Annotated in this window: 117 protein-coding genes, 2 tRNA genes, 1 other RNA gene and 2 pseudogenes (2 of these 122 running past the window's edge); 102 read left to right on the forward strand and 20 right to left on the reverse strand. The window is 42.7% G+C overall.

Features of this window, described 5'->3' with window-relative positions; genetic code table 11:
• From O3621_RS03040 to O3621_RS03130, 19 genes are all read left to right on the forward strand, one after another.
• On the forward strand, positions 1 to 257 hold the 3' portion of the coding sequence (locus O3621_RS03040) for a GNAT family N-acetyltransferase (RefSeq protein WP_371513621.1). Its footprint begins 241 nt before the window's first position; the window shows 257 of its 498 coding nt (coding positions 242–498); its start codon lies beyond the left edge, outside the window; the stop codon is at positions 255 to 257.
• Between the two features lie 9 nt (positions 258 to 266).
• Positions 267 to 785, forward strand: a complete 519-nt coding sequence (locus tag O3621_RS03045) for a GNAT family N-acetyltransferase (protein WP_371513623.1) — start codon at positions 267 to 269, stop codon at positions 783 to 785.
• Positions 782 to 1381 (forward strand): anaerobic ribonucleoside-triphosphate reductase activating protein, encoded by a 600-nt coding sequence (nrdG, locus tag O3621_RS03050; protein WP_185760148.1) that lies wholly within the window; start codon positions 782 to 784, stop codon positions 1379 to 1381. The genes O3621_RS03045 and nrdG overlap by 4 nt, the downstream gene beginning before the upstream one ends.
• Before the next feature lie 203 nt (positions 1382 to 1584).
• The gene (locus tag O3621_RS03055) at positions 1585 to 3093 is read left to right on the forward strand and encodes an LCP family protein (protein ID WP_125340250.1); all 1509 of its coding nucleotides are present in this window, start codon (positions 1585 to 1587) and stop codon (positions 3091 to 3093) included.
• Positions 3090 to 3821 carry a capsular polysaccharide biosynthesis protein Cps4B gene (gene cps4B, locus O3621_RS03060; protein WP_125340251.1) on the forward strand — a complete coding sequence of 244 codons (732 nt, stop codon included), beginning with the start codon at positions 3090 to 3092 and terminating at the stop codon, positions 3819 to 3821. Before O3621_RS03055 ends, cps4B begins: the two co-directional genes overlap by 4 nt.
• Positions 3822 to 3828: 7 nt before the next feature.
• Complete coding sequence (locus O3621_RS03065) at positions 3829 to 4524, forward strand: Wzz/FepE/Etk N-terminal domain-containing protein (protein WP_002894051.1); 696 nt, start codon at positions 3829 to 3831, stop codon at positions 4522 to 4524.
• Positions 4525 to 4534: 10 nt separating this feature from the next.
• Positions 4535 to 5233 carry a polysaccharide biosynthesis tyrosine autokinase gene (locus O3621_RS03070; RefSeq protein WP_002905547.1) on the forward strand — a complete coding sequence of 233 codons (699 nt, stop codon included), beginning with the start codon at positions 4535 to 4537 and terminating at the stop codon, positions 5231 to 5233.
• Positions 5234 to 5271: 38 nt separating this feature from the next.
• Positions 5272 to 7074 (forward strand): polysaccharide biosynthesis protein, encoded by a 1803-nt coding sequence (locus O3621_RS03075; RefSeq protein WP_371513626.1) that lies wholly within the window; start codon positions 5272 to 5274, stop codon positions 7072 to 7074.
• Positions 7075 to 7089: 15 nt separating this feature from the next.
• Positions 7090 to 7695 (forward strand): sugar transferase, encoded by a 606-nt coding sequence (locus O3621_RS03080; protein WP_371513628.1) that lies wholly within the window; start codon positions 7090 to 7092, stop codon positions 7693 to 7695.
• A gap of 6 nt (positions 7696 to 7701) precedes the next feature.
• Positions 7702 to 8562, forward strand: a complete 861-nt coding sequence (locus O3621_RS03085) for an NAD-dependent epimerase/dehydratase family protein (RefSeq protein WP_371513629.1) — start codon at positions 7702 to 7704, stop codon at positions 8560 to 8562.
• A gap of 10 nt (positions 8563 to 8572) precedes the next feature.
• Positions 8573 to 9406, forward strand: a complete 834-nt coding sequence (locus tag O3621_RS03090) for a glycosyltransferase (protein WP_371513631.1) — start codon at positions 8573 to 8575, stop codon at positions 9404 to 9406.
• Positions 9407 to 9496: 90 nt separating this feature from the next.
• Positions 9497 to 10456: a glycosyltransferase family 2 protein gene (locus tag O3621_RS03095; protein WP_371513633.1), complete on the forward strand. Its 960-nt coding sequence runs from the start codon at positions 9497 to 9499 to the stop codon at positions 10454 to 10456.
• 5 nt (positions 10457 to 10461) lie between these two features.
• On the forward strand, positions 10462 to 11385 hold the full coding sequence (locus O3621_RS03100) for a phosphorylcholine transferase LicD (RefSeq protein WP_371513634.1): 924 nt from the start codon (positions 10462 to 10464) through the stop codon (positions 11383 to 11385).
• Positions 11385 to 12710: an O-antigen polymerase gene (locus tag O3621_RS03105; protein ID WP_371513636.1), complete on the forward strand. Its 1326-nt coding sequence runs from the start codon at positions 11385 to 11387 to the stop codon at positions 12708 to 12710. Before O3621_RS03100 ends, O3621_RS03105 begins: the two co-directional genes overlap by 1 nt.
• Complete coding sequence (gene ispD / locus O3621_RS03110) at positions 12707 to 13429, forward strand: 2-C-methyl-D-erythritol 4-phosphate cytidylyltransferase (RefSeq protein ID WP_072074728.1); 723 nt, start codon at positions 12707 to 12709, stop codon at positions 13427 to 13429. The genes O3621_RS03105 and ispD overlap by 4 nt, the downstream gene beginning before the upstream one ends.
• Complete coding sequence (locus tag O3621_RS03115; protein WP_371513638.1) at positions 13410 to 14495, forward strand: NAD-dependent epimerase/dehydratase family protein; 1086 nt, start codon at positions 13410 to 13412, stop codon at positions 14493 to 14495. The genes ispD and O3621_RS03115 overlap by 20 nt, the downstream gene beginning before the upstream one ends.
• Positions 14496 to 14505: 10 nt before the next feature.
• Entirely contained in the window at positions 14506 to 15915 is a 1410-nt protein-coding gene (locus tag O3621_RS03120) for a hypothetical protein (RefSeq protein WP_371513640.1), read from the forward strand.
• 369 nt (positions 15916 to 16284) lie between these two features.
• Positions 16285 to 17301, forward strand: a complete 1017-nt coding sequence (gene galE, locus O3621_RS03125; protein ID WP_371513641.1) for a UDP-glucose 4-epimerase GalE — start codon at positions 16285 to 16287, stop codon at positions 17299 to 17301.
• Between the two features lie 184 nt (positions 17302 to 17485).
• On the forward strand, positions 17486 to 18460 hold the full coding sequence (locus O3621_RS03130) for an acyltransferase family protein (protein ID WP_371513643.1): 975 nt from the start codon (positions 17486 to 17488) through the stop codon (positions 18458 to 18460).
• A gap of 74 nt (positions 18461 to 18534) precedes the next feature.
• Here the strand turns inward: O3621_RS03130 and O3621_RS03135 are convergent, their stop codons facing one another.
• Positions 18535 to 19410, reverse strand: coding sequence for an RluA family pseudouridine synthase (locus O3621_RS03135; RefSeq protein WP_371513645.1), 876 nt, complete (start codon positions 19408 to 19410; stop codon positions 18535 to 18537).
• A 176-nt stretch (positions 19411 to 19586) separates the two neighbouring features.
• Here O3621_RS03135 and pbp2a point away from each other — a divergent pair, with 176 nt between their 5' ends.
• From pbp2a to nusG, 4 genes are all read left to right on the forward strand, one after another.
• Positions 19587 to 21815 (forward strand): penicillin-binding protein PBP2A, encoded by a 2229-nt coding sequence (gene pbp2a, locus O3621_RS03140; protein ID WP_371513647.1) that lies wholly within the window; start codon positions 19587 to 19589, stop codon positions 21813 to 21815.
• A 68-nt stretch (positions 21816 to 21883) separates the two neighbouring features.
• Positions 21884 to 22036, forward strand: coding sequence for a 50S ribosomal protein L33 (gene rpmG, locus O3621_RS03145; protein ID WP_002894024.1), 153 nt, complete (start codon positions 21884 to 21886; stop codon positions 22034 to 22036).
• 9 nt (positions 22037 to 22045) lie between these two features.
• Positions 22046 to 22225 (forward strand): preprotein translocase subunit SecE, encoded by a 180-nt coding sequence (gene secE / locus O3621_RS03150; RefSeq protein ID WP_002894022.1) that lies wholly within the window; start codon positions 22046 to 22048, stop codon positions 22223 to 22225.
• A 337-nt stretch (positions 22226 to 22562) separates the two neighbouring features.
• A complete protein-coding gene (nusG, locus tag O3621_RS03155; protein ID WP_002894018.1) occupies positions 22563 to 23099 on the forward strand; it encodes a transcription termination/antitermination protein NusG in 537 nt (178 codons plus the stop codon).
• 178 nt (positions 23100 to 23277) lie between these two features.
• On the opposite strand, the gene tnpA is transcribed toward nusG, so the two are convergent.
• The 3 genes from tnpA to O3621_RS03170 all read right to left on the reverse strand — a co-directional run bounded on the left by tnpA (position 23278) and on the right by O3621_RS03170 (position 24913).
• Positions 23278 to 23751, reverse strand: coding sequence for an IS200/IS605 family transposase (tnpA, locus tag O3621_RS03160; RefSeq protein ID WP_175859346.1), 474 nt, complete (start codon positions 23749 to 23751; stop codon positions 23278 to 23280).
• A 197-nt stretch (positions 23752 to 23948) separates the two neighbouring features.
• Positions 23949 to 24713: a hypothetical protein gene (locus O3621_RS03165; protein ID WP_314449875.1), complete on the reverse strand. Its 765-nt coding sequence runs from the start codon at positions 24711 to 24713 to the stop codon at positions 23949 to 23951.
• 129 nt (positions 24714 to 24842) lie between these two features.
• A tRNA-Cys gene (locus O3621_RS03170) sits at positions 24843 to 24913 on the reverse strand.
• A gap of 306 nt (positions 24914 to 25219) precedes the next feature.
• Here O3621_RS03170 and rpsB point away from each other — a divergent pair.
• Positions 25220 to 26002: a 30S ribosomal protein S2 gene (rpsB, locus tag O3621_RS03175; RefSeq protein ID WP_002894015.1), complete on the forward strand. Its 783-nt coding sequence runs from the start codon at positions 25220 to 25222 to the stop codon at positions 26000 to 26002.
• Between the two features lie 72 nt (positions 26003 to 26074).
• Positions 26075 to 27118 carry a translation elongation factor Ts gene (gene tsf, locus O3621_RS03180; RefSeq protein WP_371513649.1) on the forward strand — a complete coding sequence of 348 codons (1044 nt, stop codon included), beginning with the start codon at positions 26075 to 26077 and terminating at the stop codon, positions 27116 to 27118.
• Positions 27119 to 27222: 104 nt separating this feature from the next.
• Here tsf and O3621_RS03185 read toward each other — a convergent pair whose 3' ends face one another.
• Positions 27223 to 27672 carry a hypothetical protein gene (locus O3621_RS03185; protein ID WP_371513651.1) on the reverse strand — a complete coding sequence of 150 codons (450 nt, stop codon included), beginning with the start codon at positions 27670 to 27672 and terminating at the stop codon, positions 27223 to 27225.
• A gap of 185 nt (positions 27673 to 27857) precedes the next feature.
• On the opposite strand from O3621_RS03185, the gene O3621_RS03190 reads away from it, so the two are divergent.
• The 9 genes from O3621_RS03190 (at position 27858) to O3621_RS03230 (ending at position 36336) form a co-directional block, all read left to right on the forward strand.
• Entirely contained in the window at positions 27858 to 28322 is a 465-nt protein-coding gene (locus O3621_RS03190; RefSeq protein ID WP_223324112.1) for a CtsR family transcriptional regulator, read from the forward strand.
• Positions 28323 to 30752, forward strand: coding sequence for an ATP-dependent Clp protease ATP-binding subunit (locus O3621_RS03195; protein WP_314450501.1), 2430 nt, complete (start codon positions 28323 to 28325; stop codon positions 30750 to 30752).
• 127 nt (positions 30753 to 30879) lie between these two features.
• Entirely contained in the window at positions 30880 to 31590 is a 711-nt protein-coding gene (locus O3621_RS03200) for a DUF4272 domain-containing protein (protein WP_314450499.1), read from the forward strand.
• Between the two features lie 42 nt (positions 31591 to 31632).
• Positions 31633 to 32118 (forward strand): ECF transporter S component, encoded by a 486-nt coding sequence (locus O3621_RS03205; protein ID WP_314450497.1) that lies wholly within the window; start codon positions 31633 to 31635, stop codon positions 32116 to 32118.
• The gene (locus tag O3621_RS03210) at positions 32102 to 32503 is read left to right on the forward strand and encodes a DUF4430 domain-containing protein (protein ID WP_002905510.1); all 402 of its coding nucleotides are present in this window, start codon (positions 32102 to 32104) and stop codon (positions 32501 to 32503) included. Before O3621_RS03205 ends, O3621_RS03210 begins: the two co-directional genes overlap by 17 nt.
• A gap of 182 nt (positions 32504 to 32685) precedes the next feature.
• Entirely contained in the window at positions 32686 to 33744 is a 1059-nt protein-coding gene (locus tag O3621_RS03215) for an AAA family ATPase (RefSeq protein WP_371513656.1), read from the forward strand.
• A gap of 21 nt (positions 33745 to 33765) precedes the next feature.
• Positions 33766 to 34581 carry a nicotinamide riboside transporter PnuC gene (pnuC, locus tag O3621_RS03220; RefSeq protein WP_371513658.1) on the forward strand — a complete coding sequence of 272 codons (816 nt, stop codon included), beginning with the start codon at positions 33766 to 33768 and terminating at the stop codon, positions 34579 to 34581.
• 56 nt (positions 34582 to 34637) lie between these two features.
• The gene (locus O3621_RS03225) at positions 34638 to 35426 is read left to right on the forward strand and encodes an NUDIX domain-containing protein (RefSeq protein WP_371513660.1); all 789 of its coding nucleotides are present in this window, start codon (positions 34638 to 34640) and stop codon (positions 35424 to 35426) included.
• Positions 35427 to 35586: 160 nt separating this feature from the next.
• Positions 35587 to 36336 carry a DUF6287 domain-containing protein gene (locus O3621_RS03230; RefSeq protein WP_371513662.1) on the forward strand — a complete coding sequence of 250 codons (750 nt, stop codon included), beginning with the start codon at positions 35587 to 35589 and terminating at the stop codon, positions 36334 to 36336.
• Between the two features lie 40 nt (positions 36337 to 36376).
• On the opposite strand, the gene dusB is transcribed toward O3621_RS03230, so the two are convergent.
• Both dusB and hslO read right to left on the reverse strand, forming a co-directional pair.
• On the reverse strand, positions 36377 to 37354 hold the full coding sequence (gene dusB, locus O3621_RS03235; RefSeq protein WP_185761221.1) for a tRNA dihydrouridine synthase DusB: 978 nt from the start codon (positions 37352 to 37354) through the stop codon (positions 36377 to 36379).
• Complete coding sequence (gene hslO / locus O3621_RS03240) at positions 37341 to 38213, reverse strand: Hsp33 family molecular chaperone HslO (RefSeq protein WP_125434018.1); 873 nt, start codon at positions 38211 to 38213, stop codon at positions 37341 to 37343. Before hslO ends, dusB begins: the two co-directional genes overlap by 14 nt.
• A 118-nt stretch (positions 38214 to 38331) precedes the next feature.
• Between hslO and O3621_RS03245 the strand changes: the two genes are divergently transcribed.
• Complete coding sequence (locus tag O3621_RS03245; protein ID WP_125434017.1) at positions 38332 to 39150, forward strand: ADP-ribosylglycohydrolase family protein; 819 nt, start codon at positions 38332 to 38334, stop codon at positions 39148 to 39150.
• Between the two features lie 76 nt (positions 39151 to 39226).
• On the opposite strand, the gene O3621_RS03250 is transcribed toward O3621_RS03245, so the two are convergent.
• The 3 genes from O3621_RS03250 to gshAB all read right to left on the reverse strand — a co-directional run bounded on the left by O3621_RS03250 (position 39227) and on the right by gshAB (position 43841).
• Entirely contained in the window at positions 39227 to 40483 is a 1257-nt protein-coding gene (locus O3621_RS03250; RefSeq protein ID WP_002907849.1) for a toxic anion resistance protein, read from the reverse strand.
• Between the two features lie 24 nt (positions 40484 to 40507).
• Positions 40508 to 41353 carry a hypothetical protein gene (locus O3621_RS03255; RefSeq protein ID WP_371513665.1) on the reverse strand — a complete coding sequence of 282 codons (846 nt, stop codon included), beginning with the start codon at positions 41351 to 41353 and terminating at the stop codon, positions 40508 to 40510.
• Between the two features lie 235 nt (positions 41354 to 41588).
• The gene (gshAB, locus tag O3621_RS03260; protein WP_049547730.1) at positions 41589 to 43841 is read right to left on the reverse strand and encodes a bifunctional glutamate--cysteine ligase GshA/glutathione synthetase GshB; all 2253 of its coding nucleotides are present in this window, start codon (positions 43839 to 43841) and stop codon (positions 41589 to 41591) included.
• A 297-nt stretch (positions 43842 to 44138) separates the two neighbouring features.
• On the opposite strand from gshAB, the gene O3621_RS03265 reads away from it, so the two are divergent.
• The 17 genes from O3621_RS03265 to O3621_RS03345 all read left to right on the forward strand — a co-directional run bounded on the left by O3621_RS03265 (position 44139) and on the right by O3621_RS03345 (position 60223).
• The gene (locus O3621_RS03265; protein WP_002893992.1) at positions 44139 to 45431 is read left to right on the forward strand and encodes an adenylosuccinate synthase; all 1293 of its coding nucleotides are present in this window, start codon (positions 44139 to 44141) and stop codon (positions 45429 to 45431) included.
• Between the two features lie 245 nt (positions 45432 to 45676).
• Positions 45677 to 46147 (forward strand): tRNA adenosine(34) deaminase TadA, encoded by a 471-nt coding sequence (gene tadA / locus O3621_RS03270; protein ID WP_049547731.1) that lies wholly within the window; start codon positions 45677 to 45679, stop codon positions 46145 to 46147.
• A 28-nt stretch (positions 46148 to 46175) separates the two neighbouring features.
• Positions 46176 to 46274: signal recognition particle sRNA small type (ffs, locus tag O3621_RS03275), an RNA gene on the forward strand.
• Between the two features lie 487 nt (positions 46275 to 46761).
• Positions 46762 to 48111: a glucose-6-phosphate isomerase gene (locus O3621_RS03280; RefSeq protein ID WP_002917809.1), complete on the forward strand. Its 1350-nt coding sequence runs from the start codon at positions 46762 to 46764 to the stop codon at positions 48109 to 48111.
• A 184-nt stretch (positions 48112 to 48295) separates the two neighbouring features.
• Positions 48296 to 49096 (forward strand): SDR family oxidoreductase, encoded by an 801-nt coding sequence (locus O3621_RS03285; RefSeq protein WP_002902100.1) that lies wholly within the window; start codon positions 48296 to 48298, stop codon positions 49094 to 49096.
• Positions 49097 to 49158: 62 nt separating this feature from the next.
• Entirely contained in the window at positions 49159 to 50985 is a 1827-nt protein-coding gene (locus O3621_RS03290; RefSeq protein ID WP_080979487.1) for a PTS sugar transporter subunit IIA, read from the forward strand.
• The gene (locus tag O3621_RS03295) at positions 50985 to 51482 is read left to right on the forward strand and encodes a transcriptional regulator GutM (protein ID WP_049547734.1); all 498 of its coding nucleotides are present in this window, start codon (positions 50985 to 50987) and stop codon (positions 51480 to 51482) included. The genes O3621_RS03290 and O3621_RS03295 overlap by 1 nt, the downstream gene beginning before the upstream one ends.
• On the forward strand, positions 51479 to 52021 hold the full coding sequence (locus tag O3621_RS03300) for a PTS glucitol/sorbitol transporter subunit IIC (protein ID WP_002893982.1): 543 nt from the start codon (positions 51479 to 51481) through the stop codon (positions 52019 to 52021). The genes O3621_RS03295 and O3621_RS03300 overlap by 4 nt, the downstream gene beginning before the upstream one ends.
• 16 nt (positions 52022 to 52037) lie before the next feature.
• Positions 52038 to 53018 carry a PTS glucitol/sorbitol transporter subunit IIB gene (locus tag O3621_RS03305; protein ID WP_009660130.1) on the forward strand — a complete coding sequence of 327 codons (981 nt, stop codon included), beginning with the start codon at positions 52038 to 52040 and terminating at the stop codon, positions 53016 to 53018.
• Positions 53019 to 53116: 98 nt separating this feature from the next.
• Positions 53117 to 53497, forward strand: coding sequence for a PTS glucitol/sorbitol transporter subunit IIA (locus O3621_RS03310; RefSeq protein ID WP_002902105.1), 381 nt, complete (start codon positions 53117 to 53119; stop codon positions 53495 to 53497).
• A 322-nt stretch (positions 53498 to 53819) separates the two neighbouring features.
• On the forward strand, positions 53820 to 54677 hold the full coding sequence (locus O3621_RS03315; RefSeq protein ID WP_125337601.1) for a hypothetical protein: 858 nt from the start codon (positions 53820 to 53822) through the stop codon (positions 54675 to 54677).
• Between the two features lie 79 nt (positions 54678 to 54756).
• Positions 54757 to 55692, forward strand: a complete 936-nt coding sequence (locus tag O3621_RS03320) for a hypothetical protein (RefSeq protein WP_049547736.1) — start codon at positions 54757 to 54759, stop codon at positions 55690 to 55692.
• A 30-nt stretch (positions 55693 to 55722) separates the two neighbouring features.
• The gene (locus O3621_RS03325; protein WP_049547737.1) at positions 55723 to 56736 is read left to right on the forward strand and encodes a hypothetical protein; all 1014 of its coding nucleotides are present in this window, start codon (positions 55723 to 55725) and stop codon (positions 56734 to 56736) included.
• A 354-nt stretch (positions 56737 to 57090) separates the two neighbouring features.
• The gene (dapD, locus tag O3621_RS03330) at positions 57091 to 57789 is read left to right on the forward strand and encodes a 2,3,4,5-tetrahydropyridine-2,6-dicarboxylate N-acetyltransferase (protein ID WP_049547738.1); all 699 of its coding nucleotides are present in this window, start codon (positions 57091 to 57093) and stop codon (positions 57787 to 57789) included.
• 76 nt (positions 57790 to 57865) lie between these two features.
• Entirely contained in the window at positions 57866 to 58999 is a 1134-nt protein-coding gene (locus tag O3621_RS03335) for an N-acetyldiaminopimelate deacetylase (RefSeq protein WP_049547739.1), read from the forward strand.
• A gap of 20 nt (positions 59000 to 59019) precedes the next feature.
• Positions 59020 to 59556: a 5-formyltetrahydrofolate cyclo-ligase gene (locus O3621_RS03340; RefSeq protein ID WP_311153916.1), complete on the forward strand. Its 537-nt coding sequence runs from the start codon at positions 59020 to 59022 to the stop codon at positions 59554 to 59556.
• Complete coding sequence (locus O3621_RS03345; RefSeq protein WP_125338027.1) at positions 59540 to 60223, forward strand: rhomboid family intramembrane serine protease; 684 nt, start codon at positions 59540 to 59542, stop codon at positions 60221 to 60223. Before O3621_RS03340 ends, O3621_RS03345 begins: the two co-directional genes overlap by 17 nt.
• 97 nt (positions 60224 to 60320) lie before the next feature.
• Here the strand turns inward: O3621_RS03345 and galU are convergent, their stop codons facing one another.
• Together galU and O3621_RS03355 are read right to left on the reverse strand one after the other, a co-directional pair.
• Positions 60321 to 61226: a UTP--glucose-1-phosphate uridylyltransferase GalU gene (gene galU, locus O3621_RS03350; RefSeq protein ID WP_002893959.1), complete on the reverse strand. Its 906-nt coding sequence runs from the start codon at positions 61224 to 61226 to the stop codon at positions 60321 to 60323.
• 16 nt (positions 61227 to 61242) lie between these two features.
• Entirely contained in the window at positions 61243 to 62265 is a 1023-nt protein-coding gene (locus O3621_RS03355; protein ID WP_061589322.1) for an NAD(P)H-dependent glycerol-3-phosphate dehydrogenase, read from the reverse strand.
• Positions 62266 to 62425: 160 nt separating this feature from the next.
• Between O3621_RS03355 and O3621_RS03360 the strand changes: the two genes are divergently transcribed.
• From O3621_RS03360 to O3621_RS03375, 4 genes and pseudogenes are all read left to right on the forward strand, one after another.
• Positions 62426 to 64132: an ABC transporter ATP-binding protein gene (locus O3621_RS03360; RefSeq protein ID WP_314449603.1), complete on the forward strand. Its 1707-nt coding sequence runs from the start codon at positions 62426 to 62428 to the stop codon at positions 64130 to 64132.
• 1 nt (position 64133) lies between these two features.
• Positions 64134 to 64272: pseudogene (locus O3621_RS03365) on the forward strand (ABC transporter ATP-binding protein); the annotation flags it as partial.
• Positions 64251 to 64979, forward strand: a pseudogene (locus O3621_RS03370) (ABC transporter ATP-binding protein); the annotation flags it as partial. The pseudogenes O3621_RS03365 and O3621_RS03370, both read left to right, overlap by 22 nt.
• A 135-nt stretch (positions 64980 to 65114) precedes the next feature.
• Entirely contained in the window at positions 65115 to 65903 is a 789-nt protein-coding gene (locus tag O3621_RS03375) for an ABC transporter ATP-binding protein (RefSeq protein ID WP_371513761.1), read from the forward strand.
• Between the two features lie 116 nt (positions 65904 to 66019).
• Here the strand turns inward: O3621_RS03375 and O3621_RS03380 are convergent, their stop codons facing one another.
• Positions 66020 to 67993, reverse strand: a complete 1974-nt coding sequence (locus O3621_RS03380; protein ID WP_314449601.1) for a peptide ABC transporter substrate-binding protein — start codon at positions 67991 to 67993, stop codon at positions 66020 to 66022.
• Between the two features lie 228 nt (positions 67994 to 68221).
• Between O3621_RS03380 and O3621_RS03385 the strand changes: the two genes are divergently transcribed.
• The 11 genes from O3621_RS03385 to O3621_RS03435 all read left to right on the forward strand — a co-directional run bounded on the left by O3621_RS03385 (position 68222) and on the right by O3621_RS03435 (position 76616).
• Complete coding sequence (locus O3621_RS03385; protein WP_002893948.1) at positions 68222 to 68911, forward strand: gamma-glutamyl-gamma-aminobutyrate hydrolase family protein; 690 nt, start codon at positions 68222 to 68224, stop codon at positions 68909 to 68911.
• A gap of 217 nt (positions 68912 to 69128) precedes the next feature.
• Positions 69129 to 69572 carry a dUTP diphosphatase gene (locus O3621_RS03390; RefSeq protein WP_314449600.1) on the forward strand — a complete coding sequence of 148 codons (444 nt, stop codon included), beginning with the start codon at positions 69129 to 69131 and terminating at the stop codon, positions 69570 to 69572.
• Between the two features lie 9 nt (positions 69573 to 69581).
• Complete coding sequence (locus O3621_RS03395; RefSeq protein WP_314449599.1) at positions 69582 to 70016, forward strand: isochorismatase family protein; 435 nt, start codon at positions 69582 to 69584, stop codon at positions 70014 to 70016.
• Positions 70017 to 70034: 18 nt separating this feature from the next.
• Positions 70035 to 70550, forward strand: coding sequence for a histidine phosphatase family protein (locus O3621_RS03400; protein ID WP_314449598.1), 516 nt, complete (start codon positions 70035 to 70037; stop codon positions 70548 to 70550).
• A gap of 52 nt (positions 70551 to 70602) precedes the next feature.
• On the forward strand, positions 70603 to 71235 hold the full coding sequence (locus O3621_RS03405; protein WP_314449597.1) for a methyltransferase domain-containing protein: 633 nt from the start codon (positions 70603 to 70605) through the stop codon (positions 71233 to 71235).
• Between the two features lie 5 nt (positions 71236 to 71240).
• The gene (radA, locus tag O3621_RS03410; protein WP_314449606.1) at positions 71241 to 72608 is read left to right on the forward strand and encodes a DNA repair protein RadA; all 1368 of its coding nucleotides are present in this window, start codon (positions 71241 to 71243) and stop codon (positions 72606 to 72608) included.
• Between the two features lie 117 nt (positions 72609 to 72725).
• The gene (locus tag O3621_RS03415; RefSeq protein ID WP_125352464.1) at positions 72726 to 73442 is read left to right on the forward strand and encodes a TIGR00266 family protein; all 717 of its coding nucleotides are present in this window, start codon (positions 72726 to 72728) and stop codon (positions 73440 to 73442) included.
• Between the two features lie 113 nt (positions 73443 to 73555).
• On the forward strand, positions 73556 to 74251 hold the full coding sequence (locus O3621_RS03420) for a TIGR00266 family protein (RefSeq protein WP_002920350.1): 696 nt from the start codon (positions 73556 to 73558) through the stop codon (positions 74249 to 74251).
• A gap of 148 nt (positions 74252 to 74399) precedes the next feature.
• Entirely contained in the window at positions 74400 to 74897 is a 498-nt protein-coding gene (locus O3621_RS03425; protein ID WP_314449596.1) for a carbonic anhydrase, read from the forward strand.
• A gap of 97 nt (positions 74898 to 74994) precedes the next feature.
• Positions 74995 to 75861 carry an ABC transporter permease gene (locus O3621_RS03430; protein WP_314449595.1) on the forward strand — a complete coding sequence of 289 codons (867 nt, stop codon included), beginning with the start codon at positions 74995 to 74997 and terminating at the stop codon, positions 75859 to 75861.
• Entirely contained in the window at positions 75858 to 76616 is a 759-nt protein-coding gene (locus tag O3621_RS03435) for an ABC transporter ATP-binding protein (protein WP_125445554.1), read from the forward strand. Before O3621_RS03430 ends, O3621_RS03435 begins: the two co-directional genes overlap by 4 nt.
• Positions 76617 to 76811: 195 nt before the next feature.
• On the opposite strand, the gene O3621_RS03440 is transcribed toward O3621_RS03435, so the two are convergent.
• Entirely contained in the window at positions 76812 to 78293 is a 1482-nt protein-coding gene (locus O3621_RS03440) for a M protein trans-acting positive regulator PRD domain-containing protein (RefSeq protein ID WP_314449594.1), read from the reverse strand.
• Between the two features lie 293 nt (positions 78294 to 78586).
• Between O3621_RS03440 and O3621_RS03445 the strand changes: the two genes are divergently transcribed.
• The 5 genes from O3621_RS03445 (at position 78587) to O3621_RS03465 (ending at position 80533) form a co-directional block, all read left to right on the forward strand.
• The gene (locus tag O3621_RS03445; RefSeq protein WP_314449593.1) at positions 78587 to 78826 is read left to right on the forward strand and encodes a GlsB/YeaQ/YmgE family stress response membrane protein; all 240 of its coding nucleotides are present in this window, start codon (positions 78587 to 78589) and stop codon (positions 78824 to 78826) included.
• Between the two features lie 55 nt (positions 78827 to 78881).
• A complete protein-coding gene (gene amaP / locus O3621_RS03450; RefSeq protein WP_002893930.1) occupies positions 78882 to 79463 on the forward strand; it encodes an alkaline shock response membrane anchor protein AmaP in 582 nt (193 codons plus the stop codon).
• An 11-nt stretch (positions 79464 to 79474) separates the two neighbouring features.
• The gene (locus O3621_RS03455; RefSeq protein ID WP_002899156.1) at positions 79475 to 79645 is read left to right on the forward strand and encodes a DUF2273 domain-containing protein; all 171 of its coding nucleotides are present in this window, start codon (positions 79475 to 79477) and stop codon (positions 79643 to 79645) included.
• Positions 79646 to 79662: 17 nt separating this feature from the next.
• Entirely contained in the window at positions 79663 to 80253 is a 591-nt protein-coding gene (locus tag O3621_RS03460) for an Asp23/Gls24 family envelope stress response protein (RefSeq protein WP_002902153.1), read from the forward strand.
• 76 nt (positions 80254 to 80329) lie between these two features.
• Complete coding sequence (locus tag O3621_RS03465; protein WP_002899152.1) at positions 80330 to 80533, forward strand: CsbD family protein; 204 nt, start codon at positions 80330 to 80332, stop codon at positions 80531 to 80533.
• A gap of 112 nt (positions 80534 to 80645) precedes the next feature.
• Here O3621_RS03465 and O3621_RS03470 read toward each other — a convergent pair whose 3' ends face one another.
• Positions 80646 to 81704: a TIGR00341 family protein gene (locus O3621_RS03470; RefSeq protein WP_314449592.1), complete on the reverse strand. Its 1059-nt coding sequence runs from the start codon at positions 81702 to 81704 to the stop codon at positions 80646 to 80648.
• Positions 81705 to 82915: 1211 nt separating this feature from the next.
• On the opposite strand from O3621_RS03470, the gene O3621_RS03475 reads away from it, so the two are divergent.
• From O3621_RS03475 to O3621_RS03550, 16 genes are all read left to right on the forward strand, one after another.
• Positions 82916 to 83617: a hypothetical protein gene (locus tag O3621_RS03475; protein WP_268697476.1), complete on the forward strand. Its 702-nt coding sequence runs from the start codon at positions 82916 to 82918 to the stop codon at positions 83615 to 83617.
• A 21-nt stretch (positions 83618 to 83638) separates the two neighbouring features.
• The gene (locus tag O3621_RS03480; protein WP_172633372.1) at positions 83639 to 83779 is read left to right on the forward strand and encodes a hypothetical protein; all 141 of its coding nucleotides are present in this window, start codon (positions 83639 to 83641) and stop codon (positions 83777 to 83779) included.
• 214 nt (positions 83780 to 83993) lie between these two features.
• The gene (locus O3621_RS03485) at positions 83994 to 84155 is read left to right on the forward strand and encodes a hypothetical protein (RefSeq protein ID WP_002908616.1); all 162 of its coding nucleotides are present in this window, start codon (positions 83994 to 83996) and stop codon (positions 84153 to 84155) included.
• Between the two features lie 264 nt (positions 84156 to 84419).
• Entirely contained in the window at positions 84420 to 86087 is a 1668-nt protein-coding gene (locus tag O3621_RS03490) for a ribonuclease J (protein WP_002916602.1), read from the forward strand.
• 74 nt (positions 86088 to 86161) lie between these two features.
• A complete protein-coding gene (locus tag O3621_RS03495) occupies positions 86162 to 86941 on the forward strand; it encodes an alpha/beta hydrolase family protein (protein ID WP_314449591.1) in 780 nt (259 codons plus the stop codon).
• 106 nt (positions 86942 to 87047) lie between these two features.
• The gene (gltX, locus tag O3621_RS03500; protein ID WP_111675226.1) at positions 87048 to 88505 is read left to right on the forward strand and encodes a glutamate--tRNA ligase; all 1458 of its coding nucleotides are present in this window, start codon (positions 87048 to 87050) and stop codon (positions 88503 to 88505) included.
• A 100-nt stretch (positions 88506 to 88605) separates the two neighbouring features.
• Positions 88606 to 89229 (forward strand): DUF6287 domain-containing protein, encoded by a 624-nt coding sequence (locus O3621_RS03505; protein ID WP_314449605.1) that lies wholly within the window; start codon positions 88606 to 88608, stop codon positions 89227 to 89229.
• Between the two features lie 175 nt (positions 89230 to 89404).
• Positions 89405 to 90604, forward strand: a complete 1200-nt coding sequence (locus O3621_RS03510) for an argininosuccinate synthase (RefSeq protein ID WP_314449590.1) — start codon at positions 89405 to 89407, stop codon at positions 90602 to 90604.
• A 14-nt stretch (positions 90605 to 90618) separates the two neighbouring features.
• The gene (argH, locus tag O3621_RS03515; RefSeq protein ID WP_314449589.1) at positions 90619 to 92004 is read left to right on the forward strand and encodes an argininosuccinate lyase; all 1386 of its coding nucleotides are present in this window, start codon (positions 90619 to 90621) and stop codon (positions 92002 to 92004) included.
• A gap of 148 nt (positions 92005 to 92152) precedes the next feature.
• Positions 92153 to 92512: a ribonuclease P protein component gene (gene rnpA / locus O3621_RS03520; RefSeq protein ID WP_002928077.1), complete on the forward strand. Its 360-nt coding sequence runs from the start codon at positions 92153 to 92155 to the stop codon at positions 92510 to 92512.
• A complete protein-coding gene (locus O3621_RS03525; RefSeq protein ID WP_311153934.1) occupies positions 92496 to 93311 on the forward strand; it encodes a YidC/Oxa1 family membrane protein insertase in 816 nt (271 codons plus the stop codon). Before rnpA ends, O3621_RS03525 begins: the two co-directional genes overlap by 17 nt.
• A gap of 21 nt (positions 93312 to 93332) precedes the next feature.
• Complete coding sequence (jag, locus tag O3621_RS03530) at positions 93333 to 94358, forward strand: RNA-binding cell elongation regulator Jag/EloR (protein ID WP_002916591.1); 1026 nt, start codon at positions 93333 to 93335, stop codon at positions 94356 to 94358.
• 128 nt (positions 94359 to 94486) lie between these two features.
• Positions 94487 to 94936: a helix-turn-helix domain-containing protein gene (locus tag O3621_RS03535; RefSeq protein WP_002926197.1), complete on the forward strand. Its 450-nt coding sequence runs from the start codon at positions 94487 to 94489 to the stop codon at positions 94934 to 94936.
• Between the two features lie 102 nt (positions 94937 to 95038).
• The gene (locus tag O3621_RS03540) at positions 95039 to 95560 is read left to right on the forward strand and encodes a DUF2975 domain-containing protein (RefSeq protein WP_002906198.1); all 522 of its coding nucleotides are present in this window, start codon (positions 95039 to 95041) and stop codon (positions 95558 to 95560) included.
• A gap of 4 nt (positions 95561 to 95564) precedes the next feature.
• Positions 95565 to 95774, forward strand: coding sequence for a helix-turn-helix transcriptional regulator (locus O3621_RS03545; protein WP_032908247.1), 210 nt, complete (start codon positions 95565 to 95567; stop codon positions 95772 to 95774).
• 4 nt (positions 95775 to 95778) lie between these two features.
• Positions 95779 to 96231, forward strand: coding sequence for a hypothetical protein (locus tag O3621_RS03550; protein WP_125445696.1), 453 nt, complete (start codon positions 95779 to 95781; stop codon positions 96229 to 96231).
• Positions 96232 to 96502: 271 nt separating this feature from the next.
• On the opposite strand, the gene O3621_RS03555 is transcribed toward O3621_RS03550, so the two are convergent.
• Positions 96503 to 96640: a class III lanthipeptide gene (locus O3621_RS03555; protein ID WP_197709054.1), complete on the reverse strand. Its 138-nt coding sequence runs from the start codon at positions 96638 to 96640 to the stop codon at positions 96503 to 96505.
• Between the two features lie 152 nt (positions 96641 to 96792).
• Here O3621_RS03555 and O3621_RS03560 point away from each other — a divergent pair, with 152 nt between their 5' ends.
• Together O3621_RS03560 and rpmH are read left to right on the forward strand one after the other, a co-directional pair.
• Entirely contained in the window at positions 96793 to 97425 is a 633-nt protein-coding gene (locus O3621_RS03560; RefSeq protein ID WP_002926193.1) for a hypothetical protein, read from the forward strand.
• A gap of 138 nt (positions 97426 to 97563) precedes the next feature.
• The gene (gene rpmH / locus O3621_RS03565; protein WP_002893904.1) at positions 97564 to 97698 is read left to right on the forward strand and encodes a 50S ribosomal protein L34; all 135 of its coding nucleotides are present in this window, start codon (positions 97564 to 97566) and stop codon (positions 97696 to 97698) included.
• 264 nt (positions 97699 to 97962) lie between these two features.
• On the opposite strand, the gene O3621_RS03570 is transcribed toward rpmH, so the two are convergent.
• The 3 genes from O3621_RS03570 to O3621_RS03580 are packed head-to-tail and all read right to left on the reverse strand — an operon-like array spanning position 97963 to position 100084.
• On the reverse strand, positions 97963 to 99378 hold the full coding sequence (locus tag O3621_RS03570) for a DUF4153 domain-containing protein (RefSeq protein WP_314449585.1): 1416 nt from the start codon (positions 99376 to 99378) through the stop codon (positions 97963 to 97965).
• Between the two features lie 2 nt (positions 99379 to 99380).
• Complete coding sequence (locus O3621_RS03575; RefSeq protein WP_002899126.1) at positions 99381 to 99599, reverse strand: helix-turn-helix transcriptional regulator; 219 nt, start codon at positions 99597 to 99599, stop codon at positions 99381 to 99383.
• A gap of 8 nt (positions 99600 to 99607) precedes the next feature.
• Complete coding sequence (locus O3621_RS03580; RefSeq protein ID WP_048773904.1) at positions 99608 to 100084, reverse strand: DUF2975 domain-containing protein; 477 nt, start codon at positions 100082 to 100084, stop codon at positions 99608 to 99610.
• A gap of 205 nt (positions 100085 to 100289) precedes the next feature.
• Between O3621_RS03580 and O3621_RS03585 the strand changes: the two genes are divergently transcribed.
• From O3621_RS03585 to rsmA, 6 genes are all read left to right on the forward strand, one after another.
• Entirely contained in the window at positions 100290 to 101372 is a 1083-nt protein-coding gene (locus O3621_RS03585; RefSeq protein ID WP_048773907.1) for a helix-turn-helix transcriptional regulator, read from the forward strand.
• A 130-nt stretch (positions 101373 to 101502) separates the two neighbouring features.
• Entirely contained in the window at positions 101503 to 102744 is a 1242-nt protein-coding gene (locus O3621_RS03590; RefSeq protein WP_314450539.1) for an MFS transporter, read from the forward strand.
• A 95-nt stretch (positions 102745 to 102839) separates the two neighbouring features.
• Complete coding sequence (locus tag O3621_RS03595; RefSeq protein WP_371513681.1) at positions 102840 to 103610, forward strand: TatD family hydrolase; 771 nt, start codon at positions 102840 to 102842, stop codon at positions 103608 to 103610.
• Positions 103603 to 104172, forward strand: a complete 570-nt coding sequence (gene rnmV, locus O3621_RS03600; protein ID WP_371513763.1) for a ribonuclease M5 — start codon at positions 103603 to 103605, stop codon at positions 104170 to 104172. The genes O3621_RS03595 and rnmV overlap by 8 nt, the downstream gene beginning before the upstream one ends.
• Positions 104173 to 104183: 11 nt before the next feature.
• Positions 104184 to 105038 carry an SDR family NAD(P)-dependent oxidoreductase gene (locus O3621_RS03605; RefSeq protein WP_371513683.1) on the forward strand — a complete coding sequence of 285 codons (855 nt, stop codon included), beginning with the start codon at positions 104184 to 104186 and terminating at the stop codon, positions 105036 to 105038.
• 20 nt (positions 105039 to 105058) lie between these two features.
• The gene (gene rsmA / locus O3621_RS03610; protein WP_371513685.1) at positions 105059 to 105931 is read left to right on the forward strand and encodes a 16S rRNA (adenine(1518)-N(6)/adenine(1519)-N(6))-dimethyltransferase RsmA; all 873 of its coding nucleotides are present in this window, start codon (positions 105059 to 105061) and stop codon (positions 105929 to 105931) included.
• A 146-nt stretch (positions 105932 to 106077) separates the two neighbouring features.
• Here rsmA and O3621_RS03615 read toward each other — a convergent pair.
• Positions 106078 to 106160 (reverse strand) — tRNA-Leu (locus tag O3621_RS03615).
• A 194-nt stretch (positions 106161 to 106354) separates the two neighbouring features.
• Between O3621_RS03615 and O3621_RS03620 the strand changes: the two genes are divergently transcribed.
• The 6 genes from O3621_RS03620 to O3621_RS03645 all read left to right on the forward strand — a co-directional run.
• Positions 106355 to 111040 (forward strand): Cna B-type domain-containing protein, encoded by a 4686-nt coding sequence (locus O3621_RS03620; RefSeq protein ID WP_314450372.1) that lies wholly within the window; start codon positions 106355 to 106357, stop codon positions 111038 to 111040.
• Positions 111041 to 111275: 235 nt separating this feature from the next.
• A complete protein-coding gene (gene rsgA, locus O3621_RS03625) occupies positions 111276 to 112154 on the forward strand; it encodes a ribosome small subunit-dependent GTPase A (RefSeq protein ID WP_125340314.1) in 879 nt (292 codons plus the stop codon).
• Between the two features lie 11 nt (positions 112155 to 112165).
• A complete protein-coding gene (rpe, locus tag O3621_RS03630) occupies positions 112166 to 112825 on the forward strand; it encodes a ribulose-phosphate 3-epimerase (protein ID WP_002893879.1) in 660 nt (219 codons plus the stop codon).
• On the forward strand, positions 112818 to 113450 hold the full coding sequence (locus O3621_RS03635; protein WP_371513689.1) for a thiamine diphosphokinase: 633 nt from the start codon (positions 112818 to 112820) through the stop codon (positions 113448 to 113450). Before rpe ends, O3621_RS03635 begins: the two co-directional genes overlap by 8 nt.
• A gap of 1 nt (position 113451) precedes the next feature.
• On the forward strand, positions 113452 to 114708 hold the full coding sequence (gene rmuC / locus O3621_RS03640) for a DNA recombination protein RmuC (protein ID WP_371513691.1): 1257 nt from the start codon (positions 113452 to 113454) through the stop codon (positions 114706 to 114708).
• Positions 114698 to 115343: the 5' portion of a 3'-5' exoribonuclease YhaM family protein gene (locus tag O3621_RS03645; protein WP_314450378.1), read on the forward strand. Its footprint extends 299 nt past the window's final position; the window shows 646 of its 945 coding nt (coding positions 1–646); its start codon is at positions 114698 to 114700; its stop codon lies off the right edge, out of view. The genes rmuC and O3621_RS03645 overlap by 11 nt, the downstream gene beginning before the upstream one ends.

Raw genomic sequence — 115343 nt, forward strand, 5'->3', positions numbered from 1 at the left:
GCTTGCGGCTCAATGACTACTTGTTCCAAGAAGGCGGGCATATCGGCTATAGTATCCGTCCCTCTGCACGTGGGCAAGGATTGGCAAAAGAGCAGCTGCGACAAGGCTTGCAAGTAGCCAAAAATAAAAATATTAAACGAGTCCTAGTGACTTGCGATTGTGATAATGCTGCCAGCCGGTCAGTGATTCTGGCGAATGGCGGGGCTTTAGAGGATATTCGAGGCGGGAAAGAGCGTTATTGGATTGATATAGATTGAGGAAAGCCTATGAAGTTACGACGACCAACTTTGGAAGATAAAGACGCGATTTTAGAGATGATTGCGGAGTTCGATGCAGCAAAATCCTATATGCACGGTGGCATGGGCTCCACTTGGAAGCGAGCAAAGGAATATGAGGATTGGTTGAAAATTGTAGAACGGCAGGAAGATGTGGCAAACTTGCCAGCAGGTTGGGTTCCTGCCATTCAATTTTTATCCTTTGATGAGACTGGCTTGCCTCTGGGCTTTTTAGCCCTACGCCTATCCTTAAATGAGAAATTATTTGTGGAGGGTGGGCATATTGGCTATTCTATCCGGCCAAGTCAACGCAGAAAGGGCTTGGCTAAGTTGCAGCTAGAGCTAGGAATAGCGGAGGCTCGAAAGCAAGGATTGGAACGAGTGCTGATTACCTGCGATGAAGACAACGAAGCCAGTCGTCGCACCATTCTCTCTGCTGGCGGTGTTTACGAAAATACAATCGATAGAAGTCAGCGCTACTGGATAGAGCTAGATGGGGAGGTGTCATGAACAATCCCAAACCTCAAGAATGGAAAAGTGAGGAGCTGAGCAAGGGGCGAATCATTGACTATAAGGCTTTTAACTTTGTAGATGGCGAAGGTGTCCGCAACTCCCTCTATGTCAGTGGCTGTATGTTTCACTGTGAGGGCTGCTATAATGCAGCAACTTGGTCCTTCAACGCTGGCATTCCTTATACCCAAGAGTTGGAGGAGCAGATTATGAAAGACTTGGCGGAGCCCTATGTGCAGGGGCTGACCCTCCTAGGCGGCGAGCCTTTTCTCAATACAGGTATTCTCCTGCCCTTGGTCAAGCGGATTCGGAGAGAGCTACCGGACAAGGACATTTGGTCCTGGACGGGTTACACCTGGGAGGAGATGATGCTGGAAACGGAGGATAAGCTGGAGCTGCTGAGTTTGATTGATATTCTGGTGGACGGCCGTTTTGACCTTACCAAGAAGAATCTCATGCTGCAGTTTCGCGGTTCTTCTAATCAGCGCATTATTGATGTCCAGAAGTCCCTTCAGTCAGGCCAGGTAGTCATCTGGGAGAAGCTCAATGATGGCTTGCAGGCCTATGAGCAAGTTGACAGAGATAAGATGCTTTAAAAAACAAGCAAAATACTGATATAAAAGAGGGTTCACCTCTTTTTCTGTTGCCAAAAACAGTATAAAATATCGGTTTTTCGAGAATGAAGAAGGAATTTACTGAAAATTAATACAGACTGTCCTTTTTTGTCAACAAAATTTGAAAAAAACTAAAATATTTTTAAATATTTTAGTGTATCATAATGCATTTATGATATAATAAAATGTATTTATATCTCAGGGGAGAAAAAGGGAGAATTATGAATCATCATAGGAGAAATGTGCCTGCTTCTAAAAAGGGGAAGAAGCTTAGGCTCTTTAATGCAGCTTTACTGACATTGGTAAGCTTGGTTTCAGGTTTGCTGGTTTTTTCTATATTTAAAAATAATGTTCTGGCGTTTCATCACCTGAACCTTGTTTTGTCTGCTTTTTTGGCGGCTGTTATTTTACTGGCAGCCTTCTTTATATGGAAAAATAAGTTCAAAGTTCTGACCACGGTGCTTTTGTTTGTGACCTTGCTGGTATCTTCAGGAGCCATGTACGGGGTCAAGGAATTGATGGACTTATCTAGAGGTGTGAACTCCACTTCAAATTACTCTGAAATTGAAATGGCCGTTTATGTCCGGGCGGACAGCGATAAATCAGATGTGACTCAGCTGCAGAAGCTGACAGCTCCGACTGAAAATGGAGACAAGGACAATGTAACGGCTCTTCTGGACCACATCAAGAAGACTAAAAAGACAGAGCTCACAGTGGAAAACAGCTCTTCATATATTGCAGCCTACAAGGCCCTCATCAATCAAGAGGCGGAAGCTATTGCCCTCAATAGTTCATTTGGAGATATGCTGGCTTCTCACGATGCTGATTATGCTTCAAAGATAAAGAAAATCTATACTTATAAAATCACCCGTCAAGTAGAGACAGGCAAGCGCAGGGATGATGCCAATGCGGATGTCTTCAATATCTATGTCAGCGGTATTGACACTTATGGGTCTATCTCATCTGTCTCACGCTCAGATGTCAATATCATCATGACGGTCAATCGCAAGACCAAGAAAGTCCTCTTGACTACAACTCCTCGTGATTCTTATGTGGCGATTGCAGATGGAGGGGCTGGGCAGATGGACAAGCTGACCCATGCAGGGATTTATGGAGTAGATGCTTCTGTCCACACGCTGGAAAATCTTTACGGGATTCGCATTGACTACTATGTTCGTCTGAACTTCACTTCCTTCCTCAAGCTAGTAGACCTGCTGGGTGGGATTGATGTTGAAAATGACCAAGAATTTACCAGCCGACATGGTAATCATCATTTCCCAGTAGGGAAAGTCCATATGAACTCAGATCAGGCATTAGGCTTTGTTCGCGAGCGTTACTCCCTTCAGGGTGGTGACAATGACCGCGGAAAAAATCAAGAAAAGGTTATCGAAGCAGTCATTAAAAAGCTGACTTCAACCAGTGCTTTGAAGAACTACAACGAGATTATTTCCGGCTTGCAGGACTCTATCCAGACTAACATGGAGTTGCCTGTTCTTATGAATCTGGTCAATACCCAGCTGGAGTCAGGGGGAAGCTATCAAGTTCAGTCACAAGCCATCAGCGGAAACGGACGCATGGATTTACCATCCTATGCTATGCCAGATTCTAATCTCTACATGATGGAAATCCAACCGGAAAGCCTTGATAATGCTAAGGCAGCGATTCAGCAGGTAATGGAAGGGAAAACACCATGATTGATATCCATTCTCATATTATATTTGATGTGGACGATGGCCCTAAGAATTTTGAGGATTCCAAAAAACTGCTGGAAGAAAGTTATCGACAGGGAGTTCGGACCATCATCTCTACTTCTCATCGCAGAAAGGGTATGTTTGAAACGCCTGAAGAGACCATTAGCGCTAATTTTAAAATGGTAAAAGAACTGGCAGAGCTTGTAGCGCCTGACTTGACGGTTCTCTATGGGGCAGAGGTTTACTACACTAGCGATGTGGCGGATAAGTTGGAAAAGGGGATTTTCCCCAGTCTAGCTGGTACACGCTATGTGTTGATTGAGTTTAGCATGGCGACGCCCTATAAGGACATTCATAAAGGCTTGGCTCAGATTCTGCGCTTAGGTCTAACACCGGTCGTGGCTCATATCGAGCGCTATCACTGCCTGGAAAATGATGAAAAGAAGGTGCAGGAACTCATTAATATGGGCTGCTATACTCAGATTAACAGCTCCAGTGTTCTGAAGCCTAAGCTGCTTGGAGACTCGCATAAATTTATGAAAAAACGGGCTCAGTTCTTTTTGGAGAAGGACTTGGTCCACTTTGTTGCCAGCGACATGCACAATCTAAGTCAGAGACCGCCTTTTATGAAGGAGGCCTTTGACATCGTCGCTAAGAAATACGGTTCCCGCCGGGCAGAAGCCCTCTTTGGCGGCAACCAAGCCTTATTATTGAAAAATGAATTGATTTAGGGGAAAAATGGAAAAACAAGAAAAGCAAATCGTAGAAATCGATATTCTGTCCTTGCTCAGAGCCTTATGGTTGAAGAAATTTACTATCGTATTGGGAGCTGTGCTCTTTTCTTTGCTGGCTTTTGGCTACAGCGTCTTTATTGCTAAGAAAATGTATCAGAGCACCACACGCATCTATGTGGTTAGCCGTCAGAATGAAACGCAGGCAGCTTTGACTAATCAGGACCTGCAGGCGGGTTCATACCTCGTTAAGGACTTTAAGGAAATCATTCTGTCACAGGCGGTTCTGTCACAGGCAATTAGTGAGTTGAAACTGCAAACGTCACCAAGAGAGCTGACGCGTCACATCACCGTTTCCGTTCCGGCGGATACTCGTATCGTTTCGATTACAGTTAAAGATGACAATCCGGAGGAAGCGGCTCGCATTGCCAATGCCTTTCGTAATATCGCCGCTGAGAAAATCATCGAGGTGACAAAAGTTTCTGATGTGACAACTTTGGAAGAAGCAACAGTCCCAGCAGAGCCTTCTTCACCAAATATTCGGCGTAATGTTATCTTAGGATTTTTAGGGGGCAGCGTCCTGATGTCGATCTTTATCATCGCTGTAGAAATCCTGGATGATCGGGTGAAGAAGCCAGAGGACATTGAAGAAGTCATGGGCTTGACGCTATTGGGCGTTATCCCAGATATGAACAGAATGTAAGGGAGAGAAAATGGCAACCTTAGAATTAGTTAGGAAAAAAAGGAACCTTGTCAAACTAACCGAGGAATACTACAATGCTCTAAGTACTAATGTACAGCTGAGCGGCGCCAATATCAAGATGGTCGAAATAAGCTCGGTGACGGCAAATGAAGGAAAGTCTACAACCTCAGTCAATCTCGCGGCCGCCTTTGCCAGAGCTGGTCACAAGACCTTGATGATCGATGCGGATATCCGCAACTCAGTCATGTCCGGTGTGTTTAGCAGTCAGAGAAAAGTATCAGGACTGACGGACTATCTGTCAGGACAGGCTGCCCTGCATGAAGTCATCAACGATACAGATCTGGACAACCTAGATGTGATCTTATCTGGTCCAGTATCACCTAATCCGACGGGGCTTTTGCAAAGCAAGCAGTTTGAAGCGCTTTTGACTGACTTGCGTGTCCGCTATGACTACATCATCGTAGATACTTCACCGATTGGTCTGGTCATTGATGCGGCTATCATCGCTCAGAAATGTGATGCTAGCTTCTTGGTGACACAAGCAGGCCATATCAAACGAAAAGCAGTCATGAAAGCTAAAGAGCAGTTGGAACAAACGGGAACTCCTTTTTTGGGTGTTGTCCTCAATAAATATAACATTGATTTGGAGCGCTATGGTGCCTACGGAACTTATGGGGGATATGGCAGCTATGGCAATTATGGGAAATAGGGAATAAAGAGTTTTAGGATAATTGGGAGATTAGGAACATGACAAGAGCGAGAAAAAGAGTCATCTTAATTATTGTTGATATTATTTTGCTCAGTATAAGTCAGGGGATTTCAAAATTCTTCTTAGCGAAATATGTCGGGATAACGGATTTATCTTTTGTCTCTATTTTAATAGGGATTATTGTACTGTATTTGACATTTGCAACACTGTCGAATGTATTTTCTACCATTACAAGGTATACAGATTACAAAACAATGTTTCGAGTAGGGGGCTCAATTTTGGGAGCTTACTCGATTGTATATATTGTAGAGAAAATTTTTTATGAATCCACAAATAGTAGATATATTGTTCTTTCTATGCTGCTATCGTTTTTGTTGGTTATTGCTTCAAGGCTGACTTGGCGGGAGATTCATGAATTTGTGCAGCACCCTTCAGCCTTACTGGGTAAGAAAGTAGATGGGACGAAGACCCTTGTTGTTGGTTCAGGGGATGGTGCTAGTCTCTTTATCAAGACAGCCCAGCAAAAATCAAAAGATTTAAAGATAGTTGCGATTGTGGATGATGATAAGAATAAGCAAAATACGTATCTTCATGGAGTAAAAGTTGTAGGAACAACTGAGCAGATACCTGAAATTGTAGGGAATTATGAAGTTGAACAAATTGTCATTGCCATTCCTTCGTTGGCTCCGGATGATTACGAGCGAATCGTAGAGTACTGCCAACAGACGGAGGTCAAGGTCAATGCCATGCCTAAGTATGAACAGGTGATTACGGGGAAACTATCTGTCAGCAAACTTCAGGAAATTGATATTGCAGATCTGTTAGGGCGTAAAGAAGTTAAGCTGGATCAGCAAAGTTTGAAGTCCAATATTAAATGCAAGACAGTTCTTGTTACGGGGGCCGGCGGCTCTATCGGCTCGGAACTTTGCCGTCAGATTGCTCAATTCTGCCCAGCTAGGCTCCTGCTTCTAGGTCATGGAGAAAATTCAATTTATTTGATTCACAAGGAGCTGTCAAGCCGTTATAAAGATGATATTGAGTTGATTCCAATCATTGCAGATATTCAAGATAGAGAGAGGATTTTCCATATTATGGAAACCTATCGTCCTGATCGAGTGTATCATGCAGCAGCTCACAAGCATGTTCCTTTGATGGAGTACAATCCGACAGAAGCGGTCAAAAATAATATCTATGGTACACGAAATGTAGCAGAAGCAGCAAAGGCAGCTGGTGTCGCGAAATTTGTTATGATTTCTACAGATAAGGCGGTCAACCCGCCTAATGTTATGGGGGCAACTAAACGTGTAGCAGAAATGGTCGTGACCAGTTTAAATGAAGAAGGAAAGACTCTTTTCTCAGCTGTCCGCTTTGGGAATGTTTTGGGCAGCCGAGGTAGTGTCGTTCCTTTGTTCAAGGAGCAGATTGCCAAGGGAGGTCCTATCACCGTGACGGACTTTCGAATGACACGCTATTTCATGACCATACCAGAAGCCAGCCGCTTGGTGATTCAGGCTGGAGCCTTGATGCAAGGGGGAGAGGTTTTTGTCTTGGATATGGGCGAGCCTGTGAAAATTTTGGACTTGGCTAAAAAGATGATCACGCTCAGTGGCCATACTGAAGAGGAGATTCAGATTCAAGAAGCAGGCATTCGACCGGGTGAAAAGCTTTATGAAGAGCTCTTGTCTGCCAAGGAAAAGGTTAATGATCAAGTCTATGAAAAGATTTTTGTAGGGAATGTTCAGTCGCTGCCCAAGACCGAGGTGGATTCCTATGTGGACTCTCTTCTGTCTCTTGGTGCAAATGATCTCAAGGACAGCTTGGTAAAGTTTGCACAGCAATAAGTTTTTAGGATAATCATGTATAAATTTTTTAAACGAACATTAGATATAGTCTTATCATTCTTAGGAATGATTGCCTTATCACCGTTTTTTCTGCTTCTAGTACTTGCTATTAAATTGGATTCAAAAGGACCAGTTTTGTTCAAACAGAAGCGGGTCGGTCTGCATAAGAAACACTTCTATATTTTGAAATTCAGAACGATGCGAATTGACACCCCTAAAGATACCCCAACTCATTTACTGGAAAATCCTGAGCAATGGATTACAAAGGTTGGGAAGTTTCTTAGGAAGACGTCTATGGATGAGTTGCCTCAGATTTGGAATATTTTTGTGGGTGACATGAGTATCATAGGTCCAAGACCGGCTCTTTGGAATCAGTATGATTTGATTGAAGAGCGAGACCGCTATGGAGCAAATGATGTTTTGCCAGGTCTGACGGGATGGGCTCAGATTCACGGGCGAGATGAGTTGCCGATTGCTAAGAAAGCTGAATTGGACGGCTACTACGTCCAGCATCTATCTTTTGGATTGGATGTCCGCTGTTTCTTTGGCACCATTAAGAGTGTAGTCAAGAGCGAAGGAGTTGTCGAAGGGGGCACGGGAAATATGGAAAAGAAAGATTAAAGGCTGATGAAAAGAATATTAATTACGGGAGAGGGTAGCTATATCGGCCGGAGCTTTAAGAGGTATGTTTCCTCACGGGAGGATGTTCAGGTTGATGAGCTGGACGTCCGCGGGGAAACCTGGAAGGAGAAAGATTTTTCGTCTTTTGATGTAATTTTGCATTTGGCGGCGATTGTCCATATCTCCAACCCATCAAAAGAGATGGAATCGGTATATAATCAAGTCAATACTCAGCTACCGTATGAATTGGCTCAAAAGGCTAAACGCGAAGGCGTCAAACAGTTTATCTTTATGAGCAGCATGAGCGTCTATGGCGAAGTTTTGGGAGATCGGGTTATCACAAAGGATACAAAAGAGCGTCCTGATTCTTTTTATGGCAAAAGCAAACTAGCTGCTGAGCAACTTCTGGCGGAATTGGAGAGCGAAGATTTCAAATTGGCAGTTTTACGGCCGCCAATGGTTTATGGTCATCAAGCTAAAGGAAACTATAAGCGATTGTCAAAGTTGGCTCAGAAGCTACCAGTCTTCCCTTTGGTTCAGAATGAACGTAGTATGATTTATATTGACAATCTTTGTGAGTTTATCAGGCTGATTGTTCAGAATCAAGACAGCGGTATCTTCTATCCTCAAAATCAGGACTATGTCAACACCTCTCAGCTAGTCAAAGAAATAAAACGGACTCATGGTCAGAGAGTAGTCTTGCTGCCAGCATTTAACTTGATTTTAAAAAAATTGTCCCGCTATGTTTCGACTCTAAATAAGCTGTTTTCAGATTTAACTTATGAAAAAGAGATGTCTAGCTATCCTCAGTCTTATCAGGTGGCAGATTTTAGGAGGTCTATTGAGAGGACGGAGAAGGGAAACTAGTTTAGGATGATTGGGGGGATTGTTAGTGAAGTTTTCGGTATTGATGTCTGTCTATCAGAAAGAGAATCCGGATTTCTTAAGAAAGAGCCTAAATAGCGTTCTTATAGAGCAGAGCCGCAAGCCAGATGAGCTTGTCCTTGTAGAGGATGGGCCGCTGACAGAAGAGCTTTATCAGACGATTCGAGATTTCAAGGAAACATTTCCAGAGATGAAAGTTCTACCCTTAAAGGAAAATGTCGGATTGGGAGAAGCTTTGCATCGGGGAGTTGAGGCTTGCTCTTATGATTGGATTGCTAGAATGGATACAGATGACATTGCGACACCGGACCGTTTCCAGCAACAAGTGGACTATATTGAGCAGCATCCGCAGTTAGATGTTCTGGGTGGCAATATCATAGAATTTGACACGGAACCAGATCAAATAGTGGCAGAGAAACAAATGCCGCTTTCCCATGAAGAAATTATCAAAAGGTTGCAGAGGAGAAATCCTTTCTGTCACATGACGGTTTTTTTCAAGAAATCATCTGTTTTAAAAGCAGGCAATTACAAGTCCTTGCCTTTAGTGGAAGACTATTATCTTTGGGCGAGAATGGCTGCTCAGGGCTGTCGTTTCGCCAATCTTAATCGGGTCTTGGTTTATGCTCGCGTCGGAAACGGCATGCATATGAGAAGAAGCCAGACAGAGCAGATTGCCAGCTGGAAAGTGGTCAATACTTTTTTGCTGTCACATGGTATGTTGAACCGAGGGCAATATTATCAAAATATGTTGATGATTCGTGCTTTTGTGGGAACGCCTATTTGGATAAAAGCGTTCATTTATAAGTATCTGCTTAGAAGAAAGTAATGACTTTACAGACAGAGCAGTCTAGCTTAGATAGGGAGAAAGCTAGGAGTTAGGGGGATATAGGATGAAAAGTTTAGGAAGGAGGGAGAAATGATTTCTGTCGTGATGGCGACCTATAATGGGGCGGGTTTTATTTTGGAGCAACTAGACTCTATCCGCACTCAAAAGCTGAAGCCTGATCAGGTCATTATCTGTGATGACTGTTCGACAGATCAGACAGTGGCACTAATCAAGGATTACATCACCAAGCACCAACTGACTGATTGGCAGCTGATTGAAAATCAGGAAAATTTGGGTCATTATCGAACTTTTATAAAATTAGCGAGTTTGGCTGAGAACGATATTGTTTTTTTCGCTGATCAGGATGATAAATGGTTGCCTGATAAAACAGCTGCCTTGCAGAAAGTACTGTTAGAAACAGGTGCTGCTATGGTTTATGGCCAGTCTTACTTGATTGATCAAAATGGTCAGGTCATCAAGGAGCCCAAGGTTTCAGGAGAAAGGCAAGAAAGAAATCTAGCTTGGCTTCTAAAAAAATGGCCGTCAGGTTATCAGACAGCTTTTAGAAAGTCGATACTGACTGATATTTTAGAGCAACAGTATACGGATTATCCTGGATTTGACTATCATGATGTTTTATTTGGTATGCTGGCTCCATTGTATGGAAAAATTGTTTGCTTGGACCAGCTTCTGGATCAGCACCGCATTCATCAGGCAAATGTAACCCAGTCTGCGTCGTCGCTCAGTTTTAACAAAACAAGGTTATCTAGGATTAACTATTTACAGAAGGTCATCAGTCGCTATGAGTCCGTGAAAAAAATCGCAGAGGAGCGACAGATTTCTGAGGCGGACCATCGACAGATTGCTAGGGCTTTGGCCTTGACCAATCTTAGACTGAAATTGTTACAGTCTAGAAATCCATTTTGGGCTTTGGGACTGATGTTTCAAATAAGGGAGTATAGAACAATAAAAGATTTCATCAGTGATTTGGTATACACCTACTCACTGAATGGACTTGCTAGGAGATTATTGAAAAAGTTTGGGAGGTAAGAAAAATGAGAGGAACCAGTAAGATTGAATGGGAGTTGGCTTTGGGAGAACGCTTCAGCCCCATGTATCAGAAAATTACGGATGATAAATTAAAGGTTTTACAAAAAGCCTATTTAAAAATGTATAAAAAATTTGATGCAGAGTGTCGTCGGCATCATATTCATTCCTACATGGTTGCAGGGACCTTGATTGGTTCTTTGCGACATGGGGGCTATATCCCTTGGGACGATGATATCGACTTAGTGATGTTCCGAGAGGACTACAATCGTCTGCAGGAAATCTTTGCGGACAGCGAGGACTTCGAACTGGTCTCTCCTGCGAATGCGACAGACAGTGTCTTTAAGGTTCTAAAGCTGCAGAGCAAGTCACTGACCTACTATGATGTTTTGGGAGAAGGTTTCAGTAAAAAGAAACATCTTTATCTTGATATGTTGCCAATTGACTTTGTCCCAGAGAATAACATGCTTCGCAAGCTCAAGGGTCTTCTATTCAGAGCCTTGGATTTGTCACACAATAGCTCACGTTGCTATACAAAGTTTACACCGCATCTGACCTATATGGCTAAAGAATCCAAAGAACTCAGACAAAATCTTTGGATCAGAAGACTGATAGGATTCCCTTCTTTTATCATGGGGCCGGCTAATATGTATAAGTTGATGGAAAAACTCATCCAGTCTAATAAGAAGACTTCAAAAATAACAATTGCTTATGGTGTAAAAGGCTATTTGGGAGAGACTATCGACTATGAAAGTTTCTATCCAGCTAAAAAGTATTCCTTTGAAGGCTATGAGTTCGATGGACCTAATGATGCGGACAAGTATCTGACTAATCGCTATGGTGATTACATGACACCGCCTGAAAAAAAAGAACAGACAGAACGTCATGTCAGACTGAGAGATAATTGGGTTGAATTAATAGAAGGAAGATAATGGTTTTTTTACTAATTTTGGGTGGCCTTTTCCTCTTGTTTTTGACAATCAAAACAGTAGGAAGAGACTATGCTAACCCGGCTTTTATATACTTGGCAATATGGATGATAGCAAGTATTTTTACCGCATTTTATTCATCCAAATGGGGAGAGGGACTTTCTCTGATAACGGTCACTGTTATCTTTGTTGGGAATGCCATTTTTTTAATGGGAGTCCTCTTGTCATCGAATTTGTTTGCTGAGAGGAAGTTGGACGCCAAACCTAGTCAAATAAAGGTGAGTAATTTTTTCATTATTTTAGTTCTCTTGTTTTTGGCTTATGCGGTCAGGTTTATTTATTCCGATTTGCTTTACTTGGCGGCGCAGAGCAAGCAGGTACCGGGGGGATTGTTTAAAACCATTGAATTGGCTCGGCATATGACTACAAATTATGATTTCTCTCTTAGTCGTCTTAGCCTCAATTTGCTGCGAGTTAACTTTTCCTTAGGAATTGTTTTCTTCTACTTTTTCTGTGAATCTCTTTTTTCAGGAAAAGATGGCATTTTCTACAAGGGCAAGTTACTGCTGGTTAGTCTGATTTCTTTAGGTATTTCCCTTTTGTCTACTGGGCGTACGGAGTTGCTGGGCTTGGTTGCAGGCTATGCTATTGTATATATGTTGTTTTTCTCGAAGTATTATTCGTGGAAAGACAGCAGGTATGGTGTGAAGCTTTTTCGCTCTTTGCTGATAATTGGCTTTGTATTCCTTGTATTATTTATGGCGGTTGGAACCTTTGTTCTCAATCGAGTGGATAGTCGGGCAGAGTTCGGAATTTTGGATAATTTGGTTAAATATATGGGTTCACCCATTCAGGCTTTAGACTACTATCTGAAAAATCCTACTCTTTATAGCGATAATCAAGTCTTTGGAGAAAATACTTTTATTGCTATCTATGGAACATTGAAATCCCTCGGTCTGTCTAGCCATGAGCTGACACCTTTCTTGCCTGTTGTTCATTTTAACGACGATAAAACCAATGTTTACACAATTTATTACTATTTTATCAAGGATTTTGGCTATTTCTCAGTCCTTATCTTTCAGCTTTTATATGGCTTCTTTTACGGAAGTTTCTACTATTCTATCAAAAAACGCTATTTCACCCCGCTAAAGGTTATTGTTTTCGCTTTATTTGCGTATCCTTTAGTCATTTCATTCTTTCAGGAAACGTTGCTGTCATTGTTGACAACCCATATTAATCGGATTATCTATGCTTTTGTGATTTATATGGCAGCTGATTTACTGAGTAGAGTGCGATTTACAACGAGAGGAAGGAAAGTATCGGTATGACGACATCAGCTCTGATATTCGCAGGCGGCACAGGCAGCCGCATGAATACCAAGACCTTACCCAAGCAGTTTTTAGAGTTGCACGGTAAGCCAATTATTATTCATACGATTGAGCACTTTGAAGACCATCCGGCAGTCTCGGACATTGTGGTTGTCTGTGTAGACGGCTGGCTGGACTACTGCAGAGATTTATTAGCTCGATTCAATATTAAAAAAGTCAGTCAAGTAGTTCCTGGTGGAGAGACTGGCCAAATGTCTATTTTTAATGGTCTCGCTGTCTTACGGGAAAAGTACAAGAACGATGACGACTATGTGTTGATTCATGATGGTGTTCGCCCTTTGATTGACGGGGGAATCATTTCTAAAAATATTGAGGCAGCAAAAAAGTATGGGGCAGCTATTACGGTTAAGCCGGTTATCGAAACAGTTATTCAGGTCGATGAGGCGGATGTTATTAATCAGGTTATCGAGCGTTCCACTTGCCAGACAGCTGTCGCCCCTCAAACCTTCGCGCTTTCGAAGATTCACTCCCTGCATTTAAAAGCTCAGGCAGAGAATCAGTTTGATATGACGGATTCTGCGACATTGGCTCGTTATTTTGGACTCCCTCTGCATACAGTCATGGGGGGCAGTGAAAATATCAAAATTACGACTCCATCTGATTTTTATATTTTTAGAGCGATTTACGAAGCGCGTGAAAATGCACAAATTTTTGGTTGATATGGGAAATAATACAATTTTACAAAAGGATATGGAAGACCTAGCTGCTGTCAGTCCTATTCTCAGAGAACTGAGAAATGTCACAGTCTTGATAACCGGAGCAACCGGACTTATAGGCAGACACTGTATTTCCGCTTTGATGGCTTTAAATGATTTGTACGGAGCCAATGTCAGAGTAGTCGCTTTAGCACGAAATCAGAAAAAAGCGGAAGAGTTGTTTCAGGATTTTTTACATAGTGAGAATCTGAAGCTAGTGTATGCTGACTTGCTGTCAGATTGGCAGATAGAGGAGGATTTGGATTATATTATCCATGGAGCCAGTGCGACGGACTCCTCTTTTTTCGTTGAGCATCCTGTGGAGACAATTGATCTAGCCGTAAATGGAACGAAAAAACTGCTGGAGCTGGCTAAAAATAAGCAGGTTCACAGTATGGTTTACCTCTCTTCTCTGGAAGTCTATGGAACGACAAATCCCGATGCTTCTAGCATTAGCGAGAAAGATTACGGTTATTTGGATCCAACCAGTGTCCGTAGCAGTTATTCGGAAAGCAAGCGCATGGCAGAGTCCTTGTGTGTAGGCTATTGTCATCAGTATCAGGTGCCAGTTAGAATGGCTCGTTTGTCACAAACTTTTGGCCCAGGTGTGAGCTATGAAGACAACAGAGTTTTTGCGCAGTTTGCACGTGCCGTTCTTGAAAAGAGAGATATTATCCTCCGAACTAAAGGGGAAACTGTTCGGAACTACTGCTATACCAAAGATGCCATTGAAGCCATTTTTTACATTCTGCTGAAAGGCCAAGCAGATCAAGCTTATAATGTCGCCAATAAAGAGACGGCTATTTCCATTCGTGAGATGGCGGAAATGGTTATTGAACTAAGCGGTAGCAATGAATCGAATTTGGTCTTTGATTTGGCAGAGGATGTGGAAAAGCTAGGATATAATCCGACAGTTAAGATTCGTCTCAATACGGACAAGCTTGAGAGTTTGGGCTGGCAAGCTCATACTGATTTAGAAACCATGTTTTTACGTTTGATTGAGAGCATGGCAGCAGATAGGAAGGAATAGGAGGGCAAATTTGTCTGGTGGATTTAAAAAAATAATAGCTAATTTTTCCTATGTCGTCTTGTCCAATTTGCTGACAGTAATAGTTTCTTCTCTGGTTGTCTTGATTTTGCCTAAGATTATGGGTGTAGAGGAGTATGGCTACTGGCAACTCTATATTTTCTATTTATCTTATGCCGGTTTTGTTCATCTGGGCTGGGTGGATGGAATCTACCTTCGCTACGGTGGTTTGGAGTATGATGATCTGGATAAAGAAAAGTTTTTCTCTCAGTTTCTCATGCTTTTGATCTATTTGACAGGGATTGGAATTTTATTTTTATTAGGAATTTCTGCCTTTATTAGAGATGATAGCAGTCAGTTTGTTTTTACACTTTTGGTTTATACCATGTTGGTTACCAATCTGCGCTTTCTCTTTGTTTACGTTCTTCAGATGACTAATCGACTAAAGGAAAGTTCCTATGTTGTCAGTGGAGACCGACTCCTCTATTTACTGCTTTTACTGGTCTTTATTTTCGTGGGTTTTCGAGATTTCAAGATTATGGTCTATGCAGATTTGATTGGTAGAATTGTTTCTCTTTTTTATGCTATGTATCTGTGCCGAGATATGGCCCTGCGACCTCTCAATCAGTTTAAGTTTGATATACGGGAAACGGTTAGCAATATTGCCGTCGGAATTAATCTGATGCTATCAAATGTAGCCAGTATGCTCATTATCGGAACGGTTCGAATGGGGATTCAAAAGGTATGGAATATTGCTACATTTGGGAAAGTATCCTTGACCCTGAGTATTTCCAATCTGCTTATGACCTTTATCAACGCTATCGGTTTGGTCATCTTTCCGATTTTGAAACGGACGGACGAAAGCAAGTTGCCTAAGATTTACAGTCAGTTGCGGAATATCCTGATGGTTCTTATGTTTGGAGTGCTTTTGCTGTATTATCCCCTGAAAATAGCTTTGGACAGCTGGCTGCCGGCTTACAGAGAGTCCTTGATATTTATGGCTCTAGTCTTTCCTATGTCTGTCTATGAGGGAAAAATGGCTCTGCTTATCAATACCTACTTAAAAGCCTTGCGAATGGAGAGGCAGATTTTTAAAGTAAATGTAATTGCCATGCTCTTAAGCTTTGCTACTACCTTGATTTTTGCAGTTTTTCTGCGCAATCTAAATGCTACAGTTCTGTCTATCGTGCTGCTGCTTGCGACTAGGAGTATATTGGCAGAGCTAATCTTAGCCAAGAGGATGCAGATCGAGGTCGTCAAAGATATCTGGGTTGAGTTGCTAATGACACTTGTGTTTATTGCTTCGAATTGGTTTTTATCAGTTTATCTAGCTGCAGCAGCTTACGGATTTGTCTATCTGACCTATAGCATTTACAAATACCAAAGTTTGAAAGGTCTGCTCCAACAATTGCAGGCTCGTTGATGCTTGATAAATTATAAATAGTTTAACAATCTAAATACTAAGCCCTGTCTGGGCTTTTTACGTTTGTAATGTAGTGTTAGCATACAAAGTAACTTATTGCGGATTATGGTATTTTTTAGAATAACTAGAAATTAGCTAAAATAATTCCGTTCTTTATGCCTGAGAATATAAATGGTTTTGCAAGTTATTCTACCATGAAGAGATTTCAAAAGGCATCAGAAGAGCAGAGCTATAGGGTAGCAAATTAGGCTGGTTTTTGGTATTTTAAGTAAGTGCAGAATTCGGCGGTCAACTTTAGAAAGAGAAATACCTGTTAGTTGCAATAGTAAAATTAAAGAGAACTTGAGGATTAGCAAGAAGAGGTGTCCTATGAAAAAAATTTTAGTCACAGGTGGAGCGGGATATATAGGAAGTCACACAGTGGTTGAACTAGTCATAGCAGGCTATGAAGCCATTATCGTGGATAACTTTTCGAATAGCTCTCCAGAAGTGCTAGAGCGCTTAGAAACTATCACTGGTAAGAATATTCCGTTTTTCAAGGGTTCGATTTCTGATAAAAATCTGATGGACCAGATTTTCAAAGACAATCACATTGATGCAGTCATTCATTTAGCGGCCTATAAGTCAGTAGAAGAATCGGTGCGGGAACCACTTAAATATTATGAAAATAATGTCAGTGCTAGTATTTCTCTTCTTGATGTTATGGAAGAGCACAAGGTAGAACATATTATCTTTAGCTCCAGTGCCACGGTCTATGGAATGAATCATGGTTTATCCTTGACAGGAGATTTATCTACTTCAGCGACCAATCCCTACGGCCATACTAAGCTGATGATGGAGCAGATTTTGACGGATCTTGCTCTTGCACATTCAGATTGGTCTGTAACCAATCTTCGTTACTTCAATCCAATTGGTGCTCACGAGTCTGGTCTGATTGGTGAAGATCCAAATGGAATTCCTAATAACCTTATGCCTTATATTACTCAGGTTGCGGTCGGTAAATTGCAAGAGCTTAGCGTTTTCGGAAATGATTATGATACGCATGACGGTACAGGAGTGCGGGATTATATCCACGTAGTCGATTTAGCCAAGGGCCATGTTTTGGCTTTGAAACATAATTTAGAAAACAAGGGGGTCGCTGTTTTCAATCTTGGTACAGGGATTGGTTATAGTGTACTGGATATGGTTAAAGCATTTGAAAATGTCAATGGTGTGAAAATTCCTTATACTATAAAAGATAGACGACCTGGAGATGTGGCGACTTGCTATGCCGATGCAAGTAAAGCTAATGACATTTTGGGCTGGAAAGCTGAGAAAACTCTCCAAGATATGATGCGAGATTCTTGGAGATGGCAAAGCTCAAATCCTAATGGCTATGAAGGCTAATGTAGAATATCGGTCAGGTGAATAAAGCTCTTCTGTAATAGTGCAGAAGAGTTTTTCTATATAAGAGCTGTCTTCTCCCACAGATGCAAAAGTTTTTAAAGAATGTCATCAATTGATATGTTTTTTAATGGGCATGTAATCTGGTCTTGATGAGCTGTAATAATAAACATGCTATAATGTCTGCATGAAGACTGAAAACACAACTTTGCACGCTTTCAAGGCCCTAGCTTGCTTTAGTATTGTTTCCTTACACTTTCTGTTGCCAGGGCAATTTGGCGTTTTTTATCAAATTGTGGCCCGCTTTGCAGTTCCCTTTTTCATGATGCTGTCGGGCTATTTTTCCTTTAATATTTCCAGAGACAAGGTCAAGTATCGTCTCAAGCAGATGCTCCTTTTGACAGCTGCCAGTCTCCTATTTTACACAATCGTGCATTTTGTCAACCTAGTGCTGACCAGAGAACTAACAGAAAAGATGGCATCTATAGACCTGTCTGATTTTGCAGACTTTTTCCTCTTTAACAGTCCCAGAGACTTGATTGGTTCAGCTGCTACACCGACTTGGTATTTGCTGGCTATCTCCTATATCTACACGCTTTATCTGGTTTTTTATAAGCATTTCCACCGTTTAACTAGCTTTGGTGTGTCCTTATTCTTGTTAGTTTTGGCCTTTTGTATCGAGTTCAATACAGACAGTGAATTTTACTATCGCAACTTCCTGTTTATGGGGCTTCCCTTTTTCATTTTAGGCATGCAGTTTGTCAAGCATCGGGACCGGATTTTAGCCTACGACTTGTCTTCTGTCAGGAAATGGGCGATTGGCTTGGGAATAGCGGCTTTGATTTTGCTTGAGTACTGTTTCATGGGTACGGAGTACGACCTCTATCCCAGTACCCTTTTGTCTTCCAGTGCAATTTTCCTCTATGCGGTCAGAAACGGGACCAATATTGATATTCCGATTTTGAATAATATTGCCAAAAAGTACGCCACCATGATTTATATCATCCATCCTTTTATTATCTTCATTTTCAGGTCGATAATGCCTCGGAATACCATTTATAGTTTTGGCTTTTTTATCATTTTCTTACTGTCTTACTTGCTGAGCATAGTTTTTCAGAAAGCCATCCGGCCCAGACTTATCAGTGCACTTCCGGCTCAGTGATGTAAGCTGTCATAGCTTATCCTCGCTTTGACTCCAAACTAAAAGCAACAGACCATACTGTTGCTTTTCTTAGTCTATCTTGCGTTCAGACTGCTCAATACTTTTTCAAAACTGTCAGAGTGGGCTTCGACGGTGATTTTTTCCAGCGTAAAAGGGTGGGTGAAGGTCAGCCGATGGGCGTGAAGCATAAGCCGCCCTTGGGGCTGCGGATGATAAAGGGGGTCACCGATAAGTGGGTGTCCGTGGTGAGCTAGATGAACACGGATCTGATGGGTGCGTCCAGTCTTGAGTTGGCATTTGACCAAGGCAGCCTGCCCAAATTGCTTGACCCTAGTCACATGGGTCTCTGCATAGAGTCCTTTTCGGGGGTCAACCAGCCGTTTCCTGCGGTCATGGCGGTCGCGGCCAATCTTGTCTTTATAGATAAGCTTTTTGCTTGGGAACTTGCCTTGGACCAGAGCCCAATATGCGCGGCTGATTTCTCGCTTTTCCAGCAGCCGATTGAGGATGGGCAGGACAAAGGGATTCTTGGCAAAGAGGACAGCACCGCTGGTTTCTTTATCTAGCCGGTGAACGACATAGCAGGTCTCGCCAACATAGGCAGAAACATGATTAAGAAGGGCTAGCTCTGTTGGTTCATTAGCGTGGGTTTTCATACCCTCGGGTTTATTGACGATAATGAGGTGCTGGTCCTGATAGAGCTCCTCTACGAGTTCGCCATTTCCAAACAAGATTGTCTTTTGAGGATAATCCTCTTCATCAAATATCAGGCGGATATCATCTCCAGGTTTGACTACAGTCTGCCAATTGATACTTAGACCGTTGACGGACACATGCTTCTTGGTCCGCAGAAAATGACGGATTTTTCGCGGAATGAGAAATTGTTCTTCCAGCAGCTCTTTGACTGTCATAGCGGGCAGTCCATCTGGGATGGTCAGTGTAAATTTCATACATTTATTGTAGCAGAAAGCCTGCTGTTTGGAAATAGGCAGTGTCGGATAAGACTTGCTGCAGAGGCTTTTAAAAGGCTATTTAATATACTCTTTTTCTTAAAAATAACTAAAAATCAGACAGGAAATAGGGTACTTTCTTGTCTGCACCTAAATAAGGTGATAAAATAAAGTTTATGAAGAATTTAAAAGATTTGTTTGAAAAATTAGTAGATTATTTTACTATACAGAAACCTCAAAAAGAAGCAGCAGAGGAGGTAGAGCTGACAGAAGAGCAAGCCAAGTCTGGTCTCAGCCGTTCGGGTAAGACAAAAAAGAAACCTCTCTCTCAGCACCCTATCCGCCGTTTTTGGCGCAGGTTTCATCTGACCAAGATATTCCTGATTCTCGGCTTGACCTTTGGTCTGGTGGTCGGCGGCTATCTCTTTTATGTGGCTAAGACGACCAATGTCAAGGATTTGCAGAATGCCCTCAAAGCTACCACGCTCATCTTTGACAAGGATGGTAATGAAGCGGGAAGTCTGTCTGGTCAGAAAGGAACTTATGTTGAGCTGACCGAGATTAGTCAAGACCTGCAGAATGCTGTCATCGCGACAGAGGACCGGACTTTCTATGAGAATGGCGGGATTAACTACAGTCGTTTTATCTTGGCTATCCTGACAGCCGGTCGCTCGGGTGGGGGGTCTACCATCACCCAGCAGTTGGCCAAAAATGCCTATCTGTCTCAGGACCAGACCATCGAGCGGAAGGCCAAGGAATTTTTCCTGGCTCTGGAAATCAATAAGAAATACAGCAAGCAGGAAATCCTGACCATGTACCTCAATAATTCCTATTTTGGGAATGGGGTCTGGGGTGTGGAGGATGCCTCTAAGAAATATTTCGGAGTTTCGGCTAGTCAGCTTAGTCTGGACCAGTCGGCTGTTCTGGCTGGTATGCTCAAGGGACCGGAGATTTATAATCCGCTGTATTCAGTTGAAAATGCGACCAATCGTCGTAATACGGTGCTGCAAAATATGGTTGCTGCAGGCTTTATCGATCAGGGGACGGCCGATCAGGCTGCCGCTGTAGGAATCGGTGGCCAGCTGGTTGATGCTTATGCCGGTAAGTCAGAAGACTATCGCTATCCATCCTATTTCGATGCGGTCATCAATGAAGCTGTCAATGACTACGGCTTGACTGAAGAAGAGATTGTTAATAATGGCTATCGAATCTATACTGAATTGGATCAGAACTACCAAGCCAGCATGCAGGTTATTTACAGCAATGTCTCTCTCTTTCCTGTAGCAGAAGATGGTACTATGGCTGAGTCGGGCAGTGTTGCCTTGGATCCAAAAACCGGCGGTGTGCGGGCACTAGTTGGACGAGTCAATAGTGCAGAAGGTTCGACCTTCAGAAGCTTTAACTATGCAACCCAGTCATCCCGCAGCCCCGGCTCTACTATCAAGCCTTTGGTTGCTTACAGTCCAGCCGTTGCTGCTGGTTGGCCGACAGACAAGGAGCTGGATAATACCAGAACCACCTTTGGCGACTATACCATCAACAATTACGGCAATATCCAAAGCTCCCCTAAAGTTCCAATGTATCAAGCCTTGGCAGAATCTCTGAACATTCCGGCTGTTTCAACTGTAGACGAGTTAGGCATTAACAAAGCCTTTGAGTACGGGAAAAAGTTTGGTCTGAATATGGACAAGGTTGATAAGACCTTGGGCGTGGCTCTAGGAAGCGGAGTTACAACCAATCCAATGCAGATGGCGCAGGCCTATTCAGTCTTTGCCAATGGCGGTGTGATGAATGATGCCCATCTCATTACAAAAATTGAAAATGCCAGCGGTCAAGTTGTCAAGACCCATCGCCAAACCTCTACCCGGGTCCTCAATAGCTCAACGACTGACAAGATGAACAGCATGATGCTGGGGACTTTCTCGAACGGTACAGGTATCTACGCAGCTCCTTATGGCTACACTATGGCTGGTAAGACTGGTACGACTGAAACGGACTTTAACCCAGATCTATCTGGTGACCAATGGGTGATTGGATATACGCCGGATGTGGTTATCAGCCAGTGGCTAGGCTTTCCAAAAACTGATGAAACCCACTATCTGACTGGAACCAGCGCGAATGAAGCCTCGGCGGTTTTCCGAAATGTTGCCAATAGCATCCTGCCATATACAGAAGGAACTTCCTTTGAAGGGCAGAAGAATGCCTATGCTGCCAACGGCATTGCCCCTGTGGACACCTATGGTACGGAGGAAACGGGTACTACAACTGAAAACAAAGACTTCCTGCAGGACGTTCAGGATCGAGCTCAACATCTGGTGGATGAAGCCAAGAAAGCCATTGATGACACTGGTATTCCTGAGAAAGCTAAGAATCTCTGGGATACTGTTACCAGCTGGTTTCAATAGGATTTAAAAGAGCTGAACGGCTTGTCAAAAGCATAGAATCCTGCTATAATAAGAAAGATGGAGGCGTTATGGCATTAAAAAAAGCGAGTCTAGCGTGTACAGTCTGTGGTTCTCGGAACTACTCGGTTAAGCTCAGTAGCACTCCAAAACCAACGCGTTTAGAAGTTAATAAATTTTGTAAACATTGCAGTAAATACACCCTGCATAAAGAAACTAGATAGGAGATTGTTGTGAAATTCTTTAAAGATGTTTTTAAATTATTGAAAGATACAACTTGGCCTACACGAAAAGAGAGATGGACAGATTTTATCTCTGTCATGGAATACACTGCATTCTTTGTAGTAATCATCTATATCTTTGACAAAGTAGTGGCAAGCGGTCTTTTCCAGATTCTGAATATTTTCTCTTAATAACTGTAGAGGAAATAGAAAAGAATACTGCGACAGATATATCATTCAAAGTCCCACCTATTGTGATTAGGTGGGATTTTTGGCGTATGTCCTTATTTACGCGCTGACAATTTCACTCAGCTTCAAAAAAATCAAATCTATCTATAATTCATCGTTTGAAATAAAAATTTCTCATACTAGACAACGCTGATTCAAGAATTTTTGGGCAGAATTGCAAGGCTTTGATTTGTATGGGAAAAAGTTAATAAATTCCTTTGCATTTGAGGAATTTATGGTATAATAGGGCTAGAAAGAAGCAGAAGCCCGCAGGCTTTTTTATTTAGGAAAGGATGAACTCATGGACAGTTTTGACAAAGGCTGGTTTGTACTGCAGACCTATTCAGGCTATGAAAACAAGGTAAAAGAAAATCTTTTGCAGCGTGCTCAAACTTATAACATGCTGGAAAATATCTTGCGCGTGGAAATCCCTACTCAGACCGTGCAAGTAGAGAAAAATGGCAAGACCAAGGAAATCGAAGAAAATCGCTTCCCCGGTTATGTTTTGGTGGAAATGGTCATGACAGATGAAGCTTGGTTTGTTGTGCGGAATACTCCGAATGTAACAGGATTTGTCGGGTCACACGGGAACCGCTCTAAACCAACGCCACTCTTGGAAGAAGAGATTCGCAACATTCTCATCTCCATGGGTCAAACAGTTCAGGAATTTGACTTGGATGTCAAGGTTGGGGATACCGTTCGTATCATAGATGGTGCCTTCACTGACTATACAGGTAAGATTACGGAGATTGATAATAACAAGGTCAAGATGATTATTTCCATGTTTGGTAATGACACCGTGGCCGAAGTTAATCTTAGCCAGATTGCAGAGCTTTAATTTATGAAGCAGGATGAACTCTTCGCTATCCTCGTCAAAAGTCATAACCACCCGTGAAAACGGGTGGCTTGTACATCGGCTATAAGCCGTTTCCCTCCAGCGACGTCTAAAGACGTTCGCTGAACTTCGTTCAGGTTAATGCTATGATTACTTGACTAATGCCCGTAAAAACGGGCTTTTATCTTGTTCTAAAACTACCATCTGAGAACGGATCCTCGTACTCTTTGACACTTAACTTATCCAGGGCAATGTCATTTTTCTCTTGCTCGCGAATATATTTGGCAACTGTCTTTTCATTGAGGCCAACGGTACTTACATAGTACCCTCTCGCCCAAAACTTTCGATTACCATACTTATATTTTAGGTTGGCATGTTTATCAAATATCATCAATGCACTCTTGCTTTTCAAATATCCCATGAAATCGGAAATCGAAAGTTTTGGAGGAATCAAGACAAGCATGTGAACATGATCTGGCATCATATGTCCCTCAATAATTTCCACACCTTTGTATTGACATAGATGACGAAAAATCTCAATGAGATCTCGTCTTATTTTGTAGTAAATGGTTTTTCTGCGGTACTTGGGGGTAAAGATGATATGATATTTGCACATCCATTTGGTATGTGATAAACTGTAACTGGTTTTAGCCATTTCTTTTTCCTCCTTTGTCTTACCTGAACAAGTAGATTATACCAGGAAAAAGAAATGAAAGCTCAAAGCCTTGGCAGCCACCAGCTTAGCTGGTGGTTTTCTTGTTTTTCTCTAAGAGAAAAACTGGCTTGAAGCCATAATAAAATCCAAGACCTTTTCAGTCTTGGATTTTTGTGTTTTTGGAACGGAGTGTGAAATTACTTATCCTTAATGACGGAGTCAATAATGTCTTTGGTTTGTTTCATTTGAGAGGTAGACATTACCCCAACGATTTGATTGTTCTGGGTAGAGAAACTAAACTGTTCGTCATTGGAATTTTTATAGACAAAGGTTGTATCGCGCTCTGAACGTATAATCATTTCCGGACGACCAAGCTTGTCGAAAGCTGTCTTGGGAGTGTCGGATGTGGTGATGCTAGAGTAACTGCTTTTGGCTGGCTGAGCGTCTTTTAGGCTAAAACTCAAATTCGTCAGTACATTATTGGTAAAGTAGCACATAATGTCTCCGTTGTCTGTGTGCCAGATGTTAACAGAGTTGCCAGGGTCATTCTCATCAGTGCTGAATGTAGGTTGGCCTAGAGCTGCTGTTACTTCATCGTAAGACGTTTTAGGTTTGTCACCATTGATATCCTCTCCGTTTACCTGAATGACAAAGCCAGTGGAAATATGGAAATTTCTTATTTTCTCTAATTCAGGAATAGAAGCTGCATCTGGTATGTATTGTAGTGCAGAAGCATCATCTGGTTCAAAGCTAGCACGTTTCTGAAATACCTCATCACTACTTTCATAGGTGCTAGAGCTACTGCTAGATGATTTGCTGGATGTTTCCTTAGAGGATGAACTTTTCGAAGCTTTGAGGGAGCTAGGCGTCTTTTTTCTTTGCTGCGTCTGCTTGGCAGGCATGCAGGCTGAGAGAGCTAGCAAAGAGAGGAGACTAAGGGTATAGAAGCTGATTTTTTTCATAATCAATCTTTTTTCCTTTCGCTGATGATGGATGATATTTTTATAATATTATATCAGCAAAGTTTGCTAGAAACAATAGGAAATGCAATAAAAAAAGCCCTTTGAGGACTTCTAGAAATATATTTACGAAGGCGGTAGACGGATTTGAACCGACGATCAAGCTTTTGCAGAGCCGTGCCTTACCACTTGGCTATACCGCCGCAACTCTTATTATTCTATCGTAAATACTTGCTTTCGTCAAGAGTCTTTCAAAGTCAAATCAGAAAATGTTAGACGCTACCATTCTGAATGCTTCAGGAACAAATGTTCAGCTGAGAGGTAGAATTCATTCTTAGTGGCAGAAAATCTGGCAAACACCTTGTCAAAGAGCTGCGCTTTTGTTATAATAGGGGATGCCGTATAAATGGCAAAATACTCATTTTAGATGAATTGTGGGACTGTTGCCCTTGGGTGGTTCTGCGAGCTGAAATCTAAAAGAGGAAAAAAACAAAAAGGAGAATTTACTCATGGCAGTAATTTCAATGAAACAACTTCTTGAGGCTGGTGTTCACTTTGGTCACCAAACTCGTCGCTGGAACCCTAAGATGGCTAAGTACATCTTCACTGAGCGTAATGGTATCCACGTAATCGACTTGCAGCAAACTGTAAAGTATGCTGACCAAGCTTACGACTTTATGCGTGATGCTGCTGCTAACGATGCAGTTATCCTCTTCGTTGGTACTAAGAAGCAAGCTGCTGACGCTGTCAAAGAAGAAGCAGAACGTTCAGGTCAATACTTCATCAACCACCGTTGGTTGGGTGGAACTCTTACAAACTGGTCTACTATCCAAAAACGTGTAGCTCGTTTGAAAGAAATCAAACGCATGGAAGAAGACGGAACTTTCGAAGTTCTTCCTAAGAAAGAAGTCGCTCTTCTCAACAAACAACGCGCTCGTCTTGAAAAATTCTTGGGCGGTATCGAAGATATGCCTCGCATCCCAGATGTGATGTACGTAGTTGACCCTCATAAAGAGCAAATCGCTGTTAAGGAAGCTAAGAAATTAGGTATCCCAGTGGTTGCCATGGTTGATACTAACACTGATCCTGATGATATCGATGTTATCATCCCAGCTAACGACGATGCAATCCGTGCGGTTAAATTAATCACTGCGAAAATGGCTGATGCTGTTATCGAAGGCCGTCAAGGTGAAGATAGCGTTGAATCAGTAGAAGCAGAATTGGCTGCAACTGAAACTCAAGCAGATTCTATCGAAGAAATCGTTGAAGTTGTTGAAGGTTCAAACGAATAATCAGTAAACTAACCTAAAGGGGCAGGGCTCAGCCCAGCTCCTTTATTTACATTAAAAAATAGGAGAAGAAAAATGGCAGAAATTACAGCTAAGCTTGTCAAAGAATTGCGTGAAAAATCTGGTGCTGGTGTCATGGACGCTAAGAAAGCACTTGTTGAAACAGATGGTGACATCGAAAAAGCGATTGAATTGCTTCGCGAAAAAGGGATGGCAAAAGCAGCTAAGAAAGCTGACCGTGTTGCCGCTGAAGGTCTGACAGGTGTTTACGTAAACGGTAATGTTGCCGCTGTTGTTGAAGTGAATGCTGAAACTGACTTCGTTGCGAAAAATGCTCAATTTGTTGATTTGGTAAATGCAACTGCGAAAGTAATCGCTGAAGGCAAACCAGCTAATAACGAAGAAGCACTTGCTTTGACAATGCCTTCAGGTGAAACTCTTGAAGCTGCATACGTATCTGCAACTGCAACTATCGGAGAAAAGATCTCTTTCCGTCGCTTTGCTTTGATTGAAAAGACAGATGCTCAACACTTTGGTGCTTACCAACACAACGGTGGCCGTATCGGTGTTATCTCCGTTATCGAAGGTGGAGACGATGCTCTCGCTAAGCAAATCTCTATGCACATCGCTGCGATGAAACCAACTGTTCTTTCATACAAAGAATTGGATGAGCAATTTGTCAAAGATGAATTGGCACAATTGAACCATGTCATCGATCAAGACAACGAAAGCCGTGCAATGGTTGGTAAACCAGCTCTTCCACACTTGAAATACGGTTCTAAAGCTCAATTGACTGATGCAGTTGTTGCTCAAGCTGAAGAAGACATCAAGGCTGAGTTGGCTGCTGAAGGCAAACCTGAAAAGATCTGGGATAAGATCATCCCAGGTAAAATGGACCGCTTCATGCTTGACAATACTAAAGTTGACCAAGCATACACACTTCTTGCACAAGTATACATCATGGATGACAGCAAGACAGTTGAAGCTTACCTTGAATCAGTAAATGCTTCAGTAGTTGAATTCGCTCGCTTTGAAGTTGGTGAAGGTATCGAGAAAGTTGCTAACGACTTTGAAAACGAAGTAGCTGCAACAATGGCTGCGGCTCTTGGTCAAAACTAATTGTTTTTAGCTTAGAAATTGAACGATAAAAAGGTCTGAGATTTTTTCTCAGACCTTTTCATTTGTAGCATTTTGAAACATCAAGTTTAGAATGGTGAGCAGCATCACTTAGCTGCTTTTTCTCTTTCTTCCTTATGAGCAATCAAGCCATTGGTAAAAATCAATACTGCCAAGAGAAAGAGAAGTACTGTCGTTTGGGGGTAAGTCAGGCTAAACTGATAGACTTTGGTAATAAACAAAAGGGGCAGAGTAACCACCATCATAATCAGAAAGCTATACCATTTGACTCGGTTGCTGACCAGCTCCTGTTCGAAGAGTAGGGGAGCATAAAGACAGGCGATGAGAGCTCCGATAGGAATATCAACGTAATCAGCAGAAAAGATGGTGAAAATACTCAGAGCTACAAAGAGCCATTTGAGTACATGACGAGAATAGTTGAGCCAATCCATTTTCATTGGATTATCCTCCTTGTTTAGATGATCGTTGGCAGGCAGGAGTTTCTGTCTGTCTTTTCCTTGTGGATTTCCACCTATATTATAACGCTTTAAAAGCAAAAAGCAAGCGATTACACAAGGCTTTTAAAGCTTTTTCACTAGTTTGAATTATCAGACCTTTCAGTCATCCCTTTTTCTTTAAAAATAGAGACTTTTCCGGTATAATATTAGTCAAAGATAGTCAATGTTAGAGAAACAAGGAAAAAAGAAATTTATTCTGAAATCCTCAACTGGAAAGGGAAGTCATGGGTGCAAAAAACACATCGGACAGTATTGAAGCATATATCAAGTCTATTCTGGCTCAGGCTGGGATGGTTGAACTGAAACGCAGTGAACTGGCTGATGTTTTTCAGGTGGTTCCCAGTCAGATTAACTATGTGATTAAGACTCGTTTTACGGAAAGTCGGGGCTATATCGTCGAGAGTAAGCGTGGTGGCGGTGGCTATATTCGGATTGGAAAGATAGAATTTTCCGACCGGCATCAGATGCTTTGCGGCCTATGCGACAGTGTGGGAGAACGTGTCAGCCAGCAGGTTTTTACAGATGTTATTCAGCTTCTTTTTGATGAGAAGATTATGACTGAACGTGAGGGCAATCTAATCTTGTCAACAGCATCGGACTCGATTTTGGGCGATGGAGCTGCGGTGATTCGTGCCCGGATATTAAAAAAAATTTTACAACAACTAGACAGAAAAGGAATGGAATCATAAATGAAATACTCAAAAGCCTTAATAGAAAGCTTGGAAGCAGCCCAGCTCTTGGCCAGCCATTTTACGACAGATTATCTGGAATCATGGCATCTGCTGATTGCTCTGGCTAATAATCCCTACAGCGTTGCTGGCTCAGTCCTCAATGAATTTCCTGTGGAAGTTGATGGATTTGAAGAAGCGGCTTTTCAGATTACTGGTCAGGCTTATCAGAAAGACGGTCACTTTGAGCTGCTGCCTTTTTCTTATCGCTTAGAGGAGCTGTTTGAGGAAGCGGGCCAAATTGCAGAAGCTGTTCGCGCTAAGCATGTAGGTACCGAACATGTGCTGCTAGGTATGTTATTTGACCGGGGGACCTTGGCCTCTCGTATCCTGGAATTTACCGGTTTTAGCTACGAGGACAAGGAGCAGGGGCCGAAAATCAGTGATTTGCGTAAGGTCTTGGAGCAGCGAGCTGGCTGGGGCAAGGAAGATATCAAGGCTATTCGCAGTCTGAATAAGGGAGTAATGGCTGCTAAGCAGACCATGGCTAATATGATGGGGATGCCAGCTTCTACCAGCGGGGGGCTGGAAGACTACACTCGTGATCTGACGGAGCTGGCTAGAGATGGCCGATTGGAGCCAGTCATTGGGCGTGATCAAGAAATTTCACGGATAGTTCAGATTCTTAGTCGCAAGACTAAAAACAATCCGGTGTTGGTTGGAGATGCTGGGGTTGGTAAGACAGCTCTAGCCTTAGGACTAGCTCAGCGTGTAGCAGCTGGTCAGGTTCCTGCTGAACTTGCCAAGATGCGGGTTTTGGAGCTGGACTTGATGAATGTAGTCGCTGGCACTCGCTTTCGCGGAGATTTCGAGGAGCGGATGAACAACATCATCAATGACATTGAAGAAGATGGTCATGTCATTCTCTTCATCGATGAGCTTCATACTATCATGGGCTCTGGCAGCGGTATTGACTCGACCTTGGATGCGGCCAATATCCTGAAACCGGCTCTGGCTCGCGGAACTCTGCGGACAGTTGGTGCTACGACGCAGGAAGAGTACCAGAAACATATTGAAAAAGATGCGGCTCTTTCTCGGCGTTTTGCCAAGGTCAGCATAGAAGAGCCTAATATGGCTGACAGCATTGCTATTTTACAAGGCTTAAGAAAGAGCTATGAAGATCACCACAAGGTGCAGATTAGTGATCAGGCTATCGAGACAGCAGTCAAATATGCCCATCGCTATCTGACCAGTAAGCATCTGCCTGACTCTGCCATTGATCTTTTGGACGAGGCCAGTGCAACAGTGCAGAATAGAGGACCGCAGAATTACGAGCAGTCGGATTTGACGCCAGTGGATCAAGCCTTGATGGCTGCGGATTTCAAAAAAGTCTCGAAGTTGCTTGAGCAAGAGCAGCAACCCAAGCTTTATAAGCTGAAAGTGGAAGAAGACGATGTTTTGGCTACTCTGAGTGCCTTGTCTGGTATTCCAGTGCAGAAGCTGACTCAGACAGATGCGAAGAAATACCTCAACTTGGAAACAGAGCTTCATAAACGCGTGATTGGGCAGGACGAGGCGATTTCAGCTATCAGCCGAGCTATCCGACGAAACCAGTCTGGTATCCGCAGCAGTAAGCGGCCGATTGGCTCCTTTATGTTCCTAGGTCCGACAGGGGTCGGGAAGACAGAGCTAGCCAAGGCCTTGGCCGAAAGTCTCTTTGATGATGAGTCTGCACTCATCCGCTTTGATATGAGTGAGTACATGGAGAAATTCGCGGCTAGCCGCCTCAACGGAGCGCCTCCAGGCTATGTAGGCTATGAAGAGGGAGGGGAGCTGACGGAGAAGGTGCGCAACAGACCTTATTCTGTCCTGCTCTTTGACGAGGTAGAAAAGGCGCATCCAGATATTTTCAATGTTCTCCTCCAGGTCTTGGATGATGGTCAGCTGACGGACAGCAAGGGTCGCAAGGTGGACTTCTCCAATACGATTATTATCATGACCAGCAATCTAGGAGCAACTAGTTTGCGGGATGATAAGACGGTGGGCTTTGGTGCGCGTGACATTCGCTTGGACCACGCCAATATGGAAAAACGAATGCTGGAAGAACTCAAGAAAGCATATAGACCAGAGTTTATCAACCGTATCGATGAGAAGGTAGTCTTCCACAGCTTATCTGCAGAAGATATGCAGGAGGTGGTCAAGGTTATGGTCAAACCGCTTATTGCTAGTCTTGCTGAGAAGGGAATTGAGCTGAAGTTTCAGGCTAGTGCCCTTAAGTTGCTGGCTCAGGAAGGCTACGATGTGGAAATGGGAGCACGGCCATTGCGCCGAACTCTGCAAACCCAGGTAGAGGACAAGTTGTCTGAGCTGCTCCTGACAGGAGATTTGGCTGCTGGCCAAACACTTAAGGTTGGTGTCAAGGCTGGCCAGCTCAAGTTCGAAGTGGCTTAGAAAGCGCAGTCTTTCAATGGAAAGTTGTGTTTTCGCGGTTAATCCCTGATAGCAATCATACCTATAGATACCGAACAGTTATTTCATCATTCAATGAAACTGGAAAATTGAAGGATTGGAGGCTGATATGTCGTTTTTTAAAGATTTGTTTGCTGGCAAGAAAGCCAGCGTGAAAACACCTGAAGAACGCAAGGTTGCTAGCATCCAGCGTTTGAAAAAGGAGGGAATTCCTTACCTTGAGCATTTGCCGGTTATCGAAAGTGCGGAGCAAGTAAGGCCGCGCTCGCTAGAAGAAATTACGCGTCGAGCTATTACCAGCCTCTTGATTATTCAGGCGGCCTTGGATATCGAAAATAATAATTATAATGAGGAGAGCCGCCAGTGGCTGCAGGATAAACTGCAGCAATACGGGGTGCAGGAAGAGTTGACGCCCAAAGAAAGGGCGGTCTTGGAAGATCGTGCCGACTCGGCAGCTATCATCAATATGGTTTGGAAATACGAGGCCTATTGGTCGCTGATTTGGTACTTAGGTCTAGTCAATACTTTACCGTTTCCAGATAAAATTTGTGATTGTGATGCTGCTATTGACGCAGTCGCTAGTGCGGTTGACTTTCAGGAATTTCTGGGCAAATGCCAACCGCGCAGCTTAGAAGAGTTACTGGATGAGGATGATTTGATTTATCGTTATCATTGGGCCTGTGTCGATGCTCGGATTCATAATCAGCCAGCACCTGCAGGCCTTGATGAAAGTGTTGTTCTGGAGAGGCGGTCTGGTCTTGACTGGCTGCTGGGGCTGAATACGGCCCAAGACTGGGATGCTGTTGAGCTGCATACCTAGTCCAACTTCTCTTGATTCACTCAATTAGAAAAGGAGGTACCTTTGTCCGCTCGTAAAATGGCTAAAATTGCCATCCTATCGGCTTTATGTGTGGCCTTTCGCTATGCATTTTCCTTTTTGCCCAATGTGCAGCCTATCTCAGCTATCTTTTTTCTGATCGTTATCTTTGAGGATTTGCAGACTTCACTTCTAGTGATGGCTGTGACGATGTTTACATCAGCTTTTCTTTTGGGAATGAGTCCGATTGTCCTCTTTCAGTTGTTGTCCTTTGGACTGATTCTTTGCCTTTGGTGGTTGCTCTATCCTCGGTTAAATCTAGTGGGACAGGGAATAGCAGCAGCTCTCCTATCCTTTGGCTATGGCATTGCCATCGATACACTGACAGCCTTGCTGTACAACTATCACTGGTGGTCTTATGCGATTATTAACGCTTTGACCTTCAATATAGCGCACGGACTGTCGACCTTGTTTTTTTACCCACTCTTGTACCCTATTTTAAGGAGGCTCTATAATGAAAAAAATCTTTAGTTTGCTCACACTTGCTTTTGCCCTTCTCCTTGTTGGTTGCGGCAGCAGCCAGACCAATACTGACAAAAGCTCTAGCTCCGCTGATTCTTCTGTCAAAAAGGAACTGAAAATCAGCATCAGTATTGCGCCAGAAGGTCAGGAGAAGAGCGAGAAAACAGTGGCTGTTGCAGAAGGAAAGACAGCTATGGATGCTTTGAAGAAGGCCTATAAGGTCGAAGAAAAAGATGGTTTTATCACTTCGATTGATGGTCATGCTCAGGATGAAGCAAAGGGTCTCTACTGGATGTTTAAGGTCAACGGAGAAATGGCTCCTAAGGCAGCCAATCAAATTACTGTCAAGGATGGAGACAAGCTGGAATTCTACCAAGAAGTCTATCAGCAATAAATCTTTTATAAAAAGAATCTGATGCTTGGGCATTAGGTTCTTTTTTGTGCCCTTGATACAGTTTTAAAGAGCCTGAAAGTATTTTTATAAAATTTTATAAAAAAGCATTGACAAAATAAAAATATAGTTTATAATAAAAACATAGAAAGAAAAAATATAAAAAATAATAAAAGGATAGACCTATGAAAGAAAAAATTGCAATCGTATTTGGAACCTTTGCTCCCTTGCATCAAGGGCATATTGATTTGATTCAGAAGGCTAAGCGTTCTTATGATAAGGTGCGCGTGGTGGTTTCTGGTTATCAGGGAGACCGTGGGCAGGAAGTGGGTCTGTCTCTGCAGAAGCGTTTTCGATATACGCGGGAGACTTTCGCAGATGATGAATTGACCCAGGTTTACAAACTGGACGAAACTTCTTTTCCTCGCTATCCTCTGGGTTGGGACAAGTGGCTGCCGGCTTTATTGGAGTTGGTGGGCTATGATTCAGAACGCGAGGAACTGGTTTTCTTTGTTGGTGAGGCTGACTATCAGAAGGAGTTAGAAAAGCGTGACTTCAAAACTTCCTTGCAGGAGCGCCAGTTTGGTATCTCAGCTACCATGATTCGGGAAAATCCTAGTCGTTATTGGAAATATATCGCCCAACCTTTCCGGCGTCACTTTACCAAGAAAGTGCTGATTATGGGCAGCGCCAGCAATGGCAAAACAACCTTGGCCAAAGATTTAGCTCGCTACTATGATGCTCCGGTTAGTCTAGAATATGCTCGAGAATATCAGATTCAAAATAACGTGCGAGACGATGAGCTGACCCCTAAAGACTATTATTATCTGCTCTTAGGACAATATGCTCAGACTTCCCGCTTGATTGACAGCAGCACCAACCGCGGTCTGGTCGTGGCTGATACAAATTCGTTGGTAACCAAGGCTTACTATGATTACTATCTGAAAGAAAGTCCGGTTCAAGACGAGGAAACAGATACTTTTGACAATCTCTTTGCCAGCATTTTGTCTAAGGAAAAATGGGATTTGATTCTCTTTGCTGAGCCGATTGGGGCCTATGTCAACGATGGCTTTCGCGATATGAGTATGGCAGACGAGGCTATACGCAGTGATTTTTCAAGCTATCTGAAAATGCTGAAAGAGCAGTGCTTGGCTCATATTCCGACGGTCTATCTGGCTGGCAGTTATTTGGACAATTATCAGGCGGCCAAAGAAGCGATCAACATGATTTATCAAGCAGATTAAAAAAGAAAGTGGTAAAATAGAATGGTAGTAAAAAATCAAAAACTCTCTCCTTCAACTCTCTACGTAGGACTGAAACAAAAATCTCAAACCTTTGTTCAGAATTTCCGCAATGTCTGTGTGGCAGCTAAGAAACAAGGTTTTAGCGGCATAGCGAAATTGTTCTGGCAGGATTTATTTGGCGGGCGTAGCTTGACTCAATGGCTCTACTTGCTTGCTCTTTCCAGTCTGCCTTTCATTCTGGAGTTTACCAGTGGTCAGAAGCAGCATGACTGGCTGGGACTCTTTGCTTCCTGGACAGGCATCGTTTGCGTTATTCTAGTAGCCGAGGGGCGGGCCAGCAATTACCTCTTTGGAGCGGTTAATTCGGCAATTTATCTCCTATTGTCCTTTCAGGCTAGCTTTTATGGAGAAGTGCTGACTACGGTCTACTTCTTTATCATGCAGCCAATCGGCCTCTATACTTGGCTGTCCAACCGGGTCAATGAACAAGATAAGGAAGAACCCTCTCATTTTGAAGCTAAGAAGTTAGACTGGCGTGGCTGGCTTAAATATTTGGCCTTGACGGCTTTGATTTGGATTGGTATGGGCTTTGCCTATAAGAGCATTCACAGTCACCGTCCTTTCCGTGATAGTGTGACAGATGCGACCAATGGTATCGGTCAGCTTCTTATGACTGGTCTCTACCGCGAGCAGTGGATTTTCTGGATTGCGACCAATCTCTTCAGTATCTATCTCTGGTGGGGTAGCAACCTTCATATCCAGGCTATGTACTGGGTCTATACCCTCAATAGTATCGTCGGATGGTATCAGTGGACCAAGGCCGTGAAGAAAGCTTAGACCAAGGCTTGAGATTTTTGATAGAAAAAGATAGCTTAGGAAAGGAAGAAAAATTCATGACCAAACAGGATATCCCATCGGGAATGTCGGAAAAAGAGTACTATGAAACCATGGCGGATGAGTCCGCCTTTTTGGCATGGTACAAGACACAGGATTTACCCAAGTATGAGACGCCCAGCGTAACAGCAGATATGGTGGCCTATTGCTTCGTGGAAGGGCAGATAAAACTCTTGGTCATCAAGCGCAAGGCTCATCCTTATCAGAATAAATATGCCCTAGTAGGAGGTTTTGTGGACAAGCATGAGGATGCCTATCAAGCCTGCATTCGGGAAGTCAAGGAAGAGGTGGGGCTGGAGATACCGCTGGAAAAGGTGGAACAGCTGATGACGGTTTCTACTCCAGGGCGTGATCCACGCGGATGGGTCATCACCATTGCCCATCTGGTCTATCTGCCGGCCATAGCAGTAGAGCAAGTACAAGCTGGGGATGATGCCAAGAAAGTCACCTTTCTTGATGTTGACTTTAAGACTAGTAGTTTTAAAGATGGTGAACGGCTCCTGGCAGCAGAGGACTTTGCCTTTGATCACTACCAAATCTTGCTGGAATCTATCAAGCGGATTCAGGGACGACTGGACTGGAATCCAACTTTTCTCCATCTGCTGGAATCGCCGTTTACTGTCTATGAAGGGACTGAGCTGGTCAATCTCATCTCGCCTAGACGACCTATCGTCAGCAATAATTTTTTAGTAAAATTTGGAGAATACTTGGAAGAGGCAGGCGTTAAGCGTGTGCCAAAGAAGAAGCCGAGAAAAGTTTATCGGCTGAAGGTAGAAAAATCAGATTAAAAGAAAGTTGATTATATATTTCTCTTGCAGGACAGATTTGTCCTGTTTTTTCGTTTTTAATTACGAATAGATAAGTAGGAGCGAGTTTCTCATGACAAAAGAAGCATATTGAGAAACAGAATTTCGCTTGAGTAAAAGATTTTTGAAAAATCTTGCATAAATGATTGACATAGAAAAAATACAGTGTTACAATAATGTTACAAAAAGATTTCTTAATATTACAAGGAGACAAAAGATGAAAACACGTACTTATACAAAAATGATGGTGGCTGCAGTTCTGGCTTCTAGTTTGCTTTTAGGGGCATGTGGTAAGAAAGAAGAAAGTACAACAAGTGCTAGTTCTAGCAAGACTGTTCAAGCTTCTTCTAGTTCAAAAGTTGCGTCGTCCAGCAAGGTCAGCGCTTCTCCTAAGGTTAGCAATAGCGCTTCTTCAGAAGGAGCAGTTAGCCAGCCTGGACAAGCCCAAGCTCCTGCCAGTCAGCAACAGTCTACTGTAGAAGCGCCTCAAGTCCAACAAACGCAGCCGCAGCAAGCTTCAGGTCGACAAAATACTCAGAGTCAAGCAACTCAACCAGCCCAATCGCCAGAAAGCAATCGCCAGCTTCAAAATAAGCAGGCAGCCAGCAATGCTCGCTATAAAGGGGTCTTGACTATGGTGGATGGGGATTTCTCAGCGGCTGCTGGTACTTGGAAGGATGCAAATGGAAATACTGTGACCGTATCAGGTAACGGCCAATTCACAGTCCAGTCTGCAGATGGAAAGACAGCTAATTATTCCATCGCTTCCTACTCCTATACGCTGGATGATGGCAAATACAATGCGCAGTTAAGCGGGCAAGGTAGTGCCAATCTGCAGATTACAACAGGAGCAGATGGTTCAGTAACAAGCGTTGTGGTGACCCAACCCTAAACAGAACAAAAAAGGAAGTCCAATGGGCTTCCTTTCGTCTTTATTTTTGAATTTGTAAGAGTTCTTCGATTTCAGCCAGACTTTCAGCTTGCGAAATAGCACCGCGGAGCTTGGCTGCTCCTGCAGTACCGCGCAGATAGTGCGGAGCTAGGCCCCGGAATTCGCGGATGGCTACATATTCTCCTTTGAGATTCACCAAGCGAGAAAGGTGATCGTGAGCGACTTTCATCTTATCTTCAAAGCTGAGGTCTGGTAGGACTTCGCCAGTTTCAAAGTAGTGGTTGATTTGGTTAAAGAGATAAGGATTTCCCATAGCAGCTCGGCCTACCATGACGGCATCGGCGCCGACTTCCTCAATACGCTGTTTAGCATCTTGGACGCTGCGGATATCACCGTTAGCGATAAAAGGAATCTTAGTCAGAGCATGGGCTACGTCGTGCAAGGTCTCAAGGTCAGCATGACCAGTATACATTTGCTCACGGGTGCGGCCGTGCATAGCCAGGGCGGAGACTCCGGCGGCTTCGGCTGCTAGAGCGTTTTCTACAGCCAGTGAGCTGTTGGACCAACCCGTCCGCATCTTGACTGTCAGGGGAATATCCAGAACGGACTGGACCTTGTTGATGATTTTATAGATTTTCTCAGGGTCCTTGAGCCATTTAGCTCCAGCTTCGTTTTTGACAATTTTATTGACCGGGCAGCCCATATTGATATCGACAATATCCGTCTTGGTGTTTTCTTGGATAAATTCTGCTGCGCGTGCTAAACTATCCTCGTCGCTGCCGAAAAGCTGGATAGAAACAGGATTTTCTCCCTCATCAATATGGAGCATGTGGAGGGTTTTTTCGTTGTTATACTGGATGCCCTTGTCAGAGACCATTTCCATGACGACCAGGCCTGCTCCCAGCTCTTTGGCAATGGTTCGGAAAGCAGAGTTGGTTACGCCGGCCATAGGTGCCAGAACTGTGCGGTTGGGAATTTCAACATTCCCAATCATAAAAGGGGTATTAAGATTTGTCACGAATCAGTTCCTCCAGGTCGTTTTGGTCAAAGTGATAGGCTGTCTGGCAAAATTGGCAGACGATTTCAGCTCCTTGGTCTTGGTCACGCATCTCTTCTAAGTCAGCCTTTGGCAGGGTAGCCAAGGCATTCATGAAGCGCTCTTTGTTACAGTCGCATTGGAAGCGGATTTTCTCTTCAGACAGGCGTTTGTATGGCTCATCACCATAGATGGCAGCCAGCAGAGCTTCAATATGGTCATCGGATTCCAGCAGTCTTGAGATAGCAGGCATTTCTTGGATCCGCTTCTCAAAGCGGGCAATTTCAGCTTCTTTAGCACCAGGCAGAACTTGTACCAAGAAGCCGCCAGCAACCTTGACTTTATCATTCTCATCCAAGAGGACGTTGATACCAACTGCAGAAGGCGTTTGCTGGCTTTCGGTCAGATAGAAGGCTAGGTCTTCGCCGATTTCCCCAGAGATGAGAGGAGTCATGGAGTTGTAAGGATTGCCAGTACCATAGTCCGTGATGACGAGGAATTCTCCTTGGCCGACAAAAGGACCAACTAGAACCTCACCGGTGGCAGTCTTTTTGATATCTACACCGGGATTTTGCACATAGCCTTTGACATTGCCCTCGGTATCTGCCACTGTGATAATCGCGCCTAGTGTGCTGGTCCCGAGAATCTTGACGGTAATCTTGGTCTGGCCTTTTTCATTTGCAGCTAAAATTTGACTGGCAATCAGTGTGCGGCCAAGTGCAACGGTAGAGCTTGCTTGAGTTTGATGTTTTTCTTGAGCGGTCCGAACCGTCTCTGTGCTATCCAGCACATAAGCTCGGAAAGAACCATTTTCTGAGATAGTTTTGATAATTTTGTCCATACCTTTTATTTTAACACAAAATAGAAAAACAAGCGCGCGACTGCGCTTGTTTTTTGGGGTTAGGAAGAATTTTAAGAGCAAAAATAGTATAATAAAATAAAAAGCATAGGAGACTAGTATGAACCAATCTTTGAAAGCGGCAGTCTATGGTCTGGCAGTAGCTGATGCATTAGGCGTTCCGTATGAATTTTTAACCCGAGGCAGTTTTAAAGCGGTTGAGATGGTGGGTTATGGCAGCCATCAGCAACCGGCTGGGACTTGGTCAGATGATACCAGCCTTGTTTTGGCGACCTGTGATTCTATTAGGGAAAAAGGTAAGATTGACCCTGTCGATATGCAGCAGCGGTTTAAAAATTGGCTCTTCGAGGGAGCATACACACCGGATGGTTTGACCTTTGATGTAGGAAATGCGACTCGCGAAGCCTTGACAAGAGAACACGGTCTATCTGATGAATATTCCAATGGAAATGGTTCTTTGATGCGGATTCTGCCCCTAGCCTTTACTGCAGCTGGTCCGTCTGATATTGAGGCTGTTTCCAGTATTACACATGCCCATGCGACTTCCGTAGAGGCCTGCCTGCTTTATGTGGCTATTGCTCGTAAGCTCTTAAAAGGCCAGCAACTATCGGAAATACTATCAGACTTAGCGACTAGCACGACCTATGCTCGTTTGCAAACTTTAGCAGAGCTGACCGAAGATGACATTCGCTCTACTGGCTATGTGGTGGATACCTTGGAAGCAGCACTGTGGTGTCTGCTGACTAGCACTTCTTATCTGGAAACTGTCTTGAAAGCTGTTAATTTGGGCGATGACACTGATACAGTAGCAGCAGTTGCTGGCGGCCTGGCTGGCATCATCTATGGTTTGGAAGGGATTCCTGATAACTGGCTAGCCCAGCTGCCCAATAAAGAACTGTTGGAAAGCTGCTTGTTTTAAAGGGATAATCGGAAGACAGGACTGTATTGATCATTTAAAAAGTAAAACATTAAAAGAGCCATCTAGGCTCTTTTACTTATTCTGTAGTTAATTCTTTCTGGGCTTCCTTGCCTTGGTCCAACAGGGCTTGGATAATCTTTTGATCACGCAGTTTGACAGAGTTGTTGATGGTCTCTGCAGACTGGATAACAGTAGCTTCTAGCAGAGCGCGTTTTTCCCGTCCTTTATCAATGGCTTCGATAATGCCTTGATTTTGTGCGACGAGGCTTTCTGCCAGCTTGGTGACAGACTCAACAGCGATGGTAGGGCTTTGGGAAATCCGTTCCAGCTGAGGAATGACTTCCTTGCTCGTTTCGGCGAGCATTTGCAGGGCAGCGTTATTGGCATTCGAGATGGCGTCAGCTACCTGACCAGACTTCATGGATTGCTGGAGAATGCCTAACTGAGCGATAGACAGTTTCATCGTTGGAATGGTATTGCGACGGAGCATTCCAAGTTTTTGGCGCATATCAGAGGAAACCTTGACCAGATTGCGCATCTGAGGCGTTGTCGCCCAAGCCACATAGAGACGGCTGACATATTCAGTGTGTTGCTGCTCTAGGGTATTGACCACCTCTGTCATACGAGCTAATTCTTGCGATTTGACTTGGTAGTCAACAGTTGTCATATCTAACTGAGCGACTTCAGCCTGCAGTTTGAGCGCTCGATTGCCAGATTCTTGCTGAGCAGCTTCGATAAAGGAAATAACTCCAACTAGGTTTTCAATCGATTTGGTATTGTCCTCAATCAGCATTTCAGCAGAAACAATATTGCGAGCCAGAACGTCTTCTTGCTTGACAACGGTTGCAGCCATGCCGTCCATTTTCTGCTCAATATTTTGTGAGTCAAAATAGAATTCTTGAAGAGTGTTTTTGCTCTGTTTGAAGAGTTTTTCCAGAAAATTAGGCTTTTTGTCCAGTTCTGCTACTTGAGCATCCTTGTATTTTGCAACAAAGCCATTGAGTTCTTTGTTAGTGTTTTTTAAGAGCTCATCTACCTGGGGAATTTGTAATTTTTTCTGCTCGGCTAAGATACGATTGACAGTACCGTTGACCTCTTCTACAGCAGATTGACCAAAGTCCAGCAAGGCATTTTGGTCTGATACGAAATTATCCACCAGCTGTGGAGCTTTAGCCGTAATAGCACTCTGTTGCTCAGGAGTCAGTTTTTCCAGAAAAGTTAGCTGGCCATTTTCTTGAGTCGTATTGGCTTCGATGATTTCTGTTGTTTTGTCGCTTTTGCTGATGGCATTGTTAGCAATTTTATCAATGTCAAAATTAAATTCTTGGCTCATAGTTTCTCCTTTGGTTTATATAGCTTAAAGACCAGTGTCTGTTTGCTTTTCTTTGTCTAAGATGCGCAGGCTAATGTCAAAGTCCCTCAAATCAGCTTCATTTAACTGGCGCAGCGCTTCGTCTAGGTCTAAGTCAAACTGCTCGATAGCAGCTTTGGCCTTGGCTAGCCGCTCCTCTGCATTGTAAAAATCTTTGGGAGAAGCTTTGATTTTGAGGTAGCCTTCTAAAATATCTTCGTAGTGCTCCATCTGGGACTGATGAATGGCAGTCAGCTCTTCCTTGTTGTTGCTTTCGGATTGAGAGATTTTTTGAAGAATGGCCTCATGGTCAATCTGAATATTGCGAACCGTAGCGACCAATTCTGGGGCTAGCTCTTCTAGACTAGTTTTCTTAGGCTGCGCTTCTTTTCGTTTTTTCTCTCGTTCAATCTTTTTCAGTTGTTCATCGATTTCATCGGCGACAGTACGAATTTTGGTCTGGATTCGTTGGTAGACGGAAGTAGGAATTTCTCCGCGTAGGTCGTTAGCAGCATTTTTGATATAGGTTAGCTGGGGAAGAATTTCTAGAGCTAAATTCTGATAGCTTTCTTGGTCCCCATCTTCTTGGTAGCCTTCCAATTCTTTAATGCGGCGGTCAGCATGACCAATTTCTGATTTCAAATCTTCAATACGGCCAATGCTAGCTTGCTTTGCTTCAATCCGAACTTTTTTCTGGTTTTGGTGGCGATAGATTCCGTAGCCAATAGCCCCCAGAATAGCTATGGGAATTAGATAGCTAGCTACAGCTCCAGAACCAAATACAAATACAAGTATCCAAATCCAGCTAAACCATTCTGGTTGCTGGTTGGAATCATCATTTCTCCTCGACATGGACGTTTCTCTTTCTTATCAATGTGATATCTCTATTTTAACATAAAAGCTGGTTTTTGAAGGCTAAAGATTGAAATGATTTTATATATTGAGACCATTTTTTATATTTGCTTAATTCGGAAAGGCATTTTATTCCTCTCAATAAAGTAAGTGTTGTTTATAGAACGAAAGGTTTTTTGTTTATCGCAAGTATTCAAACAAAAATCGCAAGGAAATACCTGCGATTCTTATGTTATCAGTCCATTTCTGGGAAAAGTTTGGCCAATATTTTAGGGGTGATGTTTTGTCCCGGTCCCTCAGCACAATAGGTATGCATATACATAGAGGGATTGAAGTTGAGCTCGATGCAGGTACAGTTGGGATTTTCCTCTGTGGAAATAGCAGAGCTGTCAGGGATGATTAGGTCAACGCCACAAGCCCAAGCTCCCATAGCCTTTGCCATGTCCGCAGCAAGTTCCTTATAAGACGGGTGCATGCTGTCTGTGACATCAATCGAGTCTCCGCCAGTAGAAATGTTGGAATTGCGCCGCAAGTCAACCTTGACTCTAGCAGGCAGGATATCATCTGGTCCATAGCCTTGCTGGTCCAGCATAAGCAGTTCAATATCCCCCAGTTCAATGATTTCGAGCGGCGAGCGATGATCGCGCCCCCGCAGGGGATTGTCGTTTTTGATGGCAACCAATTCTCTCACAGTATGTAGACCGTCTCCAACGACATTGGCCGCCACCCGCAAGAGGACTGCTTGGCACTGACCGTCTAAGACAAAGAAACGGTACTCCGTTCCAGCGATGAATTCCTCCACCAAGACGGCGGCGTCTTCTGAAAAAGCAATCTCTAAAGCCTTGCGATAAGCGTCCAGACTGGCTGGTTCTTGGAAGATGGAGATGCCCAGTCCAAAGTTGGTTGACTTGGGTTTGACGACAATTTGTCGGTTCTTAATCAAAGGGTAGTAGGCCAGTCCATTCTCTAAGGAAGAAAATTCTGCTCCAGCTGGAACGGGAAAGTCAGCTGCAGCCAAAATCTTTTTGGTGACTGTTTTATTGGCCATTGCCAAAGGGATGACATAGTTATCCTTAGAGGTCATATTGCCGTTCTTGACATATTCAACATGGTGACCATGCCAAAGCTTGAGAAATTGATCGTTTTCATCTAAGATGTCGACATTCAGCCCCTTCTGAATAGCATCGAAGAGCAGCATCTGAGTGGATAATTCCATATTTTCATAGCCTTTGAGGGCATAAGGAGCAGTCCAAGCGTAGCGGTGATACTCCTCCGCTTTGTCTAGTCCAAAAGCTATTAAGGAATCTTGCTGAATATGAGGCAGGAGCTGGCCAGATAGGGTTAGCTGAGGATTCAGAAGTGCCTCCTTAAGCTGCTCAAGCAAGCTTTGGTAGTATGTCGGCAGTTCAAAATGCTGGATGAGGTCTTCCATGGCTTGGAGCAGGGCTGAGCTATCTGCCTCATCTGGCAGGGCAGTCAGCGGGTGGCTACAAGCAATCTTTTGGTTCAAGTCGTGGGCAGTTTTTAATGCCGTATCCACATTTTCTACATCATCTAACCAGAGCAGGCTCAGTAAAAAGAGATGGACGGTATCTAAGGTCTCTTGGCTAATGCCTAAATGGTCAAAAGGATTGAGATCGAAGCAGCGGAATTCCAGATAAGTAATGCCTTGCTCCAGATAGGCGCGATTGTGCTTCTGTCCACGGAAGCGAACGGCTGAGTAAAATTCTTTTTCAGCGCTGAGCTCGCCAGACTGAACGTAGTTTTCAATATCAGTTACATATTGCTCCAAAGAAGCGTAGGACACCTGAATATTCTCGTCATTGACATAGCCATAGTCGCTGTTACGAAAAGAGCGGATAGGCTGGGAAATTTCCTGGCTATAGAAGCCAGCTTCTGCTAGAGGGGCAGCACCGTAGAGATAGGTTAAAACCCAGCGAAAACGGAGAAAGTTTCGAGCCAGCTTGAGATAGAGGTCATTTTTAAAGTCCTTGAGTGAATGGTAGGAGCTGACTTGAAAGAGAGCAGTGACCAGATCTTTCCCTAGCTCCATATTGTAGTGGATACCGGAGATGGCCTGTAGTTTTTTGCCATATTTTTTCGCTAAGCCCTCTCGGTAGTGGCGTTCATAGTCGTTTTCCAGATGGGCGATGGCAATCTCTTCTTCTGTCAGCTGTAGTGGCATGGACAGGGGCCAGAGGCGTTCACTCTGGTCAATCGAGCGGCCAGCCACATCGCTGATAGCTCCCAGTAAGCGTCGTGCTTCCTTAGTCGAGTGAGCGATAGGTGTAATTAGTTCTAGTTGTTGCTCGCTGAAGTCTGTTTGGATGGTTGGGTGGAAATTGCGGGAACCAAGCTGACTCGGATGAGCAGTTTGAGCTAAGTGCCCATCAGTTGTCACCCGCAGATTTTCCCTCTCTAGACCAAAGGTCGCTTGGAGAATGGGGCTTGCTGTATCCAGTTTCTGCAGTAATTGATTAATCGTCATCGTTTCACCGTCCTATGGTAGTAATTTTAGTCTATTACAAACGGAAAAAGAAAACAAATTTCCGCTACGATTTTACAAAAATTCCGAACATTTATTTTTAATAAACTAACAAATTTCAGAAAATACAGATTTTTTGAAAATTTAATTCGTTTTTAAAAGGGAAAAAACAAATCAAGAATGGGTCCCATCTTGAAAAATTGTTAAATTTTTCATATAATGAGGTATAAAACATAATCGCAGGTGAGATTCCTGCCTGCTTTTCAAGAAAGGAAGAGCTGCTTCAGCTCAGACAAAATTATGACATCAGTAGTTGTTGTAGGAACCCAGTGGGGAGATGAAGGAAAAGGGAAGATTACAGACTTCCTTTCAGCCAATGCCGAAGTGATTGCCCGCTATCAGGGTGGTGACAATGCCGGCCACACTATCGTGATTGACGGCAAGAAGTACAAGCTGCACCTGATTCCGTCAGGGATTTTCTTCCCAGAAAAAATCTCTGTCATTGGAAATGGAATGGTGGTCAATCCCAAATCTCTGGTCAAAGAATTGAACTACCTGCATGAAGAGGGTGTGACGACGGATAACCTTCGCATCTCTGATCGAGCGCATGTCATCCTGCCTTACCATATCGAGCTGGATCGTCTGCAGGAAGAAGCAAAAGGTGACAATAAAATCGGAACAACAATCAAGGGAATCGGCCCTGCCTATATGGACAAGGCTGCTCGTGTCGGTATCCGCATTGCTGACCTTTTGGATAAAGATATTTTCAGAGAGCGCTTGGAGCGGAATCTAGCTGAGAAGAACCGCCTCTTTGAGAAATTGTACGATAGTACAGCAATCAGCTTTGATGATATTTTTGAAGAATACTATGAATATGGACAGCAAATAAAGCAGTATGTGACCGATACTTCTGTTATCCTCAACGATGCGCTGGATCAGGGCAAGCGAGTGCTCTTTGAAGGGGCTCAAGGGGTTATGCTGGATATTGACCAAGGTACTTATCCATTTGTAACTTCATCTAATCCGGTTGCGGGGGGAGTCACCATCGGTTCTGGAGTTGGTCCGAGCAAGATTGACAAGGTAGTTGGTGTCTGCAAGGCCTACACCAGTCGGGTCGGAGATGGACCATTCCCAACAGAGCTTTTCGATGAAGTTGGTGACCGCATTCGTGATATCGGCCACGAATATGGCACCACCACCGGTCGTCCGCGTCGGGTAGGCTGGTTTGACTCTGTTGTCATGCGCCATAGCCGCCGTGTATCAGGGATTACCAATCTTTCGCTTAACTCCATCGATGTTTTGAGCGGTCTGGATACAGTGAAAATCTGTGTAGCCTATGACTTGGATGGGCAGCGAATTGACCATTACCCAGCTAGTCTGGAACAGCTCAAGCGTTGCAAGCCGATTTACGAAGAGCTGCCAGGCTGGTCAGAGGACATCACCAGTGTCCGCAGTCTGGAAGAATTGCCAGAAAACGCCCGCAACTATGTTCGCCGAGTGAGTGAGTTGGTTGGTGTTCGTATTTCTACCTTCTCAGTCGGTCCTGGCCGCGAGCAGACCAATATCTTGGAAAGCGTCTGGTCTAATTTATAAAAAAGTCAGCACAAGGAAATTGCTTCTTGTGCTTTTTTGCAAGAAAATTTCATCTTAAGATTCATTTAAGATATATATTTTATACTAACGACATAAACAAAGACCTCCTAACTTTGTTTAAAAATCCTAAACTTTTTTCATAATAATCTCCTGAAAGTCACCCCAGCGGTGGCTTTCGTTTTTTTCTGAGACGCCCGGCTGGCTTGTGGTATAATGGGGTAGAGAACGAAAACTTAAGAAAGAATATGATGAACTATACGATTGAAGAAAAAGAAGCATTTATGCGGGAATCTTTAAAGGAGGCGGAGATTGCTCTGGCTCATGATGAAATTCCCATCGGCTGTGTCTTGGTCAAAGAGGGTAAGATTATCGGCCGCGGTCACAATGCGCGGGAGGAGCTGCAACGGGCTGTTATGCATGCGGAGATTATGGCTATCGAAGAGGCGAATCGGCATGAAAATAGCTGGCGCTTGCTGGATACAACGCTTTTTGTGACCATTGAGCCATGTGTCATGTGCAGCGGAGCAATCGGTCTAGCGCGCATTCCTCACGTTGTCTATGGAGCAGCAAATCAAAAGTTTGGAGCAGCTGGCAGCCTCTATGATATTTTGACAGATGAGCGTCTTAACCACCGAGTAGAGGTGGAAACAGGTGTTCTCCAAGAAGAGTGTGCTCAAATCATGCAGGAATTTTTCAGACAGAGAAGGAAAAAATAAAATTAGCCAAAATCAAAAGTTTGTGTTATACTAATTAATGGAGCAACAGTTTTGCGTGAAGCGGGTCAGGGGAGGAATCCAGCAGCCCTAAGCGAAGTAAGCTGTGTGCTCTTTTCTATTGCTCTTAATGAATCAAGCCTGAAAGGCGCAGATGAATCTTAGAGCAATGGATGCAGTTTTTCCCATAAGGGAAAAATCTGTAAACCTTATAAAGATTCTCAACGAATCAACTCCGAAGGAGGAAGATGAGTTTAGAGACATTGACGCAGTTTAGGCAAAGCGAGAACTAGGTTCCAATGTTGAATGAATCAAGCCTGAAAGGCGCAGATGAATATTGGAGCAGTGAATCTAGTTCGAATGGACCTGAAATGAATTCAGCTGACATTCAATCTTAAGAAGCATATTGGCTTTCTTGTCAATCAAAATTATTCTTCTTTAATAGGCCTAAAATTTGTTGACTTACGCAAACGATTGCTCTCAGTTATATCCTAGGATTAGCTTATTTAGAAAAATAGTATAGAATAAAAAATGTAAACGTTTTAAAATAGTAAAAGCACTTGCTTATTTTTTCTTAAAGCGTTATCATAAAAGAAAAGAACAATTGGAGGATAAACATGACACATATTAAATTTGACTATTCAAAGGTACTGGATAAGTTTGTAGCACCACATGAATTAGATTATATGCAGCCTCAAGTGACTGCAGCAGATAATGCTCTACGAAACGGAACAGGTCCTGGAGCAGAAATGACAGGCTGGTTGAATTTGCCTGAAGAATATGATAAAGATGAATTTGCTCGTATTCAAAAGGCGGCTGCTAAAATCCAATCTGATAGTGAAGTGTTAATCGTCATCGGTATTGGAGGATCTTATTTAGGGGCACGTGCAGCTATTGATTTCTTGAATAATTCATTTGTAAACTTGCAAAGCAAAGAAGAACGCAAGGCACCTCAGATCCTCTATGCTGGAAACTCTATCTCTTCAAGCTATTTGGCTGATTTGGTAGACTATGTATCAGACAAGGATTTCTCTGTCAACGTTATTTCTAAGTCAGGAACAACTACAGAGCCTGCTATTGCTTTCCGTGTCTTCAAAGAACTCTTGGTTAAGAAGTATGGTCAGGAAGAAGCAAATAAACGGATTTATGCAACTACAGACCGCGCTAAAGGTGCAGTTAAGGTTGAAGCAGATGCTAATGGCTGGGATACTTTTGTAGTGCCTGATAGTGTTGGTGGTCGTTTTACAGTATTGACAGCAGTGGGACTCTTGCCAATCGCAGCTGCAGGGGCTGATATCAGCAAGTTGATGGAAGGAGCAAATGCTGCTCGCAAGGCTTATGCTTCTGATAAGTTGGCTGAAAATGAAGCATATCAATATGCAGTTGTACGCAATATCTTGTACCGTAAAGGTTATTTGACAGAAGTTCTAGCTAACTACGAACCATCTTTGCAATACTTCTCAGAATGGTGGAAGCAACTGGCTGGTGAGTCAGAAGGTAAAGACCAAAAAGGTATCTACCCAACTTCAGCCAACTTCTCAACAGACCTGCACTCTTTGGGGCAATTTATTCAAGAAGGAACTCGTATCCTCTTTGAAACAGTTATTCGTGTAGATAAGCCTCGCAAAAATGTGTTGATTCCTGAATTAGCAGAAGACTTGGATGGCCTTGGCTATCTGCAAGGAAAAGATGTTGACTTTGTCAATAAGAAAGCAACAGATGGAGTGCTGTTAGCTCACACAGACGGCGGAGTGCCAAATATGTTTGTGACCCTGCCTGAGCAAGATGAGTTCACTTTGGGCTATACTATTTACTTCTTTGAGTTAGCTATTGCTCTTTCTGGCTACCTGAATGGTATCAATCCATTTGACCAGCCAGGAGTTGAGGCTTATAAGAAAAACATGTTTGCTCTTCTTGGGAAACCAGGCTTTGAAGAGCTGGGGGCTGAGTTGAATGCACGTCTTTGATTCTCATATGCTTTGAGTTCATTTAGAATATAAAAAGATCCACAAGTTCATTTCTTGTGGATTTTTTAGTACAAGCCTCTTAATTAGTTTATTATTTTTTTGAACAGTGTAAAAAAGAGTGTCTTAATTCTTTTATGAAAGCGCTGTATAATTGCCTTGTAAATAAAATTTGAGAGGTATCAAAATGAATGATTGGTTAGACATTAAAGGCAAAACAGTTCTTGTGACGGGTGCGTCATCTGGGATCGGTAAGGCAATCGTCGAAGAATTGTTGGAATTAGGAGTCAATGTAGCGAATTTTGATCTTAGCGACAACGATTTACGTCACCCGAATCTATTGTTTGTAAAAGTTGATGTAACTTCTCGCTCTGAAGTAGAAGAGGGTGTTGCCAAAATAGTTGAAAGATTTGGCAATATTGATGCGGTAGTCAATAATGCGGGGATTAATGTCCCTAGATTATTAATCGATGCAGAAAATCCTAAAGGTCCTTACGAGTTGGACGATGAGACGTTCGAAAAAGTAACAATGATTAATCAAAAAGGTTTGTATCTGGTTAGTCAGGCAGTAGGACGTATTTTAGTGAAAAATGGAAAAGGTGTAATTGTGAACATGGCTTCAGAAGCAGGCTTGGAAGGTTCTGAAGGACAAAGTGCCTATGCTGCAACGAAAGCGGCAGTCTATAGTTACACTCGTTCATGGGCGAAAGAGCTTGGTAAACATGGTGTACGTGTGGTTGGAATTGCTCCAGGAATTATGGAAGCTACGGGTCTTCGAACTCTTTCTTACGAGGAAGCTCTTGCTTATACCCGTGGAAAGACGGTAGAAGATATTCGAGCTGGTTATGCTTCAACTTCAACGACTCCATTGGGACGGAGTGGGAAACTACGGGAAGTAGCTGATCTTGTAGCGTTCTATATTTCAGACCGTTCTAGCTATATAACAGGTGTCACTACAAATATTGCCGGAGGTAAAACTCGCGGTTAAAACAATGAAGGTAGGGAAGAGAGTTGACCTTAGTAAATCGGTGGTATAATATTTTAGATAAAATGGTCTCGCAGCCAACTTATTCCTTGGTAGATATGCGCTCAGAACTGGATATTAGCTTGCAAACCTTGCAAAAGAGTATCCAACAATTAAATGATGTTTTGGCTCCTAATATCCAGATTATCGCACAAGATGATCAGTTAATGTTAGAAGTGTATGACTATACAGAGTTGGAAAGGATTTTATCTGGTAGTTTAAAACAGGAGAGTGACTTCAATTCTTCCAGTAAAAGAATTGCCTATTTGCTAAAACGTTTAATTGAGTCAACCTCCCCTCTTCTTATTGACGACTTGGCTGAGGAAGTAGGTGTTAGTAGAAGTACCCTTAATAAGGATTTAAAACAAGTAAAATCTTTGGCAGAGAGTTACTCTATCACTATTTCAGGAAAGCCCAACCGTGGGCTGGAGGTCTTGGGGAGCGAGCTGAATTTGCGCTTGCTATATATTCACCAAGTGGCTCCTTACTTTGAAGGAAGGACACTCACTGAGGGAACATCTTCTTTTCTGGAGACGCTAGTTCAGGACTATAAAATCCCTAAAGAAACACAGGAACTCCTTCGAAAGACCATTTCAATTATGGTGGAGCGTATTCATACATCTAGAGTGTTGAATTGTCCTATTCCTTACTATAGGAATGATTTAACAGAGACACCTTTAGCTGAGAAATTAATCTATCATATTGAGATGACTTATAAGATTTCCCTCAGTCAGTTTGAGATAGACTTTTTGTGTTTTCCGTTTAATGTCCGTTTTATTGACACTTTAAGCAAGACATCTTATCAATCTGAACAGCTTGCAAATATTTTTGAAGGGATTGTCAAGAAAGTCAAAGAAACAATGTTGGTTCACTTTGATGATGAAGAATTATTTGAAGAAATCAAATCTCATCTAGGCTCCTTAATCAATCGACTGATTTTCCATGTGCAAGCTAATGATATATTTCATGGCGAGGTTCAAACTCAATATCCTTTTGCTTTTGAAATGGCAAAAATAGCTGGAGAAGAACTATCTGCAATTTTTGGTTCTGAATTGGAATTATCTGAAATCGGATATCTGGCTTTGTATTTTGAAATGATTTTAAGAAAGCAAAATTCTGCTGTTAAGGGTTATCGCAAGCAGATAGCTGTAGTTTGCACAACAGGAAGAGGAACTGCTGCGATGATTATTCAGCAACTCAGACGAGTCCTTGGAAATGATGTAGACATTACTCAGTATTCTGAAGAGGATTTTAATGTGGATTTAAATCAGGACTATTTCGCGATTTTTACGACAGTTCCTCTAAAATATAAAGATTCTAAATCTCCAGTCATTCAAGTTAATCATCTTTTTGATGATCAATGGCTGCAGGAAGAATGGCAGAGGGCCAATGCTTTTCATCAAAAAAATCTAGAAACAGTCAGCTTACGTTTTCTTCGGTTGAGCCCCCAAAAAACCTATCAGCAATACTTGCTAAATATGGTTGCAGAGTTAGAGAAACTTCAGATGATTGATGAAGGTTTTAGAAATCGGATAATTGATAGGGAGAAAAAGCAATCAACCATTTTTGGTGGAGGAATTGCCTTCCCCCATACAATTAACCAGGGTTATGCAAAGACTATTTTAATGTTTGGAAAACTAGAAGAGCCTTATCAAAAAGGAGATGAATGGATTGAATTTATCTTTCTAGTGGCCATACCCTCAGAAATTGAAAGAAAAATGGAAAGTGAATTGCTGGAATTGTATGACGACATTTTTCGAATTGCAGGAGAGCCTTCTCTAAAAGAAGCATTGAGGGCTGTAGAAACAGAGACAGAGTTTCTATCATTTTCTAAGAGCAAAGGAGTATTTTAATGAATTCGCTAATAATTTTCGCTGTATTTGTCATGGCAGCTTATATATTTCAAATATTCCTCGGCTGGCAGCAACTCAAAGACTTCAATAAGACCTATACGATGCTCCGAAAACTGGGGCGCGTAGCGATTGGCAGGAAGTCCGGAAGAATAAAATCCGGTACGATTGTCATGTTCGCGGTTGATGAAAACGGTCGGGTTCTTAAAGCTAGCAAAATGCAAGGAGTCACAATCTTAGCGCGTTTTCAAAATATGGACGATTATGTTGGAGAAGACATCCATTATTTTGACAAGTATAATCCTCTTGTGAGAAAAGAAAATAAGTTGATGCAATCAGCCATAGAAGATGCTAGAAAAGTCTATCTTTGGCATGAGGCAGGTATTGAGAAAGAGACAAGTTCATCTGATTCTTTTCTGGGATTCGGCTTTTATGCGAATTACTTACAATTATCTATTAAACAGTTATTTAAAAAAAATAAGAAAAGGAGTTCCTTATGAATCACATTACAAAATTTGCAGAGAGTTTTATGAAACTCTTCCAATTAGGTGGAGAAACCTTTATTAGCTGGATGACAAATATTGTACCGCTTGTCTTAATGCTATTGATTGCAATGAATACCCTTATCGCTTTCTTGGGAGAAGAAAAGGTCAATTCCTTGGCTAAGATTTCTGCCAAAAATCCTGTTAGCCGTTATATGATTTTACCTTTCATTTCAGCCTTTATGCTGGGGAATCCGATGGCGATCAGTATGGGACGCTTCTTGCCAGAATATTATAAACCTAGTTTTGTAGCAGCTCAGATGCAGTTCTGCCATACTTCAAATGGTGTATTCCCACATATCAATCCTGGGGAATTGTTTGTATGGATGGGAATTGCGACAGGAATTCAAACTTTAGGTTTAAGTCAGATGGACCTGGCAATCCGTTACATGCTTGTAGGAATTATCATGAACTTTGTTGGTGGATGGGTAACAGATTTTACGACTGCCTATGTTGCAAAACAGCAAGGTGTTACCTTGAGTAAAACATTTGATTGATAGAAAGAGTGAAATTATGTCATATAAGAGTATAAAAGTTGTTAAAGGAAATGGTGGTTTCGGAGGCCCTTTGGTCATTACACCTAGTGAGGCTAAGCATAAATTTATCTATATCACTGGCGGCGGAGAAAAGCCAGATATTGTAGATAAAATTGCTGATTTGACCGGTATGGAAGCTGTTAACGGGTTTAAAACTTCTATCCCTGATGAGGAAATTGCTTTAGCAATCGTGGATTGCGGCGGTACTCTTCGCTGCGGTATTTATCCTAAAAAGGGGATCCCTACAATCAATATTGTCGCTACAGGGAAAAGTGGCCCTCTAGCACAATATATCACCGAGGAAATCTATGTGTCAGCAGTTGGCCTTAATCAAATTTCTGCTGCTAATGAAGACGAAAAAGCGACAACTGTGGTAACAGAAAAGCCAACTTACGATACTAGTAAAAAAATTACAGAGCAAAAAGCTGAAACAAGTATTGTAGCAAGAATTGGGATGGGCGCTGGGAAGGTCGTTGCGACTTTCAACCAGGCTGCTCGTGAAGCCATCCAAACAATGCTCAACACAATCATTCCTTTCATGGCCTTTGTTTCCTTGCTGATTGGGGTTATTCAAGGTTCAGGTGTTGGAAATTGGCTGGCAAAATTAATGGTTCCCCTAGCGGGGAACATCTGGGGACTCATTTTGATTGGCTTTATCTGTTCCTTGCCATTCCTATCTCCTTTGTTAGGCCCCGGAGCTGTTATCAGTCAGATTATCGGAACCTTAATTGGAGTCGAAATCGGAAAAGGGAATATTCCGCCCCAAATGGCTCTGCCAGCTATATTTGCTATCAACACTCAAAACGGTTGTGATTTCATTCCTGTAGCACTCGGTCTATCTGAAGCCAAGTCTGAAACAGTTGAGGTTGGTGTCCCTTCTGTGCTTTATTCACGCTTTCTCAATGGTGTTCCGCGGGTGCTAGTAGCTTGGATAGCTAGTATTGGTCTTTATCAATAGACCTTTGATAGATGCACGTAAACAGAGCAACTATTATGTTAAACTTATCTATAAGCATAAGTTTAAGACAAATTAGAGAAAGGATAAATAGGAATTAGATGAAGAAAATTTTTGAAGCTAAAGTAATTCAAGTAGGGCCTGAAGCTCAGAATATGATTCAAGATGCCAATATGCTCATTTTATTTGGAGAAGAAGCACCGGAAGATTTAGCAGAGTATTGTTTTAAGATTGATAACAAAAATCTGCTAGGTTCAATACTAGAAGGCGGCAAGCTGGTGGTAGATAATCAGGAATATTCGATTAGTTCCGTGGGAAATGTAGTAGAAAAAAATTTAACTGGACTGGGCCATATCACGATTTCTTTTGATGGTTCAAAAGAGGGGAGCCTTCCTGGTACACTCCATGTCGCAGCAGACCAAGCAGTAGTAATTGAAAAAGGCTCTACCATTCAGATTTTTGAAGTAGCTCAAGTAGGATAAAATATCTAAATAAGAATACTAGAAAAATAAGAGTCTAAAAACTTGATTCAGAGCCTGGGCAAAAGTCCAGGCTTTTGAGTCTAAATTAGAAAAAATAGATGACGCAGTGGTTGATTGGCATCTTCCTTCGCTTTTTAAGCCCCAAAGATTGCCTGATCAACTGTGCGGGGGTGGGAAGACGAACTTTTTAACTTGTTTGAAGTTCTTTCCCACTCCCTTTTTGATTGGAAGAATAATTTATGTTATAATGTTGTAAAATTTGTCATTATTTTTCAATGTTTTCGCAATATGACAAATCAATAAAATTTATAAGGAGAAAACCATGTCAGATAAAGATGGACAAGGTCAAGTGCAAGGGGCTTGGCAAGAAAATCAACCTAGCCAGCCATTGCAAGGGAATTTCCAGCAGATTCAGCCGCAAGGATTGCCTGATAAGAAGGGCAATATCGGAAAAGTCATAGGACTTTCAATTTTTGCTCTCATAATTGGTCTTTTGATTGGCAGCGGTTCAGCTTATTTTATCGGCAAGCAGACACAGACAAATAAGGATATTCAAAGGATTAAGCGTCTGAGTAAGGCTCAGGAAGAAGCCAAAGACAAGAGTGACAGCTTTACTACAGACGGGCAGTCGGTTCAGTTTAATTGGACTTTGAAAGACTTGGGACGGTTGAGCTATACAAACGATGAAGGATTAGGTCTGACGGCTGATCAAATCGTTGAAACTTATGGCTTGGCTAGTTCAGCAGAATATGATCGTAATCGTCTGTTACTCCGATGGGGCCCTTCTGTCAGGGACAAGGAGCAAAATATTTCTTTTCAATTTGATAAAGTTGACCAGAACTACTATCTGAGACAAGTGGTAGTTGGAGATTCTTTTAAAGAATATAGAAAAGGGAAGGAAACGACAGATTGGAGCGTATTATCTCCCAAAGACCTTGAACGTTTGAAAGTAGGAGACAAGGAAACGGGTGAAGGAGGAACAGCTTTATCAGAGGTCCTGAAGAAGCATCCTGTTCCGTCAGAAATTGTCATCGCAACCGAACGTGACGTAGATAATAAGATTATCTCCAACCGTCTGATTGCTGAGGTGACTTATAAAACAGAAGATAGTTATAAATATCTTCTGTTTGTAGGCCAGCCAGATGGAAATTTCTTATATATAAAGTCAGAGGAAATGTAAGTTTTTAGTTATTTAGTTTATCTTTTGTGACTGATTGATTTCAAAGCATTTCGTTATTAAAAGAGAACTGATAAGACTATTGAAAATAAACAAGAAAGAGGAAAGAAGATTGACAGAACAGCAAACACAGCATTCTTTTGAGCCTTCAAGGAATGCTCAGTCGCAAGAGAAATTCCCGCATCATTTTCAACCTCAGCAAGGCCATGTTTCAAGTCCGCAGGGACCAACCCCACCTTTGGCCAAGAATAAATCTTGGAAAGGAATCCTGATAGGCGGAGCCTTGCTCTCTCTTGGTCTTGGACTAATCGGAGGGGGAATCTGGGGCTATAGAATGGGAGTAGCGGAGGTCATCAAAGGGGAATATCCTGTGCTACATCCTTTAGCAGATGCTGGGGGATCAAAGAGGGATCAATCAGACCGCTACATTGATCCCGATACTACTGAGTTCAAGTGGGATATTGATAGTTTGTCAGAGTTACGGTTCAATACTATTCAGACAGATACGAATGGTACTTCAGTGGAAGATATTCTTGATAAATATGGCAAGGCTTTAAAAGAAGAAATCTCTCGTGACAGCCTTGATTTAGAGTGGGGAACGCTTCAAGATTCTGATGATGAGGAGGACTGGCCAGTTTATTATACAGATCAAACTGCTTCTCTGGATTTTGAGAAGAAAAAAGATGGTTTCTATCTGAATAGTCTTCATATCTATAATATTCGCTTTGAAGGAAGCAAACATAATGCTGAGGACGAAGCGATGGCGGCTGATTACTTTGAAAAATTGAAAAAAGGCGATGCAAAGACTGGTAAAGATGGCATTTCCTATAAGGATGTTTTTAAGGAATATGGCAGTCCGCGAAGTATCTCTATTCGTGTAGATGAAGATTTCAGTGAGGATACTAGTCAAACCATTATGGAGGCGGCTTATGACGCTCCTAATGATGGTACTTATAGGTTGTTCTTCGTTCAGCAGGAGGACGGAAACTATCTTTTGTCCACTACTGCCAATAAATAAAATAGAACTCAAATAATAAAAGGAGAAACAATGCCAGAACAAAATAAACCGCAGGAACAATCTTTAGAAGGATTGGCTCCGTATCCACAGCAAGTCCAGTCATCAGATCCAGGACAATTTTCAGCTAACTCAACGGAGGGGCAGCCTTTCCCAACAGAAGGAGGCAGTCCTGAAATGCCGAATCCTAATCAAGATTTTGGTGTTCAGCAACCCATTTTTGATGCTCCACAGCAGCAGATGCCTCAGCAGGATAATTGGGGAAATCCTGCTTTTCAAAAAGCAACGCCTCAGGGATTTAATCCAGCTGGTCAGAACTTTGCCGTACCACAGCAAGCTGCAAACTTTGCTGCCCAGCCAAGTCCAGAGCCAAAGAAAAATAGTACGGGCAAGCTGATAGGATTTTTAGGAATAGGCCTGGCAGCGGGATTATTGCTAGGAGGTCTTGGCGGCTATTTCCTAAATGATTTTATGGGTGGGGGAAGTGTGCCAAGTCTGTCTCGAAAGGGACATCAAAGCGATGTTGCTTCTTTTGTGGCTCCGACAAAAGAGGATGTGTATGAGTGGGAAGTGAAAGACCTTGAAAAGCTGAGCATTGTTAGTGCGGATGATGAAGGATTGACCCCAGAACAAGTAGTCAAAGATTTTGGCTTGGCCAGCAGTGTGACGTTTCAGGAAGAAGGGCTCTCATTGTCTTGGCTACCTGACTCTAGTTATACCACTCTGACCTTTATGAAACACGAGGATGGCAGTTACCATCTTCAGGGTATGAGTATTATGCCCGGCAGTGATGACTATAATAAAAAGGTATCTAGCCAGATTACAGAGAACTTAAAGACGGGTGATGCGGAAACAGGCGAGGGCGGTTCTTCCTTTAAAGAAGTAATCAAGGAATACCCAGAATATCAACATATCTCAGTTTATGGGGATGGTGAATCAGAGCCGAAGATGCTTATAAACTATGAAACCTCTTCAAATAAGGAGATAACTTTGACTTTTATCCGTCAGGAAAACGGACAGTATCTATTGAGTAATCTTTCTAAATAGAATAAATGAATAGGAGTGCTTATCTTACAGCTGGAAACTCCGAACGGTACGCAAAAGATCAAAATGACCATTGATGCCAACAGTGGGAACATTTTGAACGAAACGAAAGAATTAAATAAGATCGTTGGTATATAAGTTTGGAATTGCTTTGTTGGGCACGGACGAGAGTTCGTGTCTTTTTACAATCCGTATCTCATGTAGAGAATTTTGTAGGAGTTTTGCAATCCCCTTTTTTGTGTTATAATATTGTCTAATCAAGCTTCTTGGTTTACTTCAATTGTTCTTCAAGTTGTTGGAGATTGAGGAGATAAACAAACTAAAAGGCTAAATCATTCACGAATCGAGGGAAAAATCATGTCTGCTACTAAAATGAACGCTCAAGAAATTATCAAATTTATCGCTGATGCCAAGAAAAAAACTCCTGTCAAGGTAACCTTTGATGGAGAATTACACGGATCCATCCCTTGGTCTGTTGTGAAGTTAGGCAATGTTCTTTTTGGAGACTGGGAAGAAATTAAGCCACTCCTAGTGAACTTAGAGGAAAATAAGACCTATGTCGTAGAGCAGGATGCCCGCAACTCAGCGGTGCCGCTTTTGGACAAGCGCGATATCAATGCCCGTATTGAGCCGGGCGCTATTATCCGTGACCAAGTCGAAATTGGTGATAATGCTGTCATCATGATGGGGGCAGTCATCAATATTGGTGCAGAGATTGGCGCTGGAACCATGATTGATATGGGTGCTATCCTGGGTGGCCGAGCGATTGTCGGCAAAAACAGTCATGTCGGTGCTGGTGCTGTTCTGGCGGGAGTCATTGAGCCGGCTAGTGCTGAGCCAGTTCAGGTTGGAGACAATGTGTTGATTGGTGCCAATGCGGTTGTGATTGAAGGTGTACAAATTGGCAGTGGTTCAGTTGTTGCGGCTGGCGCGATTGTGACCCAGGATGTTCCGGAAAACGTAGTGGTTGCTGGTGTTCCGGCACGAGTTATCAAGACCATTGACGAGAAGACCCAGCAGAAGACAGCTCTGGAAGACGCTCTGCGTACTCTTTAAAAATAGCATAAAGATGAATTGATTGGGTGCGGCCCGACACTTTGACTGGTCTGACAAGATTTTAAAGGAAAGAAAAATGCTTGATTATCTGAACATTCGCCGTGATTTACACCAGATACCAGAAATCGGTCTGGAAGAATACAAGACCCATGCCTACCTGATGCAGGTCATTGATGGCCTGACAGCTGGCCTAGACTTTGTGGAAATTCGAACTTGGCGGACTGGTATTTTGGTCTTTATCAAGGGCAGTTCACCAGATAAGACGATTGGCTGGCGGACAGATATCGATGGCCTTCCGATTGTGGAGGAGACGGGTCTGGACTTTGCCAGCACTCATGAAGGTCGTATGCATGCCTGCGGACATGATATGCACATGACGGTGGCTCTAGGCCTGCTGGAACAAGCTGTGAGCGCTCAGCCTACCCACAATCTGCTCTTTCTCTTTCAGCCTGCAGAGGAAAATGAAGCTGGCGGTATGCTCATGTACGAAGATGATGCTTTTGGTGACTGGCTGCCAGATGAATTTTACAGTCTCCATGTGCGACCGGACCTCAAGGTCGGCGATATTGCCACTAATAGAGGAACCCTCTTTGCTGGTACCTGTGAAGTTAAGCTGACTTTTAAGGGGAAGGGGGGGCATGCGGCCTTTCCTCATGAAGCCAATGATGCTTTGGTGGCGGCTAGCTACTTTATCACTCAGGTGCAGACCATTGTCAGCCGCAATGTCGATCCTATCGAGGGAGCAGTTGTGACCTTTGGTTCTCTCCATGCTGGCACGACCAACAATGTCATCGCAGAAACGGCCTTTCTGCATGGCACCATTCGGACTCTGACTCAGGAGATGAACCTCTTGACTCAGAAGCGCTTACGGGAAATAGCAGAGGGCCTAGCCCAAAGTTTCGGTCTGGAATTGGACTTGGAGCTTAAACAAGGCGGCTATCTGCCTGTGGAAAATCATCCTGGACTAGCAGACGAATTGATGGACTTTTTCCAGAAGGAAGAAGGAGTGCAGTTGATTGATATTGCGCCGGCTATGACAGGTGAGGATTTCGGTTATCTGCTCAGTAAGGTTAAGGGCGTCATGTTCTGGCTGGGAGTGGACAGTCCCTATGCCCTCCATCATCCCAAGATGACACCGGACGAGGCAGCACTGCCCTTTGCTATTGAAAAGATTGGGAAATTCCTAGATTATAAAATCAACGAAAGATAAGAAAAAGGTGGACGAGCTGCATGAAAAAAGAGCTGAGACAAACTGTACTGAACCAGATGAAGAAACTGTCAGGAAAAGAAAAAGAGCAGGCAGATAACTGGCTGACCCAGCACTTGCTCAGTTCGGCAGCTTATCAAAAAGCTCAGGTTATTGCTACCTATCTTTCTATGCCGCATGAAGTCTCAACTGCAGCCTTTATCAAGCAGGCTCAGTTAGATGGTAAGCGGGTTTTAGTGCCCAAAACCTATGGCCAGGGTCAGATGATATTTGTGGATTATGATGAAAGTTGCCTGCAAAAAAGCTCTTTTGGACTTATGGAGCCGATAAGTGAAGAGGCTGTGGACAAGACAGAAATTGATCTGATTCATGTGCCGGGTGTGGTCTTCAATTCTCAAGGGTTTCGGATTGGTTACGGCGGTGGTTACTATGATCGCTATCTGGCTGATTTTGCTGGGGCGTCTATCAGCAGCATCTATAGTTTTCAACAGTTTGATTTTGAACCCGATTATCACGATATAGCAGTAAAGGAAGTGTTGACTTATGAACTACATCTATGATAAAAAATATCCTGTGACCAGTATTTTGCTAATTTTGACAACACTTGTCTTTGTGGGGATGCTTATTTTACGTGGCTTTTCTTATGCTGAAGCACAAACGGTCTTTGAATTTGGAGCAGTGTTTTCTCCGACCATTATCATGTATCCTACTCAGATATGGCGTCTCTTTTCTGCTATCTTTGTGCATATTGGCTTGGAGCACTTTGTGGTAAATGCTGTTACTCTTTATTTTATTGGACGGCAGGCAGAAGATATTTTTGGCTCGCGAAATTTCTTTCTGCTCTATATGATGTCAGGTCTGATGGGAAATATCTTTGTCTTCTTTTTCAGTCCGGATACTCTGTCAGCAGGAGCCTCTACAGCCTTGTTTGGACTTTTTGCCTCTATCGTGACCCTGCACTATGTCGTCCGAGACAGCTACATTCAGCAGCTGGGGCAGTCTTATATGACCTTGATTGTGGTCAATATCATCTTTAGTTTCATGCCTGGTATCAGCCTGGCGGGGCATTTGGGCGGTTTGATTGGCGGCATACTCTGCGCGGTTATTCTTCCTGTCAAAGGCTCAAGCAATGCCTTTAAACCTGCTCAGCGCTGGCTAGTCTTATTTGGCTATCTAGCCTTGGCTGCCCTTCTTATTTTTCTAGGCTTTCATCATTCCTTGATTTAACAAGTGTGTATAAATAACTAACGATATATAAAAAAGAGGTTTTTAACCTCTTTTTTATAGCTGAAATTTTATTTTCAACGTTAGTTGTTTGAATCAATTATTTTTTACTTTGTTTTTTCTCTAATGTATGACCCAAGTCAATGATATACTGCTTCAAGGAGTCTTTGACCTGCGGATGCTTGAGGGCGTAGTCGATAGAAGTCTTCATAAAGCCGAACTTGTCACCGACATCATAGCGATCGCCCTTGAATTCGCGAGCGAACACGCGCTGCGTCTTGTTAAGAGTATCAATCGCATCGGTCAGCTGAATCTCATTTCCAGCACCTGGCGCTTGCTTTTCCAAGATTTCAAAAATTTCTGGTGTCAGCAGGTAGCGGCCGATAATAGCCAAATCACTCGGTGCATCTTCAGGTTTTGGCTTTTCGACGAAAGTTTCCACGCTGTAGAGACCTTTGACACCTTCACCTTGAGGGGCAATCACACCATAAGAAGAAACTTCATCATGAGGGACCTGCATGACAGCGATGGTAGAAGCGTGAGTAGCCTCGTAATCATCAATCAATTGCTTGGTCAGCGGCACAGCCTTATCATTGGTGATGTCCATGAGATCATCGCCCAGCATGACAACGAAAGGCTCGTTTCCTACGAAAGCCTTAGCTTGAAGGACAGCATCTCCCAGTCCGCGCGGATGGCTCTGACGGATGAAATGCAGACCGATACCAGTGGTTTCATCGACCAATTTGAGCAAGTCGTCTTTACCCTTTTCTTTGAGGTTGTATTCTAATTCAAAGTTTGAGTCAAAGTGGTCTTCGATGGAGCGTTTTGATTTACCTGTGACAACTAGAATATCTTCAATTCCAGATTTGAGAGCTTCCTCAACGATAAACTGGATGGTTGGCTTGTCAACGATTGGCAACATTTCCTTGGCCAGTGCTTTAGTAGCTGGCAGGAAGCGGGTTCCGAGACCAGCTGCAGGGATGACGGCTTTCTTAACTTTTGACATAATTATTTCCTTTCTATTAGAACGAAGTCCATTCATTCTCAGCCTTGAATTCATTGTTCATGATTTCATAAATGGCATCTTTGATATTACAATTTTGATAAATAACCTTGTAAATAGCCTGGGTAATTGGCATATAAACATCCAGCTCTTGGGCCAGTTCATAGGCTGCCTTGGTGGTAGAAATTCCTTCGATAACCATGCCCATATTGGCTTCAATATCAGCTAATTTCTCGCCACGTCCTAGAGCATTGCCGGCCCGCCAGTTACGGGAGTGAACAGAGGTACCTGTGACAATCAAGTCGCCGACACCAGATAGGCCGCTGTAAGTCAGAGGATTTGCTCCTAACTTGACACCTAGACGCGTGATTTCGGCCAGACCTCGTGTGATAATAGCTGCCTTGGCATTATCACCATAGCCTAGTCCATGGAGTGCACCAGCTCCAACTGCGATGATGTTTTTCAGAGCGCCTGCAGTCTCCACTCCGATGACGTCGGTATTAGTGTAGAGGCGGAAGTAGTGATTGCTGAAGAGCTCCTGCACATACTTAGCTGCTTCCAGATCCTTAGAAGCAGCGGTGATTAAGGTAATATCGCGCACAATGGTTTCCTCAGCATGGCTGGGACCTGAGACAACGACAATCTCGCTACGTAGCTCTGCAGGGATTTCTTCTTCTAGGATAGTTGAAATCCGTTCGTGGGTATTGGGCTCTAGTCCCTTGGAGGCGTGCATGATTTTCACCTTGTGGTCCAGAGCTTGAGCTACTTGTTTGGCTACCAGACGGGTTACCTTAGTCGGCACGACAAAAAGCACGGCATCCGCATCTTTTAAAGCTTCTTCTAGGTCATGATAAGCCTTGATCTTTTCGTCCAGTACAATATCTTTGAAATAGCGTTTATTGGTGTGTTCGTCGTTGATTTCGTTGATTTGCTCAGCGATATTTCCCCAAATACGAACCTCGTGTCCGTTGTCATTTAACACTTGTGATAAGGCTGTTCCCCAAGAACCAGGACCAATCACAGCAACTCGTTGTTTATCCATATCTTCTCCTTATGATGAAATTCCGAGTCTGAATTTAAATCAGTTTTAGAGTTCTATATCTCATTTTACCATATAATATAAGAAATTTCTTGCTTGACATTGTTTTTATCTGTGATATAGTAAGGAAACTAAGTCAAATATGAAAAAAGTAGGAGGAAGCATGTTTTTTAAAAGTCTATTACGGTATAAATGGTATGCCCTGAGTTCGTTTTTGATGACCTCGCTGATGATTGCCAGCTCTCTTTTACTACCCTGGTTTTTAAAGCACATCTTAGATGCTCTGCAGGAGCAAAATAGCCAGACCATCTACAGTATGGGGGGGTGGCTGATTGGCATCGGTTTTGTCGGACTGGTGGCAGGAGGGATTAATGTGACCTTGGCGGCTTATATTGCCCAAGCTGTCTCATCAGATCTCCGCGAGGAGACTTTCCGCAAGATTCAGACCTTTTCTTATGCTAATATCGAGGAATTCAACTCCGGCAATCTAGTCGTGCGGATGACCAATGACATCAATCAGATTCAAAATGTGACTATGATGCTCTTTCAAATTCTTCTTCGCTTGCCCATCCTTTTTATCGGTTCAGTCATCCTGGCCATTGTGACCATGCCCTCTCTCTGGTGGATTATCTTCTTGCTGATTGTGCTCATAGCTGGTCTAACGGCTGTCATGATGGGGATGATGGGGCCTCGTTTTAAGAAATTCCAGACTCTTTTGGATAAGATTAATGCCATTGCCAAGGAAAATCTTCGTGGTGTGCGAGTGGTCAAGTCCTTCGTTCGGGAGGAAGACCAGTTTCATAAGTTCAGTCAGGTGTCTGATGAACTTTTGTCAGAGAATCTCTATATTGGCTACGCTTTTTCAATCGTTGAGCCAATGATGATGTTGGTCGGCTACAGCTCTGTTTACTTGGCTATCTGGACTTTATCTGGCATGATTCAGGCGGAGCCAGGACTGGTCAGCTCTATCGCTTCTTTTATCGGTTATCTGAGCCAGATCATTTTCACCATCATTATGGTTGGCTTCTTGGGAAATGGTGTGACGAGGGGGATCATTTCTATCCGTCGGATCAAGGAAGTATTGGCAACGGAGCCAGCTATGGCTTTCCCAGACTCGCTAGATGAAGAACTAGAAGGTAGCCTCAGCTTTGAACATGTGACTTTTTCCTATCCCAACGATGACGAGCCAATACTAAAGGATATCAGCTTTGAGGTTGAGCCTGGGCAAATGATTGGCGTTGTCGGTGCGACAGGTGCTGGTAAGTCTACCTTGGCCCAGCTGATTCCCCGTCTTTTTGACCCGCAGGAAGGTTCTGTCAAGATTGGCGGCCGGGATCTGCGAAAGCTTAGTCAGGGAACTCTTCGTAAAAATGTTTCCATCGTGCTGCAGCGGGCGATTCTATTTAGCGGGACCATTGCGGACAATCTCCGGCAGGGCAAGCTCAACGCTTCGCTGCCTGAAATGGAGCGAGCGGCTCGTATTGCCCAAGCCAGTGAATTTATCAGCCGTATGGAAGAAAGTTTTGACAGTGAAGTGGAGGAGCGTGGCAGCAACTTCTCTGGCGGTCAGAAGCAGCGGATGTCCATTGCCAGAGGTGTTGTCAACAATCCCAATATTTTGATTTTAGATGATTCGACCTCAGCCTTGGATGCCAAGTCAGAAAAGTTGGTTCAAGAAGCCTTGAATAAAGAGCTGCAAGGAACGACGACGATTATCATTGCTCAAAAGATTAGCTCCGTTGTTCATGCAGATAAGATTCTGGTCTTGGATCAAGGGCGGCTGATTGGCCAGGGCACGCATGCAGAATTGGTCGCAACTAACGATGTTTACCGTGAAATCTACGAAACGCAGAAAGGAAAGGAGGACTAAGATGCGGACGATTGCATTTTTTTGGCAATATTTTAAGCGTTACAAATTATCCTTTGTCGTTGTCCTTTTGATGATGGTAACAGCGACTGTTTTTCAGGTCCTTTTTCCGGTTTATGTCGGTCAGGCTGTTCAGCATTTGGTTGAGTTGGGACGGGCTTTTGCTGAGAAGGGTGAGACTGATCAGATTCTGTCGACTTTTGGCAGCGTCATGGGCAGTGTATTGGTATCTTTTGTCTGCCTATCTATTTCCAGCTTAATTTACATGCTTTTGATGACCCGAGTTATTGCCCATTCGACCAATGAGATGCGCAAGGGCCTGTTTGGCAAGCTATCCAAGATGACAGTTGCTTTCTTTGACCGCCATCAGGATGGAGATATTCTGTCGCGCTTTACCAGTGACTTGGACAATATCCTGCAAGCTCTAAACGAGAGTATGATACAGGTGATGAGCAATGCCTTGCTCTATCTGGGCCTCGTGATTATCATGTTTGTTCAAAATGCTAGATTGGCCTGGATAACGGTAGCCAGCACACCGGTTGCTTTTCTTCTCCTAGTGGTTATTGTCAGGCTGGCTCGGAAATACACCAATCTTCAGCAAAAAGAAGTCGGCCGCCTCAATGCATATATGGACGAGACCATTTCCGGTCAGAAAGCCGTTATCGTTCAGGGAATGCAGGAGGAGGTCATCAAAGGGTTCATCGAGCAGAATGACCGAGTACGCTTAGCGACCTTTAAAGGCCGGACCTTTTCAGGCCTTCTCTTCCCTATCATGAACGGGATGAATTTGATTAATACAGCCATTGTTATTTTTGTTGGTTCGGCTGTCTTACTGAGCGACCCTAATGTTGAAACGGCAGTTGCAGTTGGCCTGATTACTACTTTTACTCAGTTTTCCCAGCAGTATTATCAGCCTATCATCCAGATTGCTGCCAGCTGGGGCAGTTTGCAGTTGGCCTTTACAGGGGCTGACCGGATTCAGGAGATGTTTGATGCACCAGAGGAAGTCCGGCCAGAGAATGCACCTGCTTTCACTGAGCTTACAGACTCCGTGGAGATCAAGCATGTGGACTTCTCTTATGTGGAAGGTAAGCCTATCCTCAAAGACGTGTCTATCTTAGCCCCTAAGGGCAAGATGACGGCTGTTGTTGGCCCGACTGGATCAGGTAAGACGACCATTATGAACCTGCTCAATCGCTTTTATGATGTGGATAATGGCAGCATTGAGTTTGACGGTCGCGACATTCGGGACTATGAGCTGGATAGCTTACGGAGCCATGTGGGGATTGTCTTGCAGGATTCGGTGCTCTTTAGCGGTACGATTCGGGATAATATCCGCTTCGGTGTGCCGGATGCCAGTCAGGAAATGGTAGAAACGGCTGCGCGTGCGACCCATATCCATGACTATATCGAAAGTCTGCCAGACAAATATGATACTCTGGTAGATGATGACCAGAATATTTTCTCAACTGGGCAGAAACAGCTGATTTCCATTGCTAGAACTTTGCTGACCGACCCGCAAGTCTTGATTTTGGATGAAGCGACTTCCAATGTCGATACGGTAACAGAGAGCAAGATTCAGCAGGCCATGGAAGCCGTTGTGGCTGGCCGGACTAGCTTTGTCATTGCTCACCGCCTCAAAACTATCCTCAATGCAGACCAGATTATCGTCCTAAAAGATGGAGAGGTCATCGAACAGGGCGATCATCACCAACTCCTCAAACTGGGTGGCTTCTACTCAGAACTTTATCACAACCAGTTTGTCTTTGAGTAGATGGTTGGTTTTGCAGCTGGATAATCAGCCAGGCTTTTAAAATATTAGATAGAAAATTTAAAAAATCCAGCAGGTTTCTTTTCCTGCTGGATTTTTAATTAACATCAAAGTAGTGATTATTTCACATGTTTAGCCAGATCCTCTTGGGCCTTTTTATTGGATTCCTCTTTTTCTTTTTTCCACTTTTCTTGGGCCTTTTGATAGTCTTTAGTCGTGACAATCTCATCACTGATTTCCACGTATTTATGATAGTTGGCATCTTTTGTACCTGTCTGAGCATAAGAGTTTGTAAATGGCACAATCCGAGAAATGAATGGTGCTGCTCCTCTGCTGCTCATAGTTGGCACAACGAGGGCGCTATCTGTCAGCCATGCTTGAGCTGCAGCATATTTTTCATAACGCTTGTCTACATCTTGTGTTTCGTTTCCAGCCTCTTCGATCAGTTTGCTGTACTCATCCAGTCCTACAGCTTTAGCAGCAGCATTGTCTTTGCCTTCAAATCCAAGGTAGGTTCTGGTCTGAGTGCTGTTACCTGGCACTAAAATGTCCAGGTAAGTAGAAGGATCTTGGTAGTCTGGATCCCAGGCAACGAGACCGTTGATATCCCAGTCTTCCTGGCTAGCAGCTTCAGCATTGAAGGTGATGTTTAGTGCTTCGTCCTCAGATAGCATCTGCAGGTCTACAGAGACATTGTCCTTTCCTAACGCCTCTTCTAATGATTGTTTCAGAGATTGCATGCGGTTGACGAAGTTAGTAGAATTCTGAGCGACAGGAACATCTAGGTGAATTGGGAATTGTACGCCTTCATTTGCAAGAGCCTGCTTGGCTTTGGCAAATTCCGCCTTGGCTTTGTCAGTATTATGGAGACCGTCTTGACCGTCATCCAGCTTGATACCTTTCCACTCGTCACCATAGGAAGCCAGTGATTCTTCGACCAGAGTGCCAAATTCCTTGCCATTGGCTTGAACGAAGGTTGGCGGAACAAAGAGATTACGGACAGCTGGCTTGGCTACATCTTCTCCATTGACCTGAGCTGAATAGCTTTCGCGGTTAAGGGCAAAGGCTAGAGCTTGGCGGAAGTCTTTGTTCAGCAGAGCTTTTTTGGTAGCTTCTTTTTGTTCATCGCTGGTTTTAGAAGTATGGTTATAACTTTGACGGTCAATGTTAAAGCTGATTAGACCGACACCCGCTCCTGCTTCTGTCATGAAGATATTATCTTTGTATTTCTCAGCGATTGAGGAATAACTGGAAGTGGCTGGGTAAAGTCTTGCCAAACTGTAGCCGCCATCTCCAAATGTCCGCGCTAATGAATCTTGGTCAGAACCATCGTAGTAAGACAGTTTGACACCATCAATCTTGACCTTGTCCTTATCCCAGTAGTTAGGGTTCTTCTCAAATTCGACAGAGGATTTAGAAGTAATGGATTTCATGATAAATGGACCGTTATACAGAATGGAATCTGCTTTGGTTGCCTGACCGAATTCCTTGCCTTGCTTTTCTAGAAAGGCCTCGTTGACCGGCATCATAACACCTGATGTTGTTTTAGAGTTCCAGTAGGTTTCAGGCTTGTTGAGTGTATATTGGACCGTATGATCGTCCAGTGCCTTGACTCCAACAACTGAAAAGTCCTTGTTGGTACCGGCTGCATATTCACTCAGTCCCTTGATAGAATCTTGGATAAGAGGGAGAGCGTCTGATTTGACATCAGCAGCATGTTTGATACCTGCCACAAAGTCCTGAGCCGTGACATCTGCGTATTCTTCGCCATCAGCGGTATACCACTTGGCATCTTTGCGCAGCTTATAGGTATAGACGAGACCATCTGGAGAGACTGTCCAATCTTCTGCGATAGACGGAGCTAAGTTTCCATATTTATCATTTTCCAGCAAGCCATCTACACCATTTGTAGTCAGCTCGTGGGTAGACCCCTTTGCCGACTGGATGTAGTCCAAAGTCGTTGGATCAGACGTAAAGACATAGCTGTAGATTTTTTTGCTGGATTGGGAACTTCCGCCTCCAGAGCAAGCTGTAAGTAAGCCGACAGAGAGCAGAGTGAGCCCTGCGGCAAGAAGAATTTTTGATTTTCTCATAGGGACCTCCAAGTCATGAGTTTTTACACTGCTTATTATAACAAATTTCTGCCAAAAGTAAACAATTTTCTGATAATTCTGAAATATTTTTCTAAATTTTCAAAAAGAGATTTATAGTGTTGCATATTCTGATAAAAAATTTTTATAACCAGCTTTAAAAAAATCTATTGGACGACTGAGAAAAGGCGTGGTAAGATATACTATATCAAAATAAGGGGGAATCACGGTATGTGCAGAACAATTGTTGGAATTTCAGCCAATCTTTGTCCAGTAGATGAAGCTGGAAAGAATATTCACACCTCTGTTTCACGCAAGTTTGTGGATGGCGTACGAATGGTTGGTGGTCTGCCGATGGTGATTCCTGTTGGCGATAAAAGTTTAGTTCAGGATTACGTAGAAACGATTGACAAGCTGATTTTGTCAGGCGGACAAAATGTTCACCCACAGTTTTATGGGGAAGAAAAGACCATTGACAGCGACGACTACAATATTGTTCGCGATGAGTTTGAGTTGGCTCTCTTGAAAGAAGCTCTGCGCCAAAACAAGCCAGTCATGGCTATTTGCCGCGGCCTGCAGTTGGTAAATGTTGCTTTTGGCGGTACTCTTAATCAGCATATCGAAAATCACTGGCAGGGCTTGCCATTTGGTACTTCGCACTCCATTCGCACGGAGAAAGACAGCGTTGTGGAGCGCTTGTTTGGTCAGGCTAGCCAGATTAATTCGGTCCATCGGCAAAGTATCAAGGACTTGGCACCTAATTTCCGCGCGACAGCCTTTGACCCAAGAGACAATACCATCGAAGCGATCGAATCGGTTGACAATCATCGTATCATAGGCCTTCAATGGCATCCAGAGTTTTTAATAAACGAAGAAAAGGGCAATTTGGAGCTGTTTCAGTACCTCTTGCAAGAGCTGTAAAAAATTATTTTATTTTTTTAAGTTACTTTTAGGAAAATTTAAGATAAGTGTTCTATACTAAGACCATAAACAAAGACCTCCTAACTTTGTTTAGAAATCCTAAAACTTTTCTTTTTCATAATAATCTCCCTATAAGAACCGCCCAATTGGCGGTTTTTTTGCTTGTTTTTGGCGAATTTAGTATAATAGGAGCAGAAAAAATAGAAAAGAGAAATGCATGAAAATTCGCGGGTTCGAGCTGGTTTCCAGCTTTACAAATGAAGATTTACTGCCTAAGAGAGAGACGGCTCACGCAGCTGGCTACGATTTGAAAGTGGCAGAGCGCACCCCTATTGCGCCAGGGGAGATTAAGCTGGTTCCGACTGGTGTCAAGGCCTATATGCAGCCGGGCGAGGTGCTCTATCTTTATGATCGCTCGTCCAATCCTCGTAAAAAAGGCTTGGTCTTGATTAACTCCGTTGGGGTCATTGACGGCGACTACTATGGGAATCCTGGAAACGAAGGGCATATCTTTGCTCAGATGAAAAACATCACAGATCAGGAAGTCGTCCTCGAAGCTGGCGAACGTGTAGTGCAGGCTGTCTTTGCACCATTTCTGATTGCTGATGGAGATGAGGCAGAAGGCGTGCGGACCGGTGGATTTGGGTCGACAGGGAAATAGAGAAAGAAAATGGCAGACTATTTATTAGTTGTAGATATGCAGTCAGATTATGTTGCTGCAGGAAAAGCATATGATAATGAAGCACTGACTGCGGCTGTCAATGACAAAATAGCTAGTTATCCCAGCGACCGGGTTATCTATATTCTCAACCGTTTTTTCTGGGAGAGAAAAGAAAGGGAGAAGAATTTTGCGACCGACTTGAAGGTTATATCTTCTCGCATCTTTGAGAAGCGTCGGGCTTCTTGCTTTACTAATCCGGATTTAAAAGAGTTTTTAGAGGGAACTGGTGCTAAAAGTTTAGAATTTATAGGGGTAGACGGCAATGGCTGTGTCAAGGAGAATTATCAGGTTTCCGTCGATTTGTCCGCTGTCGGAGTTGCCAACCAGAAGAAATTCTCTAAAACACTGAAGCAATGGCAAGATTGCGGAATCAAGATTAGATAGCTTTATGAGGACATTAATATGAAGATCATTTTTATCCGCCACGGAGAGCCAGATTATTCACTTTTGGAAGAGGCTGGTTACACTGGCTTTGGACTAGATTTGGCTCCCTTGTCGGCTGCTGGTCGTCGGATGGCGACAGAGGCAGCTGCTAATCCTTTGCTAGAACAGGCGGAAATTTTGATCTCCTCTTCTGTGACGCGGGCTTTGGAGACGGCCTCCTATTTGATTCGAGACCGCCAACTGCCGCTTTTTGTGGAGCCTTTGCTGCATGAATGGCAGGTATATGAGAGTGGGACAGAAAAGTTTGAGCAGGCTCGGAAGTTATTTTTTGAAAATAGTGGAGAACTTCCTGCAAGAAGTCCTATCCAGTATGAAACATCTGAGCAGATGAAAGCCCGCTTTTTCAGTGCCTTAAGCAAATACAGAGACTACGAGACGGTAGCTCTTGTAGCCCATCGCATGCTCATCCGCCAGTTTGTAGCTGATCAGCAGATTGATTTTTGCCAGTTTATTGAATATGAACTGAAGTTTTAATGTTTCGTCGTAAAAAGAATCTTAATAAAAGGATTTTGAGAAAGAAGAAAATATGAAAGAATTTAAGAACAAGGATTATGCAACAGAAATTCGTCAGAAAATTCCAGGCTACGATGTGATGCTAGATGTGATTTTCCGAGGAGTATTGCTTAGATTAGCCCCCAGTTTAAAAGTCGATAAGGTGTTAGCTTTAGCAAGCCAGACGGATGAGTTGAATGGTTTGGCATCCTTATTTCCTAAGGCAGGGTTGACGGTTGTGGAGCCAAGTGAGGCGATGCTGCAAGAGCTTAAAAGACAGGTTCATCTGCCTCAAGCGGAGTATCTTAATTGTCGATTTGAAGAAGCAGTGCTACCTTCTGCTTATCAGATTTGTTCTTGCTTGCTAGTATTGCAGTTTGTTGAAAATCCCAGCTTTTTTCTTCGAAAAATTTATGACTCTTTAAGTGAAGGTGGCCTTCTGATTCTTAGCTTTTTTTCCAACCAGCAACTAGGCTATTGGAAAACACTTGCTTCAGAGCTAGGAGCCAATCAGCAACAAATTCAGCGTACTTATGAGAATCAAGCTAGTTTGATGAATACCCTCTCGCCTCAAGAAGTTGCAAACTTACTAGAAGAGGCTGGCTTTACTAACATAGAGCAAGTGTTTCAGGTCTTATCTACTTTTGTTTGGATTATTAGAAAATAAGGAGAATCACCATCGCTAAGAAAAAAACGACCTTTGTCTGTCAAAATTGTGAATACCATTCGCCCAAGTATCTAGGCCGCTGTCCTAACTGCGGCTCTTGGTCTTCTTTTGTTGAGGAAGTAGAAGCTGCTGAGGTCAAGCATGCCCGTGTTTCCTTGACAGGTGAAAAGACTCGGCCCATGAAGCTGGCTGAGGTCACTTCGATTGATGTCAACCGGACCAAGACAGAAATGGATGAGTTCAATCGTGTGCTAGGTGGTGGCGTAGTGCCTGGCAGTCTGGTTCTGATTGGTGGGGATCCCGGTATCGGGAAATCCACCCTGCTTCTGCAGGTATCTACCCAGCTTTCTCATCAGGGCACAGTCCTTTATGTCAGCGGGGAGGAATCAGCTGAGCAGATTAAGCTGCGGGCGGAACGCCTCGGTGATATTGACAGTGAATTTTATCTCTACGCCGAGACCAATATGCAAAATATCCGTGCAGAGATTGAGAAAATCAAGCCAGATTTTCTGATTATTGACTCCATTCAGACAGTGATGTCGCCAGAAATTTCCAGTGTTCAAGGTTCTGTCTCTCAAGTCCGAGAGGTGACAGCTGAGCTCATGCAGCTGGCCAAGACCAATAATATCGCGACCTTTATCGTTGGTCACATGACCAAGGAAGGAACCTTAGCTGGCCCCCGAACTTTGGAGCACATGGTGGACACCGTGCTTTATTTTGAGGGCGAACGTCAGCACACTTTCCGTATTTTACGGGCAGTTAAAAATCGCTTTGGCTCAACCAATGAGATTGGCATTTTTGAAATGCAATCTGGTGGGCTAGTTGAGGTTATCAACCCCAGTGAAGTCTTTCTGGAAGAACGGCTGGACGGCGCGACAGGCTCTTCCATCGTTGTGACCATGGAAGGAACGCGGCCGATTTTGGCAGAGGTACAGGCTTTGGTGACACCGACCATGTTCGGCAATGCCAAGCGAACCACGACTGGTCTAGACTTTAACCGAGCCAGCCTCATCATGGCAGTTCTGGAAAAGAGGGCAGGACTCCTCCTGCAAAATCAAGATGCCTACCTCAAGTCTGCTGGCGGCGTCAAGCTAGATGAGCCAGCGATTGATTTGGCAGTAGCAGTAGCCATTGCTTCCAGCTACAAGGATCTTCCTACCAATCCTCAAGAGTGCTTTATCGGTGAAATTGGCCTGACTGGTGAAATCCGTCGAGTCAATCGCATCGAGCAGCGCATCAACGAAGCAGCAAAGCTGGGCTTCACCAAAGTCTACGCTCCTAAAAACTCTCTGAACGGTCTCAAGGTTCCGAACAATATCCAAGTCATCGGTGTGACGACGATAGGGGAAGTCTTAAAGAAAGTATTTTCCTGATTTAACAGTATTGCGAAAAGTTATTGCGCGTGCTATAATATTGATAGAAAAAATTAGGATTTGTCTGGAAAACATCTATAAGTTGTTTTTCCGGACTTTTTAGGAGGATAATCAACCATGGTAGATCATCGTATGAATGTTTCTATTACCAATAATGCTCAATTTCCCTTGGCGGAGATTGCCTTAGATGCATCAGAGTCTGTTCGTATTCAGACCGGGAGCATGATATACCACACTCCCAACGTTGTCCTGAATGCCAAAGTGAATGCAGAGTCTCAATCAATCTTTGGCAAGGCAATCCAAGCTGTTGGCCGTTCTATGGCTTCTGGCGAAGGAGTGTTCATCACTGAAGCAACTGCCCAATCAAATAACGGTCGTCTAGCCTTAGCGCCTAATGTACCTGGTCAGATTGTTGCTCTGGAACTAGGCGAAAAGCAATACCGCCTTAATGATGGAGCTTTTCTGGCTATGGATGGTTCTGCCTCTTATACTTTGGAGACGCAGTCGGTAGGTCGAGCTCTCTTTGGCGGCCAAGGAGGCTTTTATGTGATGAGTACCCAAGGTCAGGGGACACTCTTGGTAAATTCCTTTGGCTCGATTCAAAAGGTCGAGCTGCATAATGATAGGATAACGATTGACAATGCTCACGTAGTAGCATGGAGTCGAGAGTTGGAATATGATATTCATTTAGAAAATGGTTTCTGGCAGTCCATGGGGACTGGTGAAGGAGTGGTTAATACCTTCTATGGAACTGGGGAAATTTACATCCAAAGTCTCAATATTGAAACCTTTGCTAATGTTCTTCGCCCACATCTACATATTGACAATTCTTGAAAAATTTCAGAAGAGACTGGAGGGTCTCTTATTTTTTTGATGCTTCAGTTTTCCTTTGTCCAAAATATATGAAAATGTTATAATCAAGTCATAATAAGAAGGAGGTATTTCTTATGCGATTTTCTATGGATAGTAATATGCAGTTTCCTTTGGTTGAGTTGTCGCTCAATCAAGGTGAAACCGTCTTTATCCAGCGTGGCAGCATGGTCTACCACACGCCTAATGTGACTCTGAATACTCAGCTAAATGCCAGCGGTTCTGGTTTGGGACGTTTTGTCAAGGCTGTAGGGCGGTCAATGGTTTCTGGTGAAAGTACCTTTATTACCCAAGCGGTTGCCCAGTCTGACAATGGTTACCTTGCTTTGGCACCAGATTCTCCTGGTCAAGTCATTCCTCTTCAGCTAGGTGAAAAGCAATATCGCCTAAATGATGGTGCTTTCTTGGCCCTTGATGGTACGGCTTACTATACCATGGAGCGCCAGTCTGTTGGGAAAGCACTATTCGGCGGCCAAGGCGGTCTCTTCGTCATGACAACCCAAGGCCAGGGCACTCTTTTGGCCAATGCCTTTGGTTCTATTAAGAAAATTGAGCTTCATAACCAAGAAGTGACTATTGACAATGCCCATGTAGTAGCTTGGAGCCAATCTTTGAACTATAACATCCATCTAGAAAATGGCTTCTGGCAGTCTATCGGAACAGGTGAAGGAGTGGTCAACACCTTCCAAGGAACTGGTGAAGTCTATGTGCAAAGTCTCAATCTTCAAACCTTTGCAGGCTCACTCAGCAAGTTTATTCCAAGAAGCTCATAAGAAATAAAACTAGGACAGAAGATTAGGCTAGATGCTGGATTTATCTGTCCTATTTTTTTGTAACAAAGCCGACAGCTGACAAATAACAGAAAAGATGGTAAGATAATATAAAATTATTTGAATATCAAAGTACCAGTAAGGGGAAAGAATGTCATATTTTGAAAATTTTATGAAGGCCAATCAAGCTTATGTCGATCTGCATGGAACGGCACATCTACCGATCAAGCCCAAGACCAAGGTAGCCATTGTAACCTGCATGGACTCTAGGCTCCACGTGGCTCAGGCTCTAGGACTGGCACTAGGAGACGCCCATATCTTGCGCAATGCCGGCGGTCGGGTGACAGAGGATATGATTCGCTCGCTGGTTATTTCGCAGCAGCAGCTAGGAACGCGGGAAATCGTAGTTTTGCATCATACAGACTGCGGAGCACAGACCTTCAAGAATGAGGAGTTTACGGCCCATCTTCATAAAGAACTAGGTGTGGATGTCAGTGATCAGGACTTTTTGCCCTTTACAGATGTAGAGGAAAGTGTGCGCGAGGATATGGTCTTGCTGCGGCAGTCACCGCTGATTCCAACTGATGTAGAAATCTCAGGAGCAGTTTACGATGTAGATACTGGTCGGATGACAGTTGTTGAGGAATAGTTGGGAAGTCAATTTCTTTGTCTGCGCATCGGCATTGAAATTGGCTCCTTTTTTATGTTAAAATAGAGAAACGATTTTAATTAGTTAGGACAATGTTATGATTCTTTCCATTATTTCTCAGGGATTGGTTTGGGCCGTTTTAGGTCTAGGTATTTTTATGACCTTCCGGATTCTGGGCTTTCCTGATATGACGACAGAAGGCTCCTTCCCCTTGGGCGGGGCGGTGGCTGTTACCTTGATTACCAAAGGAGTCAATCCTTTTCTGGCAACAGCAGCAGCCGTTTTAGCGGGCTGTGCAGCGGGTGCAGTGACAGGTCTGCTTTATACCAAGGGGAAAATTCCGACTCTGCTTTCTGGGATTTTGGTCATGACCTCCTGCCACTCTATCATGCTGATGTTAATGGGTCGTGCCAATCTGGGGCTTTTAGGCAGCAGTAAGATTCAGGATGTTCTGCCGTTTTCAGGGGAAGTCAATGACCTCTTGACTGGTTTGATTTTTGTCAGCCTAGTGATTGCAGCCCTGCTCTTTTTCTTGGATACCAAGCTAGGGCAGGCCTATATCGCGACCGGAGATAATCCGGATATGGCTCGCAGTTTTGGTATCAACACAGGCCGTATGGAGCTCATGGGACTGATTCTGTCAAATGGCTTGATTGCTCTGGCTGGAGCGCTGATTGCCCAGCAGGAAGGCTATGCGGATGTGTCCCGTGGGATTGGAGTGATTGTTGTCGGTCTGGCCAGTCTTATCATTGGCGAGGTACTCTTCCGTAGTCTGACCTTGGCAGAGCGGCTGATTACCATTGTAGTTGGTGCGATTGCCTATCAGTTCTTGATCTGGGGCGTCATCGCTCTCGGCTTCAACACCAACTATCTCCGTCTCTACAGTGCGGTGATTCTGGCCGTCTGTCTCATGATTCCAACCCTGAAAAATAAATTCTTTAAAGGAGCCAAGTTAAGCAAATGACAGCGATTGTAGAATTAAGAAATGCAACCAAGCTTGTAAAGAGCGGCTTTGATGAAGAAAAAATCATCCTAGATGATGTTTCTTTAGACATTCACGAGCATGATTTTATTACGATTTTAGGCGGAAACGGTGCAGGAAAGTCAACCCTGTTCAATGTCATTGCCGGCACTCTCCCTTTAACCAGCGGCAGCATTCATATCTTGGGTGAAAATGTCACTCATTTTTCACCAGAAAAGCGGGCCAAGTACCTGTCCCGTGTCTTTCAGGATCCTAAGATGGGAACAGCTCCGCGGATGACAGTGGCAGAAAATCTTCTCATTGCCAAATTCCGAGGTGAAAAGCGTGGCTTGGTGCCCCGTGGGCTCAACAGTTATAGGGAAGAGTTTCAGGCGACGATTGAGAAAATCGGTAATGGGCTAGACAAGCATCTGGATACACCGATTGAATTTCTTTCTGGAGGGCAAAGACAGGCTTTGAGTCTGCTCATGGCAACGCTCAAGCGCCCAGAGCTTTTGCTTCTGGATGAGCATACTGCAGCACTGGATCCTAAGACCAGTGTAGCCTTGATGGAGCTGACCAATGAATTTGTCAATCGTGACCGCCTCACAGCCCTCATGATTACCCATCACATGGAAGATGCCCTCAAATACGGCAACCGATTAATCGTCATGAAAGATGGACAGATTATTCAGGACTTGAACAAAGATGAGAAAGCCAAGATGACCATCGCGGACTACTATGGCTTGTTTGAATAGGCTTGCTCAGAGTTTTGTAAAAACAAGAGAAAGAATACGTACTAAATAATGTACTGCTCCCACAAAGTTAGACAATTAATGATCAAAAGTCTCTAGTTCTCTATTAAATAGGACTATGTCCTTTTTCTTCAAATTGCCCTCATAAATGAATAAAAACCGCTAGATTGCGGTTTTTTGTTATAAAAATAGTCTAAATTACTCATCTAAGCGAATAAACATCATTGCGTTAAGTAAGGAGATGAGTGCGACCGTATTAATATTATTGGAATAGATCAGTCTCTTGTTCTCAATGGGTGGAATAATAAAATTAGAAATGATGATATCGTAAGGTGATTCTTTTAAAGAATCGATTGATAGTTCTAATTTATTCCAAACTTCAAGTTCAAAATTGTTACTGCAATAATAAGAAAGTGTCTCTGCTACCGATCTTGCATGATACTGATCAAAATTGCTCATGACTAAAACTTTTAATTTAGGCTGATTTTGTAAAAGATTCAGCACTAAATGTCTGCTATGAGTGATAAAAGTATAGGATAGATGGTTGACTTTCATTGGTGTGCTATGGATATCCAAAGTCTCTAGGTAATGTTCAATCCCTTTTTTAATATCTGAAACAAATTGAGGGAAAATATTTTGAAAGTTCTTGATTGTATTACCTTTTTGGTCAAACAGAATAAATTCTGTAGATAGTTCCTGACGGTGCAGATGTGCTGTATTATGCAAATGCCAAATAAGATTGTCCTTATTGTCTATTTTTAGATTATAATTGCTTTCTATCTGATCAATTAAATCACTTAATAATTGATACGAATTTTTTACATAGCTATCTGTTTTTGCGCAGCTCATAAATAGATTTTCATCAATGAAAAACATTTTTTGAAAATAGGAGACAAATAGTTGACCTATCACTTCTTCATTCAAAGAGATATGGTATTCAGAATCAAAGCTCGCTACAATGTCTTCGATTCTTTCTGCCTGCATGAAAGATTCTAACAATTGATTGTTAAAAGAATCTTTCTCAACTTCCAAGAAATGACCAAACTTTATTCGGTATAAATTCGTAACGAGGAGTAATTTTAACATTCTTTGAGTTGCGAAATTGACAGGAAATGCAGTTTCTTTATAGACAAGTTCTAACAGCTTACACAAAGGTTCTACTGAAAAATCTGCAAAGGGCCATTCAAGAAAATAATATTTTTCCAAAAAATATTGTGCAAAAAAATAACGGATATCAATCTCATCTCCAATAATCCGAGCTGGATTGAGACTAATTTTAAAATTATATTGTTTTTTTATAATTTTGTTAATGTGACTGATTATACGATAGAGTGAGGAAGAACTTATATAAAACTCTTTACAAAGACTCTCGGTTTCATATCCCTCGTTAAAGAAGATGAATTCTAAAATTGAAAAATGAGTTGAATGCTTAAAAAAATGGTGATAGACCATCTCAATATCACTATCATCGGTATTAATGATACGTATGCCATTAGTAGAAGAGTGAAAAATCAATTCAGGAAACGCAGACTTGACATGGGATAAATCATCTTTTACTGAACGTTCTGTACAATTCAATAGTTCAGCTAGCTCAGAAATATGAAACCAGCGTTTGTTTTTAAATAGTAGTTCTAATAGTTCTAATTGTCTGTGGCTCTTTTTAGATAGTAATTCTCGCATTAAAATATTATCTTTCTTTATATAGTGTTTTTATTATCAGGCAATTATACCATATTTTGTGCATTTAACCTCGTTTAACAACTCTAAAATATATCTAAAAATGCTGATAAAAGCCTATAGAACAAGGAATTCTTATTTTTGCGTATCTATAGTACAGATAAACAGAAAGAAAACCAAGTTGAATTATTATGTTTCCAAGTTGGAAAATTATATAATTATATTAATCAAAAAATAATAGTAAAAAATATTATTAAACAATTTTGATTTAGAAAAAATTAGAAAGGAGAATCAATATGCTTTGGTCTATTATTGTTGGAGGAGTTATTGGTCTTATTGCTGGATCAATCACTAAAAAAGGCGGTTCAATGGGTGTTATTGCAAACGTTGTTGCAGGTTTAGTTGGTTCTGCTGTCGGTCAGTCACTTTTGGGAGCTTGGGGTCCTAGTTTGGCTGGTATGGCTCTGATTCCTTCTATAATTGGCGCAGTTATTGTAGTAGCTGTTGTATCATTTATTTTGGGTAAAAAGGCGTAATTTTTCTTTTTATATTCAAAATACAATTTAAAATTTAATGATGTGAGGATTCAATATGTCAAAATCAAGAAAAATACTTTCCCTTATTTTCTGTATTTTAATCTTGACAATTTTGATTCCTGTTTTGCTAGACTTTCATAAAGTCAGCGGTCTGGGGCTCCAGTTATTTAGCTGGAAGTTATTCACTTGGAAGCAGATTCCTTTCGTGGGCTACTATCTTTCTAGGTATGTTTTCTGGGGCACTGTGGTTTTAGCAAGCTTAATCTTACTACTGATGTTAGTGATAGCTTTTTATCCTAAGAGACGTTTGGAAATTCAGCTAGCTGATGCGGATGGGAAACTGATGCTGAAAAATTCAGCGATTGAAGGGTTTGTTCGTAGTCTGTTAACAGAACACGGTTTAATTAAAGATCCTACAGTTTCAGTAAATAGCCGTAAAAACAAATGCATGGTTTCCGTTAAAGGGGCAATCGTTCCTTCGGAAAACATCATCAAGAGAAGTCAGTTGATTCAAGAAGAAATCGCGTCTGGATTGACAGAATTCTTCGGAATCAATCATAATGTCAAGCTTAAAATCTCTGTCTCAGACTTCAAGCCAAAAGAAGCGGCTAAAAAAACTACTAGCCGTGTAAAGTAAGGAAGTAAAAAATGGAATGGTTTAAAAAATATCAATATCCAATCTTGTCTGGATTAGCAGGCATTATTCTAGCGTGTTTTATCCTATCCTTTGGCTTCTTTAAGACTCTATTTGTCTTGATTTGCGCTACTCTAGGGGCAGGAATTGGATATTATATTCAAAACAAAAATATATTTAAATAAGAATAAAGGAGTTTAACATGTCAAATAAAGATGTTAAAGATGTTGCTAAAAAAGAAGTTGCTCAAGCAGCTCACGAAGTAAAAGGTGAATTGACTTACGATGATAAGGTCATTCAAAAAATTATCGGTCTCTCTTTAGAGAAAGTTTCAGGTTTGCTGGCTGTTGACGGTGGCTTCTTCTCTAACATAAAAGATAAATTGGTCAACTCTGACAATGTCACTCATGGTGTCAATGTTGAAGTTGGTAAAGAACAAGTAGCTGTTGACTTGAATGTGGTTGCGGAATATCAAAAGAATGTTCCTGCTTTATACAAAGAAATCAAGAAAGTCGTTGCAGAAGAAGTTTCTAAGATGACTGATTTGGAAGTTGTTGAAGTAAATGTCAATGTTGTTGATATTAAAACGAAAGAACAACACGAAGCGGATTCAGTAAGCCTTCAAGACCGAGTGACAGATGTTGCTGAATCAACAGGCGAATTTGCTTCAGAGCAATTCGAAAAAGCAAAATCTGGCATTAGCGGTGGTTTCTCAGCTGTTCAAGAAAAAGTTGGCGATGGTGTAGAGGCTGTTAAAGACGCTGCATCAAATGAAAAAGCTCGCGTTCGTTAATTTTCTAACTAAGATTAGGAATTCTTATATTCTCTCATTGCTTTAAAAATGGAAACTAATAACGGAGGTATCAAATATGTCTACAGAAGAAAAATTCAACCAAGCTAAAGGTTCTGTTAAAGAAGGACTAGGCAAATTAACTGGTGATAAAAAAACAGAAAAAGAAGGAGCTGCTGAAAAAGTAGTTTCTAAAGTTAAAGAAGTTGCAGTAGATGCCAAAGATGCTGTTGAAGGCGCAATCGAAGGCGTTAAAAATATGGTTAAAAAAGACGATAAATAAAACCAATAGTTGATTTTCCTTATAAAAAGTCTTTGTTAGCTATAGTAACTAAAAAGAGAGAACATTTAATCCTGTTCTCTCTTTTTTGTGTATTTGGCTAGGAAAATTGTTCTTATTCCTTGTTTTTAGTTGGAGTTTCTTTCTTCTCCTTCTCCTCATCAATTTTTTGAAGTTCATGGTCATTTTTATATTGAATAATATACTCGACTATGTCTTTTTCAGTCAATCGATCATTAGATAATTGTGAAATTTGAATTGAAATATTTTTCAAACCATAATCGTTTTGTTTACTAAGAATTTCTTTCAATTCCTCATCTGAAAGATAGTTCCCTGAAATAGTTAACTTTAAAGTATTATCTTCTTTATCATAGTTCTTTTGTAGGATTGTGTTGTCTTTAAACTGATCAGATAAGTATTTATTTATAGATTCATTGATTAAGGTCTCTCTCACTAAGGTAGTCGCTGAAACCAAACTTGGAATAATAAGAATCAGCGAAACTAGAATTAATATTTTTCGCATTTTATAGGCTTCTTGATTGTTTTTAATGTAATGATTTTTTACCATAGTTAAGTTCGTCCCTATGTATGTAGCAAGCATAATAAAACTACAGTTAATGAAAAATAAGTAGGATGCTCCTAACATAAACTTAAAGTTTCCCGTTGCTATAGCATAGCCGACAGTACATACTGGGGGCATAAGAGCTGTTGCGATAGCTACTCCAGGTACAATGTTATTTGCTTCTTTTTTTCGTGCTCCAATAACTCCAGCTACCCCACCCACAAAAGCTATAACTATATCCCAAATTGTTGGTGAAGTTCTGGAAATAATTTCTGAACTTGCATAAGAAATTGGAGAAATAAAAAAATAAATCATAGATGCTAAGAGGCTTAAGAAAACTTGAATAGAAAGAATTTTAAACGACTTTCTGAGCAGTTTCATATCTAGTATTGCTAATGAAAAACCAATTCCAATAATAGGTGTCATTAATGGAGAAATCAACATTGCCCCAATGATAACTGGAGTGGAATCCATGTTTAAGCCAATAGATGCAATCAACATTGCACAAAACAAAGTAGCTAAATCGCTTCTTGATAAATCTAAATCATCGTAGAGCTTATCTCTGAATTCAACTAAAGAATAAAGTTTATCCTCTTTTAAAATTTTTCTCATAATAGTATTCCCCTTATTAAAGTTCTCTAAATTATAAATTCATGCGAAGCAATGAATGAAATAAGTGATATTCCAAATAAAATACCGGAAAAAGTATACAACCGCAATTTATTTTAACATAAAAAATTACAATTAGAATCTAATTTCTGAGAAGAGGTTTCTTAACATTCTTACTGGATTAAAGAAGCAACACATACTGAATTATTAATCGAATAACAAAACAGCATCTAGTTTGACAGCCTTTTTTCTTTGTGTAACTACTTTTACAAAAAACTTAAAATATTTTTGCATTTTTAATGTGTAAACGCTTGCAAAATTCGGGATAGAGTACTATAATAGAGTTAAAGAAATAGAAAGAAAGGAAACCAAATTCATTCGCTTTTAAGTTTACTTTGTTGGTATAGTTGTTTGTAATACATAAGTAGTTGCTTTACTTGACATATTGGTTGAATTGTCAGACAGGCCTGCTTAGCTTGCCTGATTGTAACGATAGTATAGAAAGTAGAAGCTTTTAGATGGTTTTCAAACTTCGAGAATTCAATCAATAGTGCTTTATTATGTTATAGAGATTCCAAATGCTAAGATAAAAAGAAAATCATTAGCGGTTGAAGGAATTAAAAGTTTATAAAAAATAGTAAAAACAATAAATAAAAAATTGTTATTCAGTTACACCTTGGATGAACTGATTGCTCTCATACCAGCGAAGTAAACCAGACCTCTAGCCGAGTAAAGCTAGAGGTCGTTTTTTTGCTACGATTGGCATGCCGTGTATCTGGGGTGAGAGCCCTCTGGGGCCTGTTTTCTTGTACTTTGCAAGTATAAGATACCGTTGACGGGAAAGGGTTTTCATTGTATATTTATATTAGGGATGATGATTGGAAAACAATTAGCAGTTAGGAGGGTATGATTATGCCGATTATAAGAAAAGTTCAAGTGTATCTTTTGCTTCTGTTTTTCTCCTTGAACAGTGTCTTGCCAAGTCAGATTGTCTTTGCGGAATAGTGGCAGAATGGTGTCTAAAGATTTGATTGACAAATACCGCTGGATTTCGCTGATTCAGTACAATGGCATGCGGGTCAGCAAGCGGATGCTCCGATACTATGGTGTTGACTGGTGATAAGCAATTTGCAAGACCATGTGAGCCAATAAAAGGTGAGAAACCCGAATATCATACAGCTTGATATTCGGGTTTTTGGAAAGGTAAAGAGAAAATGAAGCTGAAAAAAGAAAAATGTCGGCACCAGCTGTTTGACTATGAGGCCGACTATGTCATCTGCCCGGCCTGCGGTGAGCCTATTGCGGAGAATATACCGAATAATCCCAATTTCAAGCTGCAGATGATTCGGCGGAGTCGGAAGTATAAAAGATTTTTAAGGTGGAAAAAAGGTTATTTCTTTTTCTTGTTTTTAATATTATTTTTAATGTTATTCATTATCTTCAATTATCAATTCTTGGATAGTTTAGTGATTAAAAGCTACGGGATTACAGGTATTGATTCTTTTGAGCCTATTCTCAAACGGAGCTTCTACCCCTTCAAAGATGTTGTAGAGACAGCGGCCGTCCTCACTTTTATTCTTGCAGGACCTCAGCTTGATAGACGAGAATGGCTGAGACGCTGGCATCTTCAAAAGCATGCACATTACTATTTGGCATCATATCTGTATCCAGTAATCAGAGTAGCAAATTATATTCTGTTAATTTATCTAGGCAGTGAATTTTGGAGTAAGCTTATTTATTTAGAAGAGATGGACTTGTTGAATTATCACTTAGGTGGTCAGGAACTGATTTACGCTAGCGCGGTCTATGCTAAGGAAAATCTTCGCGGCCTCTACATTGTGCTGGGCCTTAATTTTCTTGCAGACTGCTGGCTCTTTTTCTACCAGCGCTTGGCTATATGGGTGAATCGTTTTTAGGATTTATGAAAGAGTATGAATATGAAAAAAGAAAAATGCCGCCACCAACTGTTTGACTATGAATCCGACTATGTCATTTGTACGGCCTGCCTCTTTCTGCCTCTGATCTTTCCTTGCCATATCGGTCTTTGGGTAGCAGTGATTGGAATTTTGACGACCTAAATCCTGCCCGGCTTTCTCAGTAATCCCAATCACAGTTTTGTCTCGGTTGATCTCAGCCCTATCGATTTTCCTCATTTGATTGAGCGGCTGTTTCTTTTGGACATTATCACTTTTGGGTAGAAGTTGATTGGGCTTTCCGAGCATTTCGGTAATGAAAATTTCTCCCCCCTGTCTGTCCTACACTACTTGTAATAAGCTAGAACGTAGATTTTCAATGAGGTTTCTGCTTATAGAGGTAGCGCTTCCGATTCTAAGCTTGATAGCTAGCCTGCTGTTCTTTTCTGCTCATGCTCTGGCAACGGTCGGGCTGGCTTTCTTGGTTACAGCTGCGATAATGGTTTATTTTGTCCGTTTTAATCTGACTGGCAAAGCCTAACCCTAAAAAGGGACAGTTTGCGGCTGTTTCTTTTTTGCTGTCGGTGTGTTTTTTCGTGGTTAGAAAAATAGCTTCATTCTAAGTGACAATGGAAAAACAATTTTTCTTTGTTTTGAAAAAACATGAAAAAATGCTATAATAGGTTGGATATGCAAACCTAAGGTTTGCAAGACTGTAATTCGACTTGGCTAGCCAAGGACCGTTAGTAATAAAATAAAGAATCTTTGATAAAAGTGAGATTCTGAAAATTGAATAGGAGAAAAAATGAGCAAGAGCAATATAAAACTGATTGCTTTGGGCGGCGTACGTGAAAATGGTAAAAACCTCTACGTTGCCGAAGTGGATGATTCCATTTTTGTATTGGATGTTGGGCTGAAGTACCCAGAAAATGAACAGTTGGGTGTGGATTATGTCGTTCCCAACATGGACTATTTGTTTGAAAACAAGAAGCGGATTGCGGGTGTCTTTCTGACGCACGGGCACGCGGATGCGATTGGTGCTCTGCCTAATCTTCTGGCAGATGCTAAGGTGCCGGTTTTCGGATCAGAGTTGACGATTGAGCTGGCCAAGCTTTTTGTTAAAAATAACGATGCAGTTAAGAAATTCAACGATTTCCATGTGATTGATGAAAATACTGAGATTGAATTTGGCAAAACAGTGGTTTCCTTCTTCCGGACGACTCACTCGATTCCTGAGAGTTTGGGAGTTGTCATCAAGACCAGAAAAGGCAGTATCGTTTATACAGGTGATTTCAAGTTTGACCAGTCTGCCAGCCCATCCTATGCGACAGACTTTGGCCGTCTGGCTGAGATTGGCCGCGAGGGTGTTCTGGCCTTGCTCAGTGATTCAGCCAATGCCGACAGCACTGTTCAGGTGGCTAGTGAGAGCGAGGTCGGCAAGGAAATCGAAGATACGATTGCTGACTGGGATGGTCGTGTGATTGTTGCGGCGGTTGCCAGCAACCTGTCTCGTATCCAGCAGGTTTTTGATGCAGCGGCAGAGACTGGCCGCCGCGTGGTTTTGACTGGCTTTGATGTTGAAAACATCGTTCGTACGGCTATCCGCCTCAAGAAGCTGTCCTTGGTGGACGAACGCCTTTTGATCAAGCCCAAGGAAATGTCTAAGTTTGAAGACCATGAGCTGATCATCTTGGAGACTGGCCGGATGGGCGAGCCTATCAATGGTCTGCGTAAGATGTCGATCGGCCGTCACCGCTATGTGGAAATCAAGGAAGGCGATTTGATTTACATTGTAACTACGCCGTCTATTGCCAAGGAAGCGGTCGTGGCTCGCGTGGAAAATATGATTTATCAGGCGGGGGGCATTGTCAAGCTGATTACCCAAAACCTGCGGGTTTCGGGTCACGCAAATGCGCGTGATTTGCAGCTCATGATTAACCTGCTGCAGCCTAAGTACCTCTTCCCGATTCAGGGTGAGTACCGCGGCTTGGATGCTCATGCCAAGGCTGCCATGGAAGTTGGCATGCTGCCGGAAAATATCTTCATTCCTAAGCGAGGTAGCATCATGGAATATGACCATGGTGATTTTGTGCCTGCTGGTGCTGTGTCAGCAGGAGATGTCATGATTGATGGGAATGCGATTGGTGACGTGGGCAATATCGTCCTGCGCGACCGCAAGGTCTTGTCTGAAGATGGTATTTTCATCGTGGCACTCACAGTTAACCGTAAGGAAAAGAAAATCATTTCCAAGGCTAAAGTACACACCCGAGGATTTGTCTATGTCAAAAAGAGCAGAGATATTTTGCGCGAAAGCTCTGACATTATCAATAAAACCGTGGAAGACTATCTGGCGCAGGATAGCTTTGACTGGGGCGAGCTGAAGGGAGCTGTCCGTGACAGTCTGGCTAAATATCTCTTTGACCAAACCAAGCGTCGCCCAGCTATTTTGCCGGTTGTTATGGAAGTGCGGTAAAAATCTCAACACAAATACAAGAAAAGTCGGGCTTCGGCTTTTTCTTGTCAGGAAGATACGAAGGAGAAATGCGAATGGCAGTGATGAAAATAGAGTATTATTCTGAGGCTTTGGAGATGGAATGGGGTGTCAATGTTCTCTATCCGGATGCAGCACGCGTGGACAAGCCGGATGATAAGGATATTCCTGTTTTGTACCTGCTTCATGGTATGAACGGGAATCACAATAGCTGGCTCAAGCGCTCAAATATTGAGCGTCTGGTTCGCTCGACCAACTTGATTGTTGTCATGCCTAATACCAGCAATGGCTGGTACACCGATACTCAGTACGGCTTTAACTATTACGAAGCCATCGCTGAGGAGCTGCCTCGGGTGCTCAAGCGCTTTTTCCCAAATATGTCGGATAAGCGGGAAAAGAATTTTATCGCTGGTCTTTCCATGGGTGGATACGGGGCCTTTAAGCTGGCTCTCAAGTCTAACCGCTTTTCATACGCGGCTAGTCTTTCTGGCGCTTTGAGTTTTCTTGATGCTCGCCCAGATAATGCTGAAATGGCAACGCCAGCCTATTGGCGAGGAGTTTTTGGAGACTATAAAGACTGGACCAGAAGCCCTCATTCGCTGGAGAGTATAGCCAAGCAATCTGATAAAAAGACTAAGCTTTGGGCATGGTGTGGCGAAGAGGATTTTCTCTATAAGGCCAATCAGGAGGCGGTGAAAAACCTGCAAGACTTAGGCTTGGAGATTACTTACAGCCACAGTCCAGGTAAGCATGAGTGGTATTACTGGGAAAAGCAGATGGAGAATGTACTGGCTTGGCTTCCTATCGACTTCCAGCTGGAAGAGCGCCTGTCGTAAAAATAGACTGTAAAGTCGTATTATGATCTCAGAGTATGATATAATGATTACGTTTGAGAATCGGAGTGGGATTGATTCCCCAGAATACAAATAGGAGAATGGAACTTTGACAAAAGCGATTCGAGTGCGTTATGCACCAAGTCCGACTGGACTTTTACACATCGGAAATGCGCGGACTGCGCTCTTTAACTACCTCTATGCTCGTCACTATGGTGGAACTTTCATCATCCGTATTGAGGATACTGACCGCAAGCGCCATGTAGAAGATGGGGAACGCTCACAGCTTGAAAATTTACGCTGGCTGGGTATTGACTGGGATGAAAGTCCTGAGACTCACGAAAACTACCGCCAGTCTGAGCGCTTGGATATTTACCAAAAATATGTCAATGAACTCTTGGACAAGGGCTTGGCTTACAAGTCCTATGTGACCGAGGAAGAATTAGCTGCTGAACGCGAACGTCAGGAAGCAGCTGGTGAAACACCGCGTTATATCAATGAGTTTCTAGGCATGTCAGAGGAAGAGAAGGCAGCCTATATCGCTGAGCGCGAAGCAGCGGGAATTATTCCGACGGTTCGTCTGGCTGTCAATGAAGCTGGTGTCTACAAGTGGAGTGACATGGTCAAGGGCGAAATTGAGTTCGAGGGTGGTAATATCGGTGGTGACTGGGTTATCCAGAAGAAAGACGGCTATCCAACTTACAACTTTGCTGTGGTTATTGATGACTATCTGATGGAAATTTCTCACGTTATTCGGGGAGATGATCATATTGCCAACACACCTAAGCAGCTCATGGTCTATGAAGCTCTCGGCTGGGAAGCACCAGAATTTGGGCACATGACCTTGATTATCAACTCTGAAACAGGTAAGAAGCTGTCTAAGCGCGATACCAATACCTTGCAGTTTATTGAGGATTATCGCAAGAAGGGCTACCTGCCAGAAGCCGTCTTTAACTTTATTGCACTGCTAGGCTGGAATCCTGGCGGCGAGCATGAGATTTTCTCTCGCCAAGAATTGATCGAGCTTTTTGATGAAAAACGTCTCAGCAAGTCTCCAGCTGCCTTTGACCAGAAGAAGCTGGACTGGATGAACAACGAATACATCAAGAATGCGGATTTTGACACAATCTTTGCTCTGGCTAAGCCATACTTGGAAGAAGCAGGTCGTTTGACCGATAAGGCAGAAAAGCTTGTAGAGCTCTACAAACCACAAATGAAGTCTGTAGACGAAATTGTGCCGCTGACAGACCTCTTCTTTGCGGACTTCCCAGAGTTGACAGATGCGGAGCGTGAGGTCATGGCTAGTGAAACGGTACCGACTGTGTTGACAGCTTTCAAGGAAAAGCTAGAAGCTATGTCGGATGCAGATTTTGTGACGGAGAATATCTTCCCGCAGATCAAGGCTGTCCAAAAAGAGACAGGAATCAAGGGCAAAAACCTCTTTATGCCGATTCGGATTGCCGTTTCGGGTGAAATGCATGGACCAGAGCTGCCAGATACGATTTACTTGCTTGGACGCGAAAAATCCATCCAGCATATCGAAAACATGCTGAATCAAATTCAATAAGATGAACCAGCTTTCGAGCTGGTTTTTACTTTGCAAATTTTTGTTTTTATGTCACAATTGTAATAAGAAAATCCTTTAAGGAGAGAAAAATGAAAAATGGATCATCATCTTGATTGGAGGATTACTAGCCTTACTCGTGCTAGTAACCTGTAATCAAAAGAAAGAGCAGGCGACTCCTGCTTCCAACAATTCTAAAGTAAGTTCGACTAGCTCTGCATCTTCTAAAAAGTCTGAAAGAGGGACCAATTCGAGCGAACTTGATGGTCAAGCGGATAATCAGGAAACTTCTGATACAGGCTCTCAGCAGAATTCGGAAACAGAAAGTGAAAATTCTACCAAGGAAGCTAGCAAAGGAGAGAAAGAGACTGCATCGACTTCTAGTTTGGATATGAAGGCTATTGCTTCTGGGGATTTTTCCAGCATGATTGGTACTTGGCAGGATGCCAAAGGGAACAGTTATACATTTGATGAGTCAGGTATTGAGTCAGATGTTGCCAAGCTTGAGACAGGAGATTACTCTGGGCCAGATGAAAATGGGATTTACAGAGCAGGGATTCGTTGGAAAAACCAAACCGGTGCTGCCTTTCTCATCATTCCAGCAGGAAAGAGTCTGCCAGCTGGGGAGACTGTCAATGGGACAGATCCGACTGATACCAGTCAAGATCGCTTCATCATCACTCAAAGCGTTTCCGAACATCCCGATGTTTTTTACCGCGTAAAATAAGGAGTCTTGACGGACTCTTTTTTTCTTGTTTTGAGTCCAGTATATAATATATTGATTTTGAATAAAAATTGATAAAACGCTTTTATTTTAATAAATATTAAATTTCCTCTTGACATTCGCATTTTCATACAGTAGAATGTTTAAAAATAAAATGTAGAAGGATAGAGGTAATCATATGGTTAAAGAGAAAGTCATTTTAGCATATTCCGGTGGCTTGGACACTTCAGTGGCCATTACTTGGCTGAACAAGGATTATGATGTGATCGCGGTCTGTATGGACGTGGGTGAAGGAAATGATTTGGATTTCATTCATGATAAGGCGCTGAAAGTCGGCGCTATCGAATCACATGTTATTGATGTTAAAGACGAGTTTGCGGAAGACTACGTCTTGGTTGCTCTGCAAGGACACACCTTCTACGAACGAAAATATCCTCTAGTGTCTGCCCTGAGCCGACCTTTGATTTCTAAGAAATTGGTTGAAATTGCCCACAAGACAGGGGCGACAACCATTGCCCATGGCTGTACCGGAAAAGGAAACGATCAGGTTCGTTTTGAAGTCGCCATTGCCTCCTTGGATCCCAGTCTCAAGGTCATCGCTCCAGTTCGGGAGTGGAAATGGTCTCGGGAAGAAGAGATTAATTACGCTAAAGCTAATGGTGTGCCAATTCCAGCAGATCTGGACAGCCCCTACTCAGTTGACCAAAACCTTTGGGGGCGGGCCAATGAGTGCGGAGTATTAGAAAATCCTTGGAATGAAGCACCTGAAGACGCCTATGATTTGACAGTTGCACCAGAAGCAGCGCCAGACAGCCCAGTCTATGTAAATATTGACTTTGAGGCGGGTGTGCCAGTTGCTTTAGATGGCAAAAAGATGAAGCTTGCGGACTTAATCCTTGAGCTAAATGACTTGGCAGGACAACACGGTGTTGGGCGGATTGATCATGTGGAAAACCGTCTGGTAGGGATTAAGTCTCGGGAAATCTATGAATGCCCTGGGGCGGTGACTCTCTTGGCTGCCCACAAGGAAATCGAGGATCTAACCCTAGTCAGAGAATTGGCTCATTTCAAGCCGATTATCGAAAATGAGCTGTCTAATCTCATCTATAATGGTCTCTGGTTTAATCCAGCGACAGAAGCCCTGATTGCCTACCTTAAGTCCACCCAGCAGGTGGTCAATGGCACAGCTAAGGTGAAGCTTTATAAGGGATCTGCGACAGTCGTAGCGCGTAAGTCTGCTAATTCTCTCTACGACGAAAGTCTGGCTACCTATACCAGTGCAGATACCTTTGACCAGGATGCCGCGATTGGCTTTATCAAGCTGTGGGGGCTTCCATCTAAGGTTCATGCAGAGGTTCAGGCTCACAAAGACAAATAGAAAGGGACTTTCCTATGGCGAATCATAAACTGTGGGGCGGACGTTTTGAAGCCTCTCTGGAAGGCTGGGTAGAGGAATTTGGCGCCAGCATTGGCTTTGACTATCGTCTTGCTCCCTATGATCTGCAGGGCAGCCTAGCCCATGTCAAAATGCTGGGGCAGACAGGAATCATTGCTCCAGAGGAAGCAGCTGCTATTCAGGCAGGCTTGGAAAAGCTGTTGGCGCGTTATGAGGCTGGAGAGCTTGAGTTTGATGTACGTAATGAAGATATTCATATGAATATGGAGGCTCTTCTGACTGAGGAGATTGGGCCAGTGGCTGGTAAGCTTCATACGGCTCGCTCTCGTAATGACCAGGTGGCGACAGATATGCACCTTTATCTCAAGGATCAGCTCGGTCAGATTGCGGATAAACTCTTGAATCTGCGTCAGGTGTTGCTGGACTTGGCAGAAGAGCATGTAGAGACCATCATGCCAGGCTATACCCATCTGCAGCATGCCCAGCCGATTAGCTTTGCCCATCATCTGCTGGCCTATTATCAGATGTTCAGCCGTGATAGTCAGCGCTTTGCCTTTAATCTGGAGCATACCGATTTGTCTCCTTTAGGAGCAGCGGCTCTAGCTGGGACAACGTTTCCAATTGACAGGGAGCTGACGGCTGATTTATTGGGCTTCAAAGACATTTACCACAATTCCTTGGATGCGGTCAGTGATCGAGACTTTATCTTGGAGTTTCTATCTAACAGCAGCATTCTCATCATGCATCTGTCTCGTCTCTGCGAGGAGTTGATCAACTGGTGCAGCTATGAATATGGCTTTGTCAGCCTGTCAGATACCTTTAGCACTGGCTCTTCCATCATGCCCCAAAAGAAAAATCCGGACATGGCGGAGCTGATTCGGGGTAAGAGCGGCCGGGTTTACGGTCACCTCTTCAGCCTTCTGACGGTTATGAAATCCCTGCCCTTGGCCTATAATAAGGACCTGCAGGAAGACAAGGAAGGCATGTTCGATACGGTAGATACCATCCAGAAGTCACTGGATATTATGGCGGGTATGCTGTCTAGTATGACAGTAAACAAAGAAAAAATGCTGGTTTCAACTCAGCAGGACTTCTCCAATGCGACAGAATTGGCTGACTATCTGGCTAAGAAAGGACTGCCTTTCCGGGAAGCCCATGAGATTGTCGGAAAGTTGGTGCTGGAATGCAGCAAGGCAGGCTATTATCTACAGGATATTCCGCTGAGCCGCTATCAAGAAGTGTCATCACTGATTGAGGAAGATATTTATCAAGCGCTCGAATCACAAACGGCTGTACAAAAGCGGAATTCCCTTGGCGGGACAGGATTTGCACAGATTCGTCAGGAGTTGGAAAGAGCTAAGAAACAGCTGGAAAAGAAATAAGATATAGGGAACATCGCAAGGGAATTGCGGTGTTCTTTTGGTGAATCGACCTTTTAAATATTTGCAAAAACGGCGTCATAGCAGGACTTATTGGCATTTTCGAAAAATATGGTATAATAGATATAATTTTGGTGGATGGAGTTGAGTTTTGAGAAAAAACTATCGCGTCAAGAGCGAAAAAGATTTTAATGCGATTTTTAAAAAAGGGCAGAGTTTTGCTAATCGAAAATTTGTCGTTTACATGTTAGAAAAAGAGCAAAAGCATTTTCGAGTAGGAATTTCCGTCAGTAAAAAGCTAGGGAATGCAGTAGTTCGTAATCGTATTAAAAGAAAAATTCGCCATGTCTTGATGCAGCATCAAAAACAGTTAGTCCAGGCAGACTTCGTCGTTATTGCTCGCAAAGGAGTGGAAGAGTTGGACTACCACCAAGTTGAACAAAATTTATTGCATGTATTAAAAATTGCTAAACTTTATCAGGAAGGATTCATTTGTGAAACAGAAAAGTAAATTAGGGATTTTGCTGGTTGCCTCGCTGCTCTTTCTCACAGCCTGCGGAACTAGTCAAGTAACGGCCGATTCACATGGTTTCTGGGAGAAGCTGGTCTACTTCTTTGCGGACACCATTCGTTTTCTATCCTTTGGTGGAAGCAAGGGGATTGGGATTATTCTCTTTACCTTGATTATCCGGACAGTTCTCCTGCCAGTCTTCCAATTCCAGACCACTTCTTCACGCAAGCTGCAGGAAGTACAGCCGCATATTAAACAACTGCAGGAAAAGTATCCTGGTAAGGATATGGAGAGCAGAACAGCCTTGGCTGAGGAAACTCAAAAGCTCTACAAAGAAAAGGGTGTCAATCCTTATGCCTCATTCATTCCGCTCTTTATCCAGATGCCAGTGCTCTTGGCTCTGTTTCAAGCCCTGACTCGGGTTGAATTTATGAAAACAGGTCACTTCCTCTGGCTCAATCTAGGAGCGACAGATCCGACCTTTATTCTTCCGCTGTTGGCAGCTCTCTTCACTTTCTTCAGTACGTGGCTTTCAAACAAGGCCTTGCCTGAGAGAAATGGCGGGATGACAGTCATGATGTACCTGATGCCAGTGATGATTTTCTTTTTTGCCCTTTATGCGGCGAGCGGGGTAGCCCTCTACTGGGCGGTCTCAAATGCTTATCAGGTGGTTCAGACCTTGCTGCTGAGCAATCCTTTTAAAATAATTGCTGAGCGGGAAGCCAAGGAACGGTCAGAGCGTCAATTGGAACAGAAAAAGAAACGTGCCCTGAAAAAAGCACAGAAAAAGAAAAAGTAAGTAAGAAGGAGGACTCTTGCAATGGTTATTTTTACAGGAGCAAGTGTTGAAGAAGCCATTCAAAATGGTTTGAAAACGTTGGATATTCCACGTATGAGAGCGCATATCACTGTTATTTCACGTGAGAAAAAAGGCTTTTTAGGCTTGTTTGGCAAGAAGCCAGCTCAGGTGGATGTCGAGCCTATTGCTGAGACGACAGTTGTTAAGGCCAATCAAAAGGCTGTAAAAGGTGTTCCCGAAGAGATTAACGCTCAGAATGAACCTGTGCAGTCTGTCAGTGAAGCAACGGTTGATTTGGGCCGTGTGGTAGCTGCCATCAAGAAGGTCGAAGGAGAAGGTGAAGTTATCTCAGATGAGGTCAAGGCTGAAATTCTCAAAAATGACAAGCAAGCCAATACGATTTTAGAAGAGACGGGCACCATTGATCTTCTCAAGACCAATCAAGCTATTGATGAGTCAATTGCTCAAGCAGAAGCGGACGATAGCAAGGTTATCTCTTTTGAACAAGCGGCTAAAGACAAGGCTGAGCCGACAGAAACAGAAGAAAGCTCTTTTGCTGATTTAGGCATCCAAGTTGAAGCAGACTATGATATTGAAGAAGTAGTTGAAAACGTAACGAACTATGTTCAGAAAATCGTTGATGAGATGGATGTTGAAGCGGGCATTTCCAGCAGCCACAACCGCCGTACCATTAACATGCAGATTGATACCAATGAACCGGGGCGCGTGATTGGCTACCATGGAAAAGTCTTGAAAGCTCTGCAGCTATTGGCGCAAAACTATCTTTATAACCAATATTCTAAGAGCTTCTACATTTCTATTAATGTCAATGACTATGTTGAGCATCGGGCTGAAGTGCTGCAAAGCTATGCGCAGAAACTGGCTCAGCGGGCTTTGGAAGACCGACGCGGTCAGCATACAGACCCTATGTCTAACAGCGAGCGCAAAATTATCCACCGCATCATATCTCGCATCGATGGCGTGACTAGCTATTCCGAAGGCGACGAGCCAAACCGCTATGTCGTTGTGGATATTGACAGCGAATAAAAAGAAAGCCAGCAGAGATGCTGGTTTTTGTATATGATAAATTGTAAAATATAGTGCAACAAAAAACCCATAGGTTCTCAAATCGTGTAAACTGTAAGTAACCACACAAACAGACACAAGGAGATCCTATGGGCTACTTACATATTACCATAATTGATCGGCTAAAGATAGAAGCATATCTTGAAGCAGGTTTTAATCTGTCCTATATTGCAACTAAGTTAGGTTTTCACCGTTCATCAATTAGCCGAGAAATCAAACGGTGTCCAAATAAATATTCTGCCGAAGAAGCACAAAGGCAATATGAGGAATTATCTAGACTTAAGGGAAGGAAAACTGCATGTACTTCACAGATGAAGAAAGATATAGAACGTCATTTAAAAGCATCTTGGTCACCCGAGCAGATTCATGGGCGTTATCAGTACGAAAATAAGCCAATCGTATCGTTTAAAACGATTTATAATTGGATATATAATGGCCAACTCGAAGTTAGTGTAGAGACGTTAAGACGAAAAGGTATTTTTTATTTTAGTAGTATCACTTTTTTTAAGGTGATTGTGAGCTTCATATGTGTTAAGTAATTGAGATTAATTGGCAAAACTATTGACAAAGAATAATTATCGTATTAGAATAATCTTGAAAAGAGAATTATTCTAATACGATAATTAGAAGGAGGTATACATATGGATAAACTTTTAACGAAAATTGGAGTTATTCTATCTTTTGCACGGTACCTAATTTTTCTGCTTATTTTTCTATTGTTAGTAGGAGTAGCGGGAATTTTCTTTGGAGGGCAGAATAGTCAGGGGAATTTTATATTTGACTATGGGGATTTCATAATTGAAGCACCAATTATTTATCCCTTATTAATTCTTATAATGGCAATAGTTATATGCTTTATATTTATAAAATTATTAGGGATATGGAGTAGGTTATTGTTAGAGTTTAGCAACGATAAGTATTTTAAAATTAAAAATTTAAAATATCTAAAACAATCCTTTCTATTTTTAATTAGTTCAACAATTTTACAGTTATTAATTAATCTAGTTATTAATATTTTGAATATAGATAATGTAAGTAGCTTGTTTGATTTTTCAATAAAAAATTACTTGATTAATATTTTATTTTTGGCATTAAATTATTTTTTAATTATAGTGTTTAAAAAAGGATATTATATACAGAAAGAAAATGAGGAGATTATTTGATGAGATGGAAGAAATTAAGATAAATTTAGATAAAATAATTAAATCTAGGAATATCACTTCTAAAGAATTGGCAAATAGAATCAATATTACAGAAGCGAATTTATCAATATTAAAAACGGGAAAAGCTAAGGGGGTACGATTTGCTACATTATTAAATATTTGCAGAGAGCTTGATTGTCAACCTGGTGATATATTTGAATACAAAAGGAGTTAAGATAATGAGAAAACAAAGTATATTTTTAGGTATGATTTGTCTAATCGCTTCATTCATACTTGTATCATGTGATTTCGGCGCTAACGATACCGTGCAAGATATTAAATCAGAAATCAATCAAGAGACCCCCAAAGAAGATATTGAGGATCTAGGAATAACTCAAGTATCTGAGCAAAAGATTGGGGATGAGTTGGCTATAAGTAGTAATTTTTCTGGATATGTTTATGTGATGAGCACAAAAGAAAACATTGAAACAATTAGGAAAACAGACTTTAGTTTTAATAATAACCCTTTTAAATCTGTAGAAAAAGGTTCTTATCATGATTTTAATATTCGTTATCATGGTAAAACATATTTTGCAATAAAACAGATAAAAGTTGAGTCGATTAATTCATTGAAGATTTCCTCAGATTATACAGGTAAGATTTTATTGGTTCTGAGGGGAAATAATAGTTAGTAGCAGTTTAATTATTTGATCTCATTTCTTATGAAGTCCCGTAAAGATTAATTTATCGGGACTTTATCTTATCGACAGGGTTTTGGATAAACAAAAATCGCGACCTATGGCTTTCTGGGGTTAATGAAATTGTCAAACTTAAAATGACAAGTGGAGAATAATAAAAGGCCCTCCTACCACTATGACCTAACTAATTGCTCAGAGTAGTTGAGAGCCTGAAATTCAAACCATTATAATAAATAACGAATATAGAGTTTGTTAACACAGTCTTTTATTTATTTATTGTTTTCACACATAAAAACAAGCTAATAGAACTATGCTTTTTACACATCACGCTAATATTAGATGCGCTGCAGAATTTTATTTGTTCAGTAGAAAGCATAGTTTGTAAGGATAATATTTTCTTCATTGCTTCCTCCTATTTATAAGAAGATTGAAAATGAGAAGTAAACCCACTACACTAGGAAACTACCTAACAAATAAACCAACTAGCATGGCTATGGATGAATTTTAGATTTGTTGCACTTTTTATTGCAATTTATCATATAGAAAGGATTTTTTATGTCACTTTTTCCAGCTATTGAAACTTATCTGCCTCATCAAGGGGCTAAGTATATCTCTCCAGACAAGGCAGGGCAGCTGCGTGAGTCTATGTTGGAGTTGAGAGCTAAGGGGCAGGCGGCACGAAAGGAGTTTGCAGACTTGGTCAAGGATTTTCAGAGCCTCTATCCTAAGCTGACCTTGGAGCGAACCAGCCAGTGGATGAATCAAGCGCAGATACTACGACCCCATTTTTGGAATTATCTTAAAGGCTATGGAGAAATTACTGAGCCAATGTTCGCCCTGCGCTTGTATGGAAGTGCAGAAGATTTCGGAGTGTCGCTGGAGGTGAGCTTCATGGAGCGCAAGAAAGATGAGCATAGCCTCAGCAAGCAAAATCGGGTCTTGGAGCTGCCTATTCAGCCGCCAGCTTACTATTTTGCTCAGATAGATGGTGTGAGTCAGCGCTTTGAAGGCACAGAGGAAAATCGCCAGTTACTTAATCAGCAGCTGGCAGCCGGTCAAGTTCGTAAGGTCTTGGTCAAATACGATGTTCCCCTTTCTCAGGCTGCTTCAAGAGAGCAGGTGCTGTCTCAGCTGCAGGAGGCCATGACAGCCTTGATTCCCTTTTATGAAGCGACTCGGGCTTTATGATTACGTTTACAAAGAGAAAGTTATTTAAGTAAGTATTGACAAAAGCCTCGGAATCATATAGAATAGTAAAGTATGTTTAGTAACTGATCACAACTAGCCGGCTAAACGAATACAAGAATCTAAGAGGAGGTATTCATCGTGAAACGTACTTATCAACCAAGTAAAATCCGTCGTGCGCGTAAACATGGTTTCCGCCACCGTATGTCAACTAAAAACGGTCGTCGTGTATTGGCAGCTCGCCGTCGTAAAGGACGCAAAGTTTTGGCTGCTTAATCCAAACGATTTATCAAGAAACCAGCGGAGACTCGAGACCGCTGGTTTTTTTGCGCTTTTAATGAGAGGACTCTATAGAACGAAGTTCAGTACTTGATAAGTGGTATCAGTTCTGTCCTTTTTTCTGAGTTCATAGATTTGAACTTTGGCCTCATAAGTTAATTTCATTTTTAAAAAACCAAAAGTTAGATTTTTTGTGTCTAACTTTGGGGTGCGGTTCATAATCTACTTTCTGGTTTTTTGTGTATAGTTGAGTACAGCTATTTATTTTGCCACTGGTAAAAGCATTGGATAAAGATAGCAGAGTAAGGTAAAGCTTATCAGGGCGTAAAAGATACCGATGCGGATAGCTTGGATAGGTTTATAGAAACGAATCAGGGTCAGTAGGCACCAGACTAAGAGAACTAGGATGAACCATGCTGAAATCAAGCGCAGCGGTGTTGGTCCGTAAAGGTAGATGTAGATGCCAAATAATTTCCAGCCAGCTAGCAAGGCCAGCAGACCAGTAAAGATAAAGAGGATAGTAGCTGCGAATCGCGTTCCTTTTTGGTCCCAGAGCGGTTTTTTGGCAATCAGATAGAAGACACCTAGGACTGCAAAGTTAAGGATAGACACCCGAACCAGCTGCCAGAAGCCAGCTACGGCAACAGTCGAAGCATTCTGCGGAGAAATAGCCTGAGCTACTGTTCCAGCGCTTAGGAGCTGACCGAGCTCCCCCAGACCCGTCAGGAAAAAGAGCGCATAGGTCAGGCAGAGGCTGCCGATGATGATGTAGGCTGCCAAAGCGGGTGCTACTCGCAAAGGGCGGATGCTTGCTTGAAATTTTTTGTAGCTAAGTTTGGTATCTTTTTTGCCTAACAGACTGCCGGCAAGGAGGCCATATAAGTAAAAACTGATAGGGACAGCCAGGCAGGCCTTGAAGAGAATCATGCTGCTATCAAAACTTGAAAAGAGGGAGTCAAGTAGATTCTCAATGAAATCAGCGGTATTGCTGAAGAAAGAGGCAAAGCTGTCTGAAACCTGACTCAGCTGGGACCAGACAAAGTAGACCAAGATTCCTGCGACAAAGAAGCTACTGGCAATAATAGCGAGCTGTTGAGCTTTCTTTGAAGACATACTGTCAGAGCTGTTAAAAGAGTCCTGCTGCTTGCCTTCTATAAAGACTAGAATAGCAGCAATGAAATTTTTAAAGGGCAGGATACAGAAGACTTGAATGGCATCAAACCAGACCAGGATACCCAAACGCCCCTGGCTTAACCAGCCGGTGCGGGACAGAATATAGAAAGCGAATGAGATGTGGATGGCTAGAAATTGAAACAATTCTAGCTGACGATGAAGCCCCCAGAGACTTAAAGCCAGAGCTTGAGCTAGCGTCATGATCAGAAAGCTTCTAGCCTCTAATCTGCTGTCAAGATTCTTTATCTGCAGTGATGGATAGGCCAATTTCCTGATTAGGGCTTCGCTTAGCAATATAAGACCAATTGCAAAAGGGAAAAAGGGTGCAGTTTGATAATTAAAAAATACTGCAGAGTAAAAGTAAGTTAAGAGATAGATAATCAGATAGCTGATTTTAAAGAATCGGAGTTGCTTGTCCTCTAGGCCTGTGAAGATGGTCTGTCGTTCTGCTTCTGCGGGCAGACAAGGCTGGACATTCATCTGCTCTTGTGCTGGATATTCCATAATTATTTCTCCTCCTCATCGTCAGGGATATACTCCAAAATGTCGCCAGGCTGGCAGTCTAGTTCACGGCAGAGAGCGTTGAGTGTTGAAAAGCGGACGGCCTTGGCTCGATTATTTTTTAGGATAGATAGATTGGCTGGTGTTAGGTCAATCAGCTCTGCTAAACGGCCAGCACTGATGCGCTTTTGCGCCATGACAAGGTCTAAATTTATCTGAATCATAAGACCTCCTAAATAGTGTAGTCCACTTGATCCTGCAGCTCAATGGCCTTGCCAAAGGCGTTGCGGATGACACGGATAATCAGGGTCAAGATACTGCAAGAAACAGTGACTAAGAGCATGGGCAAATAGGCTGTCAGTCCCATAAAGAGGGAGATAAGAGCGACAGTGCCGACTTCCCAGCCAAGATAGCGCATGTACTGAACATTTTGTGTGATAAAGACCTGATTTTTACCGATGCGGCTAAGGAGCCGATAGAGATGGACAATGCAGGCCAGCGCTAGGCAGCCTAGGACATAGCCGAGCAGCAGCAAGATCCAAAAACGCGTCTCCCCTTGAAAGAAAGGAGAGGGAAATTTGATAACTAGATTGACGACCCAAGGTCCAAGAGCAATCAGGATAATGGAAGCAATAAATAAAAGGCTGATACTGATTTTTGTAAGAGTAATGCTCATATCTTCAGCAGTCTTTTTCATTTTGTCTGTCATAATTTCCTCCGACTAACGTTTCATTTCTTAGTAACTATAACACGACTCTTATCGATAATCAATAAAAAACTATCGAAAAAAGATAAAATCAGTCTTAAGGACTAGATGAAAGATTCTAAAAAGTTCTTATTGTATAGAGATGGATTTCTTGTCAGGAGATGAACAGAGTGGAAGACGATGAATATTTCGCCTGATTTTTGGTATAATGAAAAACAGGAATTGTATACTCTTTCTGGTCAGAAGCGGAGTATGTGTAAGGAGGGAAGAATCTGTGGGTGTAAAGCTTGTTCACTATCGTAGTAAGTTATATGAATTTCTCATGGTGCCTGCCATCGTTTCAAGGGATGATAAACATATGTGGAAGGATTTACGGCAGAATCAAAAGGAGCTGCTTCTTGATGTACAGCCGCACTATGATAAGCTCTATCAGGCTTTACTTCCTTTGAAAAGCGAGCTTGTTGCGGTTAGTTTGTTTGAAGGAGCTACGGTGGGACTGGCTCCGCTCCTCTACCTCTACTTGCTAGAAAAAGGAGAAGATCCGGCCAATTTGCATGACTTGTTAGAATGTCTGAAAAAACTAGACGCAAAGCAAATCATCTATTGCTTATCACTTAAGCTTTCTGCTGGGGAAGTTGCCAAGGAACGTCCTGAGAATCTGCTGGCTTTTATAGAGAATAGTGATAAGTCTCCGGAAAATAAATGGTACTGGTACCAAGCTATTCAGCATCCAGAGAAGCTTCGGAACCAATTAGTTTCCTTGTTGGAAAGAGTGTTCGAGCTCTATCAGCCTATTTATGAGCAGTTTGAGCAGGAAGTACTAGCTTTTGAACAAGAATTTAGCCTATCTGATGTGATGGATGACGAAGAGCAGAATGCCAAGCTCTTTGAAAAGGACACACAAATATTTGTTCTGTCACCCATGTTTATTGACTCTTTTCTCGAAAAGGTTCCTGATTTCACTTCCTATTCCTTAGTCCTTTCGACGAGAAGTTCCCAGTTATCAAAGGCGGAATCGGAGCTTAATGATGAAACATTGGCTCTGACCTTAAAAACTCTTGGTGATGAAACACGCTATAAAGTCTTGATTGAATTGATTCAGCCGCATGCCAAGAATAAAGATATAGCTAAAAAACTGGGGCTTACAAGAGCCTCTATCTCATTCCATACGCAGAAGCTGCTAAATTCTGGCTTGCTGGAGCTTGTGGTGGATGATGATTCTGTTAAATACACGGTCAACAAAGAACTGATTCAAAAAATTATAGAGAAGCTCAAACAAGACCTAAAATAGTTTGAGAAGACCTGGATTCATTCTAGGTCTTCTTTTTGTAAAATAATAATCTAATAAAAATTTGACAATTGACTAATTTATTGCTATGATTTGTTAAACAAAAATCTAACAAGAGTAAAGGAGATGTCGTATGATTGTTTTTACAAAAAACAAAAATTTTCGCCAGTTGCTCATCAATCAATGGATTTCAGGTTTTGGAGACGTTGTTTTTTATTTGGCTTTGATGAACTATGTTTCCGCCTATTCCTTTGCTCCACTTGCGGTTTTATTGATTTCTCTTTCTGAAACGCTACCCCAGTTAATTCAAGTTTTTACGGGAGTTGCGGCGGACTTTCAAAAGAATCGTATTCATAAATACCTGCTTATACAGTTTAGTAAGGTCGTGCTATATAGCCTGGTAACGTTTTTGCTTCTTGGACAAGATTTCTCTTTCTTGACTCTGCTTGTGATTTGCCTGATTAACTTTCTGTCGGATAGTCTGAGTTATTTTTCAGGTGCCATGCTGACCCCTGTTTATGTAAAGGTGATTGAGCAAGATATGACCTCTGCTATGGGCTTTCGACAGGCTAGTATGAGTCTGGTTCATATTTTGGGGAATCTAGCTGGCGGTTTTCTCATCGCTTGGATGAGTATTGGAGCTTTGGCAGGACTAAATGCTCTGACATTCTTACTAGCTTACCTTGGTTTTTGGCATATTAGTAAAAGCTTACAGGATTTAGAACCGGAGCTCAGCAGTGCCAAGGAGCTAAATAGAGAAAATTATTGGCAGCATTTATTGGATTCTCTTAAAGTCTTACTGGGATTGAAAAATGTTGTGAGGTTATTATTGGTTTCAACCTTTGGACAGGTCACTCTGAATATTCTGACGCCAGTAGCGACTCTTTTGTTGCTGAAAAGGCCTTTTTGGAATTTGCAGGTTGGTCAGTCCATTGCCGTGTTAATTGTTCTAAGTTCTGCTGGTCTGATCTTAGGGAATATTTTTAGTGGCAGTTTGCTGAAAAAACTTTCGACTAAGCTTGCTATGTATAGTAGCCAAGTATGTGAAGCTTTTATTCTTTGCGGTTTTTTCTGGCAAAATTTTTTACTTGTCCTGATAGCGAGCTTTGCTTGCTCTGTTACAGTCGGTCTGCTAAGTCCTAGATTGCAGAAATCTGTATTCAGTATGATTCCAGAAGAGTCCATGGGAGCTATTCAGTCGGCTATTAATCTATTTAGTATGGCTGTTCCGAGTGTTTTATCCATGCTGCTAATAGCTCTTGCCAGCAGTTTGGGGATTATTTATATTCTCCTCCCTCTTGTGTTAATGCTGGCACTGTCTTTCTACTTAATTATTCCAATGGAGAACTTGAAGGTGGATTCGGATAGCTGTTGAATGGCAGCTATCTTATTTTTCTGCTTTGAAGAGACTTCTGATTTTTTAGGTCATTTCTGGTATAATAAAGGACAGGAAATACAAGGAAGTAAAGCATGAAAATTTTTGATACACACACGCATTTAAATGTGGAAGAATTTGCTGGTCGAGAGGCAGAGGAGCTGCAGCTGGCTGCAGAAATGGGCGTCAGCAAAATAAATATTGTCGGTTTTGATCGGCCGACCATTGAGCGCGCCTTGGAGTTGGCCGACAGCTATGATCAGCTTTATGCTACGATTGGCTGGCATCCGACTGAGGCTGGGACTTATGATGAGGCGGTGGAAGCCTATCTGCTGGACAAGCTTCGTCACCCCAAGGTGCTGGCTCTGGGCGAGATTGGGCTGGACTATCACTGGATGACCGCGCCCAAGGATGTTCAGGAGCGGGTGTTTCGACGCCAAATCCAGCTCTCTAAAGAGCTGAACCTGCCCTTTGTCGTTCACACACGTGACGCATTGGAGGATACCTATGAGACTATCAAGAGTGAAGGTGTAGGTCCTCGAGGCGCTATTATGCACTCTTATTCGGGTTCTTTGGAAATGGCAGAGCGTTTTATCGAGCTAGGAATGATGATTTCATTTTCTGGAGTCGTTACTTTTAAAAAAGCGACAGATATTCAGGAGTCTGCGCAGAACCTGCCTTTGGACAAAATCCTCGTTGAGACGGATGCGCCTTATCTAGCACCTGTTCCCAAGCGTGGCCGAGAAAACAAAACAGCCTATACCCGCTATGTTGTAGAGAAAATTGCTGAGCTGCGTGGGCTACCTGTTGAAGAAGTGGCACAGGCGACCTATGATAATGCAAAGAAGGTGTTTGGGCTTGACTGAGAAGATAAAAATCCCTCAGGTAATTGTCGTTGAGGGCAAGGATGATACAGCCAATCTGCAGCGATTTTACCAAGTTGACACTTACGAGACGAGAGGCTCCGCTATCAATGAAGAAGACCTAGAGCGGATAGAGAAACTGCACCAGCTGCGTGGGGTTATTGTCTTTACCGATCCAGACTACAACGGTGAGCGTATCCGTCGAATGATTATGGAGGCTGTGCCAACTGCTCAGCATGCCTTTCTCCGCCGTGATGAGGCGGCTCCCAAGTCTAAGAACAAAGGTAAATCGCTTGGAGTAGAGCATGCATCATTTGAGGATTTACAGCAGGCGTTAGCTGGGCTGGTCGGATATTTTGATGATGAGGATAATTTTGATATCACCAAAAGCGATCTTGTGCGACTAGGTCTGCTTATGGGAAGTGACAGCCGTCAGCGTCGAGAGTATCTGGGTGAGCAGCTCCGTATCGGCTATTCTAACGGCAAGCAGCTGCTTAAACGCTTGGAATTGTTTGGGGTGACTTTGGCGGAAGTGGAAGAAGCCATGCTCAAATATTCAGTCTAACGGAGTAAGAAATGAAAAAAGTAATTATTACAGGCGGCAATAGTGGTATTGGCTATCAGGCTGCAAAACAGTTGGCTGAAAAGGGATGGTCAGTGACTCTATTTTGCCGACGAAAAGAAGCAGCTGAGCAAGCCTGTGAGAAAATCCGTCAACAAACAGGAAATCCGCATGTAGATTACATCTTGGTTGATTTATCTGATATGAAAAGTGGCATGAAAGCGGTAGAACAGTATATCCACAAAGAAGAGACTTTAGATGTTTTAATTAACAATGCGGCTGATTTTGATTTATCAATCAAAAGTCCTGTGATAACCAAAGATGGATTAGAAAAGCAGTTTTCGACCAACGTGGTTGCTCCTTTCTTGCTTTCTTCCTTATTGAAAGACTTGTTGGAAAAGTCAGAAAGTGGTCGGATTATTAATATTTCTTCCCAAGGGCTGGTGCTTTATCCTTTCATGAAGCTTGATTTTGAAAATTTATCTGGTCAAAAACATTACAGTCCTGCTAAGACCTATTATCAGAATAAGCTGGCCTTGTTGATGCTGTCACTTTATATGCGGAAACATTGGAAAGGTATCAAGGTTCAGGCGATCCGTGTGACCAATGTCAAAGTAGATATGCGGCGCTATGATCACCTCAGCACTTTTATGAAAAATCTTTATAAAATTAAGTCGAGATTTTCGATTAGTCCTGAAAAAATGGCGAAAGTCTATATAGCTTTATCTACAGAAGATGGCTATGAGGGCTTTTTGTATGACGAGAAATGCAGAGAAGTTAAGGCTAATGCATTTGCTTACGAGGAAGAAGAGCAGAAAAAACTTTACACCTTGCTAGGGCAAATGACCTCCTTAAAAGATAACGAATAACGAATTAGAAAAGAGAAAAGATGAGAATTGCAGACCATAGTGTGACTCGTGCCATTCTGGAGCGTCACGGTTTCACTTTTAAAAAATCTTTCGGTCAGAATTTCCTGACGGATACCAACATCCTCCAGAAGATTGTGGATACAGCCGAGATTGACAAAAAGGTCAATGTCATCGAGATTGGGCCTGGTATTGGGGCTTTGACAGAATTTTTGGCGGAAAGTGCTGCCGAAGTCATGGCCTTTGAGATTGATGATCGGCTGGTGCCGATTTTGGCGGATACTCTGCGCGATTTTGACAATGTGACAGTGGTTAATCAGGATATTCTCAAGGTTGATCTGGCTCAGTACATAGCAGAGTTTAAAAATCCAGACCTGCCTATCAAGGTAGTGGCGAACTTGCCATACTACATCACGACGCCGATTCTCATGCATTTGATTGAGAGTGGGGTTCCTTTTAGTGAGTTTGTCGTGATGATGCAGAGAGAAGTGGCAGATCGGATATCAGCTCAGCCGAATACCAAGGCCTACGGCAGTTTGTCGATTGCGGTGCAGTATTACATGACGGCCAAGGTTGCCTTTATCGTGCCGCGGACAGTCTTTGTGCCAGCACCAAATGTGGATTCGGCTATTCTCAAGATGGTGCGCAGAGACCAGCCTGCAGTTGCGGTACAGGACGAGAAATTCTTTTTCAAGGTCTCCAAGGCCAGTTTTGTCCACCGTCGGAAGACTCTCTGGAATAACCTGACCAGTTGTTTTGGGAAGTCAGAGGAGACTAAAGGCAAACTGACAGCAGCTTTAGAACGAGCTGACTTATCTCCAAGTGTTCGGGGAGAAGCTCTTAGTTTAGAAGAATTTGCGCGCTTGGCAGACGCTTTGAAGTCTGAGGGATTATAAAAAAATAGAAGATCTGCTCTATATAGCTGGTCTTCTATTTTACTAATGAGGTACATATGAAAGTGAAATTTCTGGCTTTTCTCAGCAGTGTAACTCTACTTCATAATAACAAAAAATCCTATCAATCATGATAGGATTGCTTTTTATGCGGAGGAAGGGATTTGAACCCTCACACCCGTACGGGCACATGCGCCTGAAGCATGCGTGTCTGCCGTTCCACCACCTCCGCTTGAGATTCTATTATAACTTATTTTTGTGAAAATGCCAATAGAGAATATCAGTTTTTTTCACTGTATGAAAAAAGCAGAAAAATTTCTATTTTTTCTTTACTAAAATAGTTCTATAATATTGCCATTATAGCAAGTATTTGTTACAATTAGATTAATTACTTATTTAGGTAACGAAATAAAAAAGGAGAATGTTATGAAACTGAAAAAATGGCTGCTATTTTTGATGCTGCCCCTTCTGTTTTTGCTGGATTTGAAGCTGTTTACAGCAACTGCTCAAGCGGATGCTTTGAAGAATGCAATCACAGATATTAAAATCTGGGACCATTCTAATGGCCGCGAAGCAACTAAGGTTAATGGTGCTTACAATTTGGTTCAAGGGGGAAATTATCGCTATGAGCTAGTTTTTGATTTGTCTGCTTACGATAACCAGCTCAAGGATGGGGATACCTTTACCTTTACAGTACCGAACGGTGCAACCATTGCTGATGGTACAACTTTTACTCTGACGGATAATGAAACGCAGGTCCAGCTCGGAGCTGCTAAGATGACATCGAATGGTTCAGGTAAGGGCGGTCTGATCACAGTTACTATTCAGAATTTGGCAGATTACAAGTCTAAGACAACTGCTAGTGGAGTAAGAGGGAGCTTCTTCTTTGACTTTCAGGCGACGACAGTAGGCGCTGATCAGGATTGGAATTATAATCCCGAGGAAACTCAAGGCGCGATGAGCCATAAGGTAACCATTAACGAGCGCAAACAAAGCAGTTTTTCAACAGCCGGTGAAAACTACGCTAAGATTGGAGGGGTCATTGCTAAGAAGCCATATAATTCGGCTATTCTTGGCAAGAGCGGAGACTACTCCCATAACTGGACTGTTCGTATCAATACTCAGCAAAAGACTTATAATTCTCCGATTGTTATCAAGGATGTAATTCCAGATAGCAGTGCGCCAATGCAATTCGTTCCGGAGCAATTTGTCCTTCGCCAAGGGGAGTACACGCAGAGTTTATCAAGTATTGCGAATTCTGTTATCTTGAAAGAAGGTCAAGATTATACAGTTGCCTATAATGACACTTATACAGAGTTTACTCTAACCATCAATAACCCAGGCAATCGTGCCTTTATGTTGAACTATATGACAACTTCACCAGCTGATGGTTCTTTAGTATCCAATACGGCTGAGATGGAAGTTGATAATACAAAACTGCCATTCAGAGATGACCGTCCTGGTCAGACGAGTTCTACAGTAGAGCGTAGCAGCCGGATTACAGAAGGCGGTGTCATTACAGCGGATATCAGCAACAGTCTGGTTCTCTACAAGCAAGATTCTAAGACTGGCAAAATGCTGGAAGGTGCTGTCTTTAAGGTGACAACTCCTAGCGGTGAAGAGATTACTCTGCCGCCGACAGATGCTAACGGTCGGGTTTCTACACAGCCTTTCTCAAGTGAAGAAATCAAGAAAGGTCAATTCACAGTAGAAGAAGTAACAGCTCCGGAAGGCTATGTACTGGACAGCAATCCGATGAAAGTGACCATCAAGGCTGATGGTGCAGTCAAAACAGTCAAGAATACGGTAGATCCAAATGCCAGCAAAAAGCTGACAGTCAAGAAAGTTTGGAAAGATGAAAGCAATCAGGATGGCAAGCGTCCAGCTTCTATTGCTGTAGATGTCTACGCTAACGGTCAAAAACTGGCTGATAAGACAGTGACCGTAACTGGTGGCAGTACAGATGCGGAGTGGACAGCTCAGACAACTGATTTACCAATCTTTGATGCAAATGGTCAAAAAATCACCTATACAATCGGTGAAGATCAGCTTGATGGTTACGATGCTCCAGAAGTAGATCAGGAAAATCTCACTGTGACTAATAGTCGTACGCCAGAGAAAATCGCTATCAAAGCCAGCAAGAAATGGGATGACGCTGAAAATCAAGACGGCAAACGTCCTGCCAATGTTGTTGTAAAACTTTATAAAGAAGTCGGTGGTCAGAAATCAGAAGTTGCTAATCGAACTCTGACCGAAGCTGACCAGTGGGCAACCGAGTTCACCAACTTGAATAAATATGAAAAGGGACAAGAAGTTGTTTATTCTTTGGAAGAAGACGCGGTCCCTCACTATCAATCTCAGGTAACTGGCAATGCTGCTGATGGCTTTGTAGTGACCAACACTTACAAGCCAGAAACCATCAAGATTTCTGGTCAGAAGAAGTGGGATGATGCGGAAAACCAAGACGGCAAGCGTCCAAATGCTGTTAGAGTCAAGATCTTGAAAGGCCAAGATATTGTCGATGTACAGGAAGTGACGGCTGCTAACGGTTGGAAATATGAATCTAATCCTCTTCCTAAATATGCAGCAGGCCAAGAAATTGCTTATACTGTTGCAGAAGAAGCTGTCTCAGGCTACACGAGCAAAGTGGACGGCTACAACATCACCAACTCTTACACTCCAGAAACGGTCAAGATTTCTGGTCAGAAAGTCTGGGATGATGCGGAAAACCAAGATGGTAAGCGTCCAGCTTCTGTTAAGGTTAAAATTCTGAATGGTGATACGGTTGTTGATGAGCAAAATGTGACTTCTGCTAACGAATGGAAATATGAGTCTAAGGCTCTACCTAAATATGCGTCAGGCCAAGAAATCACTTATACCGTAAGTGAGGAAGCTGTTCCAGGTTATACTAGCAAAGTGGATGGTTACAACATTACCAACTCTTACACTCCAGAGACAACGACTGTGTCTGGAAGCAAGACTTGGGAGGATGGCGATAACCAGGATGGCAAGCGCCCAGCTTCTATCACAGTTAATCTGCTGGCTGACGGTCAAAAAGTCAATACCCAAACAGTCAGTGAGGCAGAAGGTTGGTCTTACAACTTTACTGGCTTGCCAGTCTATAAGGATGGCCAACGGATCACCTATACAGTGACAGAAGAAGCTGTACCGGGTTATTCAACCAATCTCAACGGCTACAATATCACTAACTCTTATACACCAGAGAAGACAGAAATCACTGCCAGCAAGACATGGAATGACAGCGATAATCAAGACGGTAAGCGTCCAACTAAGATTAGTATTAAGCTGATGAAGACAGTCGGCGGTGTCAAGACAGAAGTCGCTAGCAAGGAAGTGACAGCTGCTGATCAATGGCAAACCAAATTTGAAAATCTGCCAGTCTATGAAAATGGTCAAAAGATTGATTACTCTATCGAGGAAGATGATGTAGCTGGCTACACTAAAGAAATCAAAGATTTCACTGTTACCAACTCTTACACTCCAGAGATGATCAAGATTTCCGGTCAAAAAGTCTGGGATGACGCTGATAACCAAGATGGCAAGCGCCCGGCTTCTGTTAAGGTTAAGGTGAAAAATGGCGATACTGTCGTAGATGAGCTGGAAGTAACAGCTGCTAACGATTGGAAGTTTGAGTCGAAAGCTCTTCCTAAGTATGCAGCAGGTCAAGAGATTGCCTATACTGTTACAGAAGAAGCAGTTGCGGAATATCAAACTAAGATTGATAAGTTCACCATTACTAATTCTTACACTCCTCAAAGTACAGAATATGCTGTGACTAAGGTCTGGGATGATGCTGATAACCAAGACGGCAAGCGTCCAGCTTCTATCACAGTGCAGCTGTATGGCTCAGTAAATGGTGAAGAGCCAGCTGCTGTCGCAGGTAAGACATTAACCTTGACGGCTGATAATGAGACAGCTGCTAACACTTGGAAAGCAAGCTTCACCAATCTGCCTCAATTTGACAAGGGACAGGAGATTACCTACTCTGTCAAAGAAGATGATGCAACAGTAGCCGTTTTGAAAGAAAAAGGTTACAGTCCGAAAGTAGAAGGTCAGACAATCACTAACTCTCATACTCCAGAGCAGGTTAAAGTTTCTGGTCAGAAAGTTTGGGATGATGCAGATGATCAAGATGGTAAACGCCCTGCATCTATTACAGTTAAAGTAATGGATGGAAGCACTGTTGTTGATACGCTTGAAGTAACCGCTGCTAATGGATGGAAGTTTGAATCTAAAGACCTGCCTAAATATAGAAATGGTCAAGAGATTGCCTACACGCTTTCTGAAGTGTCAGTTGCTCAATATGAAACGAAGATTGATAAATTCACCATTACCAACTCCTACACTCCAGAAACTGTTAAAGTCTCTGGTCAAAAGGTTTGGGATGATGCAAATAACCAAGATGGCAAGCGCCCAGCATCTATCAAGGTCAAGATTTTGGACGGAGATAAGGTGGTAGATGAGCTGGAAGTGACAGCTGCTACTGAGTGGAAGTTTGAGTCCAAAGATCTGCCTAAGAATAAGAAGGGCAAGAGAATCAACTATACAGTCCTTGAAGAAGTGACGGTTGAGGGGTATAGCAGCAGCCAAGAACAAGCAGCAGATGGTAGCTTCACTTTGACTAACAGCTATAAACCAACACAGATTGCTGTTAAGGGAACTGCGGTATGGTCAGATGCTGAAAATCAAGATAAGGTTCGACCTTCTAAGATCACTGTTCGACTCTTGGCAGATGGCAAACCAATCAAAGAAGAGGTTGTGTCAGAAGAAAATGGTTGGCAGTATGACTTTAGCGACCTTCCTAAGTACAAGGATGGCAAGGAAATTGTTTATAGCATTGCGGCTGATCCAGTAGGTGATTATAAGCTTGACATCAACGGTACTCAGCTGACCTTCAGTCATATCCCTGCTAAGAAAGAGAGTGTTGAAGATAAGGTTTCAACTAATAAGCCAGGCGGTCAAGCTCCGAAAGCAGGAGGAAAAGCTCTTCCTCGTACTGGTCAGGAAGAAAATCTCCTTGTTACTATTCTTGGCTTCCTAGCAGCACTTCTCGCAGGAGGAATACTGATGGCTAAGGCGAAACGCAGCTAATCAGTTTTGTGACTTACTGAAAAATAAAGTGAGCATCTCATTCGATATAAAAAAGCGAACAGGTTCTTTTGGACTTGTTCGCTTTTATCATGTTAGTTTTATTTTCAAGTATTTTAAAGCAGTTGATTTCTATGAAAAATGACCCCAACCTTAAGAAATGCCTTCTATGCAAAACAAGCAAGCTAAATCTCGCTTTTTTTGTTATAATGAGTGTATTAACTTTTAAGGAGCAATCTTGCAAGGAAAAATCATTAAGGCTCTGGCTGGTTTCTATTATGTAGAGTCGGATGGACAGGTTTATCAAACCAGAGCGCGGGGTAATTTTCGCAAAAAAGGGCAGACACCTTATGTCGGTGATGAAGTCGAATTTTCAGCAGAAAAAGACTCGGAAGGCTATATTTTAAAAATAGCAGAGCGTAAAAACAGCCTGGTTCGACCTCCCATTGTCAACATTGACCAGGCAGTTGTAATCATGAGCGCGAAAGAGCCAGATTTCAATGCTAATCTGTTAGATCGTTTTCTGGTGCTTTTAGAGCATAAGCGGATCCATCCTATTATCTACATCAGCAAGTTAGACCTGCTTGGAGATAAGCAGAGCTTGGATGCCTATGTGCAGGCGTATCAGGCTATCGGGTATGAGGTTCTTAAGGCTACTGAGGAGTTGCTGCCACGGCTGACAGGGGAAATCACTGTTTTCATGGGACAGACTGGAGTAGGAAAGTCCACTCTGCTCAATAAAATCGCTCCAGACTTGCAGCTGGAAACAGGAGAGATTTCTGAAAGTCTGGGCCGCGGCCGTCATACGACAAGGGCTGTCAGCTTTTACAATCTAAATGGTGGTAAGATTGCCGATACGCCAGGATTTTCATCTTTGGATTACGAGGTGACCACAGCTGAAGATCTCAATCAAGCTTTTCCAGAGATTGCTGAGTTCAGCCAGTCCTGTAAGTTTCGTACTTGCACTCATACTCACGAGCCAGCTTGTGCCGTTAAGCCAGCAGTCGAGTCCGGCCAGATAGCGTCATTCCGCTTTGATAATTACCTGCAGTTTCTCAGCGAGATTGAAAATCGTCGGGAAACCTATAAAAAAGTTGCCAAAAAAAATTCTAAATAAGGAGAAGAACTATGACATCATTCAAAATCGCCCCTTCAATCTTAAGTGCGGACTATGCTAATTTTGAATCAGAACTGAAAAAGTTAGAAGCGACAGGTGCTGAGTATGCCCATATTGATATTATGGATGGTCATTTTGTGCCTAACATCAGCTTTGGGGCTGGGGTTGTTGCCAGTATGCGTCCTCACAGCAAGCTAGTCTTTGACTGCCATCTGATGGTTTCCAATCCTGAGCACCACATCGAAGAATTCGCTCGTGCTGGTGCAGATATTATCAGCATCCATGCCGAAGCGACGCCACATATCCACGGAGCGCTGCAGAAGATTCGAGCAGCGGGAGTCAAGCCTAGTGTTGTGATTAATCCGGGAACACCAGTCGAAGCAGTCAAAAATGTTTTGAATTTGGTCGATCAAGTCCTTGTGATGACAGTTAATCCAGGATTTGGCGGTCAGGCCTTTCTGCCAGAAACCATGGATAAGATTCGTGAACTGGTGGTTCTGCGCGAAGTCAATCAGCTGAATTTTGATATTGAAGTGGATGGCGGTATTGACGACAAGACCATTGGAATTGCTAAAGAAGCCGGAGCCAACGTCTTCGTGGCTGGCAGTTATGTCTTCAAAGGCGATGTCAACCATCAAGTTCAGACCTTACGGGATGCCCTGCATGACTAAGGTTGCGCTGTTTGCTGGCGGAAACTTGGAACATTTTAGCTTAGATTTTGATGTTTTGGTCGGAGTAGATCGTGGAAGCCTCTTTCTTCTTGAGCAGGGAGTTTGTCCTGACTTGGCTGTCGGGGATTTTGACTCTGTGGCCGAGGAAGAATTGCTGCGCATAAAATATAGTTCTAAGGAAGTCGTTCAGGCCCATCCTGAAAAGGATGATACAGATTTGGAGTTAGCTGTTCTAGCTTGTTTTGAGCGGTATCCAAATGCTTGTCTAACTATTTTTGGAGCCTTTGGCGGCCGTCTGGATCATGCCTTGGCCAATGTCTTCCTGCCCAGTAATGAAAAAATTGCACCTTATATGGAGAAGATTTTTCTGGAAGATGAGCAGAATCTGCTGACCTATGTTCCCAAGGGGCGCCATGAAATAAAACCAGTACCTGGCATGCGCTATCTGGCCTTTCTGCCATCGGATGACGTTGACCTAACGATTGAGGGCGCTAAATATCCGCTCAATAAAGATAACTTTTTTTTCAAAAAAGTGTATGCTTCTAACGAATTTATAGATAAGCCCATTTATTTGGACTTTGATAGTGGCTATACAGTCGTCATTTACAGCAAAGACAGGAGCTGATATGGAGTTTATAATTATCCTCATTCTTTTGGGAAATCTAGTGCTGACCTTTCTTTTATGGCAAAAGATTAGTCAGCAGACCGAGACGCTAAAGCAAGTCTTGGAAAATCAGGCAGATCATCTATCGGATCAGTTGGACTATCGCTTGGAGCAAGAAAGCCAGAGAAAGCAAACGGCTCAGAAAGAGCTGGAATTAGCTCTGGGAGACCGCTTGAGCGAGGTCAGGACAGATTTGCACCGCAACTTGACAGAGCTGCGCTTGGAAATCAGTGACAACCTGACCAAGAATCGGGATAAAACTGACGAGCGTATGCGGCAGATTCAAGAGTCCAACGAAACCCGTCTAGAGCAGATGCGACAGACTGTTGAAGAGAAACTGGAGAAAACACTTCAGACTCGTCTTCAGACTTCTTTTGAAACCGTCTCTAAGCAGTTGGAGTCTGTTAATCGCGGTCTGGGAGAAATGCAGAGTGTTGCTCGAGATGTCGGCACCCTGAACAAAGTTCTTTCCAACACCAAGACTCGAGGGATTCTAGGGGAGTTGCAGCTAGGCCAGATTATCGAGGACATTATGACGGCTAGTCAATATGAGCGAGAGTTTGTGACGGTGGCCGGTTCCAGTGAGCGTGTCGAATATGCCATTAAACTGCCAGGGCAGACGGAGAATGAATATGTCTATCTGCCCATTGATTCTAAGTTTCCTCTCGCTGATTACTACCGTTTGGAAGATGCTTATGAGTCTGGCAGCAAGGAAGAGATTGAGTTCTACCGCAAGTCTCTCTTAGCAAGTGTCAAGCGCTTTGCCAAGGATATTAAGAGTAAATATCTGGCACCGCCGGCTACGACCAATTTTGGAATTATGTTTCTGCCAACGGAAGGTCTCTATTCGGAAGTTGTCCGCAATCCAGCCTTTTTTGACAGTTTGCGACGGGAGGAGCAGATTGTGGTGGCGGGTCCGTCGACCCTTTCTGCCTTGCTTAATTCACTGTCTGTCGGCTTTAAAACGCTCAATATCCAAAAAAGTGCGGACGACATCAGCAAGGTTCTGGGCTCAGTCAAATCCGAGTTTAACAAGTTTGGTGGCATTCTGACCAAGGCTCAGAAACATTTGCAGCATGCTTCGGGTAACATTGATGAACTCTTAACCCGGCGGACAGGAGCTATCGAAAGAACCTTACGCCATATTGAGTTGTCTGACCAAGACCTCGATTTGAACTTACTTGATTTTTCAGAAGAAAGGGAAAACAATGAAGATTAATCAAATGAAAAAAGATGAACTGTTTGAAGGTTTCTATCTGATCAAGTCAGCAGAAGTCCGTCAGACAAGGGCTGGGAAAAATTATCTGGCCTTCACTTTCCAAGACGATACAGGAGTAATCGAGGGCAAACTCTGGGATGCTCAGCCACATAATGTTGAAGAATTCACTGCTGGCAAAGTTGTGCACATGCAAGGCCGACGGGAAGTTTACAATAACACGCCTCAGGTCAATCAGTTGACTCTGCGCCTGCCTAAGGCTGGAGAGCCGAATGATCCAGCGGATTTCAAGGAAAAACCGCCAGTTGACCAGAAAGAAATCCGAGATTATTTATCTCAGATGATTTTCAAGATTGAGAATTCGGTCTGGCAGCGCGTGGTGCGCTCGCTTTATAGCAAGTATGACAAGGAGTTTTATTCTTATCCAGCTGCCAAGACCAATCACCATGCTTTTGAGTCTGGTTTAGCCTTTCATACCGCTACCATGGTCAAGCTGGCAGATGCTATCGGAGACATTTATCCTCAGCTTAATAAAAGCTTGTTGTTCGCAGGGATCATGCTTCACGACTTGGCCAAGGTTATTGAGCTAAGCGGTCCGGAAAATACAGAGTACACTGTGCGAGGCAATCTGATTGGCC

Origin of the sequence: Streptococcus sp. 20925_1_22 (genome assembly GCF_041431685.1) — a bacterium.
Taxonomy (GTDB): domain Bacteria; phylum Bacillota; class Bacilli; order Lactobacillales; family Streptococcaceae; genus Streptococcus.

Excerpts from the sequence above, each read along its gene's own strand:
- O3621_RS03360 (WP_314449603.1), top strand. The coding sequence starts at position 62,426 with ATGTTTTTTAAAAGTCTATTACGGTATAAATGGTATGCCCTGAGTTCG.
- tnpA (WP_175859346.1), bottom strand. The coding sequence starts at position 23,751 with ATGGCTAAAACCAGTTACAGTTTATCACATACCAAATGGATGTGCAAA.
- O3621_RS03555 (WP_197709054.1), bottom strand. The coding sequence starts at position 96,640 with ATGAAGAAAATATTATCCTTACAAACTATGCTTTCTACTGAACAAATA.
- O3621_RS03470 (WP_314449592.1), bottom strand. The coding sequence starts at position 81,704 with ATGAGAAAAATTTTAAAAGAGGATAAACTTTATTCTTTAGTTGAATTC.
- O3621_RS03405 (WP_314449597.1), top strand. The coding sequence starts at position 70,603 with ATGAAAGAATTTAAGAACAAGGATTATGCAACAGAAATTCGTCAGAAA.
- O3621_RS03325 (WP_049547737.1), top strand. The coding sequence starts at position 55,723 with ATGCCAGAACAAAATAAACCGCAGGAACAATCTTTAGAAGGATTGGCT.
- argH (WP_314449589.1), top strand. The coding sequence starts at position 90,619 with ATGGCGAATCATAAACTGTGGGGCGGACGTTTTGAAGCCTCTCTGGAA.
- O3621_RS03510 (WP_314449590.1), top strand. The coding sequence starts at position 89,405 with ATGGTTAAAGAGAAAGTCATTTTAGCATATTCCGGTGGCTTGGACACT.
- O3621_RS03415 (WP_125352464.1), top strand. The coding sequence starts at position 72,726 with ATGGTAGATCATCGTATGAATGTTTCTATTACCAATAATGCTCAATTT.
- O3621_RS03265 (WP_002893992.1), top strand. The coding sequence starts at position 44,139 with ATGACATCAGTAGTTGTTGTAGGAACCCAGTGGGGAGATGAAGGAAAA.
- O3621_RS03115 (WP_371513638.1), top strand. The coding sequence starts at position 13,410 with ATGCACAAATTTTTGGTTGATATGGGAAATAATACAATTTTACAAAAG.
- galE (WP_371513641.1), top strand. The coding sequence starts at position 16,285 with ATGAAAAAAATTTTAGTCACAGGTGGAGCGGGATATATAGGAAGTCAC.
- O3621_RS03165 (WP_314449875.1), bottom strand. The coding sequence starts at position 24,713 with ATGAAAAAAATCAGCTTCTATACCCTTAGTCTCCTCTCTTTGCTAGCT.
- dapD (WP_049547738.1), top strand. The coding sequence starts at position 57,091 with ATGTCTGCTACTAAAATGAACGCTCAAGAAATTATCAAATTTATCGCT.
- O3621_RS03065 (WP_002894051.1), top strand. The coding sequence starts at position 3,829 with ATGGAAAAACAAGAAAAGCAAATCGTAGAAATCGATATTCTGTCCTTG.
- O3621_RS03300 (WP_002893982.1), top strand. The coding sequence starts at position 51,479 with ATGAATCACATTACAAAATTTGCAGAGAGTTTTATGAAACTCTTCCAA.
- nrdG (WP_185760148.1), top strand. The coding sequence starts at position 782 with ATGAACAATCCCAAACCTCAAGAATGGAAAAGTGAGGAGCTGAGCAAG.
- O3621_RS03550 (WP_125445696.1), top strand. The coding sequence starts at position 95,779 with ATGAGAAAACAAAGTATATTTTTAGGTATGATTTGTCTAATCGCTTCA.
- O3621_RS03465 (WP_002899152.1), top strand. The coding sequence starts at position 80,330 with ATGTCTACAGAAGAAAAATTCAACCAAGCTAAAGGTTCTGTTAAAGAA.
- O3621_RS03200 (WP_314450499.1), top strand. The coding sequence starts at position 30,880 with ATGTCGTTTTTTAAAGATTTGTTTGCTGGCAAGAAAGCCAGCGTGAAA.
- O3621_RS03480 (WP_172633372.1), top strand. The coding sequence starts at position 83,639 with ATGAAAAAAGAAAAATGCCGCCACCAACTGTTTGACTATGAATCCGAC.
- O3621_RS03295 (WP_049547734.1), top strand. The coding sequence starts at position 50,985 with ATGAATTCGCTAATAATTTTCGCTGTATTTGTCATGGCAGCTTATATA.
- O3621_RS03545 (WP_032908247.1), top strand. The coding sequence starts at position 95,565 with ATGGAAGAAATTAAGATAAATTTAGATAAAATAATTAAATCTAGGAAT.
- galU (WP_002893959.1), bottom strand. The coding sequence starts at position 61,226 with ATGTCAAAAGTTAAGAAAGCCGTCATCCCTGCAGCTGGTCTCGGAACC.
- O3621_RS03230 (WP_371513662.1), top strand. The coding sequence starts at position 35,587 with ATGATTGACATAGAAAAAATACAGTGTTACAATAATGTTACAAAAAGA.
- O3621_RS03430 (WP_314449595.1), top strand. The coding sequence starts at position 74,995 with ATGATTCTTTCCATTATTTCTCAGGGATTGGTTTGGGCCGTTTTAGGT.
- jag (WP_002916591.1), top strand. The coding sequence starts at position 93,333 with ATGGTTATTTTTACAGGAGCAAGTGTTGAAGAAGCCATTCAAAATGGT.
- O3621_RS03135 (WP_371513645.1), bottom strand. The coding sequence starts at position 19,410 with ATGAAATTTACACTGACCATCCCAGATGGACTGCCCGCTATGACAGTC.
- O3621_RS03075 (WP_371513626.1), top strand. The coding sequence starts at position 5,272 with ATGACAAGAGCGAGAAAAAGAGTCATCTTAATTATTGTTGATATTATT.
- O3621_RS03285 (WP_002902100.1), top strand. The coding sequence starts at position 48,296 with ATGAATGATTGGTTAGACATTAAAGGCAAAACAGTTCTTGTGACGGGT.
- amaP (WP_002893930.1), top strand. The coding sequence starts at position 78,882 with ATGTCAAAATCAAGAAAAATACTTTCCCTTATTTTCTGTATTTTAATC.
- O3621_RS03375 (WP_371513761.1), top strand. The coding sequence starts at position 65,115 with ATGTTTGATGCACCAGAGGAAGTCCGGCCAGAGAATGCACCTGCTTTC.
- O3621_RS03575 (WP_002899126.1), bottom strand. The coding sequence starts at position 99,599 with ATGATTCAGATAAATTTAGACCTTGTCATGGCGCAAAAGCGCATCAGT.
- O3621_RS03425 (WP_314449596.1), top strand. The coding sequence starts at position 74,400 with ATGTCATATTTTGAAAATTTTATGAAGGCCAATCAAGCTTATGTCGAT.
- O3621_RS03280 (WP_002917809.1), top strand. The coding sequence starts at position 46,762 with ATGACACATATTAAATTTGACTATTCAAAGGTACTGGATAAGTTTGTA.
- hslO (WP_125434018.1), bottom strand. The coding sequence starts at position 38,213 with ATGGACAAAATTATCAAAACTATCTCAGAAAATGGTTCTTTCCGAGCT.
- O3621_RS03315 (WP_125337601.1), top strand. The coding sequence starts at position 53,820 with ATGTCAGATAAAGATGGACAAGGTCAAGTGCAAGGGGCTTGGCAAGAA.
- O3621_RS03100 (WP_371513634.1), top strand. The coding sequence starts at position 10,462 with ATGAGAGGAACCAGTAAGATTGAATGGGAGTTGGCTTTGGGAGAACGC.
- rpe (WP_002893879.1), top strand. The coding sequence starts at position 112,166 with ATGACATCATTCAAAATCGCCCCTTCAATCTTAAGTGCGGACTATGCT.
- tsf (WP_371513649.1), top strand. The coding sequence starts at position 26,075 with ATGGCAGAAATTACAGCTAAGCTTGTCAAAGAATTGCGTGAAAAATCT.
- pbp2a (WP_371513647.1), top strand. The coding sequence starts at position 19,587 with ATGAAGAATTTAAAAGATTTGTTTGAAAAATTAGTAGATTATTTTACT.
- O3621_RS03095 (WP_371513633.1), top strand. The coding sequence starts at position 9,497 with ATGATTTCTGTCGTGATGGCGACCTATAATGGGGCGGGTTTTATTTTG.
- O3621_RS03595 (WP_371513681.1), top strand. The coding sequence starts at position 102,840 with ATGAAAATTTTTGATACACACACGCATTTAAATGTGGAAGAATTTGCT.
- tadA (WP_049547731.1), top strand. The coding sequence starts at position 45,677 with ATGATGAACTATACGATTGAAGAAAAAGAAGCATTTATGCGGGAATCT.
- O3621_RS03435 (WP_125445554.1), top strand. The coding sequence starts at position 75,858 with ATGACAGCGATTGTAGAATTAAGAAATGCAACCAAGCTTGTAAAGAGC.
- O3621_RS03495 (WP_314449591.1), top strand. The coding sequence starts at position 86,162 with ATGGCAGTGATGAAAATAGAGTATTATTCTGAGGCTTTGGAGATGGAA.
- O3621_RS03635 (WP_371513689.1), top strand. The coding sequence starts at position 112,818 with ATGACTAAGGTTGCGCTGTTTGCTGGCGGAAACTTGGAACATTTTAGC.
- O3621_RS03215 (WP_371513656.1), top strand. The coding sequence starts at position 32,686 with ATGAAAGAAAAAATTGCAATCGTATTTGGAACCTTTGCTCCCTTGCAT.
- O3621_RS03310 (WP_002902105.1), top strand. The coding sequence starts at position 53,117 with ATGAAGAAAATTTTTGAAGCTAAAGTAATTCAAGTAGGGCCTGAAGCT.
- O3621_RS03490 (WP_002916602.1), top strand. The coding sequence starts at position 84,420 with ATGAGCAAGAGCAATATAAAACTGATTGCTTTGGGCGGCGTACGTGAA.
- O3621_RS03045 (WP_371513623.1), top strand. The coding sequence starts at position 267 with ATGAAGTTACGACGACCAACTTTGGAAGATAAAGACGCGATTTTAGAG.
- O3621_RS03585 (WP_048773907.1), top strand. The coding sequence starts at position 100,290 with ATGAAAAACAGGAATTGTATACTCTTTCTGGTCAGAAGCGGAGTATGT.
- rsmA (WP_371513685.1), top strand. The coding sequence starts at position 105,059 with ATGAGAATTGCAGACCATAGTGTGACTCGTGCCATTCTGGAGCGTCAC.
- O3621_RS03290 (WP_080979487.1), top strand. The coding sequence starts at position 49,159 with ATGGTCTCGCAGCCAACTTATTCCTTGGTAGATATGCGCTCAGAACTG.
- rpsB (WP_002894015.1), top strand. The coding sequence starts at position 25,220 with ATGGCAGTAATTTCAATGAAACAACTTCTTGAGGCTGGTGTTCACTTT.
- gshAB (WP_049547730.1), bottom strand. The coding sequence starts at position 43,841 with ATGACGATTAATCAATTACTGCAGAAACTGGATACAGCAAGCCCCATT.
- O3621_RS03080 (WP_371513628.1), top strand. The coding sequence starts at position 7,090 with ATGTATAAATTTTTTAAACGAACATTAGATATAGTCTTATCATTCTTA.
- O3621_RS03445 (WP_314449593.1), top strand. The coding sequence starts at position 78,587 with ATGCTTTGGTCTATTATTGTTGGAGGAGTTATTGGTCTTATTGCTGGA.
- O3621_RS03580 (WP_048773904.1), bottom strand. The coding sequence starts at position 100,084 with ATGACAGACAAAATGAAAAAGACTGCTGAAGATATGAGCATTACTCTT.
- O3621_RS03605 (WP_371513683.1), top strand. The coding sequence starts at position 104,184 with ATGAAAAAAGTAATTATTACAGGCGGCAATAGTGGTATTGGCTATCAG.
- O3621_RS03440 (WP_314449594.1), bottom strand. The coding sequence starts at position 78,293 with ATGCGAGAATTACTATCTAAAAAGAGCCACAGACAATTAGAACTATTA.
- O3621_RS03380 (WP_314449601.1), bottom strand. The coding sequence starts at position 67,993 with ATGAGAAAATCAAAAATTCTTCTTGCCGCAGGGCTCACTCTGCTCTCT.
- rmuC (WP_371513691.1), top strand. The coding sequence starts at position 113,452 with ATGGAGTTTATAATTATCCTCATTCTTTTGGGAAATCTAGTGCTGACC.
- O3621_RS03210 (WP_002905510.1), top strand. The coding sequence starts at position 32,102 with ATGAAAAAAATCTTTAGTTTGCTCACACTTGCTTTTGCCCTTCTCCTT.
- O3621_RS03105 (WP_371513636.1), top strand. The coding sequence starts at position 11,385 with ATGGTTTTTTTACTAATTTTGGGTGGCCTTTTCCTCTTGTTTTTGACA.
- O3621_RS03245 (WP_125434017.1), top strand. The coding sequence starts at position 38,332 with ATGAACCAATCTTTGAAAGCGGCAGTCTATGGTCTGGCAGTAGCTGAT.
- O3621_RS03485 (WP_002908616.1), top strand. The coding sequence starts at position 83,994 with ATGAGGTTTCTGCTTATAGAGGTAGCGCTTCCGATTCTAAGCTTGATA.
- O3621_RS03385 (WP_002893948.1), top strand. The coding sequence starts at position 68,222 with ATGTGCAGAACAATTGTTGGAATTTCAGCCAATCTTTGTCCAGTAGAT.
- O3621_RS03225 (WP_371513660.1), top strand. The coding sequence starts at position 34,638 with ATGACCAAACAGGATATCCCATCGGGAATGTCGGAAAAAGAGTACTAT.
- O3621_RS03570 (WP_314449585.1), bottom strand. The coding sequence starts at position 99,378 with ATGGAATATCCAGCACAAGAGCAGATGAATGTCCAGCCTTGTCTGCCC.
- O3621_RS03055 (WP_125340250.1), top strand. The coding sequence starts at position 1,585 with ATGTATTTATATCTCAGGGGAGAAAAAGGGAGAATTATGAATCATCAT.
- O3621_RS03250 (WP_002907849.1), bottom strand. The coding sequence starts at position 40,483 with ATGAGCCAAGAATTTAATTTTGACATTGATAAAATTGCTAACAATGCC.
- O3621_RS03540 (WP_002906198.1), top strand. The coding sequence starts at position 95,039 with ATGGATAAACTTTTAACGAAAATTGGAGTTATTCTATCTTTTGCACGG.
- cps4B (WP_125340251.1), top strand. The coding sequence starts at position 3,090 with ATGATTGATATCCATTCTCATATTATATTTGATGTGGACGATGGCCCT.
- O3621_RS03355 (WP_061589322.1), bottom strand. The coding sequence starts at position 62,265 with ATGGATAAACAACGAGTTGCTGTGATTGGTCCTGGTTCTTGGGGAACA.
- O3621_RS03195 (WP_314450501.1), top strand. The coding sequence starts at position 28,323 with ATGAAATACTCAAAAGCCTTAATAGAAAGCTTGGAAGCAGCCCAGCTC.
- pnuC (WP_371513658.1), top strand. The coding sequence starts at position 33,766 with ATGGTAGTAAAAAATCAAAAACTCTCTCCTTCAACTCTCTACGTAGGA.
- O3621_RS03400 (WP_314449598.1), top strand. The coding sequence starts at position 70,035 with ATGAAGATCATTTTTATCCGCCACGGAGAGCCAGATTATTCACTTTTG.
- ispD (WP_072074728.1), top strand. The coding sequence starts at position 12,707 with ATGACGACATCAGCTCTGATATTCGCAGGCGGCACAGGCAGCCGCATG.
- O3621_RS03535 (WP_002926197.1), top strand. The coding sequence starts at position 94,487 with ATGGGCTACTTACATATTACCATAATTGATCGGCTAAAGATAGAAGCA.
- O3621_RS03560 (WP_002926193.1), top strand. The coding sequence starts at position 96,793 with ATGTCACTTTTTCCAGCTATTGAAACTTATCTGCCTCATCAAGGGGCT.
- nusG (WP_002894018.1), top strand. The coding sequence starts at position 22,563 with ATGGACAGTTTTGACAAAGGCTGGTTTGTACTGCAGACCTATTCAGGC.
- O3621_RS03130 (WP_371513643.1), top strand. The coding sequence starts at position 17,486 with ATGAAGACTGAAAACACAACTTTGCACGCTTTCAAGGCCCTAGCTTGC.
- O3621_RS03190 (WP_223324112.1), top strand. The coding sequence starts at position 27,858 with ATGGGTGCAAAAAACACATCGGACAGTATTGAAGCATATATCAAGTCT.
- O3621_RS03070 (WP_002905547.1), top strand. The coding sequence starts at position 4,535 with ATGGCAACCTTAGAATTAGTTAGGAAAAAAAGGAACCTTGTCAAACTA.
- O3621_RS03460 (WP_002902153.1), top strand. The coding sequence starts at position 79,663 with ATGTCAAATAAAGATGTTAAAGATGTTGCTAAAAAAGAAGTTGCTCAA.
- O3621_RS03395 (WP_314449599.1), top strand. The coding sequence starts at position 69,582 with ATGGCAGACTATTTATTAGTTGTAGATATGCAGTCAGATTATGTTGCT.
- O3621_RS03085 (WP_371513629.1), top strand. The coding sequence starts at position 7,702 with ATGAAAAGAATATTAATTACGGGAGAGGGTAGCTATATCGGCCGGAGC.
- rpmG (WP_002894024.1), top strand. The coding sequence starts at position 21,884 with ATGGCATTAAAAAAAGCGAGTCTAGCGTGTACAGTCTGTGGTTCTCGG.
- O3621_RS03335 (WP_049547739.1), top strand. The coding sequence starts at position 57,866 with ATGCTTGATTATCTGAACATTCGCCGTGATTTACACCAGATACCAGAA.
- O3621_RS03590 (WP_314450539.1), top strand. The coding sequence starts at position 101,503 with ATGATTGTTTTTACAAAAAACAAAAATTTTCGCCAGTTGCTCATCAAT.
- O3621_RS03305 (WP_009660130.1), top strand. The coding sequence starts at position 52,038 with ATGTCATATAAGAGTATAAAAGTTGTTAAAGGAAATGGTGGTTTCGGA.
- O3621_RS03620 (WP_314450372.1), top strand. The coding sequence starts at position 106,355 with ATGAAACTGAAAAAATGGCTGCTATTTTTGATGCTGCCCCTTCTGTTT.
- O3621_RS03345 (WP_125338027.1), top strand. The coding sequence starts at position 59,540 with ATGAACTACATCTATGATAAAAAATATCCTGTGACCAGTATTTTGCTA.
- O3621_RS03390 (WP_314449600.1), top strand. The coding sequence starts at position 69,129 with ATGAAAATTCGCGGGTTCGAGCTGGTTTCCAGCTTTACAAATGAAGAT.
- O3621_RS03420 (WP_002920350.1), top strand. The coding sequence starts at position 73,556 with ATGCGATTTTCTATGGATAGTAATATGCAGTTTCCTTTGGTTGAGTTG.
- O3621_RS03475 (WP_268697476.1), top strand. The coding sequence starts at position 82,916 with ATGAAGCTGAAAAAAGAAAAATGTCGGCACCAGCTGTTTGACTATGAG.
- O3621_RS03255 (WP_371513665.1), bottom strand. The coding sequence starts at position 41,353 with ATGTCGAGGAGAAATGATGATTCCAACCAGCAACCAGAATGGTTTAGC.
- O3621_RS03340 (WP_311153916.1), top strand. The coding sequence starts at position 59,020 with ATGAAAAAAGAGCTGAGACAAACTGTACTGAACCAGATGAAGAAACTG.
- O3621_RS03455 (WP_002899156.1), top strand. The coding sequence starts at position 79,475 with ATGGAATGGTTTAAAAAATATCAATATCCAATCTTGTCTGGATTAGCA.